General features: G+C 66.7%; 107 protein-coding genes and 1 tRNA gene (1 of these 108 cut by a window edge). 59 read left to right on the top strand and 49 right to left on the bottom strand.

Annotated features, from left to right (window positions below; genetic code table 11):
- Nucleotides 1-60: 60 nt before the first annotated feature.
- On the bottom strand, nucleotides 61-216 hold the full coding sequence (locus AB0B25_RS15390; protein ID WP_357178983.1) for a hypothetical protein: 156 nt from the start codon (nucleotides 214-216) through the stop codon (nucleotides 61-63).
- 254 nt (nucleotides 217-470) lie between these two features.
- Between AB0B25_RS15390 and AB0B25_RS15385 the strand changes: the two genes are divergently transcribed.
- Together AB0B25_RS15385 and AB0B25_RS15380 are read left to right on the top strand one after the other, a co-directional pair.
- Complete coding sequence (locus tag AB0B25_RS15385; protein WP_357178980.1) at nucleotides 471-1,358, top strand: helix-turn-helix transcriptional regulator; 888 nt, start codon at nucleotides 471-473, stop codon at nucleotides 1,356-1,358.
- Nucleotides 1,355-1,561 (top strand): DUF397 domain-containing protein, encoded by a 207-nt coding sequence (locus tag AB0B25_RS15380; RefSeq protein WP_357178977.1) that lies wholly within the window; start codon nucleotides 1,355-1,357, stop codon nucleotides 1,559-1,561. Before AB0B25_RS15385 ends, AB0B25_RS15380 begins: the two co-directional genes overlap by 4 nt.
- A 274-nt stretch (nucleotides 1,562-1,835) precedes the next feature.
- On the opposite strand, the gene AB0B25_RS15375 is transcribed toward AB0B25_RS15380, so the two are convergent.
- The gene (locus AB0B25_RS15375) at nucleotides 1,836-2,723 is read right to left on the bottom strand and encodes an RNA polymerase sigma-70 factor (RefSeq protein WP_357178975.1); all 888 of its coding nucleotides are present in this window, start codon (nucleotides 2,721-2,723) and stop codon (nucleotides 1,836-1,838) included.
- A gap of 177 nt (nucleotides 2,724-2,900) precedes the next feature.
- On the opposite strand from AB0B25_RS15375, the gene AB0B25_RS15370 reads away from it, so the two are divergent.
- Nucleotides 2,901-3,386, top strand: coding sequence for a carboxymuconolactone decarboxylase family protein (locus tag AB0B25_RS15370; protein WP_357178972.1), 486 nt, complete (start codon nucleotides 2,901-2,903; stop codon nucleotides 3,384-3,386).
- A 13-nt stretch (nucleotides 3,387-3,399) separates the two neighbouring features.
- On the opposite strand, the gene AB0B25_RS15365 is transcribed toward AB0B25_RS15370, so the two are convergent.
- Nucleotides 3,400-4,407, bottom strand: coding sequence for a hypothetical protein (locus tag AB0B25_RS15365; RefSeq protein WP_357178969.1), 1,008 nt, complete (start codon nucleotides 4,405-4,407; stop codon nucleotides 3,400-3,402).
- A 351-nt stretch (nucleotides 4,408-4,758) separates the two neighbouring features.
- The gene (locus AB0B25_RS15360) at nucleotides 4,759-5,019 is read right to left on the bottom strand and encodes a hypothetical protein (RefSeq protein WP_357178967.1); all 261 of its coding nucleotides are present in this window, start codon (nucleotides 5,017-5,019) and stop codon (nucleotides 4,759-4,761) included.
- A 419-nt stretch (nucleotides 5,020-5,438) separates the two neighbouring features.
- On the opposite strand from AB0B25_RS15360, the gene mdlC reads away from it, so the two are divergent.
- From mdlC to AB0B25_RS15345, 3 genes are all read left to right on the top strand, one after another.
- Nucleotides 5,439-7,049, top strand: coding sequence for a benzoylformate decarboxylase (gene mdlC, locus AB0B25_RS15355; RefSeq protein WP_357178964.1), 1,611 nt, complete (start codon nucleotides 5,439-5,441; stop codon nucleotides 7,047-7,049).
- A gap of 97 nt (nucleotides 7,050-7,146) precedes the next feature.
- Nucleotides 7,147-7,542 carry a tautomerase family protein gene (locus AB0B25_RS15350; protein ID WP_357178961.1) on the top strand — a complete coding sequence of 132 codons (396 nt, stop codon included), beginning with the start codon at nucleotides 7,147-7,149 and terminating at the stop codon, nucleotides 7,540-7,542.
- Between the two features lie 143 nt (nucleotides 7,543-7,685).
- Nucleotides 7,686-8,423, top strand: coding sequence for an SDR family oxidoreductase (locus AB0B25_RS15345; RefSeq protein ID WP_357178959.1), 738 nt, complete (start codon nucleotides 7,686-7,688; stop codon nucleotides 8,421-8,423).
- 135 nt (nucleotides 8,424-8,558) lie between these two features.
- On the opposite strand, the gene AB0B25_RS15340 is transcribed toward AB0B25_RS15345, so the two are convergent.
- From AB0B25_RS15340 to AB0B25_RS15325, 4 genes are all read right to left on the bottom strand, one after another.
- Nucleotides 8,559-9,653 (bottom strand): nitronate monooxygenase, encoded by a 1,095-nt coding sequence (locus tag AB0B25_RS15340; protein WP_357178956.1) that lies wholly within the window; start codon nucleotides 9,651-9,653, stop codon nucleotides 8,559-8,561.
- Nucleotides 9,650-10,408: a CoA-transferase gene (locus tag AB0B25_RS15335; protein ID WP_357178953.1), complete on the bottom strand. Its 759-nt coding sequence runs from the start codon at nucleotides 10,406-10,408 to the stop codon at nucleotides 9,650-9,652. Before AB0B25_RS15335 ends, AB0B25_RS15340 begins: the two co-directional genes overlap by 4 nt.
- Nucleotides 10,409-10,454: 46 nt before the next feature.
- The gene (locus tag AB0B25_RS15330) at nucleotides 10,455-11,336 is read right to left on the bottom strand and encodes a CoA-transferase (protein WP_357178951.1); all 882 of its coding nucleotides are present in this window, start codon (nucleotides 11,334-11,336) and stop codon (nucleotides 10,455-10,457) included.
- 92 nt (nucleotides 11,337-11,428) lie between these two features.
- A complete protein-coding gene (locus tag AB0B25_RS15325; RefSeq protein WP_357179023.1) occupies nucleotides 11,429-12,193 on the bottom strand; it encodes an enoyl-CoA hydratase family protein in 765 nt (254 codons plus the stop codon).
- 66 nt (nucleotides 12,194-12,259) lie between these two features.
- Between AB0B25_RS15325 and AB0B25_RS15320 the strand changes: the two genes are divergently transcribed.
- Together AB0B25_RS15320 and AB0B25_RS15315 are read left to right on the top strand one after the other, a co-directional pair.
- A complete protein-coding gene (locus tag AB0B25_RS15320) occupies nucleotides 12,260-13,051 on the top strand; it encodes an SDR family oxidoreductase (RefSeq protein WP_357178949.1) in 792 nt (263 codons plus the stop codon).
- A 101-nt stretch (nucleotides 13,052-13,152) separates the two neighbouring features.
- The gene (locus AB0B25_RS15315; protein ID WP_357178946.1) at nucleotides 13,153-14,064 is read left to right on the top strand and encodes an SDR family oxidoreductase; all 912 of its coding nucleotides are present in this window, start codon (nucleotides 13,153-13,155) and stop codon (nucleotides 14,062-14,064) included.
- Nucleotides 14,065-14,657: 593 nt separating this feature from the next.
- On the opposite strand, the gene AB0B25_RS15310 is transcribed toward AB0B25_RS15315, so the two are convergent.
- Nucleotides 14,658-15,074 (bottom strand): helix-turn-helix domain-containing protein, encoded by a 417-nt coding sequence (locus AB0B25_RS15310; RefSeq protein WP_011207048.1) that lies wholly within the window; start codon nucleotides 15,072-15,074, stop codon nucleotides 14,658-14,660.
- Between the two features lie 362 nt (nucleotides 15,075-15,436).
- Complete coding sequence (locus AB0B25_RS15305) at nucleotides 15,437-16,600, bottom strand: steroid 3-ketoacyl-CoA thiolase (RefSeq protein ID WP_357178943.1); 1,164 nt, start codon at nucleotides 16,598-16,600, stop codon at nucleotides 15,437-15,439.
- 100 nt (nucleotides 16,601-16,700) lie between these two features.
- Here AB0B25_RS15305 and AB0B25_RS15300 point away from each other — a divergent pair, with 100 nt between their 5' ends.
- A complete protein-coding gene (locus AB0B25_RS15300; RefSeq protein WP_357178940.1) occupies nucleotides 16,701-18,002 on the top strand; it encodes a cytochrome P450 in 1,302 nt (433 codons plus the stop codon).
- Nucleotides 18,003-18,065: 63 nt separating this feature from the next.
- Here AB0B25_RS15300 and AB0B25_RS15295 read toward each other — a convergent pair whose 3' ends face one another.
- The 5 genes from AB0B25_RS15295 to AB0B25_RS15275 are packed head-to-tail and all read right to left on the bottom strand — an operon-like array spanning nucleotide 18,066 to nucleotide 22,520.
- Nucleotides 18,066-18,482 carry a nuclear transport factor 2 family protein gene (locus AB0B25_RS15295; protein WP_357178937.1) on the bottom strand — a complete coding sequence of 139 codons (417 nt, stop codon included), beginning with the start codon at nucleotides 18,480-18,482 and terminating at the stop codon, nucleotides 18,066-18,068.
- Complete coding sequence (locus tag AB0B25_RS15290; protein ID WP_357179021.1) at nucleotides 18,479-19,378, bottom strand: TIGR03619 family F420-dependent LLM class oxidoreductase; 900 nt, start codon at nucleotides 19,376-19,378, stop codon at nucleotides 18,479-18,481. The genes AB0B25_RS15295 and AB0B25_RS15290 overlap by 4 nt, the downstream gene beginning before the upstream one ends.
- Before the next feature lie 5 nt (nucleotides 19,379-19,383).
- The gene (locus tag AB0B25_RS15285) at nucleotides 19,384-20,550 is read right to left on the bottom strand and encodes a thiolase domain-containing protein (protein WP_357178935.1); all 1,167 of its coding nucleotides are present in this window, start codon (nucleotides 20,548-20,550) and stop codon (nucleotides 19,384-19,386) included.
- Entirely contained in the window at nucleotides 20,547-21,584 is a 1,038-nt protein-coding gene (locus AB0B25_RS15280; protein ID WP_357178932.1) for a thiolase domain-containing protein, read from the bottom strand. The genes AB0B25_RS15285 and AB0B25_RS15280 overlap by 4 nt, the downstream gene beginning before the upstream one ends.
- A gap of 12 nt (nucleotides 21,585-21,596) precedes the next feature.
- Entirely contained in the window at nucleotides 21,597-22,520 is a 924-nt protein-coding gene (locus AB0B25_RS15275; protein ID WP_357179017.1) for an OB-fold domain-containing protein, read from the bottom strand.
- Nucleotides 22,521-22,773: 253 nt separating this feature from the next.
- Here AB0B25_RS15275 and AB0B25_RS15270 point away from each other — a divergent pair, with 253 nt between their 5' ends.
- Both AB0B25_RS15270 and AB0B25_RS15265 read left to right on the top strand, forming a co-directional pair.
- On the top strand, nucleotides 22,774-23,811 hold the full coding sequence (locus tag AB0B25_RS15270) for an LLM class F420-dependent oxidoreductase (RefSeq protein ID WP_357178930.1): 1,038 nt from the start codon (nucleotides 22,774-22,776) through the stop codon (nucleotides 23,809-23,811).
- Nucleotides 23,812-23,832: 21 nt separating this feature from the next.
- Nucleotides 23,833-25,389 carry an acyl-CoA synthetase gene (locus AB0B25_RS15265; RefSeq protein ID WP_357178927.1) on the top strand — a complete coding sequence of 519 codons (1,557 nt, stop codon included), beginning with the start codon at nucleotides 23,833-23,835 and terminating at the stop codon, nucleotides 25,387-25,389.
- 73 nt (nucleotides 25,390-25,462) lie between these two features.
- Here the strand turns inward: AB0B25_RS15265 and AB0B25_RS15260 are convergent, their stop codons facing one another.
- Together AB0B25_RS15260 and AB0B25_RS15255 are read right to left on the bottom strand one after the other, a co-directional pair.
- A complete protein-coding gene (locus AB0B25_RS15260) occupies nucleotides 25,463-26,611 on the bottom strand; it encodes a phage tail tip lysozyme (protein WP_357178924.1) in 1,149 nt (382 codons plus the stop codon).
- Nucleotides 26,612-27,286: 675 nt separating this feature from the next.
- Nucleotides 27,287-28,276, bottom strand: coding sequence for a sigma-70 family RNA polymerase sigma factor (locus tag AB0B25_RS15255; RefSeq protein ID WP_357178917.1), 990 nt, complete (start codon nucleotides 28,274-28,276; stop codon nucleotides 27,287-27,289).
- Nucleotides 28,277-28,451: 175 nt separating this feature from the next.
- Here AB0B25_RS15255 and AB0B25_RS15250 point away from each other — a divergent pair, with 175 nt between their 5' ends.
- Nucleotides 28,452-28,871, top strand: a complete 420-nt coding sequence (locus tag AB0B25_RS15250; protein WP_357178914.1) for a VOC family protein — start codon at nucleotides 28,452-28,454, stop codon at nucleotides 28,869-28,871.
- Nucleotides 28,872-28,899: 28 nt separating this feature from the next.
- Here the strand turns inward: AB0B25_RS15250 and AB0B25_RS15245 are convergent, their stop codons facing one another.
- Complete coding sequence (locus tag AB0B25_RS15245; protein WP_357178911.1) at nucleotides 28,900-29,682, bottom strand: crotonase/enoyl-CoA hydratase family protein; 783 nt, start codon at nucleotides 29,680-29,682, stop codon at nucleotides 28,900-28,902.
- A gap of 59 nt (nucleotides 29,683-29,741) precedes the next feature.
- Here AB0B25_RS15245 and AB0B25_RS15240 point away from each other — a divergent pair, with 59 nt between their 5' ends.
- Entirely contained in the window at nucleotides 29,742-31,391 is a 1,650-nt protein-coding gene (locus AB0B25_RS15240; RefSeq protein ID WP_357178908.1) for an acyl-CoA synthetase, read from the top strand.
- 27 nt (nucleotides 31,392-31,418) lie between these two features.
- Here the strand turns inward: AB0B25_RS15240 and AB0B25_RS15235 are convergent, their stop codons facing one another.
- Nucleotides 31,419-32,609: an FAD-dependent monooxygenase gene (locus AB0B25_RS15235; RefSeq protein ID WP_357178905.1), complete on the bottom strand. Its 1,191-nt coding sequence runs from the start codon at nucleotides 32,607-32,609 to the stop codon at nucleotides 31,419-31,421.
- A 101-nt stretch (nucleotides 32,610-32,710) separates the two neighbouring features.
- Here AB0B25_RS15235 and AB0B25_RS15230 point away from each other — a divergent pair, with 101 nt between their 5' ends.
- From AB0B25_RS15230 to AB0B25_RS15220, 3 genes are read left to right on the top strand one after another with little or no spacing between them, the layout of a single operon-like run.
- Nucleotides 32,711-33,298 carry a TetR family transcriptional regulator gene (locus AB0B25_RS15230; protein WP_357178902.1) on the top strand — a complete coding sequence of 196 codons (588 nt, stop codon included), beginning with the start codon at nucleotides 32,711-32,713 and terminating at the stop codon, nucleotides 33,296-33,298.
- Between the two features lie 43 nt (nucleotides 33,299-33,341).
- Nucleotides 33,342-33,539 (top strand): antitoxin Phd, encoded by a 198-nt coding sequence (locus AB0B25_RS15225; protein WP_357178900.1) that lies wholly within the window; start codon nucleotides 33,342-33,344, stop codon nucleotides 33,537-33,539.
- Complete coding sequence (locus AB0B25_RS15220) at nucleotides 33,539-33,907, top strand: Fic family protein (RefSeq protein WP_357178898.1); 369 nt, start codon at nucleotides 33,539-33,541, stop codon at nucleotides 33,905-33,907. Before AB0B25_RS15225 ends, AB0B25_RS15220 begins: the two co-directional genes overlap by 1 nt.
- A gap of 173 nt (nucleotides 33,908-34,080) precedes the next feature.
- On the opposite strand, the gene AB0B25_RS15215 is transcribed toward AB0B25_RS15220, so the two are convergent.
- Together AB0B25_RS15215 and AB0B25_RS15210 are read right to left on the bottom strand one after the other, a co-directional pair.
- Entirely contained in the window at nucleotides 34,081-35,202 is a 1,122-nt protein-coding gene (locus AB0B25_RS15215; RefSeq protein ID WP_357178895.1) for an acyl-CoA dehydrogenase family protein, read from the bottom strand.
- A gap of 23 nt (nucleotides 35,203-35,225) precedes the next feature.
- Nucleotides 35,226-36,419, bottom strand: coding sequence for an acyl-CoA dehydrogenase family protein (locus tag AB0B25_RS15210; protein ID WP_357178892.1), 1,194 nt, complete (start codon nucleotides 36,417-36,419; stop codon nucleotides 35,226-35,228).
- Between the two features lie 155 nt (nucleotides 36,420-36,574).
- On the opposite strand from AB0B25_RS15210, the gene AB0B25_RS15205 reads away from it, so the two are divergent.
- The 12 genes from AB0B25_RS15205 (at nucleotide 36,575) to AB0B25_RS15150 (ending at nucleotide 48,272) form a co-directional block, all read left to right on the top strand.
- Nucleotides 36,575-36,763, top strand: a complete 189-nt coding sequence (locus AB0B25_RS15205) for a ferredoxin (RefSeq protein ID WP_357178890.1) — start codon at nucleotides 36,575-36,577, stop codon at nucleotides 36,761-36,763.
- A gap of 7 nt (nucleotides 36,764-36,770) precedes the next feature.
- On the top strand, nucleotides 36,771-37,709 hold the full coding sequence (locus tag AB0B25_RS15200) for a 3-oxoacyl-ACP reductase (RefSeq protein ID WP_357178887.1): 939 nt from the start codon (nucleotides 36,771-36,773) through the stop codon (nucleotides 37,707-37,709).
- Nucleotides 37,710-38,011: 302 nt separating this feature from the next.
- Nucleotides 38,012-38,776, top strand: coding sequence for an ABC transporter permease (locus AB0B25_RS15195; RefSeq protein WP_357178884.1), 765 nt, complete (start codon nucleotides 38,012-38,014; stop codon nucleotides 38,774-38,776).
- Between the two features lie 4 nt (nucleotides 38,777-38,780).
- Entirely contained in the window at nucleotides 38,781-39,632 is an 852-nt protein-coding gene (locus tag AB0B25_RS15190; RefSeq protein WP_357178881.1) for an ABC transporter permease, read from the top strand.
- A gap of 5 nt (nucleotides 39,633-39,637) precedes the next feature.
- Nucleotides 39,638-40,852, top strand: coding sequence for an MCE family protein (locus AB0B25_RS15185; RefSeq protein ID WP_357178879.1), 1,215 nt, complete (start codon nucleotides 39,638-39,640; stop codon nucleotides 40,850-40,852).
- On the top strand, nucleotides 40,849-41,877 hold the full coding sequence (locus tag AB0B25_RS15180) for an MCE family protein (protein ID WP_357178876.1): 1,029 nt from the start codon (nucleotides 40,849-40,851) through the stop codon (nucleotides 41,875-41,877). Before AB0B25_RS15185 ends, AB0B25_RS15180 begins: the two co-directional genes overlap by 4 nt.
- On the top strand, nucleotides 41,874-42,935 hold the full coding sequence (locus AB0B25_RS15175; RefSeq protein WP_357178873.1) for an MCE family protein: 1,062 nt from the start codon (nucleotides 41,874-41,876) through the stop codon (nucleotides 42,933-42,935). The genes AB0B25_RS15180 and AB0B25_RS15175 overlap by 4 nt, the downstream gene beginning before the upstream one ends.
- 76 nt (nucleotides 42,936-43,011) lie before the next feature.
- Nucleotides 43,012-44,283, top strand: coding sequence for an MCE family protein (locus tag AB0B25_RS15170; RefSeq protein ID WP_357178870.1), 1,272 nt, complete (start codon nucleotides 43,012-43,014; stop codon nucleotides 44,281-44,283).
- Nucleotides 44,280-45,539, top strand: coding sequence for an MCE family protein (locus tag AB0B25_RS15165; RefSeq protein WP_357178867.1), 1,260 nt, complete (start codon nucleotides 44,280-44,282; stop codon nucleotides 45,537-45,539). Before AB0B25_RS15170 ends, AB0B25_RS15165 begins: the two co-directional genes overlap by 4 nt.
- A complete protein-coding gene (locus AB0B25_RS15160; protein WP_357178864.1) occupies nucleotides 45,536-46,939 on the top strand; it encodes an MlaD family protein in 1,404 nt (467 codons plus the stop codon). The genes AB0B25_RS15165 and AB0B25_RS15160 overlap by 4 nt, the downstream gene beginning before the upstream one ends.
- Nucleotides 46,936-47,787: a hypothetical protein gene (locus tag AB0B25_RS15155; protein WP_357178862.1), complete on the top strand. Its 852-nt coding sequence runs from the start codon at nucleotides 46,936-46,938 to the stop codon at nucleotides 47,785-47,787. Before AB0B25_RS15160 ends, AB0B25_RS15155 begins: the two co-directional genes overlap by 4 nt.
- Nucleotides 47,784-48,272: a h domain protein gene (locus AB0B25_RS15150; protein WP_357178860.1), complete on the top strand. Its 489-nt coding sequence runs from the start codon at nucleotides 47,784-47,786 to the stop codon at nucleotides 48,270-48,272. The genes AB0B25_RS15155 and AB0B25_RS15150 overlap by 4 nt, the downstream gene beginning before the upstream one ends.
- A 26-nt stretch (nucleotides 48,273-48,298) precedes the next feature.
- Here the strand turns inward: AB0B25_RS15150 and AB0B25_RS15145 are convergent, their stop codons facing one another.
- From AB0B25_RS15145 to AB0B25_RS15130, 4 genes are all read right to left on the bottom strand, one after another.
- Nucleotides 48,299-49,720: a HAMP domain-containing sensor histidine kinase gene (locus tag AB0B25_RS15145; protein ID WP_357178858.1), complete on the bottom strand. Its 1,422-nt coding sequence runs from the start codon at nucleotides 49,718-49,720 to the stop codon at nucleotides 48,299-48,301.
- A gap of 44 nt (nucleotides 49,721-49,764) precedes the next feature.
- The gene (locus AB0B25_RS15140; RefSeq protein ID WP_357178855.1) at nucleotides 49,765-50,502 is read right to left on the bottom strand and encodes a response regulator transcription factor; all 738 of its coding nucleotides are present in this window, start codon (nucleotides 50,500-50,502) and stop codon (nucleotides 49,765-49,767) included.
- 70 nt (nucleotides 50,503-50,572) lie between these two features.
- The gene (locus AB0B25_RS15135; protein WP_357179014.1) at nucleotides 50,573-52,129 is read right to left on the bottom strand and encodes a trehalose-6-phosphate synthase; all 1,557 of its coding nucleotides are present in this window, start codon (nucleotides 52,127-52,129) and stop codon (nucleotides 50,573-50,575) included.
- A 91-nt stretch (nucleotides 52,130-52,220) separates the two neighbouring features.
- The gene (locus tag AB0B25_RS15130) at nucleotides 52,221-52,391 is read right to left on the bottom strand and encodes a hypothetical protein (RefSeq protein ID WP_357178853.1); all 171 of its coding nucleotides are present in this window, start codon (nucleotides 52,389-52,391) and stop codon (nucleotides 52,221-52,223) included.
- 205 nt (nucleotides 52,392-52,596) lie between these two features.
- Between AB0B25_RS15130 and AB0B25_RS15125 the strand changes: the two genes are divergently transcribed.
- The 3 genes from AB0B25_RS15125 to AB0B25_RS15115 all read left to right on the top strand — a co-directional run bounded on the left by AB0B25_RS15125 (nucleotide 52,597) and on the right by AB0B25_RS15115 (nucleotide 54,018).
- On the top strand, nucleotides 52,597-53,430 hold the full coding sequence (locus AB0B25_RS15125; RefSeq protein WP_357178850.1) for an alpha/beta hydrolase: 834 nt from the start codon (nucleotides 52,597-52,599) through the stop codon (nucleotides 53,428-53,430).
- A gap of 167 nt (nucleotides 53,431-53,597) precedes the next feature.
- Nucleotides 53,598-53,843: an MbtH family protein gene (locus tag AB0B25_RS15120; RefSeq protein ID WP_357070533.1), complete on the top strand. Its 246-nt coding sequence runs from the start codon at nucleotides 53,598-53,600 to the stop codon at nucleotides 53,841-53,843.
- 100 nt (nucleotides 53,844-53,943) lie between these two features.
- Nucleotides 53,944-54,018 (top strand) — tRNA-Thr (locus AB0B25_RS15115).
- Between the two features lie 526 nt (nucleotides 54,019-54,544).
- On the opposite strand, the gene AB0B25_RS15110 is transcribed toward AB0B25_RS15115, so the two are convergent.
- Genes AB0B25_RS15110 through AB0B25_RS15100 form a run of 3 tightly spaced genes read right to left on the bottom strand, consistent with a single transcriptional unit; the run spans nucleotide 54,545 to nucleotide 55,144 of the window.
- Nucleotides 54,545-54,706, bottom strand: coding sequence for a hypothetical protein (locus AB0B25_RS15110; protein WP_357178847.1), 162 nt, complete (start codon nucleotides 54,704-54,706; stop codon nucleotides 54,545-54,547).
- On the bottom strand, nucleotides 54,696-54,890 hold the full coding sequence (locus AB0B25_RS15105) for a hypothetical protein (RefSeq protein WP_357178845.1): 195 nt from the start codon (nucleotides 54,888-54,890) through the stop codon (nucleotides 54,696-54,698). Before AB0B25_RS15105 ends, AB0B25_RS15110 begins: the two co-directional genes overlap by 11 nt.
- Nucleotides 54,887-55,144, bottom strand: coding sequence for a hypothetical protein (locus tag AB0B25_RS15100; RefSeq protein WP_357178843.1), 258 nt, complete (start codon nucleotides 55,142-55,144; stop codon nucleotides 54,887-54,889). Before AB0B25_RS15100 ends, AB0B25_RS15105 begins: the two co-directional genes overlap by 4 nt.
- Nucleotides 55,145-55,311: 167 nt before the next feature.
- On the opposite strand from AB0B25_RS15100, the gene AB0B25_RS15095 reads away from it, so the two are divergent.
- On the top strand, nucleotides 55,312-56,520 hold the full coding sequence (locus tag AB0B25_RS15095; RefSeq protein ID WP_357178841.1) for a helix-turn-helix transcriptional regulator: 1,209 nt from the start codon (nucleotides 55,312-55,314) through the stop codon (nucleotides 56,518-56,520).
- Nucleotides 56,521-56,594: 74 nt separating this feature from the next.
- On the opposite strand, the gene AB0B25_RS15090 is transcribed toward AB0B25_RS15095, so the two are convergent.
- From AB0B25_RS15090 to AB0B25_RS15075, 4 genes are all read right to left on the bottom strand, one after another.
- Nucleotides 56,595-57,182 (bottom strand): HD domain-containing protein, encoded by a 588-nt coding sequence (locus tag AB0B25_RS15090; protein ID WP_357178838.1) that lies wholly within the window; start codon nucleotides 57,180-57,182, stop codon nucleotides 56,595-56,597.
- Between the two features lie 21 nt (nucleotides 57,183-57,203).
- Nucleotides 57,204-58,271 (bottom strand): Gfo/Idh/MocA family oxidoreductase, encoded by a 1,068-nt coding sequence (locus tag AB0B25_RS15085; protein ID WP_357178836.1) that lies wholly within the window; start codon nucleotides 58,269-58,271, stop codon nucleotides 57,204-57,206.
- Nucleotides 58,272-58,288: 17 nt separating this feature from the next.
- On the bottom strand, nucleotides 58,289-59,257 hold the full coding sequence (locus AB0B25_RS15080) for an NADP-dependent oxidoreductase (RefSeq protein WP_357179011.1): 969 nt from the start codon (nucleotides 59,255-59,257) through the stop codon (nucleotides 58,289-58,291).
- 364 nt (nucleotides 59,258-59,621) lie between these two features.
- Complete coding sequence (locus tag AB0B25_RS15075) at nucleotides 59,622-62,393, bottom strand: AAA family ATPase (protein ID WP_357178833.1); 2,772 nt, start codon at nucleotides 62,391-62,393, stop codon at nucleotides 59,622-59,624.
- 653 nt (nucleotides 62,394-63,046) lie between these two features.
- On the opposite strand from AB0B25_RS15075, the gene AB0B25_RS15070 reads away from it, so the two are divergent.
- Together AB0B25_RS15070 and AB0B25_RS15065 are read left to right on the top strand one after the other, a co-directional pair.
- Entirely contained in the window at nucleotides 63,047-63,184 is a 138-nt protein-coding gene (locus AB0B25_RS15070) for a hypothetical protein (RefSeq protein ID WP_357178830.1), read from the top strand.
- Between the two features lie 63 nt (nucleotides 63,185-63,247).
- Entirely contained in the window at nucleotides 63,248-64,966 is a 1,719-nt protein-coding gene (locus tag AB0B25_RS15065) for a glycoside hydrolase domain-containing protein (RefSeq protein ID WP_357178827.1), read from the top strand.
- Nucleotides 64,967-65,035: 69 nt separating this feature from the next.
- Here the strand turns inward: AB0B25_RS15065 and AB0B25_RS15060 are convergent, their stop codons facing one another.
- A complete protein-coding gene (locus AB0B25_RS15060; protein ID WP_357178825.1) occupies nucleotides 65,036-65,461 on the bottom strand; it encodes an HIT family protein in 426 nt (141 codons plus the stop codon).
- A gap of 53 nt (nucleotides 65,462-65,514) precedes the next feature.
- On the bottom strand, nucleotides 65,515-65,892 hold the full coding sequence (locus AB0B25_RS15055; protein WP_357178822.1) for a PH domain-containing protein: 378 nt from the start codon (nucleotides 65,890-65,892) through the stop codon (nucleotides 65,515-65,517).
- Nucleotides 65,893-66,029: 137 nt separating this feature from the next.
- Here AB0B25_RS15055 and purD point away from each other — a divergent pair, with 137 nt between their 5' ends.
- A complete protein-coding gene (purD, locus tag AB0B25_RS15050) occupies nucleotides 66,030-67,301 on the top strand; it encodes a phosphoribosylamine--glycine ligase (RefSeq protein WP_357178819.1) in 1,272 nt (423 codons plus the stop codon).
- A 60-nt stretch (nucleotides 67,302-67,361) separates the two neighbouring features.
- Here the strand turns inward: purD and AB0B25_RS15045 are convergent, their stop codons facing one another.
- Nucleotides 67,362-68,333, bottom strand: a complete 972-nt coding sequence (locus tag AB0B25_RS15045) for a M23 family metallopeptidase (RefSeq protein ID WP_357178817.1) — start codon at nucleotides 68,331-68,333, stop codon at nucleotides 67,362-67,364.
- A gap of 53 nt (nucleotides 68,334-68,386) precedes the next feature.
- Between AB0B25_RS15045 and AB0B25_RS15040 the strand changes: the two genes are divergently transcribed.
- From AB0B25_RS15040 to AB0B25_RS15015, 6 genes are all read left to right on the top strand, one after another.
- Nucleotides 68,387-69,556: a pyridoxal phosphate-dependent aminotransferase gene (locus tag AB0B25_RS15040; protein ID WP_357178814.1), complete on the top strand. Its 1,170-nt coding sequence runs from the start codon at nucleotides 68,387-68,389 to the stop codon at nucleotides 69,554-69,556.
- 128 nt (nucleotides 69,557-69,684) lie between these two features.
- Nucleotides 69,685-70,323, top strand: a complete 639-nt coding sequence (locus AB0B25_RS15035) for a TetR family transcriptional regulator (RefSeq protein ID WP_357178812.1) — start codon at nucleotides 69,685-69,687, stop codon at nucleotides 70,321-70,323.
- An 83-nt stretch (nucleotides 70,324-70,406) separates the two neighbouring features.
- Entirely contained in the window at nucleotides 70,407-71,828 is a 1,422-nt protein-coding gene (gene purB, locus AB0B25_RS15030; protein WP_357178809.1) for an adenylosuccinate lyase, read from the top strand.
- A gap of 106 nt (nucleotides 71,829-71,934) precedes the next feature.
- Nucleotides 71,935-72,381, top strand: a complete 447-nt coding sequence (locus AB0B25_RS15025) for an HIT domain-containing protein (RefSeq protein WP_357178806.1) — start codon at nucleotides 71,935-71,937, stop codon at nucleotides 72,379-72,381.
- Between the two features lie 73 nt (nucleotides 72,382-72,454).
- Entirely contained in the window at nucleotides 72,455-74,638 is a 2,184-nt protein-coding gene (locus AB0B25_RS15020; protein ID WP_357178803.1) for a S9 family peptidase, read from the top strand.
- 104 nt (nucleotides 74,639-74,742) lie between these two features.
- Nucleotides 74,743-75,444: a DUF2334 domain-containing protein gene (locus AB0B25_RS15015; protein ID WP_357178800.1), complete on the top strand. Its 702-nt coding sequence runs from the start codon at nucleotides 74,743-74,745 to the stop codon at nucleotides 75,442-75,444.
- A 123-nt stretch (nucleotides 75,445-75,567) separates the two neighbouring features.
- Here AB0B25_RS15015 and AB0B25_RS15010 read toward each other — a convergent pair whose 3' ends face one another.
- Complete coding sequence (locus AB0B25_RS15010) at nucleotides 75,568-76,965, bottom strand: glutamate decarboxylase (protein ID WP_357178798.1); 1,398 nt, start codon at nucleotides 76,963-76,965, stop codon at nucleotides 75,568-75,570.
- A 248-nt stretch (nucleotides 76,966-77,213) separates the two neighbouring features.
- Nucleotides 77,214-77,498 carry a hypothetical protein gene (locus AB0B25_RS15005; protein WP_357178795.1) on the bottom strand — a complete coding sequence of 95 codons (285 nt, stop codon included), beginning with the start codon at nucleotides 77,496-77,498 and terminating at the stop codon, nucleotides 77,214-77,216.
- A gap of 483 nt (nucleotides 77,499-77,981) precedes the next feature.
- Between AB0B25_RS15005 and AB0B25_RS15000 the strand changes: the two genes are divergently transcribed.
- Entirely contained in the window at nucleotides 77,982-79,421 is a 1,440-nt protein-coding gene (locus tag AB0B25_RS15000) for a dipeptidase (protein WP_357178792.1), read from the top strand.
- On the opposite strand, the gene AB0B25_RS14995 is transcribed toward AB0B25_RS15000, so the two are convergent.
- The gene (locus AB0B25_RS14995; protein ID WP_357178789.1) at nucleotides 79,340-79,984 is read right to left on the bottom strand and encodes an MBL fold metallo-hydrolase; all 645 of its coding nucleotides are present in this window, start codon (nucleotides 79,982-79,984) and stop codon (nucleotides 79,340-79,342) included. The two genes, AB0B25_RS15000 and AB0B25_RS14995, sit on opposite strands and share 82 nt — an antisense overlap.
- Before the next feature lie 128 nt (nucleotides 79,985-80,112).
- On the opposite strand from AB0B25_RS14995, the gene purS reads away from it, so the two are divergent.
- The 4 genes from purS (at nucleotide 80,113) to AB0B25_RS14975 (ending at nucleotide 83,675) form a co-directional block, all read left to right on the top strand.
- Nucleotides 80,113-80,349: a phosphoribosylformylglycinamidine synthase subunit PurS gene (purS, locus tag AB0B25_RS14990; RefSeq protein WP_357070594.1), complete on the top strand. Its 237-nt coding sequence runs from the start codon at nucleotides 80,113-80,115 to the stop codon at nucleotides 80,347-80,349.
- Nucleotides 80,346-81,023, top strand: coding sequence for a phosphoribosylformylglycinamidine synthase subunit PurQ (purQ, locus tag AB0B25_RS14985; protein WP_357178786.1), 678 nt, complete (start codon nucleotides 80,346-80,348; stop codon nucleotides 81,021-81,023). The genes purS and purQ overlap by 4 nt, the downstream gene beginning before the upstream one ends.
- Nucleotides 81,024-81,696: 673 nt before the next feature.
- On the top strand, nucleotides 81,697-82,128 hold the full coding sequence (locus AB0B25_RS14980) for a MarR family transcriptional regulator (protein WP_357070600.1): 432 nt from the start codon (nucleotides 81,697-81,699) through the stop codon (nucleotides 82,126-82,128).
- A gap of 248 nt (nucleotides 82,129-82,376) precedes the next feature.
- Nucleotides 82,377-83,675, top strand: a complete 1,299-nt coding sequence (locus AB0B25_RS14975) for a M18 family aminopeptidase (protein WP_357178783.1) — start codon at nucleotides 82,377-82,379, stop codon at nucleotides 83,673-83,675.
- Here the strand turns inward: AB0B25_RS14975 and AB0B25_RS14970 are convergent.
- Complete coding sequence (locus AB0B25_RS14970) at nucleotides 83,624-84,937, bottom strand: glycosyltransferase 87 family protein (protein ID WP_357178780.1); 1,314 nt, start codon at nucleotides 84,935-84,937, stop codon at nucleotides 83,624-83,626. The genes AB0B25_RS14975 and AB0B25_RS14970 overlap by 52 nt on opposite strands.
- Before the next feature lie 231 nt (nucleotides 84,938-85,168).
- Between AB0B25_RS14970 and purL the strand changes: the two genes are divergently transcribed.
- On the top strand, nucleotides 85,169-87,463 hold the full coding sequence (gene purL, locus AB0B25_RS14965) for a phosphoribosylformylglycinamidine synthase subunit PurL (RefSeq protein ID WP_357178777.1): 2,295 nt from the start codon (nucleotides 85,169-85,171) through the stop codon (nucleotides 87,461-87,463).
- Nucleotides 87,464-87,552: 89 nt separating this feature from the next.
- On the opposite strand, the gene AB0B25_RS14960 is transcribed toward purL, so the two are convergent.
- Nucleotides 87,553-87,843: a YiaA/YiaB family inner membrane protein gene (locus tag AB0B25_RS14960; protein WP_357178775.1), complete on the bottom strand. Its 291-nt coding sequence runs from the start codon at nucleotides 87,841-87,843 to the stop codon at nucleotides 87,553-87,555.
- Nucleotides 87,844-88,218: 375 nt separating this feature from the next.
- On the opposite strand from AB0B25_RS14960, the gene AB0B25_RS14955 reads away from it, so the two are divergent.
- Both AB0B25_RS14955 and AB0B25_RS14950 read left to right on the top strand, forming a co-directional pair.
- Nucleotides 88,219-89,952: an alpha/beta hydrolase gene (locus tag AB0B25_RS14955; RefSeq protein WP_357178772.1), complete on the top strand. Its 1,734-nt coding sequence runs from the start codon at nucleotides 88,219-88,221 to the stop codon at nucleotides 89,950-89,952.
- Nucleotides 89,949-90,593 (top strand): CPBP family intramembrane glutamic endopeptidase, encoded by a 645-nt coding sequence (locus AB0B25_RS14950; RefSeq protein ID WP_357178770.1) that lies wholly within the window; start codon nucleotides 89,949-89,951, stop codon nucleotides 90,591-90,593. The genes AB0B25_RS14955 and AB0B25_RS14950 overlap by 4 nt, the downstream gene beginning before the upstream one ends.
- A gap of 38 nt (nucleotides 90,594-90,631) precedes the next feature.
- Here AB0B25_RS14950 and AB0B25_RS14945 read toward each other — a convergent pair whose 3' ends face one another.
- The 4 genes from AB0B25_RS14945 to AB0B25_RS14930 all read right to left on the bottom strand — a co-directional run bounded on the left by AB0B25_RS14945 (nucleotide 90,632) and on the right by AB0B25_RS14930 (nucleotide 93,899).
- The gene (locus AB0B25_RS14945; RefSeq protein WP_357178767.1) at nucleotides 90,632-90,892 is read right to left on the bottom strand and encodes a hypothetical protein; all 261 of its coding nucleotides are present in this window, start codon (nucleotides 90,890-90,892) and stop codon (nucleotides 90,632-90,634) included.
- 321 nt (nucleotides 90,893-91,213) lie between these two features.
- Nucleotides 91,214-92,158: a MerR family transcriptional regulator gene (locus AB0B25_RS14940; RefSeq protein ID WP_357178765.1), complete on the bottom strand. Its 945-nt coding sequence runs from the start codon at nucleotides 92,156-92,158 to the stop codon at nucleotides 91,214-91,216.
- Between the two features lie 114 nt (nucleotides 92,159-92,272).
- Nucleotides 92,273-93,139 carry a cupin domain-containing protein gene (locus AB0B25_RS14935; RefSeq protein ID WP_357178762.1) on the bottom strand — a complete coding sequence of 289 codons (867 nt, stop codon included), beginning with the start codon at nucleotides 93,137-93,139 and terminating at the stop codon, nucleotides 92,273-92,275.
- A gap of 109 nt (nucleotides 93,140-93,248) precedes the next feature.
- Nucleotides 93,249-93,899 (bottom strand): DUF981 family protein, encoded by a 651-nt coding sequence (locus AB0B25_RS14930; protein WP_357178760.1) that lies wholly within the window; start codon nucleotides 93,897-93,899, stop codon nucleotides 93,249-93,251.
- 659 nt (nucleotides 93,900-94,558) lie between these two features.
- Here AB0B25_RS14930 and AB0B25_RS14925 point away from each other — a divergent pair.
- Together AB0B25_RS14925 and AB0B25_RS14920 are read left to right on the top strand one after the other, a co-directional pair.
- On the top strand, nucleotides 94,559-94,723 hold the full coding sequence (locus tag AB0B25_RS14925; protein ID WP_357178757.1) for a hypothetical protein: 165 nt from the start codon (nucleotides 94,559-94,561) through the stop codon (nucleotides 94,721-94,723).
- A gap of 78 nt (nucleotides 94,724-94,801) precedes the next feature.
- Nucleotides 94,802-95,197, top strand: coding sequence for a sterol carrier family protein (locus tag AB0B25_RS14920; RefSeq protein ID WP_357178755.1), 396 nt, complete (start codon nucleotides 94,802-94,804; stop codon nucleotides 95,195-95,197).
- A gap of 68 nt (nucleotides 95,198-95,265) precedes the next feature.
- Here AB0B25_RS14920 and AB0B25_RS14915 read toward each other — a convergent pair whose 3' ends face one another.
- Nucleotides 95,266-96,534, bottom strand: a complete 1,269-nt coding sequence (locus AB0B25_RS14915; RefSeq protein ID WP_357179009.1) for an ABC transporter permease — start codon at nucleotides 96,532-96,534, stop codon at nucleotides 95,266-95,268.
- A 214-nt stretch (nucleotides 96,535-96,748) separates the two neighbouring features.
- On the opposite strand from AB0B25_RS14915, the gene purF reads away from it, so the two are divergent.
- The 6 genes from purF to purM all read left to right on the top strand — a co-directional run bounded on the left by purF (nucleotide 96,749) and on the right by purM (nucleotide 105,449).
- Complete coding sequence (gene purF / locus AB0B25_RS14910; RefSeq protein ID WP_357178752.1) at nucleotides 96,749-98,362, top strand: amidophosphoribosyltransferase; 1,614 nt, start codon at nucleotides 96,749-96,751, stop codon at nucleotides 98,360-98,362.
- A 417-nt stretch (nucleotides 98,363-98,779) separates the two neighbouring features.
- Complete coding sequence (locus tag AB0B25_RS14905; RefSeq protein WP_357178750.1) at nucleotides 98,780-100,396, top strand: ABC transporter substrate-binding protein; 1,617 nt, start codon at nucleotides 98,780-98,782, stop codon at nucleotides 100,394-100,396.
- 119 nt (nucleotides 100,397-100,515) lie between these two features.
- The gene (locus tag AB0B25_RS14900) at nucleotides 100,516-101,526 is read left to right on the top strand and encodes an ABC transporter permease (protein WP_357179006.1); all 1,011 of its coding nucleotides are present in this window, start codon (nucleotides 100,516-100,518) and stop codon (nucleotides 101,524-101,526) included.
- 92 nt (nucleotides 101,527-101,618) lie between these two features.
- Nucleotides 101,619-102,560 (top strand): ABC transporter permease, encoded by a 942-nt coding sequence (locus AB0B25_RS14895; RefSeq protein ID WP_357179004.1) that lies wholly within the window; start codon nucleotides 101,619-101,621, stop codon nucleotides 102,558-102,560.
- Nucleotides 102,553-104,244 (top strand): ABC transporter ATP-binding protein, encoded by a 1,692-nt coding sequence (locus tag AB0B25_RS14890; protein WP_357178748.1) that lies wholly within the window; start codon nucleotides 102,553-102,555, stop codon nucleotides 104,242-104,244. The genes AB0B25_RS14895 and AB0B25_RS14890 overlap by 8 nt, the downstream gene beginning before the upstream one ends.
- Before the next feature lie 128 nt (nucleotides 104,245-104,372).
- Nucleotides 104,373-105,449, top strand: coding sequence for a phosphoribosylformylglycinamidine cyclo-ligase (gene purM, locus AB0B25_RS14885; protein ID WP_357178746.1), 1,077 nt, complete (start codon nucleotides 104,373-104,375; stop codon nucleotides 105,447-105,449).
- Between the two features lie 146 nt (nucleotides 105,450-105,595).
- Here the strand turns inward: purM and AB0B25_RS14880 are convergent, their stop codons facing one another.
- The 4 genes from AB0B25_RS14880 to AB0B25_RS14865 form a co-directional block, all read right to left on the bottom strand.
- Nucleotides 105,596-105,805 (bottom strand): DUF3073 domain-containing protein, encoded by a 210-nt coding sequence (locus tag AB0B25_RS14880; protein ID WP_357178743.1) that lies wholly within the window; start codon nucleotides 105,803-105,805, stop codon nucleotides 105,596-105,598.
- 175 nt (nucleotides 105,806-105,980) lie between these two features.
- Nucleotides 105,981-106,934 (bottom strand): asparaginase, encoded by a 954-nt coding sequence (locus AB0B25_RS14875; protein ID WP_357178742.1) that lies wholly within the window; start codon nucleotides 106,932-106,934, stop codon nucleotides 105,981-105,983.
- A complete protein-coding gene (locus tag AB0B25_RS14870; protein ID WP_357178739.1) occupies nucleotides 106,931-107,647 on the bottom strand; it encodes an MOSC domain-containing protein in 717 nt (238 codons plus the stop codon). The genes AB0B25_RS14875 and AB0B25_RS14870 overlap by 4 nt, the downstream gene beginning before the upstream one ends.
- A gap of 88 nt (nucleotides 107,648-107,735) precedes the next feature.
- Complete coding sequence (locus AB0B25_RS14865) at nucleotides 107,736-108,851, bottom strand: folate-binding protein (protein WP_357178737.1); 1,116 nt, start codon at nucleotides 108,849-108,851, stop codon at nucleotides 107,736-107,738.
- A 186-nt stretch (nucleotides 108,852-109,037) separates the two neighbouring features.
- Between AB0B25_RS14865 and AB0B25_RS14860 the strand changes: the two genes are divergently transcribed.
- The gene (locus tag AB0B25_RS14860) at nucleotides 109,038-109,958 is read left to right on the top strand and encodes an aminodeoxychorismate lyase (RefSeq protein WP_357178734.1); all 921 of its coding nucleotides are present in this window, start codon (nucleotides 109,038-109,040) and stop codon (nucleotides 109,956-109,958) included.
- 236 nt (nucleotides 109,959-110,194) lie between these two features.
- Nucleotides 110,195-110,305: the start of a cytochrome ubiquinol oxidase subunit I gene (locus tag AB0B25_RS14855; protein ID WP_357178732.1), read on the top strand. 1,371 nt of this gene lie beyond the right edge of the window; only the first 111 of its 1,482 coding nucleotides appear in the window; it begins with the start codon at nucleotides 110,195-110,197; its stop codon lies beyond the right edge, outside the window.

Raw genomic sequence — 110,305 nt, 5'->3', positions numbered from 1 at the left:
AACTGCGGTGAGTACATCATCGGCACGAGCGGAGATCCTTCCATCGAACGGATTGGAATCTCACAACTCAGCGGACAGAACCCCGAGACAGCCCATTCCGGCCCGAATGATGATGCGGCCCAATGGCGAAGGGACGATGATCGCGGGCAGATCACATACCTGCCGGTAGTACCGGCAGCGGGACATCGGCGTGTCCCCGAACTCCGTTTCGTTCATTTCGAGACCTCGACTCGAGTCGGTGAGCTAGGGTGCGCCCAGCCCTGATGGTCGGCAGAACCCAGGGGCGGGGGCATGAAGGGGATCGGGCGAGCCTCCCTGCTGGGCGCTGATCCAGCAAACCACCTTTGACCTGCACGGAATCGAAAGATTGGGTTCCCCAGTCGAACTGATCCGAAGGTCCAGAGCAAGACCCGTATCGGACGGCTTCCACCACCCGGTCCGGGTCACAGCCGTACTAGGAGGAGGGGACTATGAACCACAACGAGACCGGGTCGACTCTGCCCAGGCGTCAGCTCGGGCACTACCTGCGTGATGCGCGGATGGCGTTGAACATGTCACTGGAGCGACTGGCGGGCGCCGCGGATCTGAGTTCGTCTGTGCTGCAACGATTGGAGAAGGGGCAGGCTACGCGACTGAAGGTTCGGGACATCCAAGCGATTTGTGTAGTACTGGAGATGTCAGATGAGATGACCACAACCTTGATCGGGCTGCTACGACAAGGCGCAGAGAAGAGTTGGTGGCACGAGTACGGCAGCCTCATTCCGGCAAGTGTTGATGTCTACGTCGGGCTGGAGACCGCAGCGCGAAGATTGACAACCTATCAGCCGTCGCTCGTGCCCGGGTTACTCCAAACTCCGGACTATGCACGCGTTCTCATTCGAAATGCCAGCCCTTGCGAGAGCGATGCTGAACATGCCCGACGTGTGGAACTGCGGACCAAACGCCAGGCCATTGTCACCAGGAAGTATCAACCCGCCGCGCTTGACGTGACACTTCACGAATCAGTGCTGCATACGGCGGTGGGCGGCCCTCGAGTCTTGGCGACCCAGCTTCGGCATCTGGCAGAGATCGGGAAACTGCCGAACGTTGACATACGGGTTTTGCCATTCTCGGCTGCCGCCCCAGTAGGTCATCCGGTCGGGCAGTTCGCCATCCTGGAGTTCGGCGAGGACTCCAAGGGCAGACCAATCGAGCCGCCAATTGTCTACCTGGAGAACTTTACTGGGTGCATGTATCTCGAAAAGCCAGAGAACGTGCAGCGGTACTATCAGGTGCGGGACAGTCTCCAGCGCGCATCGCTGGATGAGACGGCTAGCAGGAGCCTGCTTCGACAGGTAGCGAAGGAGTTACCAGCATGACTGTGGATCTGTCCAAGGCCGAGTGGTTCAAGAGCAGTCACAGTGGAACTCAGGCCGACTGCGTCGAGGTCGCGTTTCTCGTGGGTGGCCCAGTCGGCGTCCGTGACTCGAAGGATCCGACCGGCCCGGCGCTGGTCTTCACTCCCACCGAGTGGGCTGCTTTCATTGCCGGCGTGGCCGGTGGCATGCTCTCTCGGCAATAGCGCCTGAACTCGCTTTCGTGGCGGGCGGTTCGGTTGTCGGGTGGGCGATCCGGCCGAACCACATGCGTCGCTCCCGCGGAACCCGCGCCGATTGTGTAGGGATAGCTTTCTCGAAGGTGGCATGGTCGGCGTGCGGTATTCCGAGAGCCGGGCATTGCCTGGGTAGCGTGACCAGGGGCGATCAGACCACCTTCACCGCCCGCGTAACGGTGGTTCCATCGTCGGTAGCCGCAATCTTCCCTGCGGCAATAGCTATTCGGCGATGAGTTGAAACTCAGCGGCTCACCGTGGTCTCCTGCTCGACCCGCGACAGTTTCTCGGGATTGCGCACGATGTAGAGCCCGGTGATCAAGCCGTCGTCGAGTCGCACCGCCACGACGTTGTCGATCTCGCCGTTGATTCGCACGATCAGCGCCGGGTAGCCGTTGATCTGCGCCGGCTCGACCGAGACTGTGCCGTCGATTCTGGGCAGGCCGACGGCCAGCAGGCGCGTCACCCGGTCGGCACCCCTGATGGGCCGCGGCACCGCTTGAACGACGCCGCCGCCGTCGCCCAGGAGAACGACGTCCGGTGCGAGCAGGTCGAACAGGCTCTGTAGATCGCCCGTCTCGATCGCCTGCCGAAACGCCTCCAGCGCGTCCCGGGACTCCGCCGGCGAAACGACCCCGCGCGGTCGGCGCGCGGCCACGTGCAGCCGTGCTCGGTGCGCGATCTGGCGGACCGCGGCCGGGCTCTTGTCGACGGCCTCCGCGATCTCCGCATACTCCAGATCGAACACCTCGCGCAGCACGAACACCGCTCGCTCGGTCGGTGCGAGCGTCTCCAGCACCAGCAGCATCGCCATCGAGACGCTGTCGGCCAATTCGACATCCTCGGCCACGTCGGGCGCGGTCAGCAGTGGCTCGGGCAACCAAGGTCCGACGTAGGACTCCTTGCGCCGGCCGAGTGTGCGCAGTCGGCTCAGCGCCTGGCGGGTGGTGATCCGGACGAGGTATGCCCGCTGGTCGCGTACCGCGGCGAGGTCGACGCCCACCCACCGCAGCCAGGTCTCCTGCAGGACGTCCTCCGCGTCGGCGGCGGAGCCGAGCATCTCGTAGGCGACGGTGAAAAGTAGGTTGCGGTGGGTTACGAACGTCTCGGTCGCGGGATCCTTGTCGCGCATCGGTGGCTCCTGTCTGTTCGTTCACACGCTGCCACGCACAAGACGCCGGGCCCACCCACTGTGTGACACCCATGATCGGTGGCGCACGTCACGCGGTTGCGCTGTCACAAGCGCGCGGTCACCGGCATCTCATGGTCATCCACTGCGATAGGCACCGACACGAGTGAGGACGAGATCATGGCTGCCCGATTCGACATGCTCGACAACGAGATCGCCGCGAAGTTCGCCAAGCGGTTCGCCAACGCCAGCATGGTGATCGTTCAATCACCGCTGCCGAAGTCCACCCAGGAGCTGGTCAGCATCCGGGCCAGCCAGATCAACGGCTGCGGTTTCTGCACCGACATACACACCAAGGACGCCGCGGCGGCCGGAGAAACGCCGGGCCGGCTCAACCTGGTCGCCGTCTGGCGCGAGGCGACTGTGTTCACCGAGGCCGAGCGGGCCGCGCTGGCACTCGCTGAGGAGGGTACCCGGCTCGCCGACGCGCACCTGGGCGTGTCCGACGAGACCTGGGCTCGGGTGCGCGAACACTACGACGACGACCAGGTCGCGGCGTTGGTCTGCCTGGTCGCGCTGGTCAACGCGGCCAACCGGTTGAGCGTGATCGTGCGCAACCCGGCGGGTTTCTACGAGCCTGGAATGTTCGCCGCCACCTTCCACTGATCGGCAGCCCGGCTCAGTCCAGCGCCATTCGATCCGGGTCGGGCCCGTGCGGGCCCGCACCACCGGGCGCGGCACCGTCGTGTCCGAAGCCCGACCCGCCGACGTGTGCCGCAGGACCCGGCACCGAGTATTCCGCTCGATCATCGACCTGGACGCGTCGTGTCCGGTGGCGCGGCGCGGGCGGGTGTTCGGTGTGATCTGGGGAAAGTCCAGGTGTTGGGTGATTACCGGCGCAACCGCACTCGTCTGCCGCGGCGGACCGTGCTGCCGCGAAGTGCCACCGTCGGCGAACGGGACTGCTCGTGCGTCCGCGGAACCACTGTGCGACAGCGGCCACGGCGGACACCACCGACAGCGCGCCGGCGAGCCACGCCGACGTGGTGAGACTGGCGGTGGAGTAGGTCACCGGCCGCAGTCCCGGTATCGGGAACGCGCCGTTGCCGGCGGCCCAGCGGATAGCCAGCCCGATCTGGGTGCCCATATCTCGAGGGGATCCGGGCGTGACCATCGCCCGGATCTCCTCCAATTTGCCGTTCATGTGAACCACGGCGGTGACTGTGAAAGCCGCGAGGGCCAGCGCGGAGCCTGCCGCCACGTGGGCAAGCACCGCAGCGCGTGCTCGAAGATTCACCAGCACGGCGCAGAGCGTGACGACGATGGCGACGCAGGCGAGCACAGCCCAGGTGCCCTCGACTTTCGCGGCGGGTGGTGGCGATCCCGACCAGATGCTCGTGAGGTTGGAGCTGATCTGGAACCCGCCGAAAGCGTCGGCAAGGATCTTGCCGTCGTTGGCGGAACCGACCGCCCACGGCTTGAACAGCAGGAAGAGCGTGACGACGCTCCCGACCGCGGCGCACAGATAACCCGCGTTGCCTCGCAGTGACGCCAGTAGCGGTCGGGGTGCGGTCAGGACCTTCGTGACTTCGACGCTACGGCATGCGGAAACACCTGTTACCTGGCTCGGTGGGCCGGACGGCAGTTGTCTGGCCCGGCCTGCTTGCCAGGGCGTTGGCTGCACCATCGACGCAGCGTAGCCACCGGTAGGCGGGGGAATTTCGGTCCTTAACGGTACCTTTTCGGTCCTGGGCCATTCTTGACGGGACGTTGATGGGCTGCTCGACGGGCAGCATCCTACGGCTGGTTCAGTGGATGGGACCGCCGCGCGAATCGACTGGCAGCGGCAGTGGCCTTCTGCGGGCGGCTTCTGCGGGCCAGCCGAGCAGACCGGGCCGATCAACTCCTGGCTGTGCTGAATCGCGCCCGCTATCGACCCGGGGTGATGCCGAGTCTGTTCCGAAAGACCCGGTGCAATGTTGCAATCGAACCCAGTCCGCATTCGCGCGCGACACGTATCGGGGGAGGTCGGTGCGCTCTAGTAGGCGCTGCGCATGTTACAAGCGCATTCGCACAACGAATTCGCGTGGTGGGCACCGATTTCGAATCGGCGCGATGGCTGGGTGCGAATCTTGCCCGCCGCGGCCAGTTCCGAGACGGTGCGTATCTGCTCCCGGCTGCTGAGGATGGACATTGTGATGACCTGCTCCTTGTCGAACGGCGGACTGAAAACCGACGACGGGACCCCGGGCGGCGACCCGGGCCGAAGGGCGGGCGCGGCAGCGGGCGACGATGTCATTCGCAGAATATTATGTGCCGCACCATGATTCGGTGGAAAAATTGCGGAAGGTGGTCAATAAGTGAATCGGATGTCCATCGAGTGGTGAACCGGAGTGACCTTTGCTCCGTTGACATACTCCTTCGAAATCTCCATTCGAAAACGATGCGGTCCAGCACTGCGTGTATTGCCGACTTTTCGCAGCCGTCTATAACGGTGAATCGTCATGAGATCGAAGGCTTGTTACGAACTTGGTCGATGTGTTGACATCGCAATACGGCTGGGTAGCATCGCTACTTGTATTGCTCTTGTCCAATGTCGGCAAGCCGTTCCGCATTTGTGGCACACAGTGGAGAAAGGTCATCGCCCGGACGCCACGACTGATCTGGACAGCGTGCGTGGTTTGTCGGTGTCTGCCACCAAAGGAGCTGACTGCCATCATGAGCGTGAAATCTACGGTCCACACCGTGACCTACGATCTGTTGAGGTCGCTCGGCCTGACCACCGTCTTCGGCAATCCGGGATCCACCGAGGAGACTTTCCTCCAAAACTTCCCGAAAGACTTCCAGTATGTGCTGGGTCTGCAAGAGGCGTCTGTCATCGCGATGGCGGACGCCTTCGCCCAGACCACCCGCCGTCCGGCATTGGTGAACCTGCACTCGTCCGCGGGGCTCGGCAACAGCATCGGCAACTTGGTCGCGGCCTATCACGCGCACACGCCACTGATTGTCACGGCTGGCCAGCAACATCGCGAGCTACTGATCGGCGACCCCTACTTGAGCAACCGCGATGCGGCGAACATGCCCAGGCCGTGGGTGAAGTGGTCCTATGAGCCGGCTCGCGCCCAGGACCTGCCCGAGGCGTTCATGCGCGCCTACGCGATGGCCGTACAGCCGCCGGCCGGCCCGGTGTTCCTGTCCATCCCGCTCGATGACTGGAACCATCCACTCGAGGGTCCCGCGGTCGTTCGCGACGTCAGCAGGACCTACGCGCCCGATCCCGAGCGCCTGCGACGCTTCGCCGAGCGAATCACCGCCAGTCGGCGGCCGGCCCTGATCCTCGGGCCCGACGTGGATCGCGCCCGCGGATGGCAAGCCGGTGTCGAGCTGGCCGAGCGACTGAACGCGGCGGTCTACAGCCCGCCGCTTGCCGACCGCGCCTCGTTCCCCGAGGATCACCCGCTGTTCCAGGGGTCGGTCGGGATGTCGGTCAAGGCCATCGGCGATCGGCTGGCCGGGCACGATCTCGTCGTGGTCATCGGCGCCGAGGTCTTCCGTTACTACCCGTATGTGCCCGGTGACATCCTCCCCGCCGGCACCGAACTGCTGCAGATCACCGACGACCCGGCGGTCGCCGGTGCGGCCCGGGTCGGTGACAGTCTTCTCGGCGACGCCCTGCTGTCGATCGAACTGCTCACCGCGATGGTGGGCGACGGTAGCGGCCGTGCACAGCCCGAACCCATGCCGCGACGACACGACCTGCCGGAAACCGAGCGCAGCCCGCTGACGCCGGACGAGGTCTACGCGACCCTCAGCAGGGCCCGTCCGCAGCATGCCGTCTTCGTCAACGAATCCACCTCGACCATGGCTCAGCACGCGGAGTGGTTGCCCGCCGTCGAGCCCGACTCGTTCTTCGCCACCGCCAGTGGTGGAATCGGCTGGGCCGCGCCCGCTGCCGTCGGCGTCGCCCTCGGTGACCGGGACCGCGGTGTCACGCGTCCGGTGATCGCCCTGATCGGGGACGGGTCTTTCCAGTACTCGGTCCAGGGTCTGTGGACGGCCGTGCAGCAGAACTTGGCGATCGTGTACGTCGTGATGCGCAATCACGAGTACTCGATCCTCAAATCCTTCGCCGAGCTGGAGGAGACGCCGGGTGTGCCCGGACTCGACCTTCCTGGCTTGGACATCGCGTCCGTGGCGCGGGGGTTGGGGTGTCACGCCGTCGATGTCACCTCCACCGGAGACCTCGAAAAGGAATTCATCCTCGCGCTGGAATCCGGCGCCACCACGGTCATCGTGGTGACCACGCAACCGGAGAAAACCATGCTCTAGCTGGGTGACTGCGGCATCGTAGGACAGAGGTCTCGGTGACTCGCACTACCTCGAAGCCGCGAATTCCGTACCACGACCCTCCAGCCCAGGAGCCGACGTGCCCCTCTACACCTGCATCGCCGCCCGGGGAACACTGACCGCGGAAACCAAGGTCGCACTGGCCGGCAAGATCACCGAGATTCACGCGGCCCGCAACCATGTGCCGCCCGCCTACGTCAACGTGGTCTTCTCCGAGCTGCCACCGGACAGCGTCTTCGTCGGCGGGGAACCGGGTGCGCCCCTGCTGATCTCCGGCTGGGCGCGCCGCGGCCACCCGCAGGAGGAGACGACCCGTCTGGCGCTCGAACTGTCCGCGGCGGCGTCTCGTATCGCCGGGGTGGATCAAGAGCGTGTCTTGGTGGTGATCCAGGACAGTCCCGCACGGTCCGCCGTCGAGGCCGGACGAGTGTTGCCCGAGCCGGGCGCGGAGCAGAACTGGCTGGACGAAAAGTGAATCGTGAAGGCCGAGCAACTCGAAGGACTCGCAGCAGACGCTTGCTGAGTCTCGGCTTCCACCGATAGCGATCAGACCCTAGGGATATCCGGGACGCATCCGTCAATCGCCGTCCCCTTTCCATCATGGATTGGAATCGTGCAATGGATCTCGGATTTCGTGACCACGTATACCTGGTGACCGGCGGCAGCCGCGGGCTGGGGCTGGCCGCTGCTCAGATACTGACAGCCGAGGGGGCTCGCGTAATCATCACCGGACGTAACGATTCCGTGGCGGACGCCGCAAAGACCCTGGGTAGCCAGGCTGATGCGGTGGGCGTGGTCGCGGACAACGCCGACCCGGACTCCGCCGACGAGGTGGTTGGCGTGGCGATGCGGCATTTCGGACGCCTGGATGGTGCGCTCATCAGTGTCGGTGGGCCACCCGTCGGTACCGCGATGGAGGTGGCGGACCAGGTATGGCGGGACTGTTTCGAATCCACGTTCCTGGGGGCCCTGCGCATCGCGAGAGCTGTTGCGAACGCCTGCACGGACGGCGGGTCGATCGCGTTCGTCCTGTCGTCCTCGGTTCGTGAGCCCATCCCCGGGTTGGCCCTGTCCAATGGACTCCGGCCCGGGCTGGCTATGGTGGCGAAAACACTGGCCGACGAGCTGGGAGCCTCCGGAATCCGGGTGAACGGTCTCCTACCTGCGCACATCGCGACAGACCGGGCCAAGGAGCTCGCGATGCTGACGGGTGGAAAGCGCCCGGAGAACGCCTTGCGGCGACCCGGTGAGCCGGAGGAATTCGCACGGGCGGCGGCCTTTCTTCTCGCGCCGGCCGCCAGCTATCTCACCGGCGTAATGCTGCCCGTCGACGGTGGGGAACTGCGGATGCTCTGACCTGGAAGGCTTTTCATCCGCTGTGAGTCCGCATTGTTGTTATGGCTCGGGGCGTGCCCGACACGGCGGACGACGACCACTCGCCCGCGCCCGACGGCGATAGTGGATAGTTCGCCACGGACGCCGCGCAGCTGCTCACTCGGAGGGACCCGTAGCGGATTCCGCGCGGTCGGCGAGCGCGCCGATCGCCTGGATCCGCGCGACCGCGTCACTGACGATCCGGTCGATCAATTCCTGGCAGGTGGGTAGATCCTCGATGATCCCGGTGACCTGCCCGGCCGCGAGTACCCCGGCCTGAGTGTTCCCTTCGACCAAGCCCGCGCGCAACAACATCGGCGTATTGGCTGCCATGACGACCTGTGACCAGCTGAGGTCCTTTGTCTTTCGCATCGCGAGGCCCTCGCGGACCAGAGCGGACCACTTCATGCCGGTCATGCTCTGGAATCGAGCGGCATTGCCCACCGCCGTGGCGAGGCCACGCCATCGGCCCGAATGCTCCAGGCGCTGAACCAGTTCGGTGTTCAGCACGCGGTGCGGCATACCGTCGACTTTCAGTGACACGACGGTGTCCTGCAATTGTCTGCTCAGATACTCCTTTTTGACCGCGTCTGGCACCGTGCTCTCCTGTGTGAGCAGGAAACGGGTCCCCATCGCGACGCCCGCCGCGCCGTAGGCCAAGGCAGCGGCAAGACCACGCCCGTCGAAGAATCCACCGGCAGCCACCACGGGGATATCCACCGCGTCCAGCACCGAGGGCAGCAGCAGTGTGGTCGCCACCGGGCCGGTGTGCCCGCCGCCCTCGCCGCCTTGCACGATGACCGCGTCGGCGCCCCACGACGCGACCTTGATCGCGTGTTTGGCCGCACCGATCGACGGGATCACCACCACCCCGGCGTCTTTCAGCTTCGCGATCAGGTCCTGTGTGGGTGCGAGCGCGAACGAGGCGACCGCCACCTTCTCGCGGATCAGCAGATCGATCCGCTCGGTGGCGTCGGTGGCGTCGGCGCGGATGTTGACGCCGAAGGGTTTCGACGTGTGCGCCTTGGTCTTCGCGATCGCCGCCTCCAACTCCGCGAAGGTCATGGTGGCGGAGGCGAGGATGCCGAGACCGCCCGCCGCCGCGGTGGCCGAGACCAGGCTCGGGCCCGCGACCCAGCCCATCCCGGTCTGCACGACCGGGTGCTCGATGCCGACCAGGTCGGTCAGTGCGGTGCGCAGGCGCGCGGTCATGACGGGACCTCGGTGTCGCGAATCTTTCCGGGATCGAGCACTTCTCGGATCAGCCGCAGTTCCTCGGCGGTCGGCAGCCGGGACTCGCGTGCGTCGGCGAGACCGACGATCTCGAACGAGGTGTTCTCGGCAACCTCGTCGGCGGTGACTCCGGGGTGCAGGCTGCGGGCCCGCATGGTGTGGCCTGGACCTTCGAAATCGAAGACACCCAGGTTGGTCACTACGCGATGCAGATGCACGTATCGGAATGCCGGGTTGACCGGGTCCACCTTGTCGTAACCGATCCCGGAGACGATATCGACCCGCTCGGTGAACACTCGCGTGGAGTGTCGCGGAACCCAATAACTGGTGGCGTGATTGATGGTGTTGCCGGGTGCGCCGCGCACGCCGAACATCTGCCGGGTCGGCCGCTGCGGCGGGCCGAAGGCCGAGATGTTCTGGTTGCCGAATCGGTCGATCTGGTTGGCGCCCATCACCACGTGCCTGCGGCCGGAGGCCACCACATCGAAGACCTTCCGGAACGGGATCCAGCCCTCGATCGGCGCTTTGCCGCCCAACGGTGGCGTCTCGGCCAGCAGCAGTGCCGCACCATCGGACAGCAGCAGATCCGGCTCGGTGGTCAGCTTGGCGAGGCGGGCGCCGAGGATGGACATCGGCGACATCGGGCTGGCCATGATCTCTCCCGCACCGCTGAAGATCTCCGCGCAGGCGAGCGCGCAGACCTCGGCGCGAGTGACGGCTTCGGTGCTGGTCATCGTGACACCTCCAGTGTCATGCGGGACCCTCGGTCCGCCGTTCTCATCACGCGCCACCTTCCGCGAACTCACGCACGGCAGCCTGGTACTGCTCCTCGGAGCCGGCCAAGTATCGATCGACGAAGACCTGCCATGTCTCCGGGGTCTTGGCAGCGTGGACGTAGTGCTGCTGAAACTTCTCATCCCGGCCGTAGCTGTCTTCGGCCAGGGTGAAGTGCGCGCCGTTCGGGGCCTCGACGACGCCGTCGACCATCATGCGATTGAGCAACAATGATTGCAGCGGAACAGTTTTCACCAGTTCCTCGGTCTCTACCACGCGTTCCACCGAGACATAGCGCCGCTGTGCCGCCAGGCAGAACAGGTCGTCGAAATAGGGGTCGACGCCGGTGTAGGCGGCGTTGCCGTGCGGGTCGCCGAGGTTCAGATGCACCAGCGCCGCGTCGAGATCCAGTGCGGGCATGGCGATCAGCGTCTCCGGTGTGCCGCCGGGGCCGGGGTAGGGCGATTCGACCGTCCTCAGTTCGCCATCCCAGAAGTGCGGGACATCCGAGCCGAGCCCGGCGCGGATCGGCAGAAACGGCAGCCGTGCGGACGCTGCCTTCAGCCCGCACTCGAGCATGCCCTCGTCCATCTCACGGGCGATGAGCGCGCCGGCGGTGCGCGCCTTGGCGAACCACGGGTCATAGAACGGCGCCGAATCCAGCGACACGAAGCCGTAATACGCCTTGCGTACCTTGCCCGCCGAACACAGCAGCCCGAGATCCGGCCCGCCGTAGCTGATCACCGTGAGATCCGTGATATCCGAACGCAGGATGGCGCGCACGAGTGCCATCGGCTTGCGGCGCGAACCCCAACCGCCGATGCCGACGGTCATCCCACTGCGCAGTTCGCCGACGACCTCGTCGAGCGACATCCGCTTGTCTCGCATGACTTTCCGCTCCCTTTCTGATTGGCGGCACTCCCCGGGCTGATCGCGGTTGCGTAGGCTGCCCCCTCCGGCCCGTGGTTGGCGCCACGGTCTCACTGCCCGGCTCTGCGCGCCGCAAGATCGTCGTCGAACCGGGCGCGCATCTCGTCGGCCACACCCGCGAGGTTGAGTTCGAAGGTGAAACCTTGCTCGTATCGATAGTCGCGGTGCACGTCTTGCGGGTCGATGCCGTTCAGTGCGAGCTTCGCCGCCCGGATCACGTTGCCGTCCTTGGCCGCGATGTTCTCGGCCAGCGCCATCGCCGCGGCGTCGAGTTCGGCGCGCGCCACCACCTGGTAGACCGATCCGTGCTGGTGCAACTGCTGTGCGGTGATGGAACTCGCGGTGTAGAACAGCGCGCGCATCAGGTGCTGCGGCACCAGGCGGGACAGGTGCGTCGCCGCGCCGAGCGCGCCGCGGTCCACCTCGGGCAGGCCGAAGGTGGCGTCCTCGGAGGCGATCACGATGTCCGCATTGCCGACCAGTCCGATGCCGCCGCCGAGGCAGAAGCCCTGCACTGCCGCGATCACCGGTACCTGGCAGTCGTAGATCGCGCCGAACGCCTCGAAGCAGCCATGGTTCGCGTCGATCAGCGCTTGGTGGCCCGGCTTGCGCTGGATCTCTTTGATGTCGACGCCCGCGTTGAAGCCGCGATTCTCGGCGCGCAGCACGACCACCCTGGTGCCGGGATCGCGGCCGGCCGCCCGCACCTCGTCGGCGATCGCGAACCAGCCGTCGGTCGGGATGGCGTTGACCGGCGGGTAGTCGACGGTGATCACCGTGATGCCGGTCGATTCGGAGTGGCGGTCGATCCCCATCGCGAGTCCCATCGTGTGTCCCGAGGCGCCTTGGCGAAGCAAGCAGTTGCTTGGTAGGTTAGCACGGTGGCACTCGACATCGATCTGGCCGGCCGCGTCGTTCTGGTGACCGGCGGCGTTCGCGGTGTGGGCGCCGGCGTGAGCAGGGTGTTTCTCGCCGCAGGCGCGACCGTCGTGGCCTGTGCGCGCCGACCCGCCGAGGTCCAGGTCGACGTCGACGGGCGGACGATCGAGTACCTGCCGTGCGATGTGCGCGACGCCGATGCGGTTCATCAGCTCATCGAGACCATCGCCGAGCGGCATGGCCGCGTCGACCATCTGGTGAACAACGCAGGTGGCGCCCCCTTCGCGCTCGCCGCCGAGGCCAGCAAGAACTTCCACGCGAAGATCGTCGAACTGAATCTGCTCGCCCCGCTGCTGGTGGCGCAGGCGGTCAACACGGTGATGCAGCAGCAGCCGGAGGGCGGCTCGATCGTGAACGTTTCCAGCGTCAGCGGGCATCGCCCGTCGCCGGGCACCGCCGCCTACGGGGCGGCGAAAGCGGGCATGGACAGTCTCACCGCCTCGCTGGCCGTCGAGTGGGCGCCGAAGGTCCGGGTGAACTCGCTGGTGGTCGGTCCGGTCGATACCGAGTTGAGTCGGCTGCACTACGGCGACCAGGACGGCGTCGACGCGGTGGGCCGCACCATTCCGCTCGGCCGCATGGCCCGCCCGGACGACATCGGCCGGTGTGCTGCCTTCCTCGCCTCCCCGCTGGCCGCCTACGTCAGCGGCGCCACCCTGCTGGTCCACGGCGGTGGCGAGCGGCCGGCCTTCCTCGCCGCATCCACCGCGGCCGTCGGTCGACAGCAGCCCTGAACAGCCGGACCCCCGAAGGACACAGGTATGAGCGTTCAGGCCCGGACGTCAGAGCGCAACGTGACAATGGCGGGCCCCGCTGATGCCGGAAAGGACACAGTATGGACACCGAGCGGATCTGCGCCGGGCGCACCGTTATCGTCACCGGCGCGGGCCGCGGCATCGGCCGGGCGCACGCCCTCGCCTTCGCCGCCGCGGGCGCCCGCGTCGTGGTCAACGACCTCGGCTCGGCGCTCGACGGTGCGGCCACCGCGGAGACACCCGCCGACCAAGTCGTCGCGGAGATCGAGGCGCTCGGTGGCGAAGCCGTGGCCAACGGCGACGACGTCGCGGACTGGGCGGGTGCGCACCGACTGATCCACCAAGCCGTCGACACTTTCGGCGGTCTGCACGTCCTGGTCAACAACGCGGGTTTCGTCCGCGACCGGATGTTGGTCAACTTGGGCGAGGACGAGTGGGACGCGGTGATCCGGGTGCATCTCAAGGGCCACTTCGCCACCATGCGACATGCGATCGAGTACTGGCGCGGGGAGTCCAAGGCCGGGCGTCCGGTCGACGGCCGCATCATCAACACCAGCTCCGGCGCCGGACTGCAAGGTAGCGTCGGACAGGGCAACTACGGCGCGGCGAAAGCGGGGATCGCTGGTCTGACGCTCACCGCCGCCGCGGAGTTCGCTCGTTACGGGGTCACGGTGAACGCGATCGCCCCGGCCGCTCGGACGCGGATGACAGAGACGGTGTTCGCGGCGACGATGGCGAAGCCCGCCGACGGCTTCGACGCGATGGCGCCGGACAACGTATCCCCGCTTGTCGTTTGGCTGGGCAGTGCACAATCCGCGGCCGTGACCGGTCGGATGTTCGAAGTCGAGGGCGGCAAGGTGGCACTGGCCGAGGGGTGGCGGCACGGGGTCGCGATCGACCGTGGCGCGCGGTGGAATCCGGACGAACTCGGACCCGTGGTGGCCGACCTGATCAGGAAGGCGACCCCGCCGGAGCCGGTGTACGGAGCCTGATCGGGGTGCGTGCGCCGCGAAGGCATGAATCGGCGCGGCTGGTGTCCAGTTCTTCCGCGGCTGTCCACAGCAGGTGATGAACTGCTGCAAGGCGCTGTGCGGCGCGTCTTCCCATCGCCCGGTTCCGGTCGACGCGAGGTGCGCGGCCGACTTCGATGCGACCACGGTCGTCGAGGTGGTGTCCGCGGTTCGGAACGAGCGACGACACGACGTCGAAAACGCGGGTGCAAGAGCAGGTGTCGACTTCTGCGGGCAGTGCTGGTTTATCCCGCCGGAATCGACCGTCTCCTACCGCATGGAATTGATCAATCCGACCGCAACCCGATCAGAATGGTGCAATACTGATCGGCCGGTCTGATATTCGAGTCGGCCGGTGCGACCGCGAATCCGCTCCGGCGCGTGAACTCGGACTACGCATCGACCGAAAGCTGTTCCATCGGCGGGCGATCCATGCTGCATGGCTGAGTAGCGTGCGACGGCCCCATATTATTCGGACACGACCCGGCGGTGCTCGTGTCCTGCACCGCCTTATGGGTATATAACGCAGCACAGTGCGACCCGTCGGGTCGCACTGTGCTGCCGTGCAAGAGAACCTATTCGGTGCCGTCCGGAGGAATTTCGGGCAAGCCTTCGCTGGCCCGCAACTTCTCCGCCATGGACGTGAGTAGATTCTGAGATTCTTCGGACAAGTCGAACGCTCTACTCGACAGCCGCCGCAGTCCATAGCCCTGCAGCTGGGACAGCAGCTCGAGATCGTGATCGATCTTCGCGGCGTAGATGTCGTTGAAGAAGTAGTCCGGCTTGACCTTGAAGAACTTCGCCAGGGCGGCCACCGTCTCATCGGACGGGTTCGTCCGCTGTCCCGATCGCAACTGCGAGAGGTACGGTTTCGAGATCGGATGCCCGGAGGCTGTCAGCGCAGCCGCAACCTCCGCGTTGGTGTGCGGCTTACGCCCCGGGGGATGCACGGTTTCGAACAGCTTGTTCAGCCGCGCCGCGAAATCAGCCATTGTGAGCCGCCCAATTCCCTTCGCTGTACTAACACTTGTTATCTCGGATACGTATCATTGATATTAGCGGCTGAGTAACTGAAAACCTACGCCTGATTCAGGATTTCCTTGAAGCTTCTAGGCTCCAGGGCGGCGAAGGCACTGGGATGGGGGCGTTTGCGGGTCGCCCCAAGGGCTCTCGAGAAGGCGCGGTGCAGGCCGGTTCTGGCCCGTCGTCGAGGTCTTGCCGGAACCCCTTATGGTAGCCCCAAGATAGCTGACATCTCATCGAGTTCGCGAAATCCGAGCGTGTGTGGCGTACGACACGTTTTCGACTCTGGGGGATGAACGTTCAACAAAACGGCTCGAAATGGTTGAAGATCTTACAACCGTTCGATGATCGTTCCTGTCGCGAGCGCGCCACCGGCACACATGAGAACCATCGCGGTCCCGCGCCCGGTGCGCTCCAGTTCGTGCAAAGCCGTTGTGATGAGCCGAGATCCGGTGGAGCCGACGGGATGTCCGAGCGCGATCGCGCCGCCGTTGACATTCACGCGATCCATGTCGGGCCGGTGTACCGACGCCCAGGACAGCGCGATCGATGCGAAAGCCTCGTTGATCTCGAACAGTTCGATGTCGCCGATGGTCATACCGGACCGCTCGAGCAGCCGGCCGCACGCCTGTACCGGGCCGTCGAGGTGGAACTCCGGCTCCGAGCCGACCAGTGCTTGGCTGACGATCCGGGCCCGCGGCCGCAATCCGGCTCGCAGTGCGGCCTTTTCGTCCATCAGGAGAACCGCGGCCGCGCCGTCGGAGATCTGCGAGGAGGAGCCCGCGGTATGCACGCCACCTTCCACGACCGGCTTCAACGCGGCCAGGCCCTCGGCGGTGGTCTCGCGCAGACCCTGGTCCCTTGTCACGTCCAGCTTCTCGCCCGTGAAGTCGCCTTTCTTATCGACGACGGGTGCGGTGACGGCGAGTACCTCGCGGTCGAACCGGCCTTCGGCCCATGCCTGAGCGGCGAGGCGCTGTGATCGTGCGCCGAACTCGTCCACGTCGGCGCGGGTGATGCCGCGCCGCTTGGCAATTCGCTCGGCGGCCGCGAACTGGTCGGGGAGGTCGATGCTCCACGAGGCGGGTCTGCGTGGGCCGGCGTGCTCGCCGACGTTGGCACCCAGCGGAACTCGGCTCATGGCCTCCACGCCGCAGGCCATGCCGATCTCGATCGCGTCGGTCGCGATGAGTCCGGCGATCAGGTGATTGGCCTGCTGGGCCGAGCCGCACTGCGCATCGATCGTGGTGGCGCCGACCTGCCACGGCAATCCGGCGTGCAGCCAGGCTACCCGGGTTATGTTGTTGGACTGCTCGCCCGCCTGAGTGACGCAGCCGCCGATGACCTGCTCAACCTGGTGGGGGTCCAGGTGGGCGCGCTCGAGTAGTCCGCGCTGGGCGAGACCGAGCAGTTCGGCCGCGTGCAGGCCCGACAGCCAGCCGCCGCGCTTGCCGATGGGGGTGCGAGCGGCTTCGACGATCACGGGTGTGCCCATGTCCAACCTTTCCTGTGGAGCGGAAAACTGAAACGCGTTCATGATTCTTTCGCAGGCGGATCCATCAGGCTTCTTTCTTCGTTCTCGCGCCTGTGCTTCAATGATTATAGAACGTGTTTCAGTTTGTCGAAGGAGACATCTGGTGGTAGACACTCGGAGTGCTCGGCCGGATCTGCCGGCCGGGTTCGACGTTACGGACCCGGCCATCTACGCCGAGCGTGTTCCGATCGAAGAGTTCGCCGAACTACGCCGGACCGCCCCGATCTGGTGGAATCCGCAGTCGCCCGACGTCAGCGGTTTCCGTGACGACGGCTTCTGGGTGGTCAGCAAGCATGCCGATATCAAGGAAGTGTCGCGGCGCAGCGACGTGTTCTCCAGCTCCGAGAACACCGCCATTCCGCGCTTCAACGACGACATCACCCGCGAGAAGATCGAGATGCAGCGGATCGTCATGCTCAACATGGACGCTCCCGAGCACACCAAGCTGCGCAAGATCATCGCGCGCGGCTTCACACCGCGTGCGATCAACCGTCTGCGGGCCGAGTTGTCGGCGCGCGCCGAGTCGATCGTGAAGGCGGCGGCCGAGTCGGGCTCCGGGGATTTCGTCGCGCAGATCGCCTGCGAGCTGCCGCTGCAGGCGATCGCCGAGCTGATCGGCGTACCGCAGGAAGACCGGATGAAGGTCTTCACCTGGTCCAATGAGATGACCGGCTACGACGACCCGGACAGCGATGTCGACCCGATGGCGGCCACCGCCGAGATCTTGGGATACGCGTACCAGATGGCGGCCTCTCGTAAGCAATGCCCGGCCGACGACATCGTGACCACGTTGATCGAGGCGGATATCGACGGCGACAAACTGTCCGAGGAGGAGTTCGGCTTCTTCGTGATCATGCTGGCGGTCGCGGGCAACGAGACGACCCGCAACGCCATTTCACACGGGATGATCGCCTTCCTGGACCACCCCGACCAGTGGGAGTTGTTCAAGAAGGAACGTCCGGCCACGGCCGCCGACGAGATCATCCGGTGGGCCACCCCGGTCACCTCCTTCCAGCGGACCGCGCTGGAAGACACCGAACTCGGCGGCGTGCAGATCAAGAAGGGCCAGCGGGTAGTCATGCTGTACCGCTCGGCCAACTTCGACGAGGACGTTTTCGACCACCCGGAGACGTTCGACATCACCCGCGCGGACAACCCGCACCTGTCCTTCGGCGGCACCGGCGCGCACTTCTGCATCGGGGCGAACCTGGCCCGGCTGGAGATCGACTTGATCTTCAATGCGATCGCCGACCACCTGCCCGACATCACCAGGCTCGGCGACCCCCGGCGCCTTCGATCGGGCTGGCTCAACGGTATCAAGGAGTTCCCGGTCGACTACAAAACCTGTCCGGTCACGCACTGACCCGAGCAGAGGGCCCTCGCATCCAGCGGTGCGAGGGCCTTTGTCAGGTCGGCGGAGGAAGGATCAGTTGGCGGGTCGTGCCGTTGTCATGGCCCGTTCGACTTCCCAGAACGCACGCAAGGCGGTGATCTTGCCGTCGTCGTCCACCCGGTAGGTGAACACGCCCTCGGCGTCGATCCGATGACCGCCGATCGTGCTGCGGATGGTGCCGGTGAAGGCGACCTCGTTGCCGCAGGCGAACGAGTCACCGAACCGGAACTCGATCAGTTCGGTCTTGGCGATCGCCTTGTCCCAGAACGCGGCGATGGCCTCGGCGCCGCGATGGCCCTTGCCCTCCGGGTCGAGGCCCGAAGGACCGATCGGGTCTTCCACGATGCCGTCCGCGGCGAACAGCGCGAGCCACGCCTGCTTGTCGCGCGCCCGCACGGCGGCCTGGGAGGCCAAGCCCGCGGCCCTGGCCGGATGCTCGGTGCCGGTCATGCGCGCCTGCCTCGACCGACGGGCACTATGGGCGCCGCGATATTCTGCTCCGCGAACTTGCGCAGCGAGTCCTGTTTGGCGGCGAGTTCGCCATCGAAGCCGATGCCGTCGGCCAGCCAGGGCACCACGATCGCGTCGGTCACGCCCGCATCGGCGAGTTCCTGGTACCCGGAGCGCCCGAAGCGGTCGATGCACACCGCCTGGATCTCGAACGGTCGCTCGACTCTGCCGTACTCGGCGCGCAACGCGTCGAGCTTGCCGATGGTGCCGCACAGTTCGTCGTAGGTCATCATGGCCGAGGTCCAGCCGTCACCCACCCGGGCGGCGCGACGCAGCGCGGGCTCGGTGTGTCCGCCGATGTAGAACGGCACCGGTTCGCTCGGCGCCGGGCTGATCTGCAGCGGATCGAAGTCGAAGAACTCGCCGTGGTATTCGACCATTCCGCCGCCCAGCACCAGCTCGAGGACCTCGATCATCTCGTCGACTCGGGCGCCACGTCGCGCGAAGGGCACCCCACACCACTCGAATTCCTCAGGAGCCCAGCCGATTCCGACTCCGAAGCCGAAGCGATTGCCGGACAGGTTGGCCACCGAACCGACCTGCCTGGCCAGCAGCAGCGGGTTGCGCGAACCCAGCTTCAGCACGTTGGTGTAGAACCGGATGCGGCTGGTCACGGCGGCCATGGCGGCCGCACCGATGAGCGGGTCCACCCATGGCGTGTCCGGTCCCCAGAATCTGCTTCCGTCGGCGGTGTAGGGGTACTTCGCCGCCGCCGACTTCATGTAGAACAGCGAGTCCGGCAGCGCGATCGACGAGAATCCGCATTCCTCGGCGGTTTTCGCGAGCGCGGGCAGTTGGTCGAGCGGGCTCAGTGCGATGCTGAGGCTGAACTGCAGCGCGTTCACGGTTGCTCCGATCCGACGACCCACATCGAAAAGTACTGTGACCCGCCGCCGTAGGCGTGTCCCAGTGCTCTGCGGGCATCTGGTACCTGATAGTCGCCGGCCCGGCCCATGACCTGCTTGGCTGCCTCGGCGAACCGAATGAGTCCGGATGCGCCGATCGGATTGGACGAGAGCACGCCGCCGGATGGGTTGATCGGCAGGGTGCCGCCGATCTCGGTCTCGCCCTTGTCGGTGAGCTTCCAGCCGTCACCCTGCGGGACGAAGCCGAGGTTCTCCAGCCACATCGGCTCGAACCAGGAAAACGGCACATAGATTTCGGCCACGTCGATTTCGCTGAGCGGATCGGTGATGCCTGCCGCCTGCCAGAGCGCCGCGGCGGCGTCTCGACCCGCCTGTGGATCGACTTGATCGCGTCCGGCGAAAGTGGTCGGCTCGGTGCGCATCGCGGTGCCGTGTACCCACGCGACCTTCTTGCCGGTGGCCTCGACGACGCCGGCCGCGTCCGCGTCACCGATCACGATCGCGCACGCCCCATCCGAGGAGGGGCAGGTCTCGTCGAAGCGGATCGGATCCCACAGCATTTGTGAGGCGAGCACCGATTCCACCGTGATGTCGGGCTGCTTCAGGTGGGCGAGCGGGTTCTTGGCGCCATTGCGGCGATCCTTGACCGCGACCATCGCGCCGATATGGCTCGGCGCGTGCGAGCGCCGGATATAGGAGCGCACGTGCGGGGCGAAGTAGCCGCCCGCGCCCGCGCCGACCGGCATGGTGAACGGCACCGGAATGGACAACGCCCACATGGCGTTCGACTCCGACTGCTTCTCCCACGCGATCGCGAGCACCCGTTTGTGTACGCCGGCCTGCACCAGGTTGGCCGCGACGATGCCGGTGGAGCCGCCGACCGAACCGGCGGTATGCACCCGCAGCAGCGGTTTTCCGGTGGCGCCCAACGCATCCGCGAGCGACAATTCGGGCATCATGACGCCCTCGAACAGGTCCGGCGCTTTGCCGACGACGACAGCGTCGATGTCGGCGATGGCAAGCCCCGCATCGGCCAGCGCACGATCGATGGCCTCCCGGCACATGCCCGCCATGGACACGTCGGTGCGTTTTGTCACGTGATGGGTTTGTCCGGTGCCGAGCACCGCGGCGGGGTAACTCATCGGATCTCCGATCCCAAGACGGCGACAAGGTTCTGCTGCAGCGCGGGCCCGCTGGTGGCATGGGCGAGCGCGCGATCCGCCGAGCCCGCGATGATCGCCTCGGCGGCGAAGCCGATGCGCTCCAGGCCGGCGGCGAACATGGGGTTCGCCGCGAGCGCGCCGCCGGACGGATTCACCGCGGTGCCATTCCGCAGACCGATCGCCTCGGCGAGGATCAACTGCTGATGGCTGAACGGCGCGTGTAGTTCCGCGAGGTCGAAGCCGCCGATGTCGTCGTTGGTGGCAGCCTGAGCCGCAGCCGAAGTCGAGGGGGAGACGGTGAGGTCGCGCGCACCGAGCATCGGGGTGTCCACCCGGTGCGCTATTCCGGTGATCCAGGCCGGTCGCTCACACAGTTCGCGGGCGCGATCGCCGACGGCGAGCACGATGGCGGCCGCCCCGTCGGTGATCGGCGCGACATCGTGCGCGCGCAGCGGATCCGCGACATACGGCGCAGCCAGGAGACCGGCCACGTCACCGGAATCACCTGCGGCCACGGCGGCCATGTCTTGCTCGGTCCAGCGACCGGCGTCGAGTCCCGCGCGGGCCTGCAGCCCGGCGATGGACAGCGCGTCCGGCCACAGCGGCGCGACCAGATACGGATCCAGCTGCAGGGTGAGGATCTGGTGCAGCGTCCCCGCCGAGGACTTGCCGAATCCGTACACCAGTGCGGTATCCGCCTGTCCGGAACGAAGTTTCACCCATGCCTCGTACAGTGCCCACGCGGCGTCCATCTCCACATGCGATTCGTTGATCGGTGGTACCGCGCCGATGGCGTCGACCGCCGAGATGAAGGAGAATGCCCGTCCGGCGAGGTAGTCGGAGGAGCCGGAGCACCAGAAGTCGATATCGGACTTGGCGATGCCCAGTCGATCGTAGAGATGCTGGAAGCAGGGCACCAGCATCTCGACACCGTTGGTGGTGCCGAAGGTCTCCGAGACATGCGGTGCGTGGGCGAAACCCACGACCGCGATGTCGGTGGCGTTGTCAGTCAACGTGCGCCTCTCTCAGAGGTGGTGCTTGTAGGTCTCGTAGTCGGCATCCGGCTCTCCGGTGGGACGGAAGTGGTCCACGTTCTCCAGTCCGTAGCCCCACTCCTCGCGCGGCCGCCACACCGCTTCCACCCGCATGCCCATCCGGACTTCGCTCGCCTCGCACCCGAGCACCAAGTGCAGGAACGGGATGTCCGCGCCGTCGAGCAGGATGTAGGCCGCCACGTAGGGCGGCTTTATCCGCTGGCCCAAGAACGGCACGTTCACAATGCAGAATGTGGTCACGATGCCGCGGTCGGGTAGCTCGATGTAGTCGTCGGTCGGCCTGCCATCGGTCGGGTTCGCTCCGCGCGGCGGGAAGTACACCTTTCCCGCGGCGTCGGTACGCGCGCCGATCAGCTTGCCCTCGGCGAGTCCGCGCAAGTAGACCGACTCTTGCGGCGAGGCGGTGTGTTTGTAGGACAGGTCGACCGGCGTGGTGATCATCGTGATCGGCTCGGCTCCGTTGCCGGATTCGGCGGCGGCGCCGGACTTCTCGCCCGGCTGGAAGCAGACGATGTCGTGAATGCTGCCCTGTGTCTCGATGGCCCACCGGGCACGCACGCGCATTCCGGTGTGGATGTCGTCGGGTGTGGCCACATCGACCGCGTGCAGCAAGGCGGTGTCCGCGCCGTCGAGCCGGATCAGCGCCCAGGCGAACGGTCGCTCGAACGGCTGGCCGGGCAGCGGCTGGTGCACCCAGGTCCACGATTGGACGGCGCCGGTGTCGGCGACATCGACGAATTCGGTCAGCGGTTCGGCGGTTATCGGGTCGTACTCCGGTGGCGGCACGATCACGCGCCCGTCCGAGCCGCGCACGCCGACGATCCTGCGGTCACGCAGCGCGGTCAGAAAGGTTCCGATGGTGGACCCGACGGAGCGGGTGTAATCGAAACGCATCCGCAGGGGCGCGCTGAGTACCTCGGCCGCTGGATCCGATCGGCGGTGCTCCCGGGTCCCTTCGCGGTCGCCGGCTACCGCCGTCTTCGGGCTCGTCGTTCGCGCCGCGGTGTTCGATCCCGCGCCACTGCCGCCGGCGATCGCCGTGGATGCAGTATTCCGCTGAGTCACGCTATCGAGTAGAACAGGTTCTTATTCTGGTGGCAAGCGGCGGTGCCGCCGAGGATCATGATTGGTCGGAAAGGGGTCCGATATGAAGTTCGGATTGCAACTCGGGTACTGGATGGCTCAGCCGCCCGCACACGCCGGGGAGTTGGTGGTGGCGGCGGAAGAAGTCGGGTTCGACGCCGTGTTCGCCGCCGAATCATGGGGGTCGGATGCCTTCGGGCCGCTGACCTGGTGGGGCTCGTCCACGCGACGGGTGCGCCTGGGTACCTCGGTGGTGCAGATGTCGGCGCGCACGCCCACCGCCACCGCCATGCACGCGCTCACCCTCGATCACCTCAGCGGCGGCCGCGCGATTCTCGGCCTCGGCGTCTCCGGGCCGCAGGTGGTCGAGGGTTGGTACGGCCAGCCCTTCGCCAAGCCGTTGCACCGCACCAGGGAGTACGTCGGGATCGTCCGGCAGGTCTTGGCGCGGGAGGCGCCGGTCACCAGTCATGGCGCGCACTACCCGCTGCCCTACACCGGGCCGGGTTCGATCGGGCTCGGTAAGCCGCTCAAGTCGATCGTGCATCCACTACGTGCGGATTTGCCGATCTGGCTGGGCGCGGAGGGGCCGAGGAACGTCGCGCTCACCGCGGAGATCGCCGACGGCTGGTTGGCCATCTACTATGCGCCGAGGCTGGCCGGGATGTACAACGACTGGCTCGATGAGGGGTTCGCGCGCGCGGGCGCGCGGCGCGGCAGGGACGACTTCGAGATCGCCGCGACCTGCCAGGTGGTGATCACCGACGACCCGGCGAGCGAACTGGACCGAATGCGCTGGATCATGGCGCTCTACATCGGCGGCATGGGCGCGCCGGAGCTGAACTTCCACGCTCAGGTGTATCGGCGCATGGGATACGAGCGGGAAGTCGACGAGATCGGCCGGCTGTTTCTGTCGGGCAAGAAGGCCGAGGCCGCGGCCATGGTGCCGGACGAGCTGATTCTGGACACCGCGATCATCGGCGACGAAGCGCATGTCCGCAAGCAGCTCGGGGTCTGGGCGGCGGCGGGTGTCACCATGCTGCTGGTGTCGGTGCCCGATCTGGCGCAACTGAGGTTGCTCGCACCTCTTGTCGAACAGTAGAACGCGTTCTAAATTCAATGGGTGACGACGCAGGAGCCAGTGAAAATTCTCGGTCTGTGGAACATCGCCGAAGCCGAACCCCACCGGATCGCGATGGTCGACCCGTCGGGCCGGGACGTGACCTATCGCGAATTGGCCACGCTCGCCAATCGTTACGCCACCGGTCTGCGCGCGTTGGGCCTGACGACGGGTGACGTACTGGTGAGCATGGTGCACAACTGCGTGGAGGCGATCGCCGCCTACTTCGCCGCCTATCAGGCAGGGTTGTACATCGTCGCGGTGAACTGGCACCTCACCGGGCCGGAGGTGGCCTACATCCTGTCCGACAGTGCAGCGAAGGCGTTCATCGCCAGCGACCGGTTCGCCGCGGCCGCCCGAGCCGCCGCCGACGAGGCGGGACTGCCCGCGACGGCGCGCTTCGCGGTGGGCGAGATCGACGGCTTCAAGTCGGTGGCCTGGCTCGGCGCGGCGGACACCGGGCGCCCGGCGAACCGCAGCACCGGTGCGCCGATGCTCTACACGTCAGGAACCACAGGGCGCCCCAAGGGTGTTCGGCGCCCACTGACCAACGCCGACCCGGATGTCGTCCCGCCGCACACCACCGCGTTCTTCAGTCTCTTCGAGCTGGCGCCTTACGACGACCATGTGCATATCTGCGGCTCGCCGCTTTACCACACCGCGGTGCTGAACTTCGCCACCATCTCGATTCAGTTGGGCCACAAGCTCGTTCTGATGGACCGCTGGGACGCCGAGGACATGCTGCGATTGATCGACAAGTACCGGGTGACGCACAGCCATATGGTGCCGACCCAGTTCCACCGGCTGCTCGCGCTGCGGGAGGAGGTGCGCGCCAAGTACGACGTGTCCTCGCTGCGCAGCATGGTGCACGGCGCCGCGCCGTGTCCGCAGGAGACCAAACGGAAGATGTTGGCATGGTGGGGCCCGACGGTCACCGAGTACTACGCGGCCACCGAAGGCGGCGGCACGGTGATCAACGGCGCCGACTGGCTGCGCAAGCCGGGCTCGGTCGGCAAGGCCTGGCCGTGGTCGGTGATCAAGGTGCTCAGCGAGAAGGACGGCTCCGAGGTCCCGGTCGGCGAACCGGGGCTGGTCTACATGCGGATGGGCGCTTCGAGTTTCGAATACCACCGGGACAAGGCCAAGACCCAGGACGCGCGGGTCGGTGACCTGTTCACCGTCGGCGACATCGGACATCTCGACGAGGACGGCTACCTCTACCTGCACGACCGGCGATCGGACCTGATCCTGTCCGGCGGGGTGAACATCTACCCTGCCGAGGTGGAGAACGTATTGATCACCCATCCGAAAGTCGAGGATGTCGCGGTTTTCGGTATCCCACATCCAGATTGGGGCCAAGAGGTCAAGGCTGTCGTGCAGCCCGTGGACGGTGTGGCGGGCGACGACGAGTTCACCGCGGAACTGCTCGCCTTCGCCGCGACGCGGCTGGCCAAGTACAAGATGCCGAAGTCGATCGACTATCTACCCGAACTACCGCGCGACCCGAACGGCAAGCTTTACAAGCGCAAACTGCGCGATCACTATATCCCCGCACCCTAGCTCGTTTCGCCAGCTCGTTTCGCCGATCGGTGTGCCGGACTTCCGGGGTGGTAGCTCGGTGCGACCCGCGGCTTCAGACGGCGAGACTCGAATGGGACTTGTTGTACTCTGTCAGGAGCCCGGCCGCGTAATCGCGCCGACCGTTGATGGTGGATCCGGAGCTCCTTTCGTAGAGGCGGTCGAAGGCCTCCGCGACTTCCCGGGGGTCGTTCCGGTTCGCGCTGACAGCGGCGTTGGCCTCCTTATAGCCGCCACCGCGCAGTTCCTGAACCATGTAGTCGATATGAGTGCGCCAGTCGCCGATACTCTCGCCCGGCTTGCTCGCGAATTCGTGGAGCCCGGACAGTCGACCGAAACGCCACTGAAACAGACCTTTGGCCGTTCCGTTGTCTCCCGTGGCGGAGAGGTCGAATCCCGATTCGAACTTCGCGTTGGCTACGATTCCCGCGGCCTGTGCTGGGGTGAAGTTGTATGTCTCGATGAGGTAATTCATCATCGACATCGCGTCGGGCTTGTCCCCGGTGGGGATGATCGCGGTGCCCATCGACCCCGACCGACCGCTCCACGGGGTGGTTCCGCTGTACCCCGACCCGGTGGACGTCGTACCGCCGGTGGGCGTCGTACCGCCGGTGGGCGTCGTACCGCCGGTGGGGGTATAGGTCGGCTGGTCGCCGTCGATTTTGAGTGCCGTGGCCGCCGCCTGGTCCGAGACGCCGTGGACCTCGTTGAATGCTGTGTCCAACGTGCTCCAGACGCCCTTGAACAGGCCGTCGATTATGTCTTTCGGCAGTTCCTGGTGGGTTTTGCCGTTCTCATCGGTGACGGTTCGCACGGCCTTGAAGGAGGCAGCGACCTTCGTGTTGAGCTCCCCCACCGAGGTATCGATGGCCTTGTAGGCATTCGTCACGGCGTCCCCGATACCTGCGGTTTTCATCACGATGCCGTCGTCCTGCCGTGTGATACCCGACGTAGCCTTCTGCATCTCGTCCGTGTGATCCTTGTATTTGTCGATCAACACCGACTCATCCTCGGGATTGGCGATTCCCTGGCCACGCAGCATCTCGCGCAGATTGAGAGCCTTGGACGGTGTGCCCGACCCGAGCAACTTGATCTGGGCTTGAATGACGCCCTCGGCCGCCTTGAACAGAGCTTTCAAGCCCGCTGGCGCGCAGCCCGGAAGCTCGTGCAAATCACCCAGTCGCTTGCTGTCGTCGGTACTCATCAATGCCTCGCTCTCATCCGGGCAGGCAACGTCGATACAAGTCGATCATCGGATGTTCCCGGACCTGGGAATGTCCACGGGTCGACGATGCCCCGTCACGGCGCTCCAGCATCGCTACGACCGTGTCTCACCTGGTTGCGATTCGTTTGGGGCTGTGTCGGAATAAGTTGTCCGCATGATGGTCGACCTGTGGTCGATGAGTTATCGAAACATCTTGTGCCGGAGGAGTTGTGGGTTCTCGCCGAGTCGCTGCTCGACGGAGTTCGCCGTACGCCGCAGGGTGGTGGCGCCGCCCCCAGTCGAGGAGCGCGTGGTGTTCATTGCGGTGGTGTTCGTGCTGACCGGTGTCGCGCGTGGCGGATGTTGCCGTCGTCGTTCGGTGTTTTTGACGGTGCCGACCGCGCACCGCCGGTCCAGAGCGTGAAGCGAGGCGGGGGTCTGACGGCGATTACGCCGCGCGGTCCTCGACGAGTTGGGCACGCAAGGCCTGATCAACTGATCGCGGACGTTGATGGACGCGGTGACCGGGGCGAGTTCAATCGACCGCGGTGAGCCGGGTGCGAAGATCCACGTTCGTCAGATCGTGCGGATCCTTTGTCCGTGATGTTCGGCAGCCAACACCAACAATGCCGAAGCCCTCGAACCGCAGCCGAAAGGTCCGGGAGACGCAACAGGCTAACGCAGTTCAGGTGCCAGGCCAAACAGCGGAAACAGCTTCGCGGTGTCGAGGAAGAAGTTCAATCCGGCGATCGCGCCCCCCTGGAGCTCGAGTACGGTGATCGACCACGGCACCCACACGCCGGGCTCGTCGCTCGGCTTGTAGTGGCCGAAAGCGGGCAGGCCGTTGGCGCCGTCCAGCCGGATCAGACGGGAATCGCGGCAGCCGCTTCCGGTGCCGAGCATGAACGCGGCCACATTCTCCGGACCGGAGATCCACAGCTCGAACGGCGGCATAGACAGTGCCACATCGGCTTTCAGCAGGGTGGTGAGCGTGTCCATGTCGTAGGCCTCGAACGCCGTGACGAAGTCGTCTACCAGTTTGCGCTGGTCGTCGTCGGTCTCGTCATAGCTGTCCGTGCTGGACGGCTGGACCTTGGACATGGTGGCTCTCGCTCGCTGCAGGGCGCTGTTCACGGACGCGGGCGACATGGTGAGCGCCTCGGCGGTCTCGCTGGCGGAGAACCGCAGCACCTCGCGCATGATCAGGATCGCGCGCTGGGTGGCGGGCAGGTGCTGGCAGGCGGCGACGAAGGCAAGGCGCAGCGCGTCTTTGGCACTGGCATGCTCGGCCGGGTCCGCGCCGAAGGCGAGCGCGTTCGGAATGGGCTCGATCCAGACGTAGTCCGGCCGTGGCGCGGGCAGCGGCGAATCGGGCCTGGACGGGCTGGACAGATCCATCGGCCGCGCTCGGCGCTGTGGGCCGTCCAGCATGTCGAGGCAGACATTCGTCGTGATCTTGTACAGCCAGGACCGAAGGCTGGCGCGGCCCTCGAAGGAGTGGTAGGACTTCCACGCCCGGGTGAAGGTTTCCTGTACCGCGTCCTCGGCTTCGAACGAGGAGCCGAGCATCCGATAGGCGTATGCGCACAGTTCCCTTCGATGCGACTCGAACGAGGCGAGTACATCGGGAGCGAGGCCGACGGGGAAGCCGGACGAGTCGTTCATGGCAGTCACCCTGCCACAGGCCACCGACACGGAACAGATGGTGCGCACCCGTCCCGCCCGGCCTCAAACCTGCCGAAAATGTGCGTTCGGTCACGTCGTGTCGGGCGGTGACTTCGGCGCACACGGATCGTCCTACCTAGTGAACCCACCTGGCATGCTCGAGAGGACGGCGCCCATGAGCAGCAAAATGATCTTCATCAACCTTCCCGTCGCCGACCTGGACCGATCGAAGGGCTTCTATGCGGCGCTGGGCTGGACAGTCGACCAGGAGTTCACCGATGACAGCGCCGCGTGCATAGTCGTCGACGACAACATCTGCGTAATGCTGCTGACCAGGGATTACTTCACTACGTTCGGCAAGCGGCCGGTCGCCGACACCCTCGGGACGGTCGGCGCCGGCTACGGACTCGCGCTCGGCAGTGTCGAGGAGGTGGACCGCCTCACCGTCGCGGCGCTCGCCGCCGGCGCCATCGAAGAGATCGACGAGGGTAAGCGGGCGCAGGAGGCACGGGTCGGCATGCACAGCCGAACCTTCCTCGACCCCGATGGTCATCAGTGGGAGCCGTTCTGGATGAACTGCCCGGCCGAGAGCTGAGGCCCGGGGTGCGGATAGCCCCGCGCGCTCAGTTGCCGGTGAACGTCGGCTTGCGCTTCTCCGCGAAGGCCTTCGGGCCCTCCTTGGCGTCGGCCGACCGGAACACCGCCATGCCGAGTTCGGCGTCGATCTTGAAGGCGTCCTCCTCCGGCATCGCCTCGGTCGCCCGGATCGTGCGCAGGATGGCCTGCACCGCGAGCGGACCGTTGGCGGCGATCTGCCCGGCGAGCTCGAGTGCCTTGTCCAGTGCTGTGCCGTCGGGCACCACGTGCCCGATCAGCCCGATCTCCTTGGCCTCGGCGGCAGTGACATGCCTGCCGGTCAGCAAGATATCCGCGGCCACGGTGTACGGGATCTGCCGGACCAGCCGCACCGCTGAGCCGCCCAGCGGGAACAGGCCCCATCGTGCCTCGGAGACACCGAATTTCGCACTCTGGCCGGCTACCCGGATGTCGGTGCCCTGCAGGATCTCGGTGCCGCCCGCGATCGCCGGACCTTCGACCGCCGCGATCAGCGGCTTGCTCAGCCTGCGGCCCTTGAGCAGCGCCTCGATCGTGGACAGATCCCAGCCGCCGCTCGCGAACGAGTCACCGGGGTGTTGCGCGGTCATCGCTTTGAGGTCGGCGCCCGCGCAGAACGCGCCGCCCGCGCCGGTCAGGATCGCTACCCGGATATCCGAATCGTGGTCGGCCTGGTCCCAGGCGTCCCGCATGATCGCCATCATCTCCGCCGACAGCGCGTTGCGCGCCTCGGGCCGGTTCATGGTGACGATGAGGACATGGTCGCGCTTCTCGACGAGGCAGTGCGGCATCGCTGATTCTCCTGACTTCGAGCCTTGTCAGAAACAGTAACACGTTCTATTTTTATGCTGTGAGCTACAACATAGCGGACCTAGTCGAACACGCCATCGATCTAATGCCCGACCGTGTCGCGCTGGCCGACGACGGCCGCGAGGTCACCTATGCCCAGCTGGAGGAGCGGGCCAATAAACTCGCTCACTACCTGCAAGAGCGGGGAATCCAGCCGGGCGACAAGGTGGGGATCTACGCACGCAACACGATCGAGGCCGTCGAGGCCATGGTCGCGATCTTCAAGGCGCGTGCCGTGATGATCAACGTGAACTACCGATACGTCGAGAACGAGTTGCAGTACATCTTCGAGAATTCGGATATGGCCGCGCTGATCCACGAGCGTCGGTACAGCGACAAGGTGGCCGCGGTCCGTCCGGACACACCGAAGTTGCACACCGTCATCGTCGTCGATGACGATACGACCGGTACGATTCCCACCGCAGCGGATTCGGGGGAATACGAAGCGGTGCTCGCGCGGTCCTCGGGCGAGCGCGACTTCGGCGATCGTTCTCCCGACGACCTGTACATGCTCTACACGGGCGGGACCACCGGTAAGCCCAAGGGGGTGATGTGGCGGCAAGAGGACGTCTGGCGCGTTCTCGGCGCGGGCATCAATTTCCTCACCGGCGAATATGTCCAGGACGAATGGGAGTTGGCGAAGGTGGGTGCGGGCAGCCCGCCGATGGTGCGATTCCCCATCCCGCCGATGATCCACGGCGGCGCGCAGTGGGCTATGTTCCACAGCCTGTTCGGTGGCGGGAAGATCGTGTTGCTCGCGGAGTTCTCCGGACACGGCGTGTGGCAGGCCATCGACAAGCACAAGATCAACCTCATCTTCATCACCGGCGACGCGATGGCGCGCCCGATGCTGGACGCGCTGATCGAGGGAAACCCGGAAACCGGTGCGCCCTATGATCTTTCGAGCCTGTACGTGATGGCGAGCAGTGCCGCGCTGTTCTCGCCCGCGCTCAAGGACCAGTTCTTGGAACTGCTGCCGAATCGGATGATCTCGGACTCGATCGGCTCCTCGGAGACCGGCTTCGGCGGGTTGTCCATCGTCGCCAAGGGCGCGACGCACACCGGCGGTCCGCGGGTGAAGATCGATGCGTCCACCGACGTGCTGGACGAGGAGGGCAACCCCTTGCCGCCCGGTTGTGGCGTGGTCGGCATCCTCGCCCGGCACGGTCACATTCCGCTCGGCTACTACCGGGACGAGGCCAAGACCGCGGCGACCTTCAAGGAGTTCAACGGGATTCGCTATGCCATCCCCGGCGACTTCGCCAGGGTCGAGGAGGACGGGAGCGTCACCATGCTCGGCCGCGGGTCGGTCTGCATCAACAGCGGTGGCGAGAAGATCTACCCCGAGGAGGTCGAGGGCGCGCTCAAGTCGCACCCGGAGATCTTCGACGCGCTCGTGGTCGGAGTCGAGGACGAGCGCTGGGGTCAGCGGGTGGTCGCGGTCGTGCAGTGTCGCACCGACAACCGGCCCACCCTGGAGGAACTGCGCCCGATGCTCACTCAGGAGATCGCTTCCTACAAACTGCCGCGCAGCCTGTGGTTCGTCGACGAGATCAAGCGCTCGCCCGCCGGCAAGCCCGACTATCGGTGGGCCAAGGAGCAGACCCGGGCACGGCCTGCGGACGACCATGCCGAGGCGAGTTCGAAGTAGGCGCTGGGTCGAGACTGTCGGCGCGGTTCAGCGGTTTGCCAGTTCGGCGAGTTGGAAGGCCAGTCGGTGGCGAAAGGCGGGGATTCGGGCCAGTGTCGAGAGCATCAGATTGCGCAGCATCCGTGCCGGACGCGGACGCATAGTCGCCATCGTCGTCATCCGGTCGGTGAACGAGACGACGCTGAGCGCGATGGGGCGGCGGACGGTTTCATAGGTGTCCAGCAGCGTGTCCGGCTCGCCGGTCAGTACCCGCGCCAGCAGCGGGCCGAGCGTAGCCGCGTCCTGGATGCCGGTGTTCATACCTTGGCCGCCCGCCGGGCTGTGCACATGCGCGGCATCGCCCGCCAGCAGGATGCGGCCCGCGCGGTAGTGGTCGGCCACCCGATGGTGCACCCGGAAGCGTGAGCTCCACAGCACCTCGCGGACTTTGACATCGCCGCCGGGACCGCGCAGGTCCAGGATGGCTTGGATGTCCTCGACGGACGGGTTTTCGGGGGCCTCGTCGACGGTCGCCACGACGCGGTAGCGGTTCGGCTCGGTGTCGTCGGGCAGTGGTGCGACTACGGTGACGCCCTCCGGTGAAAGATGCAGCGCCACTTCGTCGCGCGCGATCGGCCAGTCCATTCGCACATCGGCGAGCATGAACGAGGCCGGGTAGGTGTCGCCGGTGAATCCGATGCCCGCCTGCTCGCGGACGATGCTGTGCATACCATCGGCGCCGATCACGTAGTCGGCCCGCAGGCTGCCCGGCGTGCCGGCGCCATCGGTGTATTCGACCGTGACGCCGTTGTTTTCGTCGGCGATCCGGGTCACTCGATAGGGCCGGTGCACCTCGCCGCCTGCCTTGTGCAGCCGGTCCAGCAGCACGGACTCGGTGGTGTCCTGCGGCGTCATCAAGGTGTACGGGTACCGGGTCGGCAGTCCGTCGAACTCGATGGCGGCCAAGGTGCGCGGTCCGTCGTGCACCGTGAAGCGCGGCACCACAATGCCTGTGCCGATGAGTTCGTCGGTGATGCCGAGTTCCTCCAGTACCTCCAGGGTCCTGGCGTGCACAACGGCGGCACGAGACGTGTTGGCGCCTTCGGCCAGCCGGTCCAGCAGCACGAAGTCGACACCCGCGTCGGCCAGTGTGATGGCCGCGGTCAACCCCACCGGCCCGGCGCCGACGATCACTACCGCGGTGGTGTCCGGCAGTGGGTGGTTCGGGGTGGCATTCATGGGAACTCCTCAGGTCAACATCTGTAGGCCAACGCCTGTTGGCATAACCGTAGCCAGAGTTCGAGTCGAAAGTCAACAGCTGTTGGCCTACGCTTGTTGGCATGACTGACGAGTCCGACCACATCGCGGTTCGCCGCTCCGATGCGACGCGCGCCGCGATCCTGCATGCCGCACGGGCCCGTTTTGCCGCCGAAGGCTTCCGTAAAGCGACCATCCGTGCCATCGCGGCCGACGCCGATATCGACCCGTCCATGGTCATGCGTTATTTCGGCAACAAAGACGGCTTGTTCGCCGCCGCGGTCGACATCAGTCTCGATCTGCCCGACCTGGCCGCCACGGATCAGCGCGATCTCGGTGAGCTTTTGGTCCGCCGATTTCTGCTGCTGTGGGAGGAGCAACCGAACAATGCCGTCCTGCTCACCCTGTTGCGTTCCGCTATCACCGACGAGTCCGTCGGCGAGCGCTTCCGCACGGTGTTCGCCGAGCAGGTGCTGCCCGCGGTCCTACGCTGCGGGGATCCGGCCGATGCCCCCCGGCGCGGCGGCCTCATCGTCACCCAACTGCTCGGCGTGGCCCTCTGCCGATACGTCCTGCGGATTCCGCCGGTCGTCGCCATGACCGGCGACCAACTGGTCGCCGACGTGGCCCCGACGCTCCAGCACTACTTGATGTCGAACCCGGGTGAGTGAATTCCAGACGATACTGCTCGGTACCACGCGGTACCATTGAGCGATGGCTGGTCTGAATATTCGGTTTTCCGACGAGGAACTGGCTGCTCTGCGTGCGCGCGCGGAGGTGGAGGGTAGCAGTATGCAGCAGTTCGTTCACGATGCCGTCATAAAGGCGATGAACGAGCATTCCAGACTGTTCAACGAGGCTGCTGATCACGTCTTACGCGTCAGTGAGGAGTTGAACCGGCGGCTGGCCTGATGGAGTATCTGACCCTGCCCGAACTGCTGAATCTCGCTGAGCGTTTGGGTACTCCGGCGGTCCGTGACTACGGCTTGCTCGACTCGGCTCTTGCGCGACCACAGTCCACCGTGTTCGGACAGGACGCCTACCCGGATGTGTGGCAGAAGGCGGCCGCGCTGATGGAATCGATCGCCCGCAACCACGGCTTAGTCGATGGCAACAAGCGATTGGCCTGGTACGCGAGTTGGGTTTTCCTGCAGATCAACGGTCACCGGCTGGACGGGCGCTTCGACGTCGATGATGCCGAGCTATTCGTGCTGGAAGTGTGTCAGGGTGCGCTCGATGTGCCAGCGATTGCCGAGCATTTGGCGAAGTTCGGAGGCTGACGAACTGGATGCGCGAAGGAGTCCGCCATACGATCGCGGGCTGTTTCATACCGCATGGCCGCCGATTCGGCTCAGTGCCCGGTCCCTCACCTGGCGGCGCGATCGGTCCGACGGTCGGGAACTCGGTACAACTCGGCCCGCCACGGCGGCGGACCCGAGTGAAGGTGTCCCGTTCAGCCCGCCGTTCTGGCCAATAGTGCGCCGAGCGCGCGCAGGTGATCGGTGCCCGCGCCGAGGGCGAACTCATTGTGCTTCGCCGCGGTGAAGTAGTTGTGCACGATATGGTCGCGGTCGATGCCGACACCGCCGTGCACGTGGACGACGGTGTGCGCGACCCGATGGCCCGCGTCGGCGGCCCAGAACTTGGCGGTGTGTACCGCCTCGGTCGCGGGCAGGTTCTCCGACAGCAGCCAGGCGGCCCGGGTGACGGTCAGGCGCAGGCCTTGGACGTCGATGTAGGCATCGGCCAGGCGCTGCGCGACGGCCTGGAAGCTGCCGACCGGCCGGCCGAACTGCTCACGCTCCCTGGCGTAGTCGGCGACCAGCTGGAGCGCCCGTTCTACGGTGCCGAGTTGCAGGGCGCTCAGGCCCAGCCAGGCGCGGTGCAGGATCCAGTCCAGGATCTGCGCGCCGTCCGCCACGGTGCCGACCAGTTCGGCAGGCGTGTCGGTGAGTTCGACGGCGAACTCCGGGCTTCGGTCGACCACCTGCTGGGCCGTCACCGTCGCGGCGGCCGGATCGACCAGGAAGACCGCAGTGCTGCCGGAAACCGTGGCGGGAACCACCATTCGCTCGGCGCGATCGGCGAACGGAACAGTGGTCTTGGCGCCGGTCAATCGCCAGCCGCCGGGTGTCTGCACCGCGGCGGTGAGCGGCTGGGCGGGCTCCCAGTTGCGCTCCTCGGCCAGTGCCGCGGTGAGGATGGCGCTGCCGACACCGGCTCGCTCGGCCAGATCCTGTTGCGCCGCGTCGCCGAAGCGGGCCAGCGCGCCCGCGCCGACCACGATCGACCATAGGTACGGCACGGACGCGACGTGCTTGCCCAGTTCACGCAAGATGGCAGTGTGTTCGAGCGGCCCAAGGCCACTGCCGCCGACGGACTCGGGCAGAGCCGCCGCGAGCACGCCGGTTTCGCCCAGCGCGCGCCACAGCGTCTCGTCGAATCGGTCGGTGTTGGTTCCCGGCCCGCCGGCGGTATCCAGTTCGCGCAGGCGGTCGGCGGTGACCAGCTTGCCGCAGACCTCGCCGGTCAGCCGGGCAAGGTCCAGCTGGGCTTCGGTGGGAGTGAAATCCATAGTGGTGGTCTACCTGCTTTCGTTCAGCGCGCCGAGGCAGGCTGCGCGAGGGCGGTCATGGCGATGATGTCGCGCTGGATCTCGTTGGTTCCGCCGCCGAAGGTCAGGATGAGCGCCGCTCGGTGCATCCGCTCCAGTCGTCCACGCAGTTCGGCGCCCGGGGAGTCCTGGCGCACATACGCCTGCGGTCCGAGGACCTCCATGAGCAGCCGGTAGGCCTCGGTGGCCAGCTCGGTGCCGTACACCTTGCAGGTCGATGCGTCCCACGGCCGCGGCGCCGCGTCGCCGCCCGCGTCGGCCCGGCTGGCGATCTCCCAGTTCAGCAGCTGGAGGTACTCGACCTTGGCGTGCACCTTGGCGAGATTGAGCTGCGCCCATTCGCGGTCGATCACCCGGGAGCCGTCGCCGGCCTTGGTGTTGCACGCCCACTCGACGGTCTGGCGCAGCGCGAGCGCCAGCGGCGCGGCCGAGGTGAGCGCGACGCGCTCGTGATTGAGTTGGTTGGTGATCAGCGCCCAGCCGCCGTTCTCCTGGCCGACCAGCGCGCTGGCGGGCACCCGGACGTCCTGGTAGTAGGTCGCGCTGGTGTCCGGGCCCGCCATGGTGTGCACCGGGGTCCAGGAGAAGCCCTCGGCGGTGGTCGGCACGATGAGCATGCTGATGCCTTTGTGCTTCTTGGCGGTCGGGTCCGTACGCACGGCCAGCCAGACGTAGTCGGCGTAGGCGATGAGGCTGGTCCACATCTTCTGGCCGTTGATCACATAGTCGTCGCCGTCGCGCTCGGCTTTGGTGCGTAGGCCGGCCAGGTCGGTACCCGCGCCCGGTTCGGAATAGCCGATGGCGAAGTGCAGTTCACCGGCCGCGATCTTGGGCAGGAAAAACTTCTTCTGCTCCGCGCTGCCGTAGTGCATGATCGTCGGGGCGACCGAATTGATGGTCAGGAACGGCACCGGCGCGCCGGCGAGCGCGGCCTCGTCGGTGAAGATCAGCTGGTCCATGGTGGGTCGGTCCTGGCCGCCGTACTCCTTCGGCCACCCGAGCGCCAGCCAGCCGTCGTCGCCCATTTGTCGGACGACCTCGCGGTAGACGTTGCCCTGCCCGTACTCGCCGGTCTGTGCGTTCAATGCTTCGCGGCGCTCCGGAGTGATCAGCCGCGCGAAGTACTCGCGCAACTGCACGCGTAGCTGCTCCTGCTGCGGCGTGTACGCGATGCGCATGGCACTACCTCATACCTTCGTCGGTTCGGGTTCCCCCGATCATTGCATATCGACTGAAACATGTTCCAGTATTGAGAGTGGAGCCGGTCGAAGGCGCACCGGGCGGTCGGGTCGGCTCGGCAGGCTTCGAGCACAGCGGCGGTAAAGGAGTTCTCATGAAGGTCAGCGTCGATCCCGATCAGTGTGAAGCGAACGGAATTTGTGTCGGAATCGCCCCCGACGTGTTCGAACTCGATGACGATGACGTGCTGCACATCGCGGAGGGCGACGTGCCGGCCGATCGGCTCACCGAGGTCGAGCAGGCGGTCGCGCAATGCCCGAAGGCGGCGCTACGTCTGCAGTAGTCGACTCTTGCCGAACGTTGGAACGCGTTCTAAAGTCGGCCGCGTGCGCAAAGATGTGAGCCTGGCCGGCCGGGTGGCGATCGTGACCGGCGGCGGCGCCGGGCTCGGACGGGCCGAAGCGCTCGCGCTGGCTGGTGCGGGTGCCTCGGTGGTGGTCAACGATCTGTCGGAATCGGACGCGGTGGCCGATACCCTCGCGGAGATTCGCGCGGCGGGCGCCGAAGTCGAGTTCGTCGCGGGCAGTATTGCCGAGCGCGCGACCGCCGATGCCTTGATCTACACCGCCCAAGAGTCCTTCGGTGCGGTCGACATCGTGGTCAACAATGCGGGGATCACTCGCGACCGGATGTTGTTCAACTTGTCCGACGAGGACTTCGACGAGGTGCTCGCGGTGCACCTGCGCGGCCATTTCCTGTTGTCGCGCAACGCCGCCGCGTACTGGCGCGACAAGTCCAAGCAGGCGGGCGCGCCGGTCTACGGCAGGCTCATCAACACCTCCTCGGAGGCGGGGCTGCTCGGGCCGGAGGGGCAGGCGAACTATGGCGCCGCGAAGGCGGGCATCACCGCGCTGACCCTCTCGGCCGCGCGAGCGCTGTCGCGCTACGGCGTGCGCGCGAACGTGATCGCGCCGCGAGCGCGGACCGCGATGACCGAGGCGGTGTTCAGCGCCGCCCCTGATGGTGCGGTCGACCCGCTGTCGCCGGACCATGTGGCCCGCCTGGTCGCCTATCTGGCTTCGCCTGCCGCCGAGGGGGTCAATGGACAACTGTTCGTGGTGTACGGCGGGATGGTCGCGCTGATGGCCGCGCCGGTCGTCGAGCGTCGGTTCGACGCCGTCGGCGGGCAGTGGTCGGCGGATGACTTGGCCGACACGCTCGGCGACCATTTCGCCGGCCGGCCGGCCGGGCAGACCTTCTCGGCCTCCTCGCTCATCGATCTGGGGTGAGTCGCTGCTCGGCGACGGCTGCCGTCGATGCGCTGCTGATCAACAGTCGAACCGTTGATCAGTGGTTCGGCACTTGGTAGACATGGTGCTGCAGGGTGTGTGCGACGCCGAACGAAGGTGGGGTCTTTTCGCTTTTGACACCGGTTCTAAATTGATGCGCCGACATTGAGAATAGGTGCACTTCAAAAGTGGCAAAATGCTTCCGGCGACACGATGAACGTGTTCTAATCGTTGCGGCGGTGTGGCCACGGTGGACATGAGCACCGTGCGCTGTACATGCCGGTTGAGCAAGGAGGATCGCGATGAACGAGGTCCTTGCCGTGCCGTTGCGTGCCGTCGGTGGGTTCTTCGAACTCACCGCCGAGGTCGCGCGTTCCAGCGTGCGGAGACCATTTCAATGGCGTGAGTTCATCGACCAATCCTGGTTCATCGCGAGCGTATCCATTGTGCCCACATTGTTGGTCGCCATTCCATTCACCGTGCTGGTCAGCTTCACGCTGAACATTCTGTTGCGCGAGATCGGAGCAGCCGACCTGAGCGGCGCGGGCGCGGCATTCGGTTCGGTCACCCAGGTCGGGCCGATCGTCACCGTTCTCATCGTCGCCGGCGCCGGCGCCACCGCGATCTGCGCGGACCTCGGCGCCCGCACCATTCGCGAGGAAATCGACGCGATGCGGGTGTTGGGCATCAATCCGGTACAGCGCTTGGTGGTGCCCCGCGTGCTCGCCTCGATGTTTGTCGCGCTGATGCTCAACAGCATGGTGTGCACCATCGGTATTGTCGGCGGGTTTCTGTTCTCGGTATATCTGCAGGATGTGAACCCGGGCGCGTTCGTCAATGGCATCACGTTGCTCACCCATCTGCCCGAACTGATCATTTCCGAGGTGAAAGCCGGTTTGTTCGGGCTGATAGCCGGGTTGGTGGCATGTTATCTGGGCCTGAATGTCAAAGGCGGGCCCAAGAGTGTCGGTGATGCGGTGAACCAGACCGTAGTCTTCGCATTTATGGCCTTGTTCGTGGTGAACGTGGTGGTCACCGCCATCGGTATCAAGTTCACGGTGCGGTGACGCGATGGCCTTCGTGATCGAGTCCCGCTTTCCGCGGACCGTGCGCCGCGTGCGCCGGATGTCGGACTCGCTCGATGCGATCGGCAGACATGCCGTGTTCTACGCGCAGACGCTCGGCTCGCTGCCGCGCGCGATCATGCATTATCGAACCGAGACGATCCGCCTGATCGCCGAGATCAGCATGGGTACCGGTGCTTTGGCGGTGATCGGCGGCACCGTGGTGATCGTCGGCTTCCTCACCTTGTTCGCGGGCGGCACTATCGCGGTGCAGGGCTACAGTTCGCTCGGCAACATCGGCGTCGAGGCGCTCACCGGGTTCTTCGCGGCGTTCATCAACGTCCGGATCGCGGCGCCGGTGATTTCCGGCATCGGCCTCGCCGCCACCATCGGGGCGGGCTCCACCGCGCAACTCGGCGCCATGCGGGTGGCCGAGGAGATCGACGCACTGGAGTCGATGGCGATCCGGCCGGTGCCGTATCTGGTCGGTACCCGGGTGCTGGCCGGGATGATCGCGATCGTCCCGCTGTACGCGCTCGCGGTGATCGCCTCGTTTCTCGCGAGCCGATTCGCCACCGTGGTGATCTACGGGCAGTCGGCGGGCGTGTACGACCACTACTTCTCCACGTTCCTCATCCCCAGCGACATCCTCTGGTCGTTCGCCCAGGCGATCTTCATGGCCTTGGCGATCATGATGATCCACACCTACTACGGCTTCAACGCCGCGGGCGGGCCGGTCGGCGTCGGTGTCGCGGTGGGTAACGCGGTGCGGACCTCGCTGGTCGCGGTGGTCACGGTCACCCTGCTGATCTCGCTGGCCATCTATGGCACCTCCGGCAACTTCCATCTCTCCGGATAGGCGACATGGCGGAATCGAAGCGAGCGGAGAGCGGCCTGACGAAGGCCCTACACGGCGGACTCGGCCTGAAACTGGCCGGGGCCGCGATGGTGCTCGTGTTGGTCACCGTCGTCGCCGTGGCACTGACCATGTTCGTCGGCGGGTTCACCTCGACGGCCACCGTAACGGTGGAGGCGCCGCGCAGCGGCCTGGTGCTCGACCCGGACGCCAAGGTGAAGATGCGCGGTGTGGAGATCGGTCGGGTAGCGGCCGTCGATTACACCACCGAGCACGCCGAACTGAAACTGGCCCTCGATCCGGAACAACTGAAACTGGTGCCGTCCAACGCGAGCGTAGACATCCGGTCCGCCACGGTGTTCGGCGCGAAGTACGTCAACTTCATTGTCCCCGAACGTCCTTCGTCGACCTCGCTGCCACCGGGCGCGACGGTGACGGCGCAGCGGGTGACCGTCGAGTTCAACACGCTGTTCCAGCGCCTGACCGACGTGCTCGCCAAGATCGAGCCGGAGAAGCTGAACGCGACGCTGTCCGCGCTCGGCACCGCGCTGGAGGGCCGCGGCAAGAAGCTCGGCGACCTGCTCGAGCAGAGCGACGCCTACCTGCGTGACATCAACCCGTACCTGCCCGCGCTGCGCCGGGACCTGGCCGCGACCGGCACTGTCACGAACCTGTACGCGGACACGTCGAACGATCTGCTGCGCACCTTGCACAACGCGACCGTCACCAGCACGACTCTGGTCGAGGAGCGCGACAGTCTCGACGATGTGCTGATGAACCTCATCGGGTTGGCCGACACCACCGGTTCGGTGTTGCGCGACAATGAGAATCAGCTCGTCACGGCGCTCGATCTGCTTCGTCCCACCGCCGGACTGCTCGAGCAGTACGCGCCCGCGCTGTACTGCCTGATCGGTGGTCTCGGCAAGGCGCTTCCGTTGGGTGAGGCGGTTTTCGGCGGCTTGCAGGAAGGTGTCGCGTTGAACACCGGTTTCATGTACGGCGCAAAGCCTTACACCGATCCGGAGGATCTGCCGAAGGTGAACGCGACCGGCGGCCCACAGTGCGCGGGGCTGTTGGATCGGACGCCGGGCAGCCACGCCGACTACCTCGTCACCGACACCTCGCAAGGCCACGTGTACACACCGTCGACGACGTTGACGGTCAACCCGCCCAAGATCTTCCAACTCTTGTTCGCCGGACTGCCGGGGGTGCCGCGACCATGAGGAACACCGCGACAACCGTCAAGTTGGCCGTCTTCACCCTGGTGATGTCCCTGGTCTTCGCCGGGTTGGCGATCGTGTTCAGCCAGGTGCGCTTCGCACGCGCGAATACCTACCACGCGGTGTTCACCAGCTCCTCCGGCATATTGCCCGGCGCGAAGGTGCGCATCGCCGGCGTCCCCGTCGGATCGGTCGGTTCGGTGAAGGTCGGCAAAGACTACCTCGCGCACATCGACTTCGACGTCGATCGCAAGTACGCACTGATGACCAGCACCCGCGCGATGATCAAATACGAAAACCTGGTGGGCGACCGATATCTCGAACTGGCCGAGGGCCCCGGGTCGAATCGGGTGTTGCCGAAGGGCGGCACCATCGGCATCGCACAGACCGCGCCCGCGTTGGATCTGGACATGCTGCTCGGCGGATTCAAGCCGCTGCTGCGTGGCCTCGATCCCGACCAGGTCAACGACCTCACCAATGCGCTGCTACAGATTTTCCAGGGCCAGGGCGGCACGTTGGTGTCCCTGCTGAACAGCGGTGGTTCCTTCGCCAAGACGCTGGCCGATCGGGATGCGCTGATCGGCAGCGTGATCGACAACCTGAATATCGTGCTGCGGACCATCGATGAGCGAGGCGACCAATTCGCCACCACGATCGACGAGTTGCAGCGGCTGATCAGTGAATTGGCCGCCGACAAGGACCCGATCGGTGACGCGCTGCCACGCATCGCGGGCGCCACGGGTGATCTGACCGACCTGCTCGCCCAAGCCCGCCCGGACCTGAAGAGCACCATCGAGCAGACCGGCCGGCTCGCCACCAACCTGGACGCGGGCTCCGACACCATCCAGTGGGTGCTGGATCGGCTTCCTTCGACCTATCGGCAGCTGATCAGGATCGGTTCCTACGGTTCTTTCCTGCAGCTCTACGTCTGCTCGACGAACTTCCTGGTGGACGGTCCGAACGGGCAGACAATGAAGATCAACATGCCCGCCGCCCAGACGACCGGAAGGTGTGCCGAAGACCGATGACCATGCAGCGATCACCCACCGTCACCATCGGCGTCGTCGGCCTCGTGCTGGCGGTAGCGGTGGCGATGGCGGCACTGCAATTCGACCGGCTCCCGTTCATCCGGTCCGGCGCGACCTTCACCGCCTACTTCGCCGACGCGGGCGGCTTGGTGCCCGGCGATCCGGTCCAGGTCGCGGGGGTGCGCTCCGGCCGGGTGGACGAGGTCGCTCTGGACGGCGCCAAGGTGCTGGTCCGGTTCACCCTGGCCGAGTCGATCGTGCTGGGCCAGCAGACCTCGGCGGCGATCAAGACCAACACCGTGCTCGGCCGCAAGTCGCTGGAGGTGACCCCGTCCGGATCCGGCGCGTTGCGCGCCCAGGACACGATTCCGCTGGACCGCACCACCTCGCCGTACTCGCTCAACGAAGCGCTGAGCGACCTGGCGGGCACCGTCGGCCGACTGGACTTGGACAAGGTCGACCAGACCCTCGACGCGCTCTCGGCGGCCTTCGCCGAGACCCCCGCGCCGCTGCGGTCGGCACTGGACGGGATCACCGCGCTCTCGCGCAGTATCAACGCGCGCGACGAGGCATTGTCGGACCTGTTGCGGCGGGCGCAGAACGTCACGAAGATTCTCGCCGACCGCGGCAACCGAATCAACGCGCTGCTGCTGGACGGCAACGCATTGCTCGGCGAGCTGGATCGGCGGCGCACCGCGATCGGCCAGTTGATCGTGTACGTGAACGGCCTGACCCAGCAGTTGTCCGGGCTGGTCGCCGACAACGAGGCACAGCTGAAACCAGCCCTGGACAAGCTGAATTCGGTGCTGGCACTCTTGCAGCGCAACCAGCAGAACCTCGCCGACGCGCTCGATGGACTGGGTCCGTTCTCGGCCGCGCTCGGCGAGCAGGTCGGTAGCGGCCCCTACTTCCAGGCGTACGTGGTCAACGCGTCGAGCAAGTTGCTGCAGCCGTTGGTGGACGCACTCGTGTGGCCGAACCATCTGCCGGACGATCTGCGCAGCTATCTCGAGCCGTTCCCCTCGATCGAGCCCGCGACCCAGGAGCCGCCGCGATGAGCGCGCAGCACGCCCTCGCCGACCCGTTCGGAAGCGCGGCCCCTACGGTGCTGGAGTCGCGTTCGGGGGTATGTGCATGAGCGCGCCGAACGCGATACGGAATGTGCCCCGCTGGGTGCTCGTACTGGTCGGCGTGCTGGTCGCCGCCCTCGTGGCGGTCGGTGCGTGGAAGAGTTTCACCCGGATCGGAACGACCCGGGTCACCGCCTATTTTCCGTCCACCTCCGGTCTGTACCAGGGCGACGATGTGCGGGTACTCGGGGTGAAGGTCGGCAGGATCGACTCGATCGAACCGGGCAGCGACCGGGTCGAGGTGAAACTGACGATCGATCGCGGCATCGACGTCCCCGCCGACGCGCGGGCGGTGATCATCTCGCCCTCGCTGGTCTCGGCGCGATTCATCCAACTCGCGCCCGCCTACACCGGTGGACCGACGATGCACGACGGCGACGAGATTCCGATCGAGCACACCGCCGTGCCGGTCGAATGGGACGACATCAAGGCGGAACTGTCCAAGTTGGCGACCGCGCTCGGCCCGGTCGGTGACGACAAGCAGGGTTCGTTCGGCCGTTTCGTCGACACCGCCGCCGACAATCTCGACGGTAACGGGCAGCGGTTCCGCGACACGCTTCATGAGCTGTCCGCCACGCTGAACACGCTGTCCGACGGGCGAACCGACCTGTTCGGCACCATCCGCAACCTGCAGAAATTCGTCGAAGTACTCGCCGCGAGCAACGAACAGATTGTGCAGTTCGGCGGTCGATTGGCGTCGGTGTCCGCGGTGCTGGCCGGCGTTTCGTCGGACCTCGGTGCGGGACTGGACAATCTGGACGCGGCGCTGGTCGACGTGCGCCGGTTCCTCGACGGCAGCGGCACCGAGCTCACCGAGGGCTTGCAGCGGCTCGCCGACGCGACCCAGGTGCTGGTCGACAAACGGCCCGCGCTGGAACGGGTGCTGCATTCCGGGCCGACCGCCCTGGCGAACTTCTATCAGATCTACAAACCCGCACAGGGAACGTTGACCGGCGCCATCGCCCTGAACAACACCGCCGACCCGCTCGGTTTCCTCTGCGGCTCGGTGCGCGCGCTGGAGACCAACGACTCCGATCGCAGCGCCGACCTCTGCGCGCAGTACTTGGCGCCGGTGCTCAACACCCTGGGGATGAACTACCTGCCGATCATGCTGAACCCGGCCAGTGGTGTGACCGCATTCCCGAACCAGTTGAAGTACTCCGATCCCGGTCTGGCCGGGCAGGTGGCGAGTCAGACACAAGCGCAGCAGCGGTCCACGCCGGTGAGTGTGCCGAACGGTATTGCCGGACTGGCGATTCCGGGAGGGGGGCGATGATGCCGAAGCGACGACTGCGCAGGACCGCCGCCCTGGCGGTGGGCCTCGCCGTGGCGCTCGGCGTGTCCGGCTGCGAGTGGGACGGGCTGAACTCGCTGCCGATGCCCGGCACCCAGGGCACCGGGCCCGGTTCCTACCAGGTGCGCATCCAGATGCCGAACGTGACCACCCTGACCAGGAATTCGCCGGTGCGGGTGCACGATGTCACGGTCGGTACGGTATCGAAGATCGAGGTGCAGGACTGGCACGCGCTGGTCACCGTCAGCCTGAATTCCGACGTGCGCCTACCCGCCAACGCGACTGCGAGGATCGGCCAGACCAGCCTGCTCGGCTCCAACCACGTGGAGCTGGCCGCGCCGACCGACCAGGCGCCCGCAGGGGAACTGCGCCCGGGCGATGTCATCCCGCTGGCGCGCGCCGGCGCCTTCCCGACCACCGAACAGGTGCTGTCGTCGCTGTCGGTGGTGCTCAACGGCGGCGGTTTTTCCCAGCTGGAAACCATTACCCGTGAACTGAATTCCGCGCTCACCGGCCATGAGGACGCGATCCGGGATCTGCTGCCGCAGTTGAATGAGCTGACCACGAACCTGGACCGCCAGACCGGCGACATCATCCGCGCGATGAGCGGACTCGACCGACTCAGCGGCCAGTTCGCTCAGCAGCGTGACGTCGTGGCGGCCGCACTCGAGCAGATCCATCCCGCGTTGACGGTGCTGGCCGATCGCCGGGCGAACATCACCCGGGCGCTCACCGCGCTCGGCGAGCTCAGTGACGTGACCCACCGGATCATCGACGCCGGAGGTAACAATCTGAAAGCCGACCTGCGCAGCCTCGTGCCCGTGCTGCGGTCGCTGGCCGACACCGGCAACAACCTCACCGAGGCGCTCAAGATCGTGCTCACCTTCCCGTTCCCGATGAAGAACCTCGATCACGCGATCAAGGGCGACTACCTCAATTTGTTCATGACGGTCGACCTGACCGGCCGGCGACTGGACTCGAACTTCCTCACCGGGACGCCGCTGGGCGGGCGATTCGGCGGCGTCGAGGGCGCGCTCGGCAGTTTCGCGCCGGGAACGGCCGCCCAGAACGGCAACCCGGCGACCGGGCCGCTGCAGGCGCCACCGCCGCCCGACGTGAGCACGCGGCCGACGCCGACCATTCCCGGCCTTCCGCCGATCCCCGGCCTGCCCGCGATTCCCGGTTTGACCGTGCCTATGCCGGAAGGTGCTGTGCCGCAAGGGAGTCCGGGACAATGACACTCACGCGATTCGTCCGCACCCAGCTGGTCATCTTCTCCGTGCTCACGGTGATCAGCCTGGTCGTGATGGGTGGGGTGTATGTGAAGTTGCCCGCGATGTTCGGTATCGGCCGCTATGCGGTCACCGTCCGGCTGGCCGCGACCGGCGGCCTCTACCCGACCGCCAACGTTGCCTACCGCGGCACGAATGTCGGTGTGGTGAAGGAGGTTCGGCTCACACCGGCGGGAGTCGACGCGCAACTGTCCATCAACAGCGACTTCAAGATCCCCTCCGACGTCGAAGCCTGGGTGCGTAGCGTCTCGGCGGTCGGCGAGCAGTACGTCGACCTGGTACCCGCCGAGCACCGAACCGGCGGGAACCTGCATGACGGCAGCGTGATCCCCATGGATCGCACCGAACTGCCGCAGGATGTCGGGTCGATGCTCGACCAGACCGACCGTCTGCTGTCCAGCGTCGCGGACACTCGCCTGCGGCAAGTCATCGACGAGGCGTTCCTCGCGTTCAACGGTGCGGGACCGGATCTGCAACGGTTCATCGACTCCGCGGCACTGTTGGTGCAGGAGGCGCACAACAACGCGGAGTCGACCAAGCGGCTGATCGATCAGATCGGGCCGCTGCTGGACACCCAGACTCGTTCGGACGCCGCGATCCGTTCCTGGACCGCTGATCTGGCGACGGTCACCGATCAGCTGCGCGGCCACGATCCCGCCTTGCGTGGTGTGCTGCGCGAGGGTCCCTCCGCGATGCGGCGGGTGAGTACGTTGTTCAACGACCTGCAGCCGACCCTGCCGCTGCTGCTGTCCAATCTGATCAGTGTCGGTCAGGTCGCTGTCACCTATCACGCGGGGCTGGAACAGATCCTGGTGATCTACCCGCCGCTGGTCGCGGCGCTGCTCACCGCGGTCCGCGGTCCACTCGAATACGGCGCGCTGGTCGACTTCATGGCCGTTGTCAACGACCCGCCGGCCTGCACTACCGGCTTTCTCCCACCGGACCAGCGCCGCTCCCCGAGCGAATTGGACACCGTGGACACGCCGCCGGGCCTGTACTGCAAGGTCCCGCAGGGCGCGCGCGAAGCGGTGCGCGGCATTCGCAACACGCCGTGCGTCGAGGTGCCCGGCGTGCGCGCCCCGACGCCGGAACTGTGCCGGACCGGGTACGTTCCGTTGGGTAACAACCCGCCGTTCGGCCCGCCGCAGCCGGTCGCGCCGGACCCCGCGGGCGCCGCACCGGCAAGCTACGGCGGCACACCGGCCGCCGCGCGAGCCTACGACCCGCAAACCGGTGTTTACATCGGCACCGACGGGCGAACGTACCGACAAGGCGATATCGGACCCGGCGGTTCGGGAACGGTACCGTCGAGCTGGCAGGCGATGCTCGAGGAGCAGCAACGATGAGTGATATCAACGGAAACGGTCGCCGCACGCGCCGGCGTGCGGTGCGCTCGGCCGGGCCTCCGGTCGACGAACTCTCGACCAGCACTGGCGCCGCGACCTCGGTCACCGAGGTCGGTTCGACGCGCGCGGATCTCGGCGCCGGAACGTCCGGTGTCCGTGCGGCCGGCGGGCGTACTTCCGTTGACGAGGCGAACGCCGCTGCCCCGTCGGCGCCGAACGAGAAGAATGCGACTGCCGACAGCGCCGCCACGGCTGACAAAGGGTCGGTCGCGCTCACGAAGGCGGAAGCCGCTGCCGTGCCGGTCGCCGCCGACGAAAAGACAGACGAAAAGACATTCGAGGACAAGACGACCGACGGGAAGCGCGGCCGCTCGCGAATCCTCGCGCTCGCCGCCGCCGCACTGCTGGTTCTCGCGCTCGTCAGCGGTGCGACCGTGTCCGTGTTCGCGATGCGCTCGGCGGACCAACGCGACGCGCGTCGCGAGGACTACCTGCGGACCGCCCGGCAGGCGATCGTCAATCTCACCACCATCCGGGCGGATTCGGCCAAGCAGGATATCGACCGGATCCTGTCGCTGGCCTCGGGGCAGTTCAAGACCGAATTCGACGGCCGGGTCGACCCGTTCACCAGCATCGTGCAGCAGGCCAAGGTGGTCTCGCACGGCGAGATCGTGGCGGCCGCGCTGGAAGGCGACGATGACCGCTCAGGACGTGTCCTGGTCGCGGCCAAGCAGACGCTGACCAATGCCGGCCAGGCCGAACCGCAGACTCGGTACTACCGGTTCCGGGTGACCGTCGCCCGCGGCGATTCCGGTATGAGCGTGTCCAACGTGGAGTTCGTGGCATGACGGGGATTCGGGGCAAGATCCGGCTCGGCATCGTCGGCGTGGTGGTCGCCGCCTCGGTGGTGATCGCGGGTGTCAACGGCTACCGCTACTGGAACGACCGGCAGGTCGAGCAGTCGCGCGAAGACGCGGTCGCGACGGCCGGCCGCACGGTCGAGGCGATGTTCACCTACAACCCGCAGACCGTCGACACCGAGTTGCGCAAGTCCGCCGACAACCTCGGCGGCAGCTTCCACGACGACTACCTGACGTTGATCGACAAGCAGATCGCGCCCGGCGCCAAGGAGAAGCAACTCACCGTCACGGCGACCACCCAGGCCAGCGGTGTCATCTCCGCCGATCGCGACCGCGCCGAAGTCCTGCTTTTTCTCAACCAGGTCATGACGAGCAAGGACACGCCACAGGGCACCACCACCGGCAGCCGGGTCCGCGTGGTCTTGGCGAAGCGGGACTCCCGATGGTTGGTCGAGGCGGTTGATCCGGTCTGATCGCCGAACTCGCGGCGGCGATTCGGCTACTCCGAATGCGGCGGCGTTCGGCGGGGCAGACGCACCGTGAACGTGGTTCCCGCGCCCGGCGTACTGCGCACGCGCACCGTGCCGCCGTGCGCGGTGACCAAGGCCTGCACGATGGGCAAGCCGAGTCCGGTGCCGCCGCTGGCGCGTGCGCGAGAAGTATCGGTGCGATAGAAGCGCTCGAAAATTCGCTCGGCCTCCTCGGACGGCAGACCAGGTCCGGTGTCGACCACATCGAGTACCACGTGGTCGGGGTCGGGAGTCAGCATGACCGTCACCACCGCGTCGGGCGCGGTGTGCGTCACCGCGTTGTTGAGCAGGTTCGCCAAGATTTGGCGCAGCCGCGCCTCATCGCCGACCACCTCCAACGTTCCCTGGCCCGGTTCGACTTTCAGTTCGATGGTGCGCGAGGGCCCCTCGGTATACCCGGCCGCGACCACCGCCCGCGCGTTGTGCACGGCGTCGCTGGCGACGGCGAGCAGGTCCACCGGTCCGAGCTCCAGCGGACGCTGCGCATCCAGCCGCGCCAGCATCAGCAGATCTTCGACCAGCACGCCCATCCGCTGGGACTCGTGTTCGATGCGATCCATGAACATCCCCGGGTCCGCGGTGGCGCCCTGGCGATACAGCTCGGCGAAACCGCGGATAGTCGTGAGCGGGGTGCGCAGTTCGTGACTGGCGTCGGCGACGAACCGGCGCATACGTTGCTCGGACCGCCGTGCGGCTTCCTCCGACGCCGCGGTCGCGGTGAACGCGTGCTGGATCTGCGCCAGCATGCCGTTCAGCGAGCGGGACAGCCGGTCAACCTCGGTATTGTTGCCGCGCACCGGGACTCGGCGATGCAGGTCGCCTTGCGCGATCGCGGCGGCGATATTCTCGACCCGGCGCAGCGGCCGCAGACTGCGCCGGACCACGAAGTACGCGATCACCGCCAGCGCGCCGAGCACGATCAGACCGACCACCAGTTCCAGCATCAGCAGCCGGTGCACTGTGTCGGTGTTCTGCGTGAGCGGCAGCGCCACAGTAGTCGTCCGGTCCGGTGTCCGCATCGTCAGTACCCGCCAGTCGATCGGTCCGCCGTTCACGGAGCCGACCGTGACGGGACCTGCCGGCGGCGGGTCCGGTACGGCGGGTTCGGCGTCGACGCCGAATGTCTGGATGACGAACGACCGTCCGTCGGTGCTCTGCACCCGAACGTAGAACTGGCTCGGCGCGTGGCGCGGGTCCGGCGGAAGCACCGGCGGTGGCGGCGTCCGCCGCCGAGACCACTCGACCGCACCCTCGCGCAGTTGCTGGTCGGTGCGGTTGGTCAGCTGCTGCTCCATGCTGGAGGTGACGACCATGCCCGAGATGAGCAGGCCCAGACCCGCCGTGAGGACCAGCAGCACCATCAGCGTCACCCGCAGCGGGATCGCGGACAAGCGGCTGGAGGCCTTCGCGCGGGCCGTCGTGATCCGACCCGGGATCATTTACCGCCCGACCGGCTGCGGTTCGGTGCGCGCATGACGTAGCCGACGCCGCGTAGCGTGTGGATCAGGCGGGTGTCACCGGTGTCGACCTTCTTGCGCAGGTAGGAGACATAGGTTTCGACGACGCCGACCTCACCGCCGAAGTCGTAGCGCCACACGTGGTCCAGGATGCGCGGCTTGCTCAGCACCGTGCCCGCGTTGACCATGAAGTAGCGCAGCAGCGTGAACTCGGTGGGGGACAGGGCGACCGGCTCGCCGGCCTTCCACACCTCATGGGTGTCGTCGTCCAGCTCGATGTCTTCGAAGCTGATCCGCGCGCTTTCCCGTTGCGGTGCGCCGTGGCCCGCACGGCGCAGAATGACCCGCAGCCGGGCCACCACCTCTTCCAAGCTGAACGGCTTGGTGACGTAGTCGTCGGCCCCGAGGGTGAGGCCGGTGATCTTGTCCTGCACGTCGTCGCGCGCGGTCAGGAAAAGCACCGGTGCATCGATACCGTCGGCGCGCAGCCGGCGCAGCAGACCGAAGCCGTCCATCCCCGGCATCATCACATCGACGATCAGCGCCTGCGGCCGGAAGGTGCGGGCCTTGTCCAACGCTTGTGCGCCGTCGGCCGCGGTGTCCACCTCGAAGCCCTGGTAGCGAAGGCTCACCGCGAGTAGTTCGACGATCATCGGCTCATCGTCGACCACCAACACCCGGGCCTCGGGCGTCGGCTCGGCAGGCACACCAGTCATTGCATCATGGTTGCGCACACTGGTGCGAAGTTCCTGGGCAAAAGCTGGGTGATTCCTGTGAACCGCCAGATCAGCGTGACGGTGTGCGCGATTCCGGATAGATGTCGTCATCGGTCAGCAACGCGCTGCCCGCGACCTGATCCTGTGCCAGCGCGTCGAGGAACGCTCGCGCCCAACGGTCCACGTCGTGGGCGAGCACTTGGCGGCGCAGCGAGCGCATCCGCCTGCGCCTGGTGTCCTTGTCGTCCTCCAGCGCGGCGACGATCGCGTCCTTCACACTGTCCAGATCATGCGGGTTGCACAGATAAGCCTGCCGCAATTCGGCCGCGGCGCCGGTGAATTCGCTCAGTACCAGGGCGCCGTTGAGCCCGCTGTGCGAGGCGACGTACTCCTTGGCGACCAGGTTCATGCCGTCGCGCAGCGGCGTCACCAGCATGACGTCCGCGGCCACGAAGAACGCGATGAGTTCGTCGCGCGGGATCGGTCGGTGCAAGTAGTGCACCACCGGGTAGCCGACCCTGGCGAATTCGCCGTTGATCCGGCCGACCTGACGCTCGATATCGCCGCGCATCTGGATGTAACTCTCGACGCGCTCGCGGCTCGGGGTGGCGAGCTGGACCATGACCGTCTCCGTCGGATCGACCCTGTCCTCGGCGAGCAGCTCCTCCAACGCGTTGAGCCGGATATCGATGCCTTTGGTGTAGTCCAGTCGGTCGACGCCGAGCAGGATGTTCTTCGGATTGCCCAGTTCGCCCCGGATCTGCGCGGCGCGCTCGCGCACCGACCTGCGCCGGGAGTGCTCGTCGAGTTCGGCCGAGGAGATCGAGATCGGGAACGCGCCTACGCGGACCGTGCGGAACCCCACCTGGACGACACCGAGCTTGGACCGGACACCCACGGACCCGCGCGACGTCGGCTGACCGGCCAGCCGACGCGCCAGATAGAGGAAATTCTGCGCGCCGCCGGGCAGATGGAAGCCGATCAGGTCGGCGCCGAGCAGGCCCTCGACGATCTCGGTCCGCCACGGCATCTGCATGAACAGCTCGACCGGCGGGAACGGGATGTGCAGGAAGAAACCTATGGTCAGATCGGGGCGCAACATGCGAAGCATCTTGGGCACGAGTTGCAGCTGGTAGTCCTGCACCCACACCGTGGCGCCCTCGGCGGCCACCTTCGCGGTGGCCTCGGCGAAGCGCCGGTTCACCGTGACGTAGGCGGCCCACCATCGGCGGTCGTAGACCGGGCGCACGATGACGTCGTGATAGAGCGGCCACAGCGTGCCGTTGGAGAAGCCCTCGTAGTAGTCACTGACCTCTTGGGCCGACAACGGGACGGGATGAAGCTCCAGACCATCCTCGATGATCGGGTCGACGTCGACGTCCGGGACCCCAGCCCAGCCGATCCAAGACCCCTTGTTGTTGCGCAAGACCGGTTCCAGCGCGGTCACCAGGCCGCCTGGACTGCGCTTCCATCGGCTGGTTCCGTCGGGCAGGCGTTCGAGGTCAACCGGGAGTCGATTGGCGACGACGACGAAACCGGAGCCCGATTCGGACGGGCCGGCGGTCGCTGCCGCGGTCTCAGCGGGTGAAGTGTCTCTGGCGTACTCGGAGTCGTCGGCCGGGTTCATCTCACTCACGCATCCTTTGCGCGTTCGCGCGCGTTGCTATATCCCCGCTGGAGTTGTGCCACCGACGTCACCGTTGACGTCGGAGATAAGGCTATTCGCCGCGCGCGCTCGGTCCGATACCCAACATGGACAACAGCATCCGGCACTCGTCGGCATCCTCGGCGTAGGCCGCGACCACCCGCTGCGCCTGCCGCGCGGTCTCGTCCGCGAGCGGCTCCAGATCGTCGTCCGCTATGTCGTTCGTGCTGCCTTTCGCGCCCATATTCAAGTCCTCCCGGCTCAATGCGCTCGTACGTGCAAGTAGTCAATGGTATGCGACGCCCGGACGTGGGTATGCGACGCCCAGATGTGCGTCCGTCCGGGCATCAGGCGGCGACGCGCCGCGATCCGGGCACCCCGGCCGGTGTGCCCGCCCGGTGTGCCCCTATACCGTGGAGACGCAGCACCAACTCCACGAAAGGGGCGACATGCCGCTGGCCACGGTGAACGGAATTTCCCTCAACTATCAGGTGAAGGGCGACCGCACGAGGGGCACCGACGTCAAGGGCTCCGCGCCACTCGTGGTGATGATCATGGGCACCGGAAGCCCGGGGCGAGTGTGGGAGCTGCACCAGGTCCCCGCGCTGGTCGCGGCTGGTTACCGGGTGTGCACGTTCGACAATCGCGGGATCGCTCCCTCGTTCGAGGCTGCCTCGGGCATGACCATCGAGGAATTGGTCGCCGACACCGCCGCGCTGATCGAATTCCTCGACGAGGGTCCCGCGCTGGTGGTGGGCACGTCGATGGGCGCGCGGGTGGCCCAAGAGCTGACGCTGGCCCGCCCCGACCTGGTGAGCAAGGCGGTGTTCATGGCGGGCCACGGACGGCTCGACCAGTTCCAGCGGACGCTTTCCCTCGGGGAACACGAGTTGGACGCCGGCGGGGTGCGGCTGCCGCCGAAATACGAGGCCGCGATTACCGCGGTGATGAATCTCTCGCCCGCGACCATGGCCGAACCGAACGCGGCCCGCGACTGGCTCGACCTGTTCGAGTTCACCGGCGGGCCGGTGCCGGCGGGCATCCGCGCCCAGCGCAAGATGGACCACGATTTCGACCGCGTGCAGGCATACCGGGCGATCCGCGTACGGTGCCTGTCGGTCGGGTTTGCTGATGACCGGATGATCCCGCCCTATCTATCCAGGGAGATCGCCGAGGTAATCCCGGGCGCGCGGTACCAGGAGGTGCCAGATGCCGGACATTTCGGGTATCTGGAAAGGCCGGAGGCGGTCAACAAGATTCTGCTCGACTTCTTCGCCAGCTGAGCCGAGTCGGTCGAGGGAAGAGTCGAGGCAACCGCCCAGGCGTAACGTTCTGCTTGCTAGGGTCGAAATAACGCTCGAGGTCCGTCGGCGCTCGCGGTTGAAGTAACCCGGCGCCGTGCGATCCTTGAAGCGATCCCGTACATAGTGCCAGTATCCAGTGAGGTGAAATGAGCACCAACCCCTTCGATGACGAAGACGGCCGCTTCTTCGTTCTGGTCAACGACGAGGAGCAGCATTCGCTGTGGCCGGCGTTCGCAGAGGTTCCGGCCGGATGGCGAGTCGTGTTCGGCGAGGAAAGTCGCGCCGCCTGCGTCGAGTATGTCGAGAAGAACTGGACCGACATGCGTCCGAAGAGCCTGCGCGACGCGATGGCCGCGGACGACGCGGCCCGTCAGGCCGCACAACAGTCCTGATCTGCGGTAGCCGATACTGCGCCGGGACCGCCGCTGCGTGATGCCGTGAATCCGGTGTCACGCAGCTGGCGTGTCCGGCTATGATGGCAACCGCTTTTCCGCCTCCTTAGCTCAGTGGTAGAGCACTCGCCTTGTAAGCGAGCGGTCGTCAGTTCAATCCTGACAGGGGGCTCCATACCAACCTCGCCGTGGTGGAGGCCCGGCAGCGAGTTGCCGGGTACAGCCGTTGCGATCTTTTGTCGGCGACGTGGTCAACGGGGAGTTGGACTGATCGATGAAGCTTCTCGCCGACCGGATTGAAGGATGGGCGAACGGCCCGGTTGCTCCGGCGCTCCATGACCGACATCGAGGCACTTCGTCGTAGTAGAGGATGCCGTCCTCGCGGTCGGTGAGTTGAGTGACTACGAGACGCAGACCATCGACACTGTGCTCGGGGCATACGGAGCCCTTGACGCACATCAGCTCAGCAACCTCACTCACAACGAGAGCCATGGATCGAAGCTCGGGCGGGTATCCCCGAGGGGGCTCGAGCGACGGTGTGGACTGGAAATTGCTGGCCGCCAACGCAAGTCCTACACCCCGCCGCCGTGCCCGTCCGCACGCTCAGGTCCTGCGTGGTCGGCGGCTCACTTGTCGCGAGGAGCGCCATCGCCCGCGATCTACTGGGCGCCATCGCTTTCCACGCCAGCACGCGCACGGTGTCACACACCCGCTCGAGTGGCTTCAGAGTCGCCATCGGCGGCTTCCTGGAATAGCTCGGCTGTTTCTTCGGTGCTGAGCGGCCAGCCGTCGGCGCCGATGATCGACAACTCGCCGTCGATGTGGCTGTGTCGGATGCCGATGGGTTCGTTGTCACTCGCCATGGTCGGCCCCATCCCCGCGGCCAACGCGGTAGGCGGACGCCGACAGATACTGCAGACAGTCCGGGCCGTGGCCCCCGTGCACGCGGGCGACGAAGTCGGCTTCCTCCAGTGAACGGAATGCGCCTTCCTGCCAGCACTTCCGGTGGAACTGGCGCCACATTTCGGTGTCGGCGAGGGTTGTCATCGAGCTCTCGCAAGGACGAGATGCTCGGCCGCGATCAGCACATCCATGGTGGCGCGCTTGGCCGCGCAACTGTCGGCGTCGCAGTCGATGAGGTCCTGCATCACCTCGTGGGCTTGCTGCAGGCTGTAGATTCCCTCAGGCGCGGTATGGCAGCCACCGAAGTGGTCTAAGGCATAAGGAAGGCCGACGAAGATCACCCAGCCGAGGAACGCTACCGCTGCAACAACGATCAGAACTGTGACGTGTTCGGACATCTCGTACCCCCTGGCGCTACGTGGTGTGGTTGGTGGGCACCCGACGCCGAGGACACGACGTTCAACCCGGCGCCGGGTGCTGGTTTCAGGTTCAACCTCCCGATCCCTGTGAAGTGCCAAAGGTTTTGTCACACTGTTGGAGGGGCAGAGGGCAGGATGTGATGGCGATGAGCAATGAGCAGGACCACGGCATCGGGGAGCGGGTAGCCGAGGAGCGCAAACTTGCAGGTTGGACACAGCCACGGCTGGCCGCGGAAGCGAATGTGTCGGTGTCGCTGGTGCGTGCTGTCGAGCAAGGGCGGGCGCCGGCATCCCCGGCGTTCGTGTCCTCGGTCGCAAAAGCATTCAAGGTGAGCCCGTCCGAGCTGCTCGGTCAGCCGTACCCGCGCACGACCCGCGACGAAACCGAGGTCGCTTCGGGTATCGCGCTGATCCGCTCCGAGTTCGCCGCTTACGACATCCCCCCGGCCGGTCTGCAGCCGCGCCCGATCGAGGTAATAGCGGTGGAAGTAGAGCGGATGCGTGCGTTGCGCCGGGCATCGAACCTGCGCCAAATGTCCCAGGACCTGCCGACATTGATGACCGAGGCTCGCGCGCTTGTGCACCAGGAACAGGGCGGTAACCAACAGCGTGCGTTCCGGCTGCTCTGCGAGCTGTATCTGTGCGCCCGAGGGATGGCGCACAAGCTCGGCTATATCGACCTGATGACAGTCGCCGTCGAGCGGCTAGCGTGGGCTGCATCGGGCACTGGCAGTCAATTGTGGGTGACCTCGGCTCAATATTTCCGGGCCTTGATCCTCACCTCGACGGGCGAGTGGAACACCGCGTTGGCCTATCTCGAGCGTTGTCGGACCGAACTGGAATCCCATCTGGCGAAGGAAGATACTGAGGACCTTGTCAGTTGGGGCGGACTGCACTTGCAATCTGGGCTTGCCGCGGCGCGCGCCGGGGATCGGGACACCGCAGATGCGCACTTGACCGAAGCGCGAGATACGGCAGCTCGGGTCGGCGATGTCGACTACCACGAACCGGTGTTCTACTTCGGTCCGACGAACGTTGGCATCTGGTCGGTCGGACTGGCCGTCGAGATGCTCGACGGGCCGGGGGCAATTACACGGGCCGAACATCTCCATGTTCCCGCGTCAACGCCGAAGTCTCGTGCCGGCCATTTGTATATCGACCTTGGCCGGGCCTTTCTGCTGCACGGTGACCGGACGAAGGCGCTGGACGCACTGAACATGGCCAAGCGGATCGCGCCGATCCAGACCAGGTATCACCCGATGGTGCACGAGACGGTGCGTGTACTGGCTCGGCAGGAGGCGCGGAGCACCGAGACACTGCGCGGATTCGCCGCATGGTGCGGTGTCGGTCAGTAGTGACACGGTCCCGCGAGGGCAGACGTTCAGGTGTCTCACATTGGGACGCTCTCGCTGCCTTCGTGTTTCGGTGGTCAGAACGCGGGATTCACTCCGGTTCGGCCTGGGTCGTGCTGAGCGAGCAGATCTGCCACCCAGGATGGCCGCTTCGCCTTCTGCGGTTGTGCCAGAGCCTGTTCGATGACGAGGGTCTGCAAGACTTCTTCCAGGTCCGACCGCGCGTACTGTGCTTCGGCGGCCGCGATGGCTGCTGTGAAGGTCTCGCGGAGTTCTGGCGGGCCGAACTCGATCACGACGCCCCGGCGCAGATAGTGGGCGATGGGGCCGCGCCGTTCGGCAATGCCCGGGGAGGTGTGCAGCGCGATCGCCTCCCAGATGGGATCGACCATCGCCGCACGCCATCCGCGCTGCTGCAGGAACTCGGCCGCAGCGTCGGCGCCCTCGATTTCGAATCGGGAGGGACCGTTGTACAGGTCAGCGGTGCCGGAATCGTGGAACAGTGCGGCAAGGCACAGCGATTCGGCATCGAGGTCGGTCACACCGTCCCGACGAGCTGCTTCCCGGCCCAGCAAGAAGGTGCGGACACTGTGGTTGTAGATCTGTGGATGCACGACTGTTCGGATGTGCGCAGCGGCGTCCTCGACATGTCGGGAGTCCGGCATCGAAGTAATCATGAATTACGCTCACAGACTTCCGTGTTCGATGGCGGCCAGCAGCTGATGCAAGGCGACGGCGTCGCTGAAGGAAGGGGCTTCGGCGGTGCCGTGCTGCTGGTCGTGGGCGAAGGCTCGGTACAGGTTCGCCACATTCCGCGCCGGACCGGCCAGTCCGAGTTCGGGATAGCGGTCCGGCGTGTCGATCGGGGCGACCCGGGTCGCGGCGCCGTTCGCGCCGGCCAGCGCCAGTTCGATTGCCTGCAGATTGCCGTTGGGCACAGGGCTGGACAGCAACAGGTCACCGTCGGTGCCGTTGACTTCCCAGCGCAGATCGCCGACCCGGGACAAGCCGCCTCGATAGAACACCGACGCGACCGCGCCGCTGCGCAGCCCGGCGGTGATAGCGATCTGATCGGGTGCGGTCACCGGAATGACACGATCGTCGCCGACGCGAACGGTGTCGCGTCCCACCGCGACGGTCGAGGTGATCGAGTCGAGGTCACCGAGCACATGGGTCACCGCGTCGAGGGCGTGACCGACCGACACGGACAAGGTGGTGGCGCCATTGCGCGCGTCGAACAGGTACGCGTGCGCGCTGTCGGTGCTGGGACCCCACGCTTGCCCGGAGCCGATGAGAGTGGTCGCCAGTACTCGTCCGATGTACCCCTGTTCGATGAGTTCACGCATCGCGCGTACCGCCGGAGCGAACCGCGCTTGCAGGCCGATGAGCGTCGCAACGCCCGCCATCGCGGCCGCATCGGCCAGATCTCGGGCTTGGTCGAGGCTGACGCCGAGCGGCCACTCGCTGAAGAGCATCTTGCCGGTGGACAGTGCCCGGCCGAGGAGCTCATGGTGATCGGTCACCTTGACGGCGACCACGACCAGATCCACGCCGGGGTGCTCGATGAGCTTGCGCGCGTCGTCGAACGCGTCGACGCCCCAGAGGTCGGCGGCGCGCTGAGCCGACGCCGGCCGACTGGTCGCCACGGCGCGTAACTCGTACTCCGGCAGCGCCTGCAGAGCGGGCACGTGCGCCGCCGCCGCCCAGCCGCCGTCCGGGCTGGCGCCGATAATCCCTACACCGATCGGTCTCATGACCTTCCTTCCTGTCGTCAGTCGAAGAGCAGAACGAGCCTGCCGCGGATACCTCCGGCTTCGAGTGCGCGGTGTGCCTCGGCCGCCTCCGCCGCCGGGTACGTTCGCGCCACTCGAAGGGTCAACTTCCCCTGTTCTGCCTGGGATCTCAGCTCGTCGAGCTTGTCGTGGGCATGGGTGTAGTCCGGCACCCACACCTCCCGAACGGCGATGCCGCGTGCTTCCCGCAGCGGTGCGCTGCCTCGCTCTTCCCTTCCGCGCACCACAGCGATCTCCCCACCGTCGCGCACCGCGGGCACGACGTCGTCTCCCTGGAGCGCGGTGTCTATGACCGCGGCGACACCCTCAGGCCACCACTGCCGGATACGATGTCCCACACCGGGACCGCGAGCGACGATCTGATCGGCCCCCAGTGTGGCCACCAAGGTCTCGTCGGCAGCGCCGGCATCGGCGATCACCCGCAGCCCGTCTGCTTTCGCCAATTGAACGGCGTACCCGCCGACCGAGCCGGCAGCACCGGTGACTGCCACTGTCTCCCCAGGGCGCAGGTGCAACACATCCAATGCCCGGCGCGCGGTGAGCCCGTTCATCGGCAACGTGGCGGCCTCGGCATGCGTGGCGCCGCCCGGCGCCCGGGCGACCTGGTCCGCCTCGACGACGAGGTATTCGGCGTAGGCGCCGCCGGTGGCGTCGATGGGCATGACGATGGTCATCACGCGGTCACCGACGCGTAGATCGGTCCGGGCGCCGGGCCCGATCTCGTCGACGATGCCGGCAGCCTCCATACCAGGGCGATAGGGCGCGACGAGGGGCGCCGTGCGCAACAGCGCGTCGAAATCGCCGGCCCGCAGCAGTGTGTCACCGGGATTCACCGTTGCGGCGTGGACACGGATACGGATCCGCCCTGGGCCCGTACTCGGTCGGGGAACGTCGACGAGCTCGAGGACGTCTGGACCTCCGTACTCGGTGACCGCGACCGCCTTCATGGTCGGCGCGGTCATGCCGCGCGGGTCCGCAGTATGTCTCTGCTGGTGAGCTGGAGCATTGCTACTGCCTCCTCTGTCGGGTGTTCGGTAGTCATTGCGGATGTCGGGGACCGAGTTCGCCGCGACCCGGATGTCCCGGAGTCGGGTTCCGTCGTTGCCGCGGTGGAACTGCCGCCGGTTGTACTCGAGGCTCTTCGAGAGACCGGTACCGACGACGTCGAACCGAGTCGGTTCGATGGCGTGATCTCGCTAGTCATCTTCGCGACGGACCGGCATCAGCGAATCCGCCACCGGACAGTCCGACCGGCCGGTCTCGGGTGCGGCGGTACTGCTGTCGGGTGTCGGAGCAGTGCGTCGGCCCACGCTAGCCGGCTTGCTCCGCGGGCAGTGCGCGGTCGAGCTGGCCACGCGAGCTGATGCCGAGCTTGGCGAATACCTTGCTCAGGTGGTACTGGACGGTGCGGGCGCTGATGAACAGGCGCGCCCCGATCTCCGGGTTGGACATCCCCGCGCGGGCAAGCCGCGCCACCTGGGCCTCCTGGGCGGTGAGCTGTTTATCGTCCACGGCGTGCGCACTTTTGCGCATCGTGTCGCCGGTCGCGTTCAGTTCGCGCCTGGCGCGCTCGGCGAATGCCGTCATGCCCATCGCGGCGAACAGGTCATGGGCGGTACGGAGCTGTCCGCGGGCATCGGTACGGCGGCGTTCTCGGCGTAGCCATTCCCCGTACACCAGGTGAGCGCGGGCCAGTTCGGCGCGCATCCGGGTTCGATCGAGCCGGACGATCGATTCGCGGTACAGATGCTCGGCGGTAGCCCCGGCGCTCAACAGCGCGCGCGAACGCGCCCCAACCCCGAGCGCCCACTCGGTGCCGCTGGCACCGGTCATCTCGCCGAGTCGGCTCAGGGCGGCAGCCGCCACCTCGCTCGCACCACCTCGGACAGCGGCCTCGACGAGCTCCACAAGTGCCCAATTCGTCGCCGCGAGTTCGGGGGCGAACGCGGCGGCGAGTTGGGCGGCGTCGAGGGCTTTTCGGTAATCGCCGATACCGTTGTACAGCACCGATTCGGCCCACCGGGCGACACTGATGCCGTTTCCCTCACCACGCGTGGTCACCTCCCGTACGGTGGATTCGATCAGCGCTGATGTCTTGTCCCGCTCGCCGCGCAGTGCCGCCAAGCCCAGCGCCGCGTAGGGTGCGAGGCTGCTTCCGGTCGCGTCCTGTGCGGCCTGTAATTCCTCGACCACCGCCGCCGCGCCGAGGAGGTCCCCTTCGAACAGCAGCGCGACACCGTGCGCGCTGAGCGCGACCGGAACGTCGGTAATGGCGCCGGTGGCGCGGGCGAGCTCCACATAGCGGCGGGTGAGCAGGTGCAAGCGCTCGTCGTCCCACGCACTGTAGGCGGCGGTGGCCGCGAAGAGCGCCAACCTCAACTGCTCCGCCGCGGGCATGTCGTCGTCGAAGGCGGCCAGAGCGCTGCGCAGCGCGGGCACGGCGAGCACGTATCCCTCGTTGTAGTGCGTGGTCAGCCAATCGAGGAGCAGGTCGGGCGGCCCCGGGGCCCCGTGCGGGCGTGGCGCCGAGGCCGCCGCACGAGCAACCTCCAGCACGCTGGCGCCGACCGCGAGGCGGCCGGCGAACATGGCGGCCAACATCGCGTCCAAGTAGGTGGCTCGCGACTCGGCGATATCGATCGACTCGAGCCGCTGGGCGGCCTGCAGTAGCAGTGGCGCAGCAGCGCTTCCGCGGCTGCTGACGAACGCGAGTCGGGCTCGCAGGACCTCGGCGCGGGCTCGTTGGAAATCGCTGAGTGATTCGGTCTCCGCCATCGCCAGCAGATCCAGCGCCCCATCGAACGCACCCGCCTGGATTTTGGCGGCCGCGGCGCCGAGGGCCCGTTCGGCTCGCTGCGCCGGGTCGACAGTGAGTGTCGCCGCACGCGCTAGAAATGCGGCTGCCGCGCCGACGCCACCGCGGGCCTGTGCCCGGCCGGCCGAGCGGGCGAGTTCTGCGGCGACATCGTCATCGGGACCCGAGGCGGCATGTGCTCGATGCCATGCCCGGCGGTCGGGATCCAGCTGCGGATCGGTGACCTCGGCCAGGGCGCGGTGCGCCTGCTGCCGGTCGCGCAGCGATCCGGACCGATAGGCCGCCGAGCGAACCAATGGATGCCGGAACCGTACTCGGGTGGTGAAAGCGGCCAGATCTGCTTCGACCGCGGGCGTCGCTGCTTCCGGGCCGATTCCGAGCCGGTCGGCCGCTCGCCACAGCAGCGCGGAATCACCCGTCGACTCAGCCGCCGCGAGCAACAACAGACGCCGGGCCCGATCCGGCAGGGCGTCGATCCGCGCGCGGAAGGTCGCTTCGATATCAGCCGAGAGCCGAACCGCGCCGGGGAGTCCGAACCCGCCGGCCAGCTCCTCGGCTGTCAGCCCGTGCGGCACCTCCAGCAGGGCCAGTGGGTTGCCGCGCGTTTCAGCGACGATCTGGTCGCGGACCCGCGGATCCAGCGGTCCGGTCGACACCGCGTCGAGCAACACACGGGCCTCAACTGTCCGCAATCCCCGGACGACCAGCGTCGACAGTCCAGCAAGCGCTTCGCTGGGTTCGCTGGCGGCGAACACCAAGCCCACCGACTCCGCGCCGAGGCGGCGCGCGACGAAGGCCAGGACCTGCGCCGATGCGCGATCGAGCCACTGCTCGTCATCCACCAGGCACAGCAATGGCCGCTCCTCGGCCACATCGGACAAGATATTGAGCACCGCCAGTCCGACGAGGAAGCGGTCCGGCGCCGGTCCCGCGGTCATGCCGAACGCCGTACTGAGCGCACTGCGCTGCGGCGTCGGCAGCCGTTCCAACCGGTCCAGCATCGGCAAGCACAGCTGGTGCACGCCGGCGAAGGCCAGCTCCATCTCCGCCTGGACACCGGCGGTACGCGCGATGCGGCACTGCGCGGCGCTGCGTGCCACGTACTCCAAGAGCGCGGTCTTGCCTACGCCTGGTTCTCCGCGCACCACCAACGCCCGGCTCGCACCGGCACGGACGGCATCGACGAGTCGGTCGAGAATCGCGAGTTCGTCGCGACGCCCGACCAACTCCACCGCAGGCCCACCCGCGGGAACACCGCTAGGCTGCACAACGCTGACGCTACCGGAGGGCTGACGGTTCAGCTGTCGAGTGCGGCCGACCAGGCCCGGGCCGACGCTCTGAACGAGGACTCAGCCGGCCGTGAGTTCGGGTCGGTCGTGCCTCGATATCGTGCCGGACCACTGCCGCGCGACAACTCCTCCGAGACAGCAAGGTGCGGGATCTGTGCACCCGAGCCCGTTCGAGTCCGGGTTGGATGCGGGGGCGCAGGCCGGCGCCGGGACACAGCCCTGGGCGTCGGGTTGGTCGACCACGATCAACAGCGGGATTCGGCTGAACACCGCCCGCGGCCGCGACCCGGGGTCGGGCAGCGCCCTTGTCGGACAACCGCTTGCCGACCGTGTCGAGACCGACCGTGTGATGTTCGTTTTCCACCTCAGCGCCGCGGAACTCGGTATACGACTGTGCCGCTTCGCAGCTCCGCATCGCACGAATTCATGGAACGGCTCGACTGATGAACAGCAGCGGACCCACTCGATCCGCCTTGTCCGCAAGCGGTTGTCGACACAATTCGCGCCGATCCCCCCGGCGGGATGGCGTGCAGTGGCTGTGCAATACGCCGATCGTTCTCGATTCAGGCGGCCGAAATAGCCGGGCGCGCACTGCGCATCCGCCCCATAGCCGATCGCGGCGGTCGACGGACATGGGTTTCGACGACAGCGACACCGACAACATCACGCGTGAATACCGGATCGGCCACTTCATCAAAACTTCGGCATCCCCGGCGCACCCCGCGCCGAATCATACGGTGTCGGGGCTGTTCCTCTGCCGAAAGTATTGAGATGTACACAGATAGCGCGCCATTGCCAACAGGGCACGCGGACTCATACGAGGACGGTGTGCGATGCCTGAACTGATCGACTTCTCCGCCGCTTTGATCGACCCGCAGGCGATCAAGGACGCCGGATACGCCGGTGTCATCGGCTACTTCAGCGATTCCCGACCGGGCACGAACTTCGGCGCCAAGCCGTTGACCCGTGAATACTGCGACCGACTGCGCGCCATCGGGCTCGAGGTGGTGAGCAATTATCAGTACGGCAAGGGCGACACAGCGGACTGGAAAGGGGGATTCGACGCGGGCGTCCAGCATGCCCGGATAGCGCTCGGCTACCATCTCGCCGCCGGTGGGCCACGGTTGCGGCCGCTGTACGCCCCGGTCGACGCGAACCCCTCGCTAGCGGAGTGGAACTCGTTGATCGCCCCGTTCTTGCGGGGCTGGGCCTCGGTGGTCGGCCTGGAGTGGACCGGCGTCTACGCCAACGCGCGCTGCATCGACTGGGCGCTCGAGGACGGCGTCGCCACCTGGTTCTGGCAACACAACTGGTCCGGCGACACCTCGATCAACGGGGACCATCCGTCCGCGCACCTCCACCAGATCCGCATCGACCGGGACGTGGTCGGCGGAGTCGGGGTCGACGTCGACAAAATTCTCGCCGCCGACTACGGACAGTGGTCGAAAGCGGGTTCGCCGCCACCCGATCCGGGCGTCGACACCAAGCCGAATTACCTCGAACTCGATCGAATGGGCAATTCGGCTTCCAGCCGCCACGGTGCGCGCGTCGTCAATTTTCTCCTGCACACGCAGGAAGGGAATGGGACCGCGGAGAGCCTTGCGAATTATCTCAACGATCCCAGCCGCGGGGTGAGCTATCACTACACCCTCCGTGACGGCGTGGTCGTGGATGTCGTCGACACCGATTCGGCGAGCTGGTCTGTGCTGGACGCGAATCCGTACACCATCAATCTCTGTTTCGCGGGCAGTCGCGCCGCATGGAGCCGCGACCGGTGGCTATCCATTCGCGATGATCTCCGGATCGCGGCATGGCTCGCGGTACAGGATGCCCGAAAGTACGGTTTCGACACCTATGTCATCGCACCGCCATATCAGCAGCGTTCCGGAATCTCCGACCACAAATATGTGACCGAGTGCCTCGGGATCGGCACACACACCGATGTCGGCCCGAATTTTCCGTGGGATGTCTTCGCGCTCGACGTGCAGGCCTTTACCAGCGGTGAGCCAGGCGGGGCACAGCCGAACGCGATCAACGATTGCGCCGCGGCGAGTCCATGGCTGGGCGTCCGGAGCACTGTCGGCGAGATCGCGACTGCCGACGGCGTCGGCCGATTCGCCGAATTCGAACACGGTTCCATCTATTGGCACCCGTCGACCGGCGCGCACGCCATCCCGGAAACACTGTGGGGAAAGTTCGAGGAACTGCACTGGGAATCCGGCCCGCTCGGCTATCCGGTCACCGACCGCACCGTGCTGAACGGGCCGGACGGCGCGCCGTGGGGTGAGGTGCAAGGTTTTCAGGGCGGCGCGCTCTACCGCCGGGAACCGAACGAGGACGCCTTCTGGGTGCACGGTGCGATCGGCGACCGCTGGAGCCGCTCGGGCTACGAGAACGGTCCGCTCGGCTGGCCGAGCAGCGACGAAATCCCCTGGGATAGCGGCACATATCAGGATTTCGAGCACGGCAGGGTGTTCTGGACTCCGCGCCAGACATTGGCGACGGTCTCGATCGGTGGCGTCGATCGACCCCTGCACGACCCGCAGGGGTGACACCGGGGAGGTCAACCGGTCCGGCCGCTTGTCGCAGCCGGATCGGTTCACGTCAGGTCGACCGCGCGATCAGTCGGGGACGTTGGCGCCGTAGCCGAGGTCACGCAGGGCCTGCTTGATCTTGGTTTGGGCTTCGTCGAGCGATGCGGGGGTCGGGTTGTGGTCGGCGCCGGAGATGTCGAAGTTGCCCATGGTGAACGCCGGGAATACGTGGACGTGTAGGTGCGGGACTTCCAGACCGGCGATCAGCAGACCGGTGCGCGGCGCGTCCCACGCCGTGCGTACCGCCTGGCCGATCTTCTGGGCGACGCCGGTGAGCCGACCGAAGAGGTCCGCGTCGATGTCCTGCCACTGATCGATCTCTTTGCGGGGGACCACGAGCGTGTGGCCCGGAGTGACCGGTGCGATGGTGAGGAACCCGACAAACTCTTCGTTCTCCCAGACGAACCGTCCTGGGAGCTGACCGGCGATGATCGCGCTGAAGACAGAAGCCATATTCGGCAGACTAGACCGGTTCGTTCGCGCGGGCGGCCACGCCGCACCCCGCGCTACACCGCCACGAAGTGCGACAGGATGCCCTGCACCTCGTAGATGTCCACCTGCCGGTTGAACCTTTTCTGCAGCGGCTCGTCGGTCCCCGAGACCCAGATGGCCAGTTCCGCGTCCAGATCGAAGGTGCCGGCGGTCTCCACCGAGAAGTGGGTGATCGCGCGGTAGGGGATGCTGTGGTAGCTCACCTTGCGACCGGTGACGCCCTGCTTGTCGATCAGGATCAGGCGGCGGTTGGTGAACAGCATGGCGTCGCGAACCAGCAGATACGCGGCGTAGATCTGTTCACCGTCACCGAGGAGTCTGGTGTACTCCTGTTGCGCCTGGCCCGGATCGATCCGTCCGGCATTGCCCATCAGTCCGTCGATCAGACCCATCGTCAGCACATCCTTCGGGTGCTCCGGTGTGATCGGTGCGAGCGGTGCGCGCCCACATCCGTTGTCCCACCCATCATCCCCTGGGCCAGGGCCGGTAGCGGGTAACCACGACAACCGGCTCGTTTAGGCTGTCTGCCGTGCGCGTACTCGTCATCGGTTCCGGAGCCCGTGAACATGCCCTCGTCTTGGCGCTGCGCCGGGACCCTGCGGTGAGTGCGCTCTTCGCCGCCCCCGGTAACGCAGGCATCGCTCAGCACGCGCAGATCCGCGCGGTCGACCCGTGCTCCGCCGAGTCGGTGGTCGGTGTGGCCACCGAGGTGGCGGCCGACCTCGTGGTGATCGGACCGGAGGTTCCGCTGGTGCTCGGCGTCGCCGACGCGGTGCGCGACGCGGGCGTCACATGTTTCGGTCCGTCGGCCGCGGCCGCCAGGATCGAGGGTTCGAAGGCGTTCGCGAAGGACGTGATGGCCGCGGCGGGTGTGCGCACCGCGCACAGTGAGGTTGTGGACAACCCGGCCGAGCTCGATGCCGCACTCGATCGATTCGGCCCGACCTGGGTGGTGAAGGACGACGGCTTGGCCGCAGGCAAAGGTGTCGTGGTGACCGCGGACCGCTCGGCCGCGCGCGACCACGGCGCCGAACTGCTCGAGCAGGGCCATCCGGTCCTGCTCGAATCGTTCCTGGACGGACCGGAGGTGTCGCTGTTCTGTCTGGTCGACGGCGAGACGGTCGTCCCGCTGCTGCCCGCACAGGACCACAAGCGCGTCGGCGACGGCGACACCGGACCGAACACCGGCGGTATGGGCGCCTACACCCCGCTGCCCTGGCTGCCCCCGGAGACGGTCACCGCGATCGTCGACGACGTGGTGAAACCCGTTGCCGCCGAACTCGTGCGGCGCGGCAGCGGATTCTCCGGCCTGCTCTACGCGGGTCTCGCGATCGGCGCGGCGGGTCCCGCGGTCGTCGAATTCAATTGCCGCTTCGGCGATCCCGAGACCCAGGCGGTGCTCGCGCTGCTGGACAGCCCGCTCGGCGAACTGTTGAACGCCACGGCCACCGGTACGCTCGCACAGCTGGCTCCGCCGCGCTGGCGCGACGGCTCGGCGATCACCGTGGTGCTCGCCGCGGAGAATTATCCGGGCCGCCCGCGGCTCGGCGACGCCATCGGCGGTGCGGTGGAGGGCGCGCTCGCCGGCGACGCCGCCGTCCTGCACGCGGGAACCGCGCTGCGCGACGATGGTGCGCTGGTCTCGGCGGGCGGTCGGGTGCTCAACGTCGTCGGTGTCGGCGCCGATCTCGGCGAGGCCCGCACGCATGCCTACGACCGCATCGCCGCGATCAAGCTGCCCGGCAGCCACTACCGCACCGACATCGGCCTGGCCGCCGTCGAGAACCGCATCACCGTCTGAGATCGACGCGGGTCGGTAGCGGCACGGGCGCCGGCGGCTGGACGGTATCGAACGCGGCGCTCAGCTGACGCTCAGCCCACGCAGCGCCAGCCACTGCTGTGGATCGACGTGCTGCCCGCCCTCGATCACCTCGAAATGCAGGTGCGGGCCGGTCGAATCGCCACGGTTGCCCATCCGGGCGATCTGCAGGCCCGCTGGCACCCGTTCGCCGACCGAGACGAAGAAGTCGTACATGTGGCCGTACACGGTGATGCTGCCGTCGTCGTGCCGGATTCGTACCCACAGGCCGAAGCCCTCCGCGGGGCCCGCGTCGATGACCGTCCCGTCGGCGACCGCGTAGATCGGGGTGCCGATCGGGCCGGCGATATCGATGCCGTTGTGGAACGTGCCCCACCGAGAGCCGAAACCGGAGGTGAAGAGGCCTTTGGTGGGCAGAACGAAGCCCCCGATACCGGGTGGGCGGGTCCCCGGCCGCACCGGTGCGCTTCCGGTCATCCACGGTTGGCGCTCGCCGGCGACCGCGGCGGCCGCCTCGGCCTTGGCGCGTTCCAACGTCGCTCGCGTGGCGGCGGCGACGACCGCCTGCTCGCGCAGGTGCTCGCCATGCGCGATCGCATTCAGCAGCCGGTGCACCGACGGCGGACTGTTCTGTATCTGCGGGGGATAGGCGACGGCGACCCGCTGGGCGCGGCCCGGCGCAGGGGTGCGATCGGTGACCATCCCGGCGAACGACGTGTCGCTCGCGGCGAACACCGCGGCCGCCGCGAACCCGGCCAGCAGCACCTTGTGCTCGCGCAGCAGCTCGCGCAGCGCGGCGCCGGTGGGCCGTCGCTGCCAGACCGCACGCAGGTCGGGCCTGCGTTCCCACCGCTGGACCAGTTGCGCCCAGAGCGCCTTTGGCTCGGCTTTCCCACCGGTCCCGACCAGCCGGTACCCGGTGCGTTTTCGCCCCCGCCACCGGCGTGCGACGGCGCCGATGCCGCCCACTCCGCGCACTCGGTCCAGCCCGTGTCGTCGAGCTTTCTCAAGCATTACGCCGACCATAACCCCGACCGCCGCGGACCGGGTGCTCTACCGTCTGTCGAGTGTCCAGAGAATCTCGCCGGTCGACCATTCCACCTTTCTACGTGATGGATGTCTGGAAAGCCGCCGCGCAACGGGCCAGAACGCACGGCGATGTGCTCGTTCTCGCGGCCGGGCAGCCGTCGACGCCGGCACCGGCACCGGTGCTGCGTGCGACGAAACTCGCGATCGAATCCGAGTTGTTCGGTTATACCGAAACTTTCGGCATCCTGCCGCTGCGCGAAGCGATCGCCGAGCATCACCGCGAGACTTACGGCTACCCGGTCGACCCGGACGACGTCGTGATGACGACCGGCTCCTCCGGCGCGTTCTCACTGATCTTCCTCGCCGCGTTCGACCCCGGCGATACCGTCGTGGTCGCCCGCCCCGGCTATCCGGCCTACCGCAACACCCTCACCGCCCTCGGTTGCCGTGTGCTCGAACTGGACTGCGGTGCCGAGACCAGATTCCAGCCGACCGTCGCCATGCTCGACGCCCTGCCGCAACCGCCCGCCGGGCTCGTGGTGGCCAGCCCCGCCAACCCGACCGGCACGATGATCGCGCCGGCCGAGTTGGCCGCGCTGGCCCGCTGGTGTGATGACCACGGCACCCTCTTGATCTCCGATGAGATCTACCACGGCATCACCTACGGCAGCGTGGGCGCGGACGACAGAACTTCCTCGGCGTGGGAGACCTCCCGCGAATCGGTGGTGATCGGTTCGGTCTCCAAGTACTTCTCGATGACGGGCTGGCGGCTGGGCTGGATGCTGGTGCCGAGCGGACTGCGACCAGCGTTGCAGCGGTTGGCGTCGAATCTGACCGTCTGTCCGCCGGCCATCTCGCAGTACGCGGCGCTGCACGCGTTCGGCGCCGAGGCGAAGGAAGAACTCGACGGGCACGTCCGGCGCTACGCGGTGAATCGACAGTTGCTGCTGGACGGGCTGCCGAAGCTCGGGATCACCGATCTGGCTCCGGCCGACGGCGCCTTCTACGCCTACGCCGACATCGGCCATCTCACCGATGATTCCCGCGAGTGGTGCGCGGATGTGCTCGCCCACACCGGCGTCGCGCTCGCGCCCGGCATCGACTTCGATACCGTGCACGGACACCGCACGGTGCGCTTCTCCTTCGCCGGCGCCACGGCGGACATCGAGGCGGCGCTGCTGCGTCTAGGGCACTATCTCGGTAATTGATCCTCCTATCGGGCAACAACTTTCCGCAGTTCGGCACCGTGGCCGCGCGGATGCGGTAAAACAACGGTGGTTGCTTTTCCTCGCTGATTTCCCCTGGAAGAACTGATGATGACTGGCACGATGGCACGGTGATCACCGCGACGACCCCGAAAGGTGAACGGCGTCGCCAGGCTCTGGTAGCCGCAGCCGCCGAGTTACTGCTCGAAGGTGGATTCGATGCGGTGCGGCATCGTTCGGTGGCGACGCGGGCGGATCTGCCGTTGGCGTCAACCACCTACTACTTCGAATCGCTCGACGATTTGATCGCGCGGGCGGTCGAATTCAGCGGTAACGCGGAGCTGGACGCGATGCGACGCAGGGTCGGCGAGGTGAGTCACCGCCGCCGCGGCGCCGAGGCCACGGTCGACCTGGTGCTGGATCTGCTGGTGGGGACCGACGGTCCCGACGAGGGCGCGCGCGGGCAGCTGATCGCCCGCTACGAGCGTTCGGTGGCTTCGGCGCGGCACCCCGAGCTACGCGAGGTCCAGCTACGCCTACGCGCGCAACTGGACGAACTGCTGGCCGACGTGTTGCGCCGGTCCGACCGAATGGTGCGCCCGGAACAGTTACGCAGGCTGGTCGCGGTGGTGGACGGGGCCGTGGTCGCGACACTCACCGAAACCGACCCCGAACCGCGGCGGATGGCCCGCGGCGCGCTGCTCGAAGTGATCGACATCGTCGCCCCGGCGACGCCGCAGCAAGCGGATCGGTTCCGGGCACTAGACTGACCGGCCGTGAGGCGGCGAAGCGAGCGAACCATCAACCCAGCGCCCGAGGGCGCGACGGAGCCGAGTGTCAGCGAGGCGCAGTCGTGAGTCTCGTCCCCAATGTCCTTGCCACCCGGTACGCCAGCCCGGAGCTGGTGCACCTGTGGTCACCGGAACACAAGATCGTGCTCGAGCGGCGGCTGTGGCTGGAGGTTTTGCGAGCACAGTCGGAACTGGGCATCGAGGTGCCCGCGGGCGTCATCGCGGATTACGAGCGGGTGCTCGAACAGGTCGACATCGCCTCGATCGCCGAACGCGAGCGGGTCACCAGGCACGACGTGAAGGCCCGCATCGAGGAATTCAACGCCCTGGCCGGCCATGAGCATGTGCACAAGGGGATGACCAGCCGCGATCTCACCGAGAACGTGGAGCAACTGCAGATCCGTCTTTCGCTCGTACACGTCTACGAGCACGGTGTCGCGATCGCCGCGCGCCTGGCCGAACGCGCCGCCGAGTACCAGACGTCGGTGATGGCGGGCCGTTCGCACAACGTCGCCGCGCAGGCCACCACGCTGGGCAAGCGGTTCGCCTCCGCCGCCGACGAACTGCTGATCGCGCTGGCCCGGCTGCGTGAACTGATCGACCGCTACCCGCTGCGCGGCATCAAGGGCCCGATGGGGACCGCCCAGGACATGCTGGACCTGCTCGGCGGCGACTCGGCCAAGTTGGTGCGGCTGGAACAGCAGGTGGCCCGGCATCTCGGGTTCGCCACCGTGCTCACCAGCGTCGGCCAGGTGTACCCGCGCTCGCTCGACCACGACGTACTCTCGGCACTGGTGCAGGTCGGCGCCGGTCCTTCGTCATTCGCGCACACCATCCGGCTGATGGCGGGCCACGAGCTGGTCACCGAGGGCTTCCAGCCGGGTCAGGTCGGCAGTTCGGCGATGCCGCACAAAATGAACACCCGGTCCTGTGAACGCGTCAACGGCCTGCAGGTGGTTCTGCGCGGGTATGCCTCGATGACGGCCGAACTGGCGGGGGCGCAGTGGAACGAGGGCGACGTGTTCTGCTCCGTGGTGCGCCGTGTCGCGCTGCCGGACGCTTTCTTCGCCATCGACGGCATGATGGAAACCTTCCTCACCGTGCTCGCGGAGTTCGGCGCCTATCCGGCCGTCATCTCCCGCGAACTGGATCGCTACCTGCCCTTCCTCGCCACCACTCGCATCCTGATGGCGGCGGTCCGCGTCGGTGTCGGCCGCGAAGCCGCGCACGAGGTCATCAAGGAGCACGCCGTCGCTGTCGCACTCGCGATGCGGGAACAGGGCCGGGAACCCGACCTGCTGGACCGCCTCGCCGCCGACGATCGCCTCCCGCTCGACCGCGCCGCCCTGGACGCCGCGCTGTCGGACAGGTCCGCCTTCATCGGCGCTGCCGAAGCCCAGGTCGCCGACGTGATCGGTCAGGTGCAGAAACTGGTCGATCTGCACCCGGACGCAGCCCGCTACACGCCATCGCCGATCCTGTAGCGGGACCGCGACTTCGCCGTGAGTCGGTTCTCGGAGTACCGGCCCACCTCGGCGGTGCGCGGGCACACCTTCGTGGACAGCTGGTGAGCCGCCTAGGCTGCGGGTCGTGAATCCGTACACGATTTTCGCCGATATCGTTGCCGGGCGGGCGCCTGCGAGCCGGGTGTACGAGGACGACGACGTGGTGGCGTTCATGGATATTCGGCCGATGACGCCGGGCCACCTGCTGGTGGTGCCGAAGGTGGCGGCACGCAGTCTCGCGGAGCTGGATTCGGTCGTCGGGGGGAAGCTGTTCCAGGTGGGGCAGCGACTGGCCGCGGCACTGCGGGCCAGTGTGGTGGGCTGCGATGGCGTCAACTTCTTTCTCGCCGACGGGGTGACGGCGGGGCAGGAGGTGTTCCATGTACACCTGCACGTCATCCCGCGTACACCCGGCGACGGGTTCGGGCTGCGCGGTCGTCCGACCAGCCCGCGGCGCGCCGATCTGGACTATCTCGCGGGCTCGATTCGCGGCGCGCTCACGGCGCGACCGGATCGACCACACCACGCATGATCCGCGCCGGACCAGCACCGGGCTGGACGGCATCATCCGGGCGGCGAGGCGCCCGAACAGTAGGGTGTAGGCCATGGCTCTCGACAGTGGAACGATCTCCGAACCCGGCAGCGGAACTCCCGTCCTGGCGGCGCCGATCGCCAAGACGGTGCCCACCGAGCGTGTGCATCACGGTGATGTGTTCATCGACGAGTACGAATGGCTGCGGGACAAGGAGAATTCCGAGGTCGTCGCCTACCTAGAGGCCGAGAACGCCTACACCGAAGCGCAGACCGAGCACCTGGGCGGGCTGCGCGACACGATCTTCGACGAGATCAGGGCACGCACCCAGGAGACCGACCTGTCGGTGCCGACCCGCATGGGCGAGTACTGGTACTACTCGCGCAGCTTCGAGGGCAAACAGTACGGCGTGCACTGCCGGTGCCCGATCGCCACCGCCGCCACCGGGATCGACGCCTGGACGCCACCGCAGCTGGAAGTCGGGACGGAGGTTCCCGGCGAACAGGTGCTGCTCGACAGCAATGAACTGGCCGAGGGCCACGACTTCTTCGCGCTCGGCGCCTTCTCCGTCAGCCACGACGGCAACCTGCTCGCCTACTCGGTGGACATCGCCGGCGACGAGCGCTATGTGCTGCGGTTCAAGGACCTGCGCACCGGAGAGTTGCTCGGCGACGAGATCGCCGGAACCGCGCCGGGCGCTACCTGGTCGCTGGACGGTACACACGTCTTCTACCAGACGGTCGACGAGTCGTGGCGGCCCGACACGGTGTGGCGGCACCGGCTCGGCGCTACGGATCCCGACGTCAAGGTATTCCACGAGCCCGATGAGCGGTACTGGGTGAGCATCGGTGCGACCCGCTCGGAGAAATACTTGGTGATCTGGGTCGGCTCGAAGATCACTACCGAGGGATGGGTACTCGAATCCGACAACCCCGAGGGCGAATTCCGGGTGCTGTTGCCGCGCCGCGAAGGCGTCGAGTACTCCGCCGAACATGCGGTGATCGGCGGCGAAAACAGATTCCTCATTCTGCACAACGACGTCGTGGACGGGGTAAAGGCGGAGAACTTCGTGCTCGCCGAAGCGCCGGTCGACGACCCGTCGGCCATGACGTTGCTGATCGGGCACCGCGACGATGTGCGACTCGAGGATGTCGACCCGTTCCGCGACCACCTGGTGCTCAGTTACCGGCGCGAGGCGCTCACCCGGATCGCGGTGTGGCCGCTGACCGAATCCGGTTACGGCGAGCGCCGGGAACTCGAATTCGGCCTGGAGCTCTTCGCGGTCGGCACCGGCGCCAATCCGGAGTGGGAGCAGCCGACCCTGCGGATCGGCCTGACCTCGTTCATCACGCCGATGCGGGTATTCGACTACGTCCCGGCCACCGGTGAGCTGCTGTTGCGCAAGGAGCAACCGGTGCTCGGCGGCTTCGACGCGAACGACTATGAACAGCATCGAGAGTGGGCGATCGCCGAGGACGGCACCCGGATCCCGATCTCGCTGGTGCGCAGGAAGAACGCGGCGACTGCCGCGCTCGGCGCGGTGCCGTTGCTGCTCTACGGTTACGGCTCCTACGAGGCGAGCATGGACCCTTCGTTCTCGGTCTCGCGGCTGTCACTGCTGGACCGCGGCGTGGTCTTCGCCGTCGCACATGTGCGCGGCGGCGGCGAGATGGGCAGGCTCTGGTACGAGAACGGCAAGACGCTCACCAAGAAGAACACCTTTACCGACTTCGTCTCCTGCGCCCGGCATCTCATCGAATCCGGCATCACCGCCGCGGACCGGATGGTTGCCGACGGAGGTAGCGCGGGCGGTCTGCTCATGGGCGCGGTGGCGAACCTGGCGCCCGAACTGTTCGCGGGCATCTTGGCCAACGTCCCGTTCGTCGATCCGCTCACCTCGATCCTGGACCCGTCGCTTCCGCTCACCGTCATCGAATGGGACGAGTGGGGAAACCCACTGGCGGACAAGGATGTCTACGAATACATGAAGTCCTACGCCCCCTACGAGAACATCGAGGCCAAGGACTACCCGGCGATCTTGGCCATCACCAGCCTGAACGACACCCGCGTGCTCTACGTCGAGCCCGCGAAATGGATCGCCAAACTACGCGCCACCAAGACCGGCGACTCGCCGCTACTGCTCAAGACCGAGATGAGCGCGGGCCACGGTGGGGTCAGCGGACGCTACGAGAAGTGGAAAGAAGTGGCGTTCGAGTACGCCTGGGTGCTCGACAGGGTGGGTCGCGCCGACGCGTAAGCACGGGAACCGGTGGTGGCCGGCGGCCGAGGTGTACAGCAGAGTTCGTCGCGTGGTCATGCGGGCTGCACGTGGCGGACATGTGCGGCCGGCACCGTTGTTTCATGAACGCTGAGCTGATCGTGTCGGTGTCCGGGATCAGGGATACCACCCGGGACACAGCGATGGGATTCGCCGAGGAGATGGATCGGCGCGGCGTGCCGCTCTCGCTGCTGGTCGCGCCGCGATTGAAGGGCAAATACCGGTTGGTCGACGACCCGGCGACCCAGGCGTGGCTGCGCGGGCGCCGGGCCCGCGGCGACGCGATCGTGCTGCACGGTTACGACCAGGCGGCCACCAAGCGGCGTCGAGCCGAGTTCGCCACCCTGCCCGAGCACGAGGCGCGGTTGCGGCTGACCGCGGCCGATCGGGTGCTCGAGCAGGTAGATTTGCGGACCCGCCTGTTCGCGGCCCCGCGCTGGGATGCCTCGACCGGCGCGTTGGACGCGCTGCCGGACGCCGGTTTCCGGCTCGCGCTCGGCCGCAGTTGGATCCTCGATCTGGAGCGCAATACGGCGCAGAAATCCTGGGTGTACGGCATCGGGGAGGGCTTTCGCGCCGAGCCGTGGTGGTGTCGCGCGCTGGTACTGGGCGCAGCCCGCGCCGCACGCCGTGGCGGTGTGCTGCGCCTGGCTGTTTCCGCCGCGCAGTTGGCCCGTTCCGGCCCGCGCCAAGCCATACTCGACGCGGTCGATCTCGCGCTGTTCCACGGCGCGTCCGGCCAGACCTACCGTTGGGAACCGTTCGCGGCGCTGCGCGTGGCTTGAACAACCCATTGCCGCCGATGTGACGTGCACGGGAGCCGCCTGTGGCGGATCGGCACGCCGTAGGCCGCCGATCGGCGTCGCCGCCCGAAACGGCGTAATCGGGCGGCGACGCGCGATCGTGGGTCAGCGCGGCGAGGTCGACGTGGTCGGTACAGCGGCCGTGGCGTCGTGGGTGAAGCCGCCGGCCTCCTCGCGAGTGAGCGACGTCGAGAACGGGCGTCGCCGCAACTGGTCCATGCAGCGAACCAGGTCGGCGAGCAGCAGATCGGCCATGTCGACGCTGAAGCCGTGCCGCAGCACCGCGCGCATGATCGTCTCGTCGCCCCGGTCGGCGGGCAGCGGATACGCGGCGATCAGCCAGCCCCTGGTGCGCAGCCGATCGGACAGGTCGTAGAGATTGAATCCGGGATCCTCGCTCAGCCGCCAGGACACCGCGGCGATGCCACGCTGCGGGTCGCCATCGTGGATCATCTCGAAGACCCCGAGCCCACGCAAGCCGGCGGCCAGGTGCTGTGCCACCCGGTAGGTCGCGGACTGCACCCTGGCGTAGCCGGTCCGGCCGAGCCGGATGAATTCGTAGTACTGCGTGATCGCCTGCCCGCCCGGCCGGGAGAAATTGAGGTTGAAGGTGGCCATGCTGCCGCCGAGATAGTCGACGTTGAAGATCAGCTCCTCGGGCAGGTCACGCGCCTCCCGCCAGATCGCCCAGCCCGAGCCGAGCGGCGCGAGCCCGGTCTTGTGGCCGGAGGCGTTGATCGACTTGACCCTGGCCAGGCGGAAGTCCCAGATCAGGTCCGGCGCGGTGAACGGGGCGAGAAAGCCGCCGCTGGCCGCGTCGACGTGGATCGGGATGTCCAGGCCAGTGGTCTCTTGCAGCTTGTCCAGCGCCGCGCTGATCGCGGCGACGTCTTCGAACAGTCCGGTGAAGGTTTGGCCGAAGGTCGGCACGACCATGATGGTGTTGTCGTCACAGTGGGCGGCGATGTCGTCGGGATGCATGGTCAGGCGGTCGCCCCGCAGCGGGATCTGTCGAATCTCGATGTCGAAGTACCGCGCGAATTTCTCCCAGCAGACCTGAACCGGCCCACAGACGAAGTTCGGCGTCCCGGTGCCGCCGCGCTTTCGCCATCGGAATTTGGCGGCGAGCCCGCCCAACATGGCCGCCTCACTGGACCCGGTGGTCGAGGTGCCGTGCGTCGTGGCCGGATCCGGTGCCCGCCACAGGTCGGCCACCATCCGGACGGCTCGGCGCTCCAGTTCGGCGGTCTGCGGGTACTCGTCCTTGTCGACGATGTTCTTGTCCAAGGACTCGGCCATCAGCCGGCGAGCCTGGTCATCCACCCAGGTGGTGCAGAAGGTGGCCAGGTTCGTCCTGGAGACGCCGTCGAGCATCAACTCGTCGTGCACGATCTCATAAGCGACCTGCGGGACCAGTTCGTGCTCCGGAAATCCGCGCTTCGGTGCGGTCCGGCTCAGCCCCGGGAGCGCGAACAGGTCGTCGGGTCCTTCGGTGTCGGGCATGGGTACGGCCTCCCGATTCGGCTCGTCTGGTGTGCCTGTGCGGGCGCCGGAATCGGGGTCGGTTCCGGCAGGGTTTGCCGTGCATTGATCGACTTTCGCGGATGCCGGTTGGTTGCCGACACCTGGTGAGATCAGCTTGACACAGCGCGGTCGCGTCGCGGCCTGGTTCATGTATTCGCAGGCCGAACCGTCTGGCACGATCACTTGAACCGTCGGCTCGGCCAACCGATCGATCGGTGCGATATCTGTTACGGCCGTCGATCGCGCCCGTTGTCGACGAATGCGTCTGTGCTCTCGGACGCTGCGGGATTCCATCCCGCCAGCTGCCACTGTCCTCCATTGCGTTCCAGCCAGGAGAGCAGCGGTTCCATGCTGTCGAGGGCCAAATCCATCTCGTGATCGAACACGGCGCGAGTCTCGGACGGGACTCGGAACAACAGGACGACTGTGTCGGTGCCGGTGCTGCTCACCGGGAAACTGCCATGGCCCGGGCCCAGCCCGGGTAGCGCGTCGGGTCCTTCGGTGTCGGGCATGGGTACGGCCTCCCGATTCGGCTCGTCTGGTATGCCTGTGCGGGCGCTGGAATCGGGGGATCCGGTTCCGGCAGTGCTTGCCGTGCGTCGATCGATTTTCGAGAATGCCAGCTGATTGCCGACACTTGGTGAGATCAGCTTGACACAGTACGCGCGCGTCGCGGCCGAGCTTGCTGTGTTGGCAGGTCGGGCCGTCCGATTCCGGCCGCCCGAGGCCCGATCGACAACGGATCGTACGGACGACGCGAGGACTCGAGCGCGCCTGTGCCGAAGTTCACCACGAAGGGCGCGGCAGTGGTCGAAACCCGGCTTCTGGTAGATACGCTCGGCGTCAACCGGGGATTGTTCGCCAGGGTTTGCTACCTCTGCTGATCGAACGGTGGAAGCGGGACGCCGGTGGGTGGTCTGGTCGGCCATTGCCGCACCTGTATCGATCAGGCGCACGACAATGACATTCTACGATGTGAAGAATCGAGGCGAGGCATGATCGACGATCCCCGCACCGCGGACCTGCGCGAGAAGGTCGCCGCATTGATGCCGCAGGCGAAAAGGGACCTCGCCCAACTCGTCTCGTTCCGATCGGTCGCCGATGCCAGGCAGTTCCCCGCCGAGGAGTGCGAGCGTGCCGCGCAGTGGGTGGCCGATGCGTTCGCCGGGGCAGGGCTGACCAAGGTCGGCCTGCACGAAACACCGGACGGCAGTAAGGCCGTCATCGCCGCCCGCCCCGCGCCGCACGGCGCGCCGACGGTGTTGCTGTATTGCCACTACGACGTCCAGCCGCCGATGGACGAGGCAGCCTGGCGGACCCCACCCTGGGAGCTCGCCGAGAAGGAGGGGCGGTGGTACGGCCGAGGCAGCGCCGATTGCAAGGGCAACATCGTCATGCATCTGACGGCGTTGCGTGCGCTCGGCCCCGATCTGCCGCTGGGTGTGACGCTGGTCGCCGATGGTTCCGAGGAGCAGTGCACCGATGGACTGGAGCGCTTCGTCGAGGCCAACCCGGACCTGCTGCGCGCGGACGCGATCGTGGTGGGGGAAAGCGGTAACGTCGCCGTCGGCGTGCCGACGTTCACCGAGACGTTGCGCGGCAGCGTGAACGTCGTGGTCACCCTCGAAACCCTCGCGGGGCCGATGCATTCCGGCATGTTCGGCGGCGCGGCCCCGGACGCGCTCGCCGCGCTGATCCAGTTGCTCGCCTCGCTGCGCGACAAGCGCGGCAACACCACCATCGCCGGTTTGCGTACCGACCAGGTCTGGCCGGGCGTGCAGTATCCGTGCGAACAATTCCACGCCGACGCCCGCGTGCTCGGCGGCGTCGAGCTGACCGGTGACGGCACCGTCGCCGACATGCTCTGGGCACGACCGGCCCTGACGGTGCTCGGCATCGACGCTCCCGCGGTGGCGGGTTCCGCCGCCGCGATCCAGCCGATTGCCCGCGCGCGCCTGAACCTGCGCATTCCACCCGGCATCGACCCGCGGTACGCGCACACGGCGCTCGTCGCGCACCTCGAGGCGAACACGCCATGGCAGGCGAAACTCACGATCGAACTCGAATCATTCGGTGCGCCATTCGAGTCGGGCACCGGCGGGCCCGCCCGTGCCGCCATGGAGGCGGCTCTCGCCGCGTCCTATGGCCGCCCGGCGACCACCCAGGGCCAGGGCGGGTCCATTCCGCAGTGCAACGTCTTCGCCGACACGTACCCGGACGCGGAGATCATGTTGCTCGGGGTGGAGGAACCGACCTGCCTGATCCACGCGCCCAACGAGAGCGTCGACCCGAAGGAGATCGAGCGGATGGCCTTGGCCGAGGCGCTGTTCCTGGCGACCTACCGGAGCCAGGGCTACAGCTCGGTCGCGTCCTCCGGCTGGAGCACCCGGAATTCGGTTCCGGCGGGCGCCATCTCGACCAGGCGCCCGAAGTAGGCGCCATGTGCCTCCGGACGAATGATGCCGTAGTGGATGGGCAGGGCGGTGCGCGGATTGACCGCGCGTAGATAGTCGACGGCCTCGCTGATCCGCATCCACGGCGCTGCGGCCGGTGCGGCCAATACGCCGACCGGCACCGGCGGCACCCACAGCGAGTCACCGGGGTGTACCAATTGGGCCGGATCGTCCGGGGTGCCCAGCTGGAAGACGGTGTTGTCGATCACCGGGATCTCGGGGTGGATGACGGCGTGCCTGCCGCCGCCTCCGGTGATCTGGAGATCGCCGAGTGTGAGCACAGCGCCCGCGTGTACCGCCTCCCACTGGCCACCGCGTTGCTCGGCGGTCTGCGGATCGCATAGCAGCCGGGCGCCGGGGTTGGTCTCGATCAGCGCGTCGACCCGGACCGGGTCGATATGGTCAGGATGCTGATGAGTGACCGCGATCGCGTCGAGTCCGGTGATGCCCTCGAAGCCGTGGGAGAAGGTTCCCGGGTCGAACAGGATCTTCTTGCCGCGCAACTCGACGAGCAGACAGGAGTGACCGAAGTGGGCTATGCGCATATGGCCATGCTAGTGCTGAATTCGCTCTCGGCGACCCGGCGGGTGGTTTGTCCGACCCCGCGGATGCCGCTTCCGACCAGCGCAACTAGGCTGCTGAGGTAACCCCCCAACCACATGAGGAGCAACGCGTGGCACGAGTCGTGGTCGAGGTGATGCCGAAGGCCGAGATCCTGGATCCCCAGGGACAGGCCATCGTCGGCGCGCTCCCGCGCCTGGGATTCGAGGGCATCTCGGATGTGCGGCAGGGCAAGCGGTTCGAACTCGTCGTCGATGACGGCATCGATGACGCGGCACTCGAGCAGATCGCCGAATCGCTGCTGTGCAACACGGTGATCGAAGAGTGGAAGGTGGTCCGCCTCTCATGAGCACGCGGATCGGGGTCATCACGTTTCCCGGCACGCTCGACGACGTCGATGCCGCACGGGCGGTGCGCTCGGCGGGCGCCGAGGCCATCAGCCTGTGGCACGCCGACGCCGATCTGAAGAAGGTCGACGCGGTGATCGTGCCGGGCGGTTTCTCCTACGGCGACTACCTGCGTGCCGGAGCCATCGCCAGGTTCGCCCCGGTGATGGGCGAGGTCGTGCGCGCGGCGAACGCCGGACTTCCGGTGCTCGGCATCTGCAACGGTTTTCAGGTGCTCTGCGAGGCAGGCCTCCTCCCCGGCGCGCTGACCCGCAACGAGGGCCTGCACTTCGTTTGCCGTGACGAGTGGCTGACGGTGGAGTCGGTGTCGACGGTGTGGACCTCCCGCTTCGAGCCGGGCGCCCAGATCCTGGTCCCGCTCAAGTCCGGTGAGGGCCGCTACCAGGCCTCGCCCGCGGTGCTCGACCAACTGGAGGGCGAGGGGCGGGTGGTATTCCGCTACGCGGGCGACAACCCGAACGGTTCACAGCGCGGCATCGCGGGTATCGCGTCGGCCAACGGTCGCGTCGTCGGCTTGATGCCGCACCCCGAGCACGCTACCGAGCCACTGACCGGACCGAGTGACGACGGCCTCGGCCTGTTCCTCTCCGTGCTGGACACGCTGGTTTCCACATAACACTCGCCGAGCGCAGGGCCAGGTGATTCGATCGGCGATGTCGCGGTCGGCAGCGCTGGGCTGAACGGCGCTTCGCCGCGAGCGGATTGCCTCGGCGGCGCGAGGTCGTCGTCACCGCCTATGCCGCTGTCGGATACGCCGGCTCGAAGAAGTTGGATGCCACATCGGAGTCGGGGCCCGACAGCGCAATTTCGTGTGCGCCCCGGCTGATCAACCGCTGACCGAGTGCTGCTGCTTGTATCAGCTGATGTCCGCACCGCCGAGCGGAATCGCCACGGCATCGGCCGGCCTCAGCGCCCGGTCGGCGTGTCCCGCGTAGCTGGTCGCGAACCGTGCGAGCGTTGGCTGACAGTTGCCCGCAGTACTGCACCGAGTAGCGATGTGCCAGCCGATGGTGTGCTCGCCCTTGGCGGCCGGATGCGCCGCGACCTCACCGCGGCCGGCCGTGATCGATATTCATAGTACGAATTTCGCGACCGAGAATTCCACGGCCACGGTCGATTCCATCGACAACCGAGGAATTCCCGCGCGGCGCATACGACAAAATAATACCGACCGGTCCCCGCATGGAACCCCACTGTCGACCTGGATTATGGCCTACGGGCCGTCGCCGAACGCTCGCATTCGGTACGCTTCTCCTCGTTCAGGCGAAATTCAGCGCAGGCAGGAACTAATGACAGCCATTGTAAGCGGATATTCCACGCTGCATGGTGCGCTGCGTGCCGCGGAACGCGGTTGGCTGCGGCATCTGGACGCCGCATTGTGTGCCAGGCAGCTCTCGGCGGATCAGTGGTCGATGTTGTCGAATCTGGGCGACGGCTCCGGAATCACCATGTCCGAACTGGCGGCCAGGTCACAACTCGCCCCGTCCTCGGCGACCAGGCACGCCGACTACCTGGCCGAGCGCGGTCTGATCTTCCGGCTCGCGGCGCAGGACGATCGGCGGCGTATCCTGATCGGTCTCAGTAAGCTCGGGTCCGAATTGGTGGCCGCGGTGCGCGCGGAAGAGGCGCGCGCCGAGCACGAGTTGCGGGGGCGAATCGGTGCGCGCCGCTATGCGGAACTCATGCGGGCGCTGGATCTGGTTTCCATCGATCCGGAGTAAACGCCGAAGTGAGCCGACCCGGCTCATCCGATGAATGTCCCGATTGTCTCGAAGGTGCGATCCGTCGGGATGTAAAACCATTCATGTTGTTATGTTTTCGAATAGAACAAAATCGGGTCGAAGGTCATTCGGCTGCCGGGCATCGCGATGCCCGGTGAATGGCGGCTCGAGGTAGCGGGGGCAATGCACCACGCGCCGTCGAGGCGCGGGAGCGGAGCTGAACCAGGTGTTTGCCTAGGATCGCAGGCATGCCCGTTTCCACCACCGACGCCACTGCCGCGGGGTTGTGCGCGTTCATCGACGCGTCGCCCTCGCCGTTCCACGTCTGCCGAACAGTCGCGGGCGAACTGGAGGCCCGCGGCTTCACCCCACTCGCGGAATCGCGGCCCTGGCCCTCGGACGGCCCGAGTAGACACTACGTAGTGCGCGGCGGATCGCTGGTCGCCTGGGCCACGGCGGACTTTTCGGGCGCGACCCCGTTCCGGGTGGTCGGCGCGCACACCGACAGTCCGAACTTGCGGGTCAAACAGTATCCGGACCTGCTCTCGGCGGGCTGGCAGCTGGTCGGTTTGGAGCCCTACGGCGGCGCGTTGCTGAACTCCTGGCTCGATCGCGAACTCGGCGTCTCCGGGCGGCTGAGCGTGCGCGACGGAAACGCGGTGCGCGAGCGGCTGATTCGCATCGATGAGCCGATCCTGCGCGTTCCGCAGCTGGCCATTCACCTGTCCGAGAACCGCGGTGGCGTCACGCTGGACCCGCAGCGGCATGTCAACGCGGTGTGGGGCGTCGGATACGAGTCGGCCGCGTTCGTCGATTTCGTGGCGGGCCGTATCGAGGTCGACCCGGACCAGGTGCTCGGTTGGGAGTTGATGACCCACGACCTGACGCCGAGCAGGCTGGTCGGGCGCGACCAGGACCTGGTCAGCGCGCCACGCCTGGACAACCAAGGCACCTGCTTCGCGGGCCTGCAGGCGTTTCTGGCGGCGATCGACGACCCGGGCGCGGCCATCCCGGTGCTGGCCATGTTCGACCACGAGGAGGTCGGCAGTCAGTCCGACCGCGGCGCGCAGTCGGACCTGCTTCCCACGGTGCTGGAGCGCATCGTGCTCTCGCGGGATGGTGGACGCACCGATTACCTGGCCGCGCTGGCCGGTTCGGTGTGCGCGTCCGGCGACATGGCGCATGCGACACATCCCAATTACCCGGATCGGCACGAGCCCGCGCATCGGATCGAGGTGAACGGCGGGCCGGTGCTCAAGGTCAACCAGAACCTGCGTTACGCCACCGACGCGGCGGGCGCGGGCGCATTCGCGCTAGCCTGCGCGCAGGCGGGAGTTCCGTTGCAGCGCTACGTGCACCGCGCCGATCTACCATGCGGCTCGACCATCGGCCCGATGACCGCGGCCCGCACCGGCATGCCGACGGTCGATGTCGGAGCGCCGCAGCTGGCGATGCACTCCGCGCGCGAGCTGATGGGCGCGGCCGACGTTCCGTCCTACGCCGCTGCCCTGGCCGCGTTCCTCACACCCGAGACCACCGGGCGGTAGGTGGCGACCGCGACCACGAACACCCCGAGAGTGGCCAGCACGTAGCTACTTCCGATGATTTGCTGCCACCACGTCCAGTCCAGCTCGCGGTCGGTGGAGTGGGGCAGCAGCCAGTGCGGGCCGATCAGGAACAGCACGGTGAACACCGCGACGGCGCCGACCAGTCGCCGACCGTGCGTGCCGCGCACCATCATGTCGGCGGTGACCACCAGCGCGGGCGCGATCCACACCCAGTGGTGCGACCAGGACACCGGCGAGACGAGCAGCACCGCGGCGGCGTTGACCAGCAGCGCCGCCACGGTCGCGCCCGCGTCGATCAGCCTGCGCATCCACACCGCGGCGAGGGCGATGGCGACCAGCGAGAGCGAGAGCCACACCAGCGTGGCCACCGAATCGGTGACGTCGAGGCGGAAGGCCATGCCCTTGAGGGATTGGTTCCCCGCGAAATAGGGCGGGCCGATCCGATCGGTGTCGGCGAGCGTGTGGAACCAGTACTCCATCGAATCGCCAGGGAACAGGACGAATCCGATACCGATCGCCGCGATCGCGGCGGCCACGAGCGTGCCGGCCGATTTCCAGTCCTTGCGCAACAGGAAATACAGCAGGTATCCCCCCGGGATCAGCTTCACCGACACCGCGATGCCGATCAGCATGCCGCGCGGCCACCGCGGGGTGCGCGCCAGGCAGTCCAGCGCGATCGCGGCCATCAGCATGAGGTTGATCTGGCCGAAGCCGAACGTCTGGCGGATCGGCTCGAAGAACTGTGCCAGTGCGACCGCGCCGATGACCAGGGTCAGTACGGTGCGCCGGGACAGTTCGGGGCGGACCCGCACGAGCACCAGCCACAGCGTTATCCCCAGGCTCAGCACGGAGCAGGCGACCACCAGGACCTCGGCGATCGGCAGCGGCAGCATGGCAAGTGGAGCGAAGAACAGCGCGGCAAGCGGGGGGTAGGTGAACGGAAGCCCGATCCCGTCGACCGGCGGCATCGGCCCGTACAACTCGCCACCGTCCAGCCAGACCCGAGCGCCGTTGCGGTAGACCTGAAGATCGATGTAGCCGTTCCACCAGTGCACCAGCAGCGACACGAGTGCCGACACGGCAAACAACGCGATGGCAGCAATCAGCCAGCGCATCTGTAGCGGGGAAAGGTTCAGGGCAGGGGCGCGGGTGATCGTCGGGGTATCGGCGTTCCCGGGGCGCGCGGCGTTCGTAGCGACCGACCGCTCACTCGGATTCGCAACCCCCGCTCCTTCATTCACCGGCTCAGAGTAGCCGGTCAGTTCGGTTGGTCGGCTGGTCGACCCGGGTGCTGATACCGGCCCGAGGCGCCGCCGCGCGTCCGGTCGCGCACCGGGCCCGGTGCTGCTGCCGCGCCCTCACCTGCACGCCCCCTACCCACTGCCTCTAGACTTACACACAGGCATCTCGCCGCAACCCAGTGACAATGCTCGTCGCTTCACAATGCCCGGCCGAAAGGACCCTGGTACTCCGTGACTCCGCAGGTCGACACCGTCAGCGCAGCCGCAGCAAACCCGAACGTGCCGCAACCCTACAAAGAACTAGGCCTCAAGGACGACGAGTACGCTCGGATCAAGGAAATCCTCGGTCGCCGGCCGACGGATGCCGAGCTGGCGATGTACTCCGTGATGTGGAGCGAGCACTGCTCCTACAAGTCGTCGAAAGTGCATCTGCGCTACTTCGGCCAGACCACCACCGACGAGATGCGCAAGTCCATGCTCGCCGGCATCGGTGAGAATGCGGGCGTGGTCGACGTCGGCGACGGCTGGGCGGTCACCTTCAAGGTGGAGAGCCACAACCATCCCTCCTACGTCGAGCCCTACCAGGGTGCGGCCACCGGCGTCGGCGGCATTGTGCGCGACATCATGGCGATGGGCGCGCGTCCGATCGCGGTGATGGATCAGCTGCGCTTCGGAGCGGCCGACGCGCTCGACACCCGGCGCGTGGTGGACGGTGTGGTGCGCGGCGTCGGCGGGTACGGCAACTCGCTCGGCCTACCGAATGTCGGCGGTGAAACCGTCTTCGACGCGTCCTATCAGGGCAACCCGCTGGTGAATGCGTTGTGCGCCGGCGTGATGCGGGTCGAAGACCTGCATCTGGCCTTCGCCTCCGGCACCGGCAACAAGATCATTCTGTTCGGTGCGCGCACCGGACTGGACGGCATCGGCGGCGTCTCGGTGCTCGCGTCGGATACCTTCTCCGGCGACGAGTCCGGGGCCGGACGCAAGAAGCTGCCCTCGGTGCAGGTCGGCGACCCGTTCACCGAGAAGGTGCTCATCGAGTGCTGTCTCGAGCTGTACGCGGCCAAGCTCGTCGTCGGCATTCAGGACCTCGGCGGCGCCGGATTGTCCTGCGCCACTTCCGAGCTCGCGGCGGCCGGGGACGGCGGTATGCACATCGAGCTGGACCGGGTCCCGCTGCGCGCGACCAACATGACCCCCGCCGAGGTGCTCTCCAGCGAATCGCAGGAGCGCATGTGCGCGGTGGTCACCCCGGAGAACGTGGACGCGTTCATGGCGGTGTGCCGCAAGTGGGACGTGCTGGCCACGGTGATCGGCGAGGTCACCGATGGGGACCGGCTCGTGGTCACCTGGCACGGCGAGACCGTGGTGGACGTGCCGCCGCGCACCGTCGCCCACGAGGGCCCGGTGTACGAGCGCCCGGTCCGGCGTCCCGACGAGCAGGACGCCCTGATCGCCGATACCCCGGACAAGCTGGCCCGGCCCAAGACCGCCGACGAGCTGCGCGCGACGCTGCTGCAGATGATCTCCAGCCCGCAGTTGTGCAGCCGGAAATGGATCACCGAGCAGTACGACCGCTATGTGCGCGGCAACACCGTGCTGGCCGAGCACGCGGACGCGGGCGTACTCCGCATCGACGAGGAGACCGGCCGAGGCATCGCGTTGGCCACCGACGCCTCCGGCCGCTACACCAAGCTGGATCCGTACACCGGGGCGCAGCTCGCGCTGGCCGAGGCGTACCGCAATGTCGCAACCACCGGTGCGACACCGAAGGCGGTCACCAACTGCCTCAACTTCGGTTCGCCGGAGGACCCGGGCGTGATGTGGCAGTTCCAGCAGGCCGTGCGTGGTCTCGCGGATGGCTGTGTGGCGCTGGGCATCCCGGTCACCGGCGGTAACGTGAGCTTCTACAACCAGACCGGCCAGACGGCGATCCTGCCGACTCCGGTGGTGGGCGTGCTCGGCGTGCTCGATGACGTGCACCGTCGTATTCCGACCGGACTCGGCTTGGAGCCGGGCGAGACGCTGATCCTGCTCGGCGAGACCCGCGACGAGTTCGGCGGTTCCATGTGGACCCAGGTCGCGCACGACCACCTCGGTGGCGAGCCGCCGAAGGTCGACTTCGCCCGTGAGCAGCTGCTCGCCGAAGTGCTGACCGCCGGTTCACGCGACGGCATGATCAGCGCGGCACACGACCTTTCGGAGGGCGGGCTCGCGCAGGCCGTCATCGAAGCCGCACTGGCGGGCGAGACCGGTTGCCGCGTTCTGCTTCCCGAGGACGCCGACCCCTTCGTCATGCTCTTCTCCGAATCGGCCGGTCGGGTGCTCGTCGCCGTTCCGCGCTCGGAGGAGCCGAGGTTCACGCGCATGTGCACGGCGCGCGAGCTGCCGTGGGTGCGCATCGGCGTAGTCGACCAAGGGGCGGATTCGGTCGAGGTGCAGGGGCAGTTCTCGATCCCCATGGCCGAGCTGCGCGCCGCGCACGAGGGCACGTTGCCGAAGCTGTTCGGGGCGGGCACGGTCTGACCGGGCCGCAGGCCGTGCCGGCGAACGCGTGAATGCCCACCTGGGCGGGCCAGGACCCCTCGATTGCCGGGCCCGCCAGGTGCGCTCGGTCACGTAACCGAGGTGAACGGATCGTGCTCGGCCAGCAGCTTTTCCAGCCGCGCCTGGTCGATCCGACCGTGTACGGAGGCGGCCTCGTGCTGGTCGCGCACCACCTTCGACAGCGTGAAGGTGCTTGTCACCAGGAACAGCATGGACATCGCGAGGAAACCACGCTGCCAGATATCCAGTGGCAGATAGAGAATGCCGATGCCCGCCCCGAAAAAGCTGACGCCGAACGCGATCGCGGCCTGGGCGACGAAAGCCGAGGTGGCCTTCGGCTGTGCGGTGGTTGTGCTCATGGATACCAAGTCTGCGGACCAGGCGGCCCGCGCGCCCGGGTACAACTACTCGAGCGGACTGGGTAATTGCCGTGCGGCGGAAGAAATTCGTCGCGCTTGCCCAGTGTGCCGTACGGGCGGTGATCGCGTGGTTTCGGTCGCGATTGTCTGATCCGCAGGAACTGAGCTGGGATGTTACGCCTGGTCGCGTGCCGTCGGCTGCTCGCTGAGCGGGCGTCGGTCGCGATCGAGCGTCCGCGTCGTTCCGAGCGTCGACTGGCTGACCCGCTGTCGCGCTCCGGTGTGATCGGCCGGTGTCCGGTCTGACGCCGAGGGAATTCGTGTCGCGGATGGGCGACGCGCCGGGTCGTGGGCGCCGAGCGCCATACTGTTCGAGTGCTCGAAACGACCACGACCTTGCGGAGGCTGCGTACGCGCGTCATCGCGGTCGTTCGACGCGCCGAGGAGATCATCGATCTGAACTACGTCGGCCTTGTGATCGCGACGGTGTTCTTCGCGCTGTCGGTGACGCCGTCGCTGCTGCCGCGGGACTGGCTGTTTCAGGGGTTGATCAGCGGAATCAACGCCGCACTCGGGTACGGCGTCGGCTGCCTGCTGGAATGGTTGTTCCGGCTGTGGGTGCGACCGCGCCTGAAGATTCCCGCGCCGCCCATCTGGGTGCGCTACGCGGTGAAGTCGGCCATCTTGGGCACCGCTGCTCTGAGCGCGGCCCTGATGCTCGTACAGTCGGCGCGCTGGCAGCGCGCGATCACCGCGCTGATGGGAATGGAGGGCACCACCACGCCCGCCTACCTGCGCACCGGGCTGCTCAGCATGGCGATCGGCGCGGCGGTGGTTGCCGTATACCGGACCGTGCGCGAGATCATTCTGTTCCTGGCTCGGCTACTCAACCAGTGGGTTCGGGTGCCGCGTGAACTCGCGCCCGCCGCCGGGTTTCTCGTGCTGGTCGTGCTGGCGGTGACGATCTTCAACGGCGTCGCCTCGCGGGCGTTCTTCGCGGTGGCCAACTCGGCCTTCAGTGTGCGCAACGACTACACCTCGGAGAACGCGGTGCAGCCCCAGCAGGCGGAGCGTTCCGGCAGTCCTGCTTCGCTGGCGCGCTGGGAGACGCTCGGTTTCGAAGGGCGCTGGTTCGTCTCGCACGGCCCGACCGCCAGCCGCATCACCTCGATCACCGGTCGGCCTGCCAAGGAACCGATCCGGGCCTACGTCGGCCTGGAATCGGTCGACGGTGGCGAGGAACCGGCCGACCTCGCGGTGTCCGAACTGGAACGGACCGGGGCGTTCGACCGGAAGGCGCTGGTGGTGGTCACCACCACCGGGACCGGGTGGGTCAATTCCATGGCGGCGGGAGCGATCGAGTACATGTACGACGGCGACACCGCGATCGTCGCCACGCAGTACTCCTATCTGCCGAGCGTGCTGTCGTTCCTGGCGGACCGGACCAAGGCGACTGCCGCGGGCAAGCAGTTGTTCGACGCGGTGTACCAGCATTGGACGGCACGACCGCCGCAGCAGCGGCCGAGGCTGCTGGTGTATGGGGAGAGCCTGGGGTCGGAGGGGTCCGAGGCGGCCTTCGACGGACTTGCCGACCTGCGGGCCAAGGTGGACGGAGCGCTGTGGGTCGGCCCGCCGAACTCGAATCGGCTGTGGCAGCAGTTCGTCTCGCGTCGTGATCCTGGCTCGCGACAGGTCGAGCCGGTGTACGCGGACGGGCTCGTGGTCCGGTTCGCCTCCGACAGCGCCGATCTGGCGCGGCCTTCGACCGAATGGCGGCCGCCGCGCATCGCTTATCTGCAGCACGCGTCCGACCCGATCGTGTGGTGGTCGCCGGATCTGATCTTCTCGCAGCCGGATTGGTTGTCCGAGCCGCGCGGCGCGGATGTGTCGGCGCACATGCGCTGGTGGCCGTTCGTCACGTTTTGGCAGGTCGCCGCCGACCTCACCAACGCACAGGGTGTCACCGACGGTCACGGGCACCGCTATGGCAGCCTGGTACTGGACGCTTGGGCGGCCATCGCGGCGCCACCGGGCTGGACCGCGGAGATGTCCGAGCGGATCCGAGGCGAGCTGGAGGCCGCGGAGGAATACGAGCGGAAGACCAAGTGAGCCCGACCCGTATCGCGGGAACGGTCGCGGCCATCGTCGTTCCGCCGGTCTGGAACAATTGGATCCTGCCGCGGCTGCGGCTCGGTATCCGCGGCCGGACCGCCGCCAACGCCGGTTTCGCTGTCGGATATGCGTTCGTGCTGCGCGGCAAGCCGAACTGGGGCGCGCCGCGCGGCGTCCGCTGCGGGCTGGTTTCGGCCTCGATGGTCGCCGCCGGCTACGCGGCACTCCTTGCCGTTCCGTGGGGGCGCCGCCGCCTCGGGGAGTACGCCGATCGGGGGCCTGGGGTATCGGCGGTGGAGTGGGTCGTCGTGCACATCCCGGTCGGCACGGTCTATAGCGAGGAACTGGTCTTCCGCGCCACCTTGGACCCGGTGCTCGACAACGCTTTCGGTGCCCGCTTCGGTGCGCTGGTCGGCGCGGTGACGTTCGGGCTGTGGCACATCGCGCCTGCGCGTGTGGCGGGTGACAACGTTCCCGCGACGGTCGCCGCGACCTCGGTGGGCGGTTTCGTGTTCGGCTGGTTGTGCCGCCGCACCGATAGTGCCGTCGCTCCCGCTCTGCTGCACCTGGCTGTCGATGTCGGCGGTGGGGTCGCGGTACGTGTGGCCCGTCGCCTCGCGTCGTCCCGTCGCGACTGAGCCGACCCCTCGCTCGCCGCGTACCGCGCGCGGACGTACTAGTACTCCAGCCCGAGTTCGTAATCAGGTGAATTTTCCGGATCGGCGCTGGTAGTGGCTGGTGCGGGCTTCGGAAGTGTGGCGGCGAGGATATCCGCACGGACGCGGCCGGTCGCGGCCGTGGCATGGTGATCGCAGCTGACTGCGAAAACATAACCGGTGCGTCTGGATTCGAGTTCAGCGCCCAGTTTCGGGTCGCCGCCATAGACCTCGTCTCCAGTCACCCAGGGCACCCGCATCGAGGTCATCTCGCATGCCATCATCGTCCACCACAGCCGCCGACAGCAGGTGCTGCATGCGACCCCGACTGGTGTCCCCTGCCTGCTCGGCAAGTGTCCAGCACTTCTTGTTCGGCAGCTCCGATACCATCCCGGTCAGAATCGCCGCTGTGGTGCGGCGCTCTCCACCCGCACGAATCGTGAGCCGATCCGCCGAACCACGTTCTCGAATTCCCGCCGCCACCGGACCGGGCCACCCCGTCACCGACCGCTACCAATTCAGTTGGGTTGCGCACTGTTTCCTCGCGCCCTCATCGCTCGACGCCGCGAGCACCGCTCCAGCCGCTGCGTCGCACGCAGATCTCAGTGCTGCTTGTCGAGATAGGTGTGCAGCGCCTGTCCGAACCAGGTGAACACCGGTCCCAGATCCGGAAGCGGCGGCCAGCCGTTGATGATGGCCACCAGTTGCCAGTACCGCGCCACGCGAGGATCGTTGGCGACCGCGAGCCGCTCGAGCACCCACCGCCGCAGCTGGTCGTCATCGGCCCGACCGAAGGTCTCGGCGTACCGTGCGGTCAGCGTGTCGACAATGTCGGCCGCACTCGCCGAATCCGGCGCGATATCCGCCGCGAGTGCCCGACCGACTTCCTCACACACAGTCTCGGTCAGATCGTGATGCAGGCCCGTGGTGTCGCCCTCGGCGCGTTCTTTGGCCTGATATTCGGCCATCCGCCGCACTGCGGTACGGAAGTCGGTGTCCTGCACCAACTCTACGAGCTCCATCCATGCCTCGACCTGCTCGGGCGTGGGGTCGTCCGGAAGTTCCGGCATGCTCGAGCGCAGCAACTCCACCATGGCCGGATTGGCGTCGACGCCGCCGAAGGTGTCGTCGATGAAGTCGTGGATGAAGCGGTGCCGTTCGGCTTCCGACAGATTCACCAGTTTGTGCATCAGATCCATCTCCTGTGGGTTCGAACCCCGTTCGGCTACCGCTTGCAACACCGCACGCCGAAGACGCAGCACGCGGATCTGCACGTCGAGGGCCGCTGCGTGTGCTCCAGCGACCTCCGTCACCGAGATCTCGCGAACCAGGATGCGTCGGATCGTGGCCAGATCGATGTCCAGTTCACGCAACGTCCGGACCAGTTCCAGGCGCGCCAAAGCGTGCACGTCATAGAGGCGGTAGCCAGCCGGGCTGTGACAGGTCGGCGGAACGATCCCCTTGTCGGAGTAGAACCGGATCGTCTTGACCGTCAAACCGGTCCGCTCGGCCAAAGCCCCGATCGTGAGGAGGTTCTCGTCGTCCATGCCCACAAGCTTGATGTCTCCCCCCGATGGAGACTCAACCCGACACCGCAATCCACTCCACAGCACCGTTCTGACCAGCACCAATACCAACGATCACGAAGTCGCGCTGGAGTACTAGGGGCGTTTGGTGATCACCACTGGTTTGATCTCCCCCGGAATGCCCGCGAACGCCGATACGGGCACACCGAATACGGTGGCGAGCACATCGCGAGGCAGGGAATTGAAGGCGGCAACGATGCCGATGTCGTCATAGGTCTCATCTGCGCTGGTATTGAACACGATCAACACTTGGAGCGGATCGACGGTACCGGCATTTTCGAAGTAGTGGAAAAATCCCTGCGGCACGAAGACCAGGTCGCCCGGACCGGCTTCGAAGACATCGTTGCGGTAGGCACCGTCCGGGTGCGTGCCCAGTACCGTCCATTTTGCGCGGCCGGCGATGACGAAGTTCATTTCCCACGCGGTCGGATGCCAGTGCGGTTCGCGCATCCCGCCGACATCGAGATGAACGAAATAGACGGCGCCGTTCTGGCCGCGCAGCACCGGGAAGGTGTCTTCATTGGCGCCCCGAAGTGTCCCGCCTTGGTAGACGGTGGGATCGGCCGCGGTGAGTTTGAACAGATGCGGAGCTTGGTTGAGATTCCGGTTGATATCACCGGTGGTATCCGTGTGCTGCGGCGTCGCGTCCGAACGGGCAGCGTCGGCGATCAGTGCGCCGGCCAGCACGCCACCGCCGACAGCACCGGCGCCGATGGCGGTGCGGCGATTCAGCAAGTTCTTCTCGGGTGCGTTCGTCGCGCGGCTGTCATCACTTCCCGGGTTCGCTTCGTCGGACACCGTCAATCCTTCCGTGCTGCGTCGGCGAAGGCCTCGAAATTCGTTGCCATCACACCTCGTTCCACGTGTCGGGAAACGCGTCTGAACAGCGAAGAATAAGCCGACAGTTGTGTTCGGCCCGGGCCGACACGCGGCGCATATCACTGCGACTCGTGCTGTGGCTATCGCGTGCCCGAACGATTACGCCGAGGGCCGGCCACTCCTCTTCGGAGGGGAGGCCGGCCCGGTTCGTCGGAGTTCGACTATGACCCGATCACCATTTATAGGAGGTGTGGTGCAGGTTGTTGATGAGCATTCCGATGTGGGTGCGGTAGTTGAGAACACTGAACAACAAGAAGAACAGGCCGGATATGATCCATGCCCACCGGATCACGTGGAAGGCCCAGATCCGGTCGGAACGGTAGAGCGGCATCGCCAGGCATCCGACCGCCGCGATGAGGTACACGATCGCGAAGGTTGTGTTCTCCCACCCCTGGAATTGGCCCGATATCGGTTCCTGGGGCGGGGCGTCGCCCATCAGGTTGTACGAGAAGATGGCCGACGAAATCGCCAGCAGGACAAGCCCCACCGCGCCGATCACCCAGGAAATGGGTGCTGTGAAGGTGGCGTCGGGGCGAAAGTGGCCCTTTGCGAGGACACCGCCGCCCACGAGCGCGAGCACGCCGAGCATCAGCCCCGGCTCGGCGAAAGCGATATTGATCGGCGGATTCACCGTCAGTGGCCAGGTCACCGCCATCACGGCGCTGAGAAAGGTCAGTGGCACTCCGACGACGAGCAACGCCACTCCGGTGCCGGCCAGCGCCGCACCTGCGGCGTCGGTCTTGTGGATCTTGGTGAGCGCGTCGGCGGAGAGCAGTATCACCAGCCCGGCGCACACCCCCATCAAGGTGTTGAACAAAATCACGTCTGTCCTGCCTACCTATGGCATGCCCTGTCGACCGCTCGCGATGTGCACAGTGAGTCTGACCGACGGAATCGAACGGATCCACAGGGAGATTGAGTGAAACATCTGTTTTGTACCGATTTGTCCGCCGCATGCACAAGACCTAGGGAAAGAACTGCGGATAACATTTTGATGACGCCATCTCGCTATGCCGGCGGGAGCGTCACCGGGAGTGGCCATGCCGCTACGCGTGGTTTTCAGGGCCTGCCGGTTACGCGGGTGATTTCGATGCGGAGCGAGAGCCAGGCCGCGCACATTTATATTCCGTTCACGCGCAGAGCTTTACGCCGCTCCTTTCTACATCGTGTTCGGGTGCCTTATCGTTTCACTGGCTGACATTCCGATGAAATAGCTTGGCGCACGGCACATTCGGCGGCTCACAACTGTTATTTCAATCACGACGCCGGGCGTAGCGACGACCCGGACGACCCCGTCGGTCGTGGTGGGTCTCGCCGGGTACCTCGGCGCCTATCGGCGCGCCGGTGTGGCCGTCACCGAACACGACGACGGCACCAGAGCTCATGCACCAATGCGCCGACAGCATGGCGGGGCTGTCGCCCGCGTCGGGCATGGACCCGCGTAGAGCATGGACCCGCGTAGAGCATGGACCCGCGTAGAGCATGGAACTGACTCCGGCCTCTTCCACCGTGTTCTCCGCCTTCGGCGCTGGCCCGTCATTCAGCGAGAACTACATGCCGGGCGTCTTCGGCACTCTGGCCGACGGCACCGAATGCTCCTGTGTCGATATGCGCGCCACCCCGAAACAGTCGACCCACATCGCCTGATCCTCGCCCCGCAAGAGCGGTCGGATTGTTTCTGTCCATGCACGCAGGGTGTCACCGTCGCGAAGTAAGGTCGGCCGAGTGGCACGACGAGGGACAGTGGATCCCGCGCAGACGCGGGCGGCGGTGGCGGCGGTGAGCGCGTGGCTGCGCGACGAATCGGCCGGCGCGCCCGCTCGCGCCGAACTCGCGGCAGCCGTGCGGAGCACCGCGCGTTCGCTGGCGGCGTCGGCGCCGGGGCACTCGGTGGAGGTGCGGGTGCCACCGTTCGTCGCGGTGCAGTGCATCGAGGGTCCGCGGCACACCAGGGGGACCCCGCCGAACGTGGTGGAGACAGATCCGCGCACCTGGCTATTGCTGGCCATGGGACTGCTCGACTTCGAGGCAGCGGTGAATTCCGGTGCGATCAGCGCCTCCGGGAGTCGAGCGGGCGAGGTGGCGCACTGGCTGCCGGTCGTCCGGCTCGGCGCCGACTGAGCGTCGAACACACCGGCGGCGCGCTGGATCCGCCAAGTCGCACCGGTCGTCCGCCTCGCTGCCGTGGGTCAGGGGCGAGCGCGATTGCTGCGGTGCAGCCCCTTGCGGTCGTAGTAGCGGGTGATCACCGCGCCGAACACCAGTCCGACGGCGAGCCCGAAGATCGTCATCCACAGGGCGCGGGTCAGGCCCGCGTCGGAACTGGCATCGAAGTACAGAATCGACCGCACACCGAGGAACACCTGGTGCATCGGCTCGAACGAGGCCAGCCAGCCGAAGTACTTCGGCGTCGCCTCGATCGGCACGGTGCCGCCGGAGGAGGGCAGCCCGAGGATGACGAATAGGATCAGGTTCACCAGCAGACCTGCCGAGCCGATTGCCGCGAGCATGGAAAGCCCCGTCACGCCCACCGCGATGATCGCGAGCGCACTGTAGAGGAACAGCGCGAGCGGATGGTCGATCGGCATGTCCAGCACCTCGCCGACGACCAGGAACACCGCCGAGACGATGTTCGCGGCCACGATGAGCACGCCCCACTTGATCAGCAGCGTCTTGATCCGGGATATCGGCGTCGGCGGATAGTGCACGTACCACGGACCGTATTCGGTGGGGACGAAACCGAGCTGGGCGTCGATCATGGTGTGGATGACCATCGCGCCGACCACGCCGGCCAACAGCAGCAACAGTGCGTAGAAGAACGCGGTGAGGCCTTGTCCGGTGCCGTGGGGCAGCGGGTGGTACTGCTGGGTCACCACCTGTATCGGGTCCGCGAGCGCGACCCGGGTGGCGCCGGACAGCGCGGGCGCGGGCGCGGCGCCGGGCTTCGGCGCCAGCTGTGCGTTCACCTGATCGGTCAGCTGCTTGCCGACCTGCGTGTTCACTTCGGTCAGCGCCTCGTTGCCGACCCGCAGCACGATCTGGGTGCCGAACGTGCCGGCGCGCGGATTGGTCTGCAGCGTGATGATCGGTCGTTGGATGTCTCCGGGTATGACACTGCCCACACCGAGAATGCCGAGCCGTTTGCTGAAATCGCTCGGAATCACGATGGCGCCGTAGATCCGGCCGGACTGCAACTGTCGCTCGGCCTCATTGATGCTGATCACCCGCAGGTCGACCTTGTCGGCCGGTATGCCCTGCGCCAGCGCGGCGGTGATCTGGTTGCCGAAGTTCACCTGCTGCTGCTTGTCCGCGGTCGTGATGGTATCGCCGACATCCTGGTTGACCAGGGCGATCGGGAAGTCGTGCAGGTTCTTCTCCGGATCGGCGACATAGTCGAGATACATGATGCCGAGCAGTGTCGTCAGCAGCGTCAGCACGCCGATCGGAAAAAGCAGCATACGTGCCCATGACCTGCGCGCCGGGGCCGTGGTCGACCCCGTCGTGCCCGCGTCGTCCGTAGTCGTCACGGACCGCACCGTAACAGCTGTCGGGTCCGGAATTTCGCGGCTTCGCCGCGCGGATTGCTGCCCGGCCGCGGTGGCGGTGATCATCGTCGAGCGTTCACCCGTAGAATGAAATCTGCCCCCAGCCCGCCCGAACAGGGAGCACACGGTGACCAACGCCGAATTGCCGGTCGACAGCACTTCCACCAGCTCGTTTTCCGCCAACGCGGCGTTTTCCGCCGATGGGGATGCCGACGAGAACGAGCCACGCGAGGAGTGTGGCGTTTTCGGAGTCTGGGCGCCGAGCGAAGATGTGGCCAAACTCACGTATTACGGCCTGTATGCGCTGCAGCACCGTGGGCAGGAGGCAGCGGGGATCGCGGTGTCGGACGGATCGCAGATCCTCGTCTTCAAAGATCTGGGCCTGGTCAGTCAGGTGTTCGACGAGCAGACGCTCGCCGCCATGTCGGGTCATATCGCCATCGGACATTGCCGCTACTCCACTACCGGCGGAGTGACCTGGGAGAACGCCCAGCCCATCTTCCGGACCACCGCGGTCGGCTCCGGGCTTGCGCTGGGGCACAACGGCAATCTGGTCAATACGGCCGAATTGGCAAGCCGTGCGCGTGAACTCGGCCTGCTCGGCGCGTCCGTCCGCAGCGGGCGACCGCAGCCCGCGGCGGCGACCTCCGACTCGGACGTGGTGACCGCGCTGCTCGCGCACGCCGCCGCGGACTCCAGCATCGAGCAAGCCGCCATGGCACTGCTGCCCACGCTGAAGGGCGCGTTCTGTCTCACCTTCATGGACGAGCACACCTTGTACGCCGCGCGTGATCCGCACGGTGTTCGTCCGCTGTGTCTCGGCAGACTCGAACGTGGCTGGGTCGTTGCCAGTGAGACCGCCGCACTCGACATCGTGGGCGCCGCGTTCGTCCGCGAGATCGAGCCGGGTGAACTGCTGGCGATCGATGCCGAAGGCGTGCGCTCGATGCGCTTCGCCAATCCGGAGCCGAAGGGCTGCGTCTTCGAATACGTGTACTTGGCCAGGCCGGACAGCGCCATCTCGGGTCGGTCGGTGCACGCCACCCGGGTGGAGATCGGCCGCCGGCTCGCGAAGGAGCATCCGGTCGAGGCGGATCTGGTGATCCCGGTGCCAGAGTCCGGGACCCCGGCGGCGGTCGGCTATGCGCAGGGTTCGGGTGTTCCGTACGGCCAGGGCCTGATGAAGAACGCCTATGTCGGGCGGACCTTCATCCAGCCGAGCCAGACCATTCGGCAGCTGGGCATCCGACTCAAGTTGAACCCGCTACGCGAGGTCATCCGCGGCAAGCGCTTGATCGTCGTGGACGACTCGATCGTGCGCGGCAATACCCAGCGCGCGCTGATCCGGATGCTGCGCGAGGCGGGCGCACTGGAGATCCATGTGCGGATCGCCTCGCCGCCGGTGAAGTGGCCCTGCTTCTACGGGATCGACTTCGCCTCGCGAGCAGAGCTGATCGCCAACGGCGCGGGCACCGAAGGCGGCTTCGAGGACATGGTCGAGGGCGTGCGCCGCTCGATCGGCGCGGACACCCTCGGCTATATCTCCACCGACGGCATGATCGCGGCGACCGAGCAGCCGCGTTCGCGGCTGTGCAGCGCGTGCTTCGACGGTGACTACCCGATCCCGCTGCCCACCGAGGCCGCCATCGGCAAGAACGTGCTCGAAGGCATGTTGACCGGACAGTCCGAGGCCGCGCTGTTGAGCGACAACGCGAATGCGAGCGCGCTGAGCCGTCCGTGAACGCACGGCCGGAGTTCGACTGAATACGGTGCACGTACGTCGGCGGTTGCTTCGCGTCCGAGCAATGACGGTGTCCCGTCCTGCGCACTATTCGTCCTGATGGGGCGTGTCCGCGATTCCTGGGCCCGCTTGTGCTGGCTCGGGGCTACCATCACGCCGCGGCTGTCCATTGTCGGACGTGGCGTCCTCGAGACATCTCCGGTCCGGATGACTCCGGAGCCTCGACGCCGGACCGCATTTTCGCCCGCCCCGGGCGTTAAGTGCAATACGTGCGATTGTTCGACTTTTTTTCTTCACGAAAGCAACGTCACGGAAATATTTCATGGGTACGGTGCCCGGTGGATCAGAAGTTCACTGTGTCCGCTCCGATCCTGTGATGAGGGAAATAGGGTGCGGCACTCGACAAGTAGGGCCGGGATGTTGATTTCAAGGAGACCTGGGAGAAGAGCCGGTAGGCGAGTCATCGCTGCTGTCAGCCTTGCCACGCTGGCGGCATCGGTGCTGGCGGGCTGTGGTTCCGGGCGGACCGGCGCTGGTGGTGACGGCGTGGGCTTGCTGGCGGGAACCACGGACAAGATCTTCTCGCTCGACCCCGCGGCTGCTTACGACAACGGGTCTCTGGTCGTCGAAACGCAGATCTATCAGTATCTGCTGAACTTCGCCCCCGGCGACGCGACGCCGAAGCCGGATGCGGCGCAGAGTTGCGAATTCACCGCGCCAACGGTGTACACCTGCACCCTGAAAGCGGGTCTGAAGTTCGCCAATGGGAATCCGCTGACCGCCACCAGCGTCAAGTTCTCCTTCGACCGGATGCTGCGGATCAACGATCCGAACGGGCCGGCTTCGTTGCTCGGCAACCTCGAGAAGACCGACGTCGTGGACGAGCGCACCGTCGCGTTCACTCTGAAGGTCGCCGACGACCAGACCTTCCCCGCGATCCTGCCCACCCAGGTCGGGCCGATCGTCGATGAGAAGGTGTACTCGCCGGACAAGGTGATGACCGATGAGGAGGTAGTGCGGGCCAAGGGCTACTCCGGCCCGTACACCATCGCCAGCTACGACAAGAACAAGTTGGTCGAATACCAGGCGTTCCCCGGCTACAACGGCATTCTCGGCACTCCGAAGACCAAGACGGTGTCGACGAAGTACTACGCCACCACCGACAACATGAAACTCGATCTGCAAAACGGGTCGCTCGACGTCGGCTACCGGTCCTTCACGCCCACCGACATCCAATCGCTGCGCAACGACAACAAGGTCACCGTGCACGAGGGTCCCGGCGGTGAGCTGCGCTACATCGTGTTCAACCTGAACACCATGCCGGGCGGGACACCGGAGCAGAAGCTGGCCGTGCGCAAGGCGGTCGCCTCCACCGTCGACCGGGCCGCGCTGGCCGGCGGTGTCTACAAGCAGACCTATCTGCCCGCGTATTCGTTCGTGCCGCAGGGAACGCCGGGTGCGGTGGAGCCGTTCAAGGACATCTACGGCGCGCAGCCGAACAAGGACCAGGCGGCGAAGTTCCTCGCCGACGCGGGAGTCGCGACGCCGGTCGAACTGAATCTGCAATACAACCCCGATCACTACGGTTCGAGCAGCTCCGAGGAGTACGCGGCGCTCAAGTCGCAACTCGAGGCGAGCGGGTTGTTCCACGTCAACCTGCAATCCACTGAATGGGTCACCTATCAGAAGGAACGTGCGCGTGACGCGTACCCGCTCTACCAGTTGGGCTGGTTCCCGGACTTCCCGGACCCGGACAACTACCTGGCCCCGTTCTTCGGCCCGAACAACTTCCTGCAGTCGCATTTCGAGGACGAAGGGATCTCCGCGCAGCTGATTGCCGAGGCCACACAGCCCGACAAGGACAAGCGGATGGAGCAGATCGCACAACTGCAGCGTGACCTCGCCCAGAATTTCCTGCCGACCCTCCCGCTGTTGTCCGGTAAGCAGATCGCGGTCACCGGCACCGATGTACACGGTGTGGAGCAGACGCTCGACGCGTCGTTCAAGTTCCGCTACACCGTGCTGAGCAAGTGAGTTCGGATAACTCAGCCGGGCCCGGCACGGTAGCTGCGCCGGACGCGAAGCCGGTGGCGGTCCGTGCCGGGCGCCCGCCACGAATCGGCAAGGGCGGTCGCGATTCTCGCCAGTTCGCGCTGCTGCGCTATCTCGGCGTCCGCCTGCTGCTGATTCCGGTGACGGCCTGGATTCTGGTCACGGTCGTGTTCTTCCTCATGCGTGTGGTCGGCGACCCGATCAGCGCGGCGTTGGGTGGGCGCATGACCCAGGAGCAGATCGAGTCGCGCAAGGAGGCGGCCGGGCTCAACCGGCCGATCCTGTCGCAGTACTGGGATTACCTGTCCGGGCTGCTCCATGGTGATCTCGGTCACTCGCAGGACAATCGGCAGATCAGTGAGGTCGTCGTCACCTACGGCGCGGCCTCGCTGGAGCTGGTGTTCTGGGCGCTGATCGTGGCATTCGCGGTCGGCATTCCGCTGGGCAGGTACGCGGCCACGCACCGTGATTCGGCTGCCGACACCGGCGTGCGCCTGTTCGCCATCCTCGCGTACGCGGCGCCGGTGTTCTTCGTCGGCCTGCTGCTCAAGTTGGTGTTCGCGGTGCAGTTGGGCTGGTTGCCGGTGGCGGGAAGGGCCGCCACCAACGTCGAATTGCAGCTGCAGCACGTCTCGCCGAAGACCAACATCATGGTGGTCGACGCGATCCTGTACGGCGACCCCGGATATCTGGTCGACGTGCTGAAACACGCCGTGCTGCCGGCCATCGCACTCGGATTGCTGACCGCGGGCATCTTCGTGCGGCTGGTGCGGATCAACCTGATCCAGACGCTGCGGGCGGACTATGTGGACGCCGCACGGGCCCGCGGTTTATCCCAGCGAGTGGTGACCGGACGACATGCTTTCCGCAACGCGATGATCCCGATCGTCACGGTGATGGGCATGCAGATCGCCACGATGTTGGGCGCCTCGGTACTCACCGAGACCACGTTCGAGTGGAAAGGGCTCGGTTACCAGCTCGCGTCGTATCTGTCGGCACGCGACTTCGTCGCCGTGCAGGGCATCGTGGCATTCATCGCGCTGATCGTCGCGGTGATGAGCTTCTTGGTCGATGTCCTCGTGGCGCTGATCGATCCGAGGGTGAGGTTCTGATGACCGCTACGGAACTGCTGAACGAACCGGTGATCGTGCCTGCGGTGCCACCGTCGGTGCGCCGGGGAGTGCCTGGCCTGCGCTTGTTCTCGATGACCGCGGGATTGCAGCGCGCAACCCTGATCTTCGGGCTCGGCCTGGTCGGCGTCTTCGTGCTCGCCGCACTGTTCGCACCACTGATCGCGCCGTACGGATTCGCCCAGAGCGCGTCCGACGGTGTCGATTTCGTCCGCCAGCAGGCGCCGTCGGCGCAGCACTGGTTCGGCACCTCGGTGCGCGGCGAGGACGTGTTCTCCCGGGTGATCTATGGCGCGCGCACCGCGCTCTGGGTCATCACGATCTCGCTGCTGTTGTCCTTGCTGGTCGGAGTGCCGCTCGGACTGCTGTCGGGGTATATCGGTCGCTGGCTGGACCGGGTGCTCGTGCTGTTCATGGACGCGATGTACGCGTTTCCGACGTTGTTGCTCGCGATCGTGGTGTCCATCGTGGTGGCAGGCGGCCGCTCGACCAGCTTCGGCGGTGTGCTGTCGGCCGCGATGGCCATCACAGCCGTCTTCGTGCCGCAGTACTTCCGGGTGGTGCGTAACGCGACCGTGGCGGTGAAGCAGGAGCCGTATGTGGATGCCGCGCGGGTGACCGGGGCGTCGACCACGCGGATCCTGTTCCGGCATATCTTTGCCAACGTCACTCAGTCGCTGCCGGTGATCGTCACGCTGAACGGATCGGAGGCGATCCTCACGCTGGCCGGTCTGGGATTCCTCGGCTTCGGCATCGAGCCCACCCAGGCCGCCGAATGGGGCTTCGACCTGAACAAGGCGCTGTCGGACGTATCCAACGGCATCTGGTGGACCGGCATTTTCCCCGGTGTCGCCATCGTGCTCGTCGTGCTCGGGATGACGCTGGTCGGCGAGAGCCTCAACGAAGTGCTCAACCCGATTTTGCGCACCCGCCGTGCCGTTTCGGTGGCCGCAGGAGACAGCATCGCAGACCCGGTGGGGCGGGACATCGGAGGGAAGGACACCACCCATGGCTGAGTCATCCATGGCCGAGCGGGAACGCCCGGCCCTGTCCATCGAATCGCTGTCGGTCACCTTCGCCACCGATGCCGGGCCCGTGCACGCGGTCACCGACGTGTCCTACCAGGTCTATCCCGGTGAGGTACTGGCCATCGTCGGGGAGTCCGGCTCGGGCAAATCGGTGAGTTCCCGCACGGCGATCGGGCTGCTGCCGCAGACCGCGCGGGTGCGCGGCCTGGTCACCCTGGGCGCCGACACGATCACCTCGATGAGTGAGAAGCAGCTCACCGCACTGCGCGGCGGCGCGGTCTCGATGGTCTTCCAGGAGCCGGGGCGCGCCCTCGACCCCTTGTTCACCATCGGCTTCCAGATCGGTGAGGCGCTGCGCGCACACGGCGACCTGAGCAAGAAGGCCGCCAAGGCCCGCGCGGTGGAACTGCTGCGCATGGTCGGACTGCCTGATCCGGCGCACCGGGTGGACTACTACCCACACCAGCTCTCCGGCGGGCAGAAGCAGCGGGTGATGATCGCCATCGCGATCGCCTGCGAGCCGAAGGTGATCATCGCCGACGAGCCGACCACTGCGCTGGACGTCACGGTGCAGGCCGAGATCTTGGCGTTGCTGCGCGACCTGCGCGACCGGATCGGTAGCGCGATCGTGCTCATCACGCACAATATGGGCGTGGTCGCGGACCTGGCCGATCGGGTGGTGGTGATGCGCGACGGCAAGGTGGTCGAGCAGGCGCCGGTCGACGAGCTGTTCGGCGACCCCAAAGCGGATTACACCCGCGCGCTGCTCGCCGCGGTCCCGCATCTGGGCACCGGACAGGTCGAACACGGTCCGGCCGTCCGCGCCGAGGCCGACAGCGAACCGGTGCTCGAGGTGCGCGATCTGGTGGTCGAGTTTCCCGGGCCGTTCGGTCGCCCGCCGTTTCGCGCGGTCGACGAGGTCAGCCTGCGTATCGGTCCCGGTGAAACGGTGGGTTTGGTAGGCGAATCCGGCTCGGGCAAGTCGACCATCGGTCGCTGTGTCGCGGCCTTGCAACGACCGACCTCCGGTGCGGTGCGGGTGCGCGGCCAAGACATCGCCGGCCTGTCCCAGCGCAAGTTGCGCCCGATCCGGAGACGATTCGGATTCGTCTTCCAGGACCCGGCCAGCTCGCTGAACCCGCGGCTCACCGTGGGTGACTGTGTGGCCGAACCGCTGATCGTGCATAAGACCGGCAGCATGGCGGAGATTCGTGCCCGAGTGCGTCGGCTGCTCGACGATGTGCAACTACCCGCGGGCGCCGAACGCCGATACCCCCATGAGCTGTCCGGCGGCCAGCGCCAGCGCGCCAGCCTGGCCCGCGCGCTGGTGCTCGACCCGGACCTGTTGGTCGCCGATGAACCGACCAGTGCGCTGGATGTCTCGGTGCAGGCGTCGGTGCTCGAACTGTTCGGGCAGTTGCAGCGTGAATGCGGCTGGGCTTGTCTGTTCATCAGCCACGATCTCGCGGTGGTCGACCAGCTGGCCGACCGAATCGTGGTGCTGCGCAACGGCGCGGTGGTCGAGCAGGGTGATCGCGATCGCATTCTGCGCGCGCCGCAGCAGGAGTACACGCGGCGTCTGGTGGCCGCGGTGCCGGTGCCCGACCCGGTCGAACAGCGCCGCCGACGGGCACTCGCGGCCGGATTGTTCAGCGCGGACAAGGCGGGCTGATGGACGGCGTCGCGGTTGGCTGCGCCATTGTCAAGAGGGTGAGCCAACACCGGTGCGGGGTCGTTATCCGGCTCGGGTAGCGTGAGCAGGCATCTATCCGCCGATTCGGTTTGGAGCTTTCCCCGAAAATGACTGAACAGACCCCAAGTGGTGGTGCTTCATACGCCGCGGCCGGCGTGGACATCGAGGCAGGTGACCGCGCAGTCGAGTTGTTCGGGCCATTGGCGAAGAAGGCGACCCGGCCCGAGGTGCAAGGCGGCCTCGGCGGTTTCGCCGGACTGTTCGCGCTGAAGGGCGGCTATCGGGAGCCCTTGCTTGCCGCCTCGACCGACGGCGTCGGCACCAAACTCGCGGTGGCGCAGGCGATGGACAAGCACGACACCGTCGGCCTCGACCTGGTCGCGATGGTGGTGGACGACCTCGTGGTGTGCGGCGCGGAACCGCTGTTCCTGCAGGATTACATCGCCATCGGCAAAGTAGTCCCGGAGAAGGTCGCCATGCTGGTCTCCGGCATCGCCGAGGGATGTGTGCGCGCGGGGTGCGCGCTGCTCGGCGGCGAGACCGCGGAGCACCCGGGCCTGATGGACCCGGAAGACTACGATCTCTCCGCGACCGGCGTGGGCGTGGTCGAGGCCGATGCGGTGCTCGGCCCGGATCGGGTCCGTCCCGGCGACGTGGTGATCGCGATGGGGTCCTCGGGCCTGCACTCGAACGGCTACAGTCTGGCGCGCAAGGTCCTGCTCGACATCGATCGCATGTCGCTCGCCGGCCACGTCGAGGAATTCGGCCGGACACTCGGCGAGGAGCTGCTCGAGCCGACCAGGATCTACGCCAAGGACTGTCTCGCGCTGATCGCCGAGACCGATGTGCGCACCTTCGCACACGTCACCGGCGGTGGGCTGGCGGCCAATCTGGCTCGCGTGCTGCCCGCCGGCATGGTGGCGGAGCTGGATCGCGGGACCTGGAACCCGGCGCCGGTGTTCAAGATGATCGCGCAGCGCGGCCGGGTGGAGCGGGCCGAGATGGAGAAGACGTTCAACATGGGTGTCGGCATGGTCGCCATCGTCGCCCCCGAGGATGTCGACCGGGCGCTCGCCGTCCTGACCGCACGGCATATCGAGTGCTGGACGCTGGGCACGGTCAAGAAGGCCAAGGACGCCGACGCTGTGCGCGCCGTCCTGGTGGGTGAGCACCCGCGGTTCTGACCGCGGCGGAAAACGCAACGGAGTCCCGCATCGTCCGATGCGGGACTCCGTTGCGTTGCAAGCCTTTTTCGGCGCCCGTCCGTCAACCCGTGACAACGTCTGAAGGGGGAGGCCCGTCGGCCTCCCCCTTCAGACGTAAATCCGAGTCAGCGGCGCCAGTCGTCGTTGTCGTCCTCATCCCAGCGGGACAAGGAGTCGTCCGCGTCGTGCTCATCGGACAGCACACCACCACTCCGATGGGAGTTGGGGCTTCCCGAAAGCTCGCGCTGAAGGCTCGCGAAGTCGGTCGAAGGCGAGCTGTACTTCAGCTCGCGCGCAACCTTGGTCTGCTTTGCCTTAGCCCGGCCACGGCCCATGGCTGACCCCCTCGCGTCACTGCGGGGCGGCCTGGGGTTTGGTTGGCGGCCCCGTTCGAATTAATACTCTTCCTGACACACACTTTAGCGTGTGTCTGACGGTCTCGCTTCCAGGAGTGGGTGAAGATCTCCCGAACCGGTGCCGTTTGCCCGGTTGTCGCCCCGAACGGAATCCCTACACGACCCCGGGAATCGCGCGGATCACGCCGACTCGCGCACCGCCGCCGAGTACCGCGGGGGCAGCCAGCTCGGTATGCGCATCGGTCCAATCGACCCCCATTCGATGCAGAATGGCCAGCGTCAGCGGCATTCGGGCCCGGTCGTGCCCGTCTTCGATCTTGTACGCGAATGCCGATCCGTCCGGCAGCGCACCTGCGTGTACGCCGTCCGCGCCGATCTTGCAGACCAGCCCGGGGGTTGCCCGCATGGTGAGCAGGTCGGGGCCGTTCGTGCCGGAAATCACTCGCGGATGGGCGCGGATGGCATCGGCCACCCGGCGTTCCGGGGAGCCGGGATCGGCCGTGGCCATGGTCGCGAACACCCGGGCCAGGTTCACCAACGAGACCGGAATGATCGGCAGTCCGCAGCCGTCTATGCCGAGATCGGCTTCCGGCTCGCCGGTCAGGTCTGCCACCGTGGCGATGACCGCTCGCTGCAGCGGATGGGCCTGGTCCAGATAGCCCTCGGTGGGCCAGCCGTTGATCGCACAGGTCGCGAGCATCGCGGCGTGTTTGCCGGAGCAGTTCATGTAGATTCGGCGCGGTTCTTGTGCGCCGGCGAGGACGGTGGCGCGGGCCCGTTCATCCAACGGCAGGTCAGGTGGACACGCGAGGGCTTCCTCGTCGAAACCGAAACGGTCGAGCAGTCTGCGTACCAGCGCGACGTGGTCGGGCTCGCCGTAGTGCGAGGCGGTCGCGATGGCGAGTTCGGCGTCGTCGACCGGCTCGAAACCATTGCGCAGCAAGGTGATTACCTGCATCGGCTTGTTCGTCGAGCGCGGAAAGATCGGCAGGTGCACCGCTCCCAGCGCGAGGCTCGGCTCGCTCGCGGCGTCCAGCACCACCACCGTGCCGCGGTGCACGCACTCGCGGAAGCCGGATCGGACGACTTCGACCAGTTCCACACTCACCGTTGCGCTCCCGTGCCGAGGTGGTCGGCGTCGGCCGCCGCGCCCCGGCGCTCGGCAGCTCGTGCGGCGTTGGTATGCCTGCGCGTGTGCCGTTCGACCTGCATCCGCACATCGTCGGAGAGGGTCGGCTCGTCGGCGAGCAGGATCGCGAGCAGGTCGGGGTCGGTACCGGTGAACAGATCGCGGACGGTGATGCCGTGCGTCGGGACGTACACCACCGACACCTGGTCACCGGCGCCGATCGTGCCCTCGGTGAGTACCCGCAGGTAGGCGCCCGTGTCGCTGCGTAGCGTGAACCGCTTCACCCACTGCTGTTCTCCGCTCCAATGCTGGAATGTTGCGCACGGCACCCGCGGCGCGCTCACCTCGAGCAGGGTGTCTCCGATGGACCAGCGCGCACCGATCACCGCGTCGCTGACCGCGAGTCCGGCGAGGCGCAGGTTCTCGCCGAACCAGCCCGCGGGTAACTCCCTGCCGAGTTCCGCGCCCCAGCGGGCAGCGTCGTCGTCGGCGTAGGCGTAGACCGCTTGGTGCACGCCGCCGTGGTGTTCGGTGTCGCAGACGTGGTCACCGGCCAAGCCGAGCGTGCGCACTGCGACCCGACCCGGGACCGGCCGCTTGTCGATCGCGGTTCGACCGACCCGGCCCGGCGTCGCCAGTTCGGCATGCACCACACAGACGGCGCGGACTTCGCCGCGGTCGCCCACTCGCATGGACGCTCTCGTGGCGGACGCCGAGCGGGGCTCGGGGGCGCGGCTGCCGAAGAGCGATCCGCTTCGGTCGATGGTGTCCATCGGTGGATCAGCGCCCGCGTAGCCGGTCGACCGCGACCCGGCCGGGCTGCGTCGCGTGGTCGACGGGAACCGAATCGGGATCGATGGCCGCCGCGACCGGGCCGACGGACAACGTGGTGTCGGCCGGGACCGCCCGCTTGATCAACGCGAGTGCGATGGGGCCGAGTTCGTAGTGGTCGACCACCGTGCCGAGTCGGCCGACCGCGCGACCGCCCGCGGTGACGTCGTCGCCGACGGCCGGGCGTTCGTCGGCCGAGCCGTCCAGATGCAGCAGTAGCAGCTGCCGCGGCGGCTTGCCGAGGTTGTGCACCCTGGCGACGGTCTCCTGGCCGCGATAGCAGCCCTTGTCGAGATGGACTGCTCCGTGCTCGGCGACGCCGCCGATCCAGCGGGCCTCGTGCGGGATGGTGCGTTCGTCGGTGTCGAGTCCGATCCGGGGGCGCACGGCCGCGACACGCAGCGCCTCGAACGCCCACATGCCCGCGGGCGCGGCGCCTGCCGTGGTCAGCGTGCTCCACAGGTCCGGTAGCTGGTCGCGGGGGATCACCAGATCGAACGAGTCCGCGGTGGGCCAGGGCATCCGGCGTAGGAAGCCGCCGCCGGGTAGCGGCGTCGCCGCGTAGACGTCGGGGAGTTCGGAGACACCGAGTGCTTCGGTGAGGTCGGCGACCCGCGGTCCGAGCAGGGTCAGCACGGCGTGATCGGTGGCCTCGACCGGCTCGGCGTCGGCCCAGAACACCATCTTCTGCAGGAACGCGAGCAGATCGGGCCCACGCTCGGCCTCGGTGTCGATCCATACGGTGCCGTCCAGGTCGGTGAGCACGAAGTGGTGCAGCACCCGGCCGTTCAGGTCGAGGTCCAGGTTCTCCGCCGAACCACCGTTGCCCAGGGCGGCGACATGTTGGCTGGAGATGGTGTGCAGCCAGGTCAGCCGCTCGCCGCCGGTGATGCGCAGCACGAAACGATGCGAGCGGTCCACGACGGCTACTCGGTCGACAGCGGCGCGCTGTTCACCGAACGGATCGCCGTAGTGCCATGCGACGGCGGCATCGGGCGAACCCGGCGCTCCCGCGACGGCTCCCGACACGCTGAGAATGGGGCTGGGCGCAACGACCACGGACACCCTCCCCACTCTAGGCGTGGCTGCACCGCCGTGTGCGAACTGGGCTGTCGACCCGGTATTTCGGGATGGTCGATCGACAGCGGATCAAGCATCGTGCGGTGGCGGTGTGGCGAATCGGGAATAAAAGGTTCTGCGAACTCGGCCGTGCGATAGGCGCGGTTCCCTCCCACCGCCTACGCTCGACCCATGGTGGATCGAGTTCTTGTCACACTCGATGGCGTGGTCCAAGATGTGGACGCGCCGTTGTTATTTGCGGACGATATCGGCGTATTGCGCGGTGACGGTATTTTCGAAACTGTGCTCGTGCGTGCGGGAAACGCGTGCGCGATCGAGTTTCATCTAGGCAGACTGCGCCGCTCCGCGCAGGCGTTGGATCTGCCCGAACCAGAATTGGGGAAATGGCGCGAGGCCGTCGAGACGGCCGCGAAGGAGTGGGGCAGCGACCGTGAGGGTCTGATGCGGCTGGTGCTCACCCGTGGTCGCGAATCCGACCTGTCCGGCACGCCCGACAAGGTGAAGACCGGTGATCTCGCCGCCGCGGTGCCGGTGCCGACAGCCTTCGTGCTGCTGCTTCCGGTTCCCGATCGGGTCGAGAAGGCCCGCACCGAAGGCGTTTCCGTGGTCACCCTGTCCCGCGGGATCTCGATCGATCTCGCTCAGGCGGCGCCGTGGCAGTTGCTCGGGGCCAAGACGCTGTCCTACGCGAGCAATATGGCCGCCCTCCGGTTCGCCGCGCGGATGGGTGCCGATGACGTGATCTTCACCAGCACCGAGAACCGGGTGCTGGAGGGCCCGCGGTCCACCGTGGTGATCGCGCGCGACAAACAGCTGATCACGCCGCCCGCGAAGAACGGCGTGCTGCCCGGCGTCACGCAGCGTGCTCTGTTCGTCGAGGCGAAGAAGGCGGGCTGGGAGTGCCGCTACGATTCGCTGTTCACCGCTGATCTACTCACCTGCGACAGCGTCTGGATGCTGTCGAGTATCTCGCTCGCGGCGCGGGTGAACTCGCTGGACGGTCTGCGGATGTCCGCGCCGGACAACGCAAACGAGATCATCGAACTGGTGAATCGTGGCATCGAGCGCGCGGGAGCCGTCGGCGACTGGTGACGGCCCGGCGTTCGCCGGTGAGCCGCCGACCGCGGCGCGATCGGCATCAGTAGCCTCGCCCATGCCGCCGCCCCGTGATCTCCGTCCTACTCGGACGGGCACGGGGAGGCGGTGTGCAGGGGAAAGGTGTCGATGCCTGCCGAGGGCGCCGGTGTGTCGTGGCCGAGGAATTGTCGTCTTCGGTCGGCTCCGACGTAGGCTTACTACGTAACGTCGTAGATCGACAGGAGGTCGGCGTGGATGCCTTGGATATCTCCCGATGGCAGTTCGGCATCACGACGGTTTATCACTTCCTGCTGGTACCGCTCACGATCGGTCTCGCGCCGCTGGTGGCCGCCATGCAGACG

The sequence above is a fragment of the Nocardia sp. NPDC049190 genome (assembly GCF_040648115.1).
Classification (GTDB): Bacteria; Actinomycetota; Actinomycetes; order Mycobacteriales; family Mycobacteriaceae; genus Nocardia.
Note: the sequence above shows the minus strand (reverse complement) of the source record. Positions and strands in the feature narration are given on the sequence as shown.

Coding starts and splice junctions, on each gene's coding strand:
- AB0B25_RS15390 (WP_357178983.1), bottom strand. CDS start 216: ATGAACGAAACGGAGTTCGGGGACACGCCGATGTCCCGCTGCCGGTAC.
- AB0B25_RS15385 (WP_357178980.1), top strand. CDS start 471: ATGAACCACAACGAGACCGGGTCGACTCTGCCCAGGCGTCAGCTCGGG.
- AB0B25_RS15380 (WP_357178977.1), top strand. CDS start 1,355: ATGACTGTGGATCTGTCCAAGGCCGAGTGGTTCAAGAGCAGTCACAGT.
- AB0B25_RS15375 (WP_357178975.1), bottom strand. CDS start 2,723: ATGCGCGACAAGGATCCCGCGACCGAGACGTTCGTAACCCACCGCAAC.
- AB0B25_RS15370 (WP_357178972.1), top strand. CDS start 2,901: ATGGCTGCCCGATTCGACATGCTCGACAACGAGATCGCCGCGAAGTTC.
- AB0B25_RS15365 (WP_357178969.1), bottom strand. CDS start 4,407: ATGGTGCAGCCAACGCCCTGGCAAGCAGGCCGGGCCAGACAACTGCCG.
- AB0B25_RS15360 (WP_357178967.1), bottom strand. CDS start 5,019: ATGACATCGTCGCCCGCTGCCGCGCCCGCCCTTCGGCCCGGGTCGCCG.
- mdlC (WP_357178964.1), top strand. CDS start 5,439: ATGAGCGTGAAATCTACGGTCCACACCGTGACCTACGATCTGTTGAGG.
- AB0B25_RS15345 (WP_357178959.1), top strand. CDS start 7,686: ATGGATCTCGGATTTCGTGACCACGTATACCTGGTGACCGGCGGCAGC.
- AB0B25_RS15340 (WP_357178956.1), bottom strand. CDS start 9,653: ATGACCGCGCGCCTGCGCACCGCACTGACCGACCTGGTCGGCATCGAG.
- AB0B25_RS15335 (WP_357178953.1), bottom strand. CDS start 10,408: ATGACCAGCACCGAAGCCGTCACTCGCGCCGAGGTCTGCGCGCTCGCC.
- AB0B25_RS15330 (WP_357178951.1), bottom strand. CDS start 11,336: ATGCGAGACAAGCGGATGTCGCTCGACGAGGTCGTCGGCGAACTGCGC.
- AB0B25_RS15325 (WP_357179023.1), bottom strand. CDS start 12,193: ATGGGGATCGACCGCCACTCCGAATCGACCGGCATCACGGTGATCACC.
- AB0B25_RS15315 (WP_357178946.1), top strand. CDS start 13,153: ATGGACACCGAGCGGATCTGCGCCGGGCGCACCGTTATCGTCACCGGC.
- AB0B25_RS15310 (WP_011207048.1), bottom strand. CDS start 15,074: ATGGCTGATTTCGCGGCGCGGCTGAACAAGCTGTTCGAAACCGTGCAT.
- AB0B25_RS15305 (WP_357178943.1), bottom strand. CDS start 16,600: ATGGGCACACCCGTGATCGTCGAAGCCGCTCGCACCCCCATCGGCAAG.
- AB0B25_RS15300 (WP_357178940.1), top strand. CDS start 16,701: ATGATTATAGAACGTGTTTCAGTTTGTCGAAGGAGACATCTGGTGGTA.
- AB0B25_RS15295 (WP_357178937.1), bottom strand. CDS start 18,482: ATGACCGGCACCGAGCATCCGGCCAGGGCCGCGGGCTTGGCCTCCCAG.
- AB0B25_RS15285 (WP_357178935.1), bottom strand. CDS start 20,550: ATGAGTTACCCCGCCGCGGTGCTCGGCACCGGACAAACCCATCACGTG.
- AB0B25_RS15275 (WP_357179017.1), bottom strand. CDS start 22,520: ATGCGTTTCGATTACACCCGCTCCGTCGGGTCCACCATCGGAACCTTT.
- AB0B25_RS15270 (WP_357178930.1), top strand. CDS start 22,774: ATGAAGTTCGGATTGCAACTCGGGTACTGGATGGCTCAGCCGCCCGCA.
- AB0B25_RS15260 (WP_357178924.1), bottom strand. CDS start 26,611: ATGAGTACCGACGACAGCAAGCGACTGGGTGATTTGCACGAGCTTCCG.
- AB0B25_RS15255 (WP_357178917.1), bottom strand. CDS start 28,276: ATGAACGACTCGTCCGGCTTCCCCGTCGGCCTCGCTCCCGATGTACTC.
- AB0B25_RS15250 (WP_357178914.1), top strand. CDS start 28,452: ATGAGCAGCAAAATGATCTTCATCAACCTTCCCGTCGCCGACCTGGAC.
- AB0B25_RS15245 (WP_357178911.1), bottom strand. CDS start 29,682: ATGCCGCACTGCCTCGTCGAGAAGCGCGACCATGTCCTCATCGTCACC.
- AB0B25_RS15235 (WP_357178905.1), bottom strand. CDS start 32,609: ATGAATGCCACCCCGAACCACCCACTGCCGGACACCACCGCGGTAGTG.
- AB0B25_RS15230 (WP_357178902.1), top strand. CDS start 32,711: ATGACTGACGAGTCCGACCACATCGCGGTTCGCCGCTCCGATGCGACG.
- AB0B25_RS15225 (WP_357178900.1), top strand. CDS start 33,342: ATGGCTGGTCTGAATATTCGGTTTTCCGACGAGGAACTGGCTGCTCTG.
- AB0B25_RS15220 (WP_357178898.1), top strand. CDS start 33,539: ATGGAGTATCTGACCCTGCCCGAACTGCTGAATCTCGCTGAGCGTTTG.
- AB0B25_RS15215 (WP_357178895.1), bottom strand. CDS start 35,202: ATGGATTTCACTCCCACCGAAGCCCAGCTGGACCTTGCCCGGCTGACC.
- AB0B25_RS15210 (WP_357178892.1), bottom strand. CDS start 36,419: ATGCGCATCGCGTACACGCCGCAGCAGGAGCAGCTACGCGTGCAGTTG.
- AB0B25_RS15205 (WP_357178890.1), top strand. CDS start 36,575: ATGAAGGTCAGCGTCGATCCCGATCAGTGTGAAGCGAACGGAATTTGT.
- AB0B25_RS15195 (WP_357178884.1), top strand. CDS start 38,012: ATGAACGAGGTCCTTGCCGTGCCGTTGCGTGCCGTCGGTGGGTTCTTC.
- AB0B25_RS15190 (WP_357178881.1), top strand. CDS start 38,781: ATGGCCTTCGTGATCGAGTCCCGCTTTCCGCGGACCGTGCGCCGCGTG.
- AB0B25_RS15185 (WP_357178879.1), top strand. CDS start 39,638: ATGGCGGAATCGAAGCGAGCGGAGAGCGGCCTGACGAAGGCCCTACAC.
- AB0B25_RS15180 (WP_357178876.1), top strand. CDS start 40,849: ATGAGGAACACCGCGACAACCGTCAAGTTGGCCGTCTTCACCCTGGTG.
- AB0B25_RS15175 (WP_357178873.1), top strand. CDS start 41,874: ATGACCATGCAGCGATCACCCACCGTCACCATCGGCGTCGTCGGCCTC.
- AB0B25_RS15170 (WP_357178870.1), top strand. CDS start 43,012: ATGAGCGCGCCGAACGCGATACGGAATGTGCCCCGCTGGGTGCTCGTA.
- AB0B25_RS15165 (WP_357178867.1), top strand. CDS start 44,280: ATGATGCCGAAGCGACGACTGCGCAGGACCGCCGCCCTGGCGGTGGGC.
- AB0B25_RS15160 (WP_357178864.1), top strand. CDS start 45,536: ATGACACTCACGCGATTCGTCCGCACCCAGCTGGTCATCTTCTCCGTG.
- AB0B25_RS15155 (WP_357178862.1), top strand. CDS start 46,936: ATGAGTGATATCAACGGAAACGGTCGCCGCACGCGCCGGCGTGCGGTG.
- AB0B25_RS15150 (WP_357178860.1), top strand. CDS start 47,784: ATGACGGGGATTCGGGGCAAGATCCGGCTCGGCATCGTCGGCGTGGTG.
- AB0B25_RS15140 (WP_357178855.1), bottom strand. CDS start 50,502: ATGACTGGTGTGCCTGCCGAGCCGACGCCCGAGGCCCGGGTGTTGGTG.
- AB0B25_RS15135 (WP_357179014.1), bottom strand. CDS start 52,129: ATGAACCCGGCCGACGACTCCGAGTACGCCAGAGACACTTCACCCGCT.
- AB0B25_RS15130 (WP_357178853.1), bottom strand. CDS start 52,391: ATGGGCGCGAAAGGCAGCACGAACGACATAGCGGACGACGATCTGGAG.
- AB0B25_RS15125 (WP_357178850.1), top strand. CDS start 52,597: ATGCCGCTGGCCACGGTGAACGGAATTTCCCTCAACTATCAGGTGAAG.
- AB0B25_RS15120 (WP_357070533.1), top strand. CDS start 53,598: ATGAGCACCAACCCCTTCGATGACGAAGACGGCCGCTTCTTCGTTCTG.
- AB0B25_RS15110 (WP_357178847.1), bottom strand. CDS start 54,706: ATGGCGAGTGACAACGAACCCATCGGCATCCGACACAGCCACATCGAC.
- AB0B25_RS15105 (WP_357178845.1), bottom strand. CDS start 54,890: ATGACAACCCTCGCCGACACCGAAATGTGGCGCCAGTTCCACCGGAAG.
- AB0B25_RS15100 (WP_357178843.1), bottom strand. CDS start 55,144: ATGTCCGAACACGTCACAGTTCTGATCGTTGTTGCAGCGGTAGCGTTC.
- AB0B25_RS15095 (WP_357178841.1), top strand. CDS start 55,312: ATGAGCAATGAGCAGGACCACGGCATCGGGGAGCGGGTAGCCGAGGAG.
- AB0B25_RS15090 (WP_357178838.1), bottom strand. CDS start 57,182: ATGCCGGACTCCCGACATGTCGAGGACGCCGCTGCGCACATCCGAACA.
- AB0B25_RS15085 (WP_357178836.1), bottom strand. CDS start 58,271: ATGAGACCGATCGGTGTAGGGATTATCGGCGCCAGCCCGGACGGCGGC.
- AB0B25_RS15080 (WP_357179011.1), bottom strand. CDS start 59,257: ATGAAGGCGGTCGCGGTCACCGAGTACGGAGGTCCAGACGTCCTCGAG.
- AB0B25_RS15070 (WP_357178830.1), top strand. CDS start 63,047: ATGGGTTTCGACGACAGCGACACCGACAACATCACGCGTGAATACCGG.
- AB0B25_RS15065 (WP_357178827.1), top strand. CDS start 63,248: ATGCCTGAACTGATCGACTTCTCCGCCGCTTTGATCGACCCGCAGGCG.
- AB0B25_RS15060 (WP_357178825.1), bottom strand. CDS start 65,461: ATGGCTTCTGTCTTCAGCGCGATCATCGCCGGTCAGCTCCCAGGACGG.
- AB0B25_RS15055 (WP_357178822.1), bottom strand. CDS start 65,892: ATGGGTCTGATCGACGGACTGATGGGCAATGCCGGACGGATCGATCCG.
- AB0B25_RS15045 (WP_357178817.1), bottom strand. CDS start 68,333: ATGCTTGAGAAAGCTCGACGACACGGGCTGGACCGAGTGCGCGGAGTG.
- AB0B25_RS15020 (WP_357178803.1), top strand. CDS start 72,455: ATGGCTCTCGACAGTGGAACGATCTCCGAACCCGGCAGCGGAACTCCC.
- AB0B25_RS15015 (WP_357178800.1), top strand. CDS start 74,743: ATGAACGCTGAGCTGATCGTGTCGGTGTCCGGGATCAGGGATACCACC.
- AB0B25_RS15010 (WP_357178798.1), bottom strand. CDS start 76,965: ATGCCCGACACCGAAGGACCCGACGACCTGTTCGCGCTCCCGGGGCTG.
- AB0B25_RS15005 (WP_357178795.1), bottom strand. CDS start 77,498: ATGCCCGACACCGAAGGACCCGACGCGCTACCCGGGCTGGGCCCGGGC.
- AB0B25_RS15000 (WP_357178792.1), top strand. CDS start 77,982: ATGATCGACGATCCCCGCACCGCGGACCTGCGCGAGAAGGTCGCCGCA.
- AB0B25_RS14995 (WP_357178789.1), bottom strand. CDS start 79,984: ATGCGCATAGCCCACTTCGGTCACTCCTGTCTGCTCGTCGAGTTGCGC.
- purQ (WP_357178786.1), top strand. CDS start 80,346: ATGAGCACGCGGATCGGGGTCATCACGTTTCCCGGCACGCTCGACGAC.
- AB0B25_RS14980 (WP_357070600.1), top strand. CDS start 81,697: ATGACAGCCATTGTAAGCGGATATTCCACGCTGCATGGTGCGCTGCGT.
- AB0B25_RS14975 (WP_357178783.1), top strand. CDS start 82,377: ATGCCCGTTTCCACCACCGACGCCACTGCCGCGGGGTTGTGCGCGTTC.
- AB0B25_RS14960 (WP_357178775.1), bottom strand. CDS start 87,843: ATGAGCACAACCACCGCACAGCCGAAGGCCACCTCGGCTTTCGTCGCC.
- AB0B25_RS14945 (WP_357178767.1), bottom strand. CDS start 90,892: ATGGCATGCGAGATGACCTCGATGCGGGTGCCCTGGGTGACTGGAGAC.
- AB0B25_RS14940 (WP_357178765.1), bottom strand. CDS start 92,158: ATGGACGACGAGAACCTCCTCACGATCGGGGCTTTGGCCGAGCGGACC.
- AB0B25_RS14925 (WP_357178757.1), top strand. CDS start 94,559: ATGGAACTGACTCCGGCCTCTTCCACCGTGTTCTCCGCCTTCGGCGCT.
- AB0B25_RS14915 (WP_357179009.1), bottom strand. CDS start 96,534: ATGCTGCTTTTTCCGATCGGCGTGCTGACGCTGCTGACGACACTGCTC.
- AB0B25_RS14905 (WP_357178750.1), top strand. CDS start 98,780: ATGTTGATTTCAAGGAGACCTGGGAGAAGAGCCGGTAGGCGAGTCATC.
- AB0B25_RS14895 (WP_357179004.1), top strand. CDS start 101,619: ATGACCGCGGGATTGCAGCGCGCAACCCTGATCTTCGGGCTCGGCCTG.
- AB0B25_RS14890 (WP_357178748.1), top strand. CDS start 102,553: ATGGCTGAGTCATCCATGGCCGAGCGGGAACGCCCGGCCCTGTCCATC.
- purM (WP_357178746.1), top strand. CDS start 104,373: ATGACTGAACAGACCCCAAGTGGTGGTGCTTCATACGCCGCGGCCGGC.
- AB0B25_RS14880 (WP_357178743.1), bottom strand. CDS start 105,805: ATGGGCCGTGGCCGGGCTAAGGCAAAGCAGACCAAGGTTGCGCGCGAG.
- AB0B25_RS14870 (WP_357178739.1), bottom strand. CDS start 107,647: ATGCGAGTGGGCGACCGCGGCGAAGTCCGCGCCGTCTGTGTGGTGCAT.
- AB0B25_RS14860 (WP_357178734.1), top strand. CDS start 109,038: ATGGTGGATCGAGTTCTTGTCACACTCGATGGCGTGGTCCAAGATGTG.